Below are 115343 nucleotides of genomic sequence, written 5' to 3' on the forward strand. Positions count from 1 at the left end.
CCGAGCGTGATCTTCGCCGACGAACCGACCGGCGCCCTGGACACCCGCAGCGCGCGGGACATCCTGCGGCTGCTCCAGGAGACGGTCCGGGTCCACGGCCGTACGGTCGTCATGGTGACCCACGATCCGGTGGCGGCCTCGTACGCCGACTCGGTGATGTTCCTCGCGGACGGCCGGCTCGCCGGTGAGATGCACCGGCCGACCGTGGACGCGGTGGCCGAGGCCCTCGCGCACCTCGGCGACGACGTGATGGCGGGGGTGTGACCGTCATGCTCGCTCTGGCCATGCGTTCCATCCGGCAGCGCCCCGGGCGCTTCGCCGCGACGCTGCTGTCCGCCTTCCTGGGCGCGGCGATCATCATGGCGTTCAACTCGATGCACGACACGGCGGGCGCGAAGGGCGTCGACTCCACGAGCGCGGAGACCCTCTCCACCTCGGCGGGCGTCGTCGGCGGCTACGGCACCCTCCTGGTGTTCTTCGCCGTAGCTTCCACCCTGACGGTGAACGTCCGTCAGCGCTCCGCCGAGATCGAGCTGTTGCGCTGCTCCGGCGCGACCCCCGCACAGATCAAGCGGATGGTCGTGGGAGAGTCGGTGGCCGTCGCCCTGGTGGGCGCGCTGCTCGCGATCGGCCCCGCGATGCTCGGCGGACGGCTGCTGCTGGACCTCTTCAAGGACAGCGGGCAGGTCGCCGAGTCCGTCGACTACTCCTTCGGGAACGTCGCGCTGCTCTCGGGCATCGACATCACGGTCCTCGCGGCGGCTGGCGCTGCGTTCCTCGCGGTGCGCCGGGCCACCCGGAAGACCGGGCCCCGCGGCAGGGGACGGAACTTCTTCGTCCGCGCCGCCCTGGTCCTCGGCGCCTTGTCGGTCTGCTCCACCTTCGCGTTCTCCTCGACCGACGCCGCGCTGATGGCACCGGCCGCGTACGGCGCGATCCTGCTCGCGGTCGGCTTCGCGCTGCTCTCGCCGAAGCTGCTGAGGGCCCTGCTCGACCGGCTTCCGGCGACGGGCCCGAGCGGCTATCTCGCCGTACGCACCATGCGCGAGCGGGCCGCGCAGCTGTCCGGGGTCCTCATGCCGTTGATCCTCTTCACCGCCATGGCGACGGCGACCCTCTACATGCAGGCCGTCGAGAACGACGCCATCAACGCCTCCGGAGTGCCGAAGTCCATCGACGCCAAGAACCTCGAAACCCTCAACCTCGTGGTCGTCGGCATCATCGTGGTCTTCTCCTGCATCATGCTGATCAACTCCCTGTACGCGGCGACGACGTACCGGCGCCGGGAGTTCGGCCAGCAGCGGCTGGCGGGGGCGACCCCGGGTCAGGTCCTCGGCATGATCGGCATCGAGTCCCTGGTCCTCACGGTGACGGGTGTCTTCTTCGGTACGGCGGCCGGGCTCGCGGGGATCATCCCCTTCACGATGGTCCGCACGGACGCTGTCCTCCCGGAGGGAGGACTGGGCATCTGGTTCGGGATCGTGGGGGTCGCGGCGGCGGCGGTGCTTGTGACCAGCCTGACGACGGCCCGCAGGGCGCTGCGGACGCCGGCCGTCGGCGCGGTTTCGCTGGTCGCTTGAACCTCGGCGTGTTCGGCGGGTACGGGCACGTGTGCGGGTGCGTGGGGGCTGGTCGCGCAGTTCCCCGCGCCCCTGAAGACAAAGGCCGGGGCTGCGCCCCGGCCTTTGTCTCTTTTTTTGGGGGGGCGGTAGCCCTTGCCTTTAAGGGGCGCGGGGAACTGCGCGACCAGCCCCCACCGGCCCGCACCCGACAAACCACATGCCCACCGCAACGTTCAGGAGCCCGCGCTCCACCTACCCAGCACCGGCTCCGCCACAGTCCGCGCCGCGAAGCACAAAGTCTGACCGTGTTGAACGAAGAGCGCATCGCGCGAGTCGAAGTGCCCGAGGTCCGACTGGACCTGGGCCGACAGATCGCAGCCCCCACCAACGGCGCCGCAGGCCGTCGCGCCGCCCCACTCGACGGTCGTGCGGGCCACGGCGTCGAAGAGGGTCTCGCCGCCCCGGTTGGTGAACGCGCCGTCGCCGTCGGCCTTCCCGAACAGCTCGCCGATCGGCACCCAGGCGCCCTCCAGCCGGAACTCCGGCCAGGCCAGCAGCACCTGCTTGGGCACGAGCGGCTTCAGCCGGGGGAACCGCGGATACCAGAAGGCCCCGTCGACGAGCAGGCCCTGTACCCGCGTGCGGATGCCCACGGCACGGGCGACCGCCTCAAGGACCGCCATCCGCTGACTGCACGAACCGCGTCCCAGCCGCAGAGTCGTCGAGACCCGCCGCCGGTCCTCCACGGAGTACACCGGCCGGATCTCCCGCGCGATGATCCCGTGCGCCACGCGCAGTGTCTCGGATGCGGAGGCCCGCCCCCGGACCCGGTTCACCAGGGCCGTGACACTCGGATCGTTCCAGTCCAGGATCTCGGTGGCCCGCGTAGAACCCCGTACCTCCGGTGGCCGGGCCACCCGCCGTACGTCCGACCGTGCCGCCCGTCCGGCGCTCCGGTACGGCATCAGCAACCGGCTGGTCATGGTCGCCACCCCCGCTTCTCTCCACGACTTCCGCCATCATCACACGCCCTTGCCGGCCGGCCCGGAGCGGTGGCACACGGCCGTGCGACCGCCCTGCGGTCGCCGCGATATCAGGGTCGGCGTGCGAAGTGCGAAAAGCCGTACGTATCTTGGTGGTTGGACCTTGATCGGTGAATCTTGAACCTTATGTTTGTGCGTGTCCGTACACGCCTTGGATGAGAAGACGGTGCCCATGACCGACCACGAGAGCTCGACCGGCCCGGCGGCGAGGCAGAGAATCGACACCTCCGTGCCGCACTCGGCGCGGATCTGGAACTACTGGCTGGGTGGCAAGGACAACTACCCCGTCGACGAGGCGGCCGGCGACGCGTACACCGCCGTCTTCCCCGGCATCGTGACCATCGCCCGCAGCAGCCGCGCCTTCCTCGGCCGCAGCATCCGTCATCTGGTGGAGGAGGCGGGCGTCCGACAGTTCCTGGACGTCGGTACGGGCCTGCCGACCGTGGACAACACCCACGAGGTCGCCCAGCGCATCGCGCCGGAGTCCAGGATCGTCTACGTCGACAACGACCCGCTGGTCCTCGCCCACGCGCGCGTCCTGCTGACCTCCTCGAAGGAGGGGGCCACCGACTACGTGGACTCCAGCCTCTACGAGCCGGACCTCATCCTGGCGGAGGCCGCCCGGACCCTGGACCTCTCGCGCCCGACCGCCCTGATCCTCAGCGGCATCCTCGGCCATGTCGCGGACTACGACCGGGCCCGCACCCTTGTACGCGCCCTCGTGGACGGCCTCCCGTCGGGCAGCTATCTGTGCATCAACGACGGTTCCCGCGGCACCGACCCGGCGTACGAGGCGGCCCAGGACGGCTACAACGAGACCGGCGCCGTCCCGTACTTCCTCCGTCCCGTCTCCCAGATCGAGGCGTTCTTCGAGGGCCTCGAACTCGTCGAGCCCGGCGTCGTCTCGGTCCCGCTGTGGCACCCGGAGAAGACGGACCCGGCCCCGACACCGATCGGCCAGCACGGGGGACTGGGCCGCAAGCCCTGACCCGACGACAGCCCGGACACCCAAGCACTCAGGTGGCCGTCTCCCACGGGAGGCGGCCACCTGAGTGCGTACAGGGCGTGCGTACGGGGCGCGAGGGGCGTTACGACTTCACCCCGGCGACCTCCGTGACCTCGGACCGACCGTCGCCCGTGTCCCCGGTGGGGGAGACGGCCTGCGCGGCGGTCCGCTGGCGCGGCAGGAAGGCGGCGAGGACCAGCGCCAGGAGCGCCGCACCGGCACCGATGGCCATGACCACCTTGAAGCCGTTCTCGGAGGGCAGGGCGAACGAGCCGAAGTCCGTGGTCATCTGCGCCAGTACGACACCGGCGACGGCGCTCGCGAACGACGTACCGATGGACCGCATCAGGGTGTTGAGGCTGTTGGCGGCGGCCGTCTCGGACGCGGGCACGGCGCCCATGATCAGCGCGGGCATCGCGCCGTAGGCGAAGCCGACACCGGCGCCGATGATGCAGGACACCAGGATGAGGTGCCAGACCTCGGACATCAGCAGGATGCTCAGGCCGTAGCCGGCGGCGACGATGACGGCACCCGTCATCAAGGTGATCTTCGGCCCCTTGGTCTTGGTGATCGCGGCGGAGACCGGTGCCATCGCCATCATCACCAGACCCTGCGGGGCCAGCACCAGGCCGACGGTCATCATGGACTTGCCGAGGCCGTAGCCGGTCTGCTCGGGCAGCTGGAGCAGCTGCGGCAGCACCAGCGACATCGCGAACATCGAGAAGCCGAACGCGATCGAGGCGAGGTTGGTGAACAGCACCTGCCGGCGGGCGGTGGTGCGCAGATCCACCAGCGGCTGGGACGTACGCAGTTCGTAGAAGCCCCATGCCACCAGCACCACGGCCGCGACGGCGAACAGGCCGAGCGTCGTGCCGCTGCCCCAGCCCCAGTCGGCGCCCTTGGAGATGGCCAGCAGCAGCGAGACCAGCGCGGCCGACAGACCGAGGGAGCCGACCAGGTCGAAGCGTCCGCCCGTACGCACCTTCGACTCGGGCACGATCGTCAGCACGAGCGCGAAGGCGACGGCACCGAGCACCGCGGAGACCCAGAACAGCACGTGCCAGTCGTAGTTGTCGGCGATGAACGCGGCGGAGGGCAGACCCAGCGCGCCGCCCACACCCAGCGAGGCGCTCATCATCGCGGTGGACCCGGCGAGCCGCTCGGAGGGCAGTACGTCACGCATGATGCTGATGCCGAGCGGGACGACACCGGCCGCCAGACCCTGCAGCGCCCGGCCGACGATCATCGGGACCAGTGAGTCGCTGAACGCGGCCACCACCGAGCCGCTGACCAGCAGGACGATGCTGACCAGCAGCATCCGCCGCTTGCCGAACATGTCGCCCAGGCGCCCGACGACCGGGGTCGCGACGGCTGCGGCCAGCAGGGTGGCGGTCACCGCCCAGGCGGCGTTCGACGCCGAGGCGTCCAGGTACTTCGGCAGCTCCGGGACGATCGGGATCACCAGGGTCTGCATCAGCGAGACGACGATTCCGGCGAAGGCCAGGACCGCCACCACGGCGTTCGACCTCGGCCGGGCGGAATCCCCGGCCTCGGCGGATCGGACAAGGGCGTCGGACATCGTGCTGCCTCCGTCGGAAGGGACAGTGGATTTGCTTGACTTACTCAACGATAGGCAAGATTGATTGACTTACGCAAGTGGATTCGGTCGACGGTGCCGCAAAGGCAGGGCAAAAAAGGGGGGAAGGGGGCTGTGCCAGGTGCTGTCCGGCGCTGTCCAGGGCTGTCCGGTGCCCGGTGTTGTCCAGTGCTGCCCGGCGCCCGCCTCAGAGCAGCGTCGGTGCGTGGAACGTGCCGAGCCCCGAGGTCAGGTCGCGGTCCAGCCAGTAGCGGCGCGGTTCGGCGAGCATGACGTCGACGCTGACGCCGAGGATGCCGGGGATCCGGGCGAGTTCGTTGTCGATGAAGAGCGCCAGGGCGGAGCGGTCGGTGACCAGGCCGGTGGCGAGGACCGACATGTCGCTGGCCACGTGGGCGGCGAGCCGGGTCTGGGGGAGCCGGTCGATGCGGCGCATGACGTCGGGCGTCTCGCCGGGTGCGATGCGCAGGCGGAGCACGAACGGGGTCTGGAAGCCCAGCCATTCCGACACGATCTCCAGGCGCGGCTGGACCCATCGCTCGTCGAGGACCCGGCGCACGACCCGGTGCGCGGTGGAGGTGGCCAGGCCCGCGGCCCGGCCGATGCTCGCGGCGGAGGCCCGGCTGTCCTGGAGCAGCTGGGCGACGACGGTGCGTTCGGCCTCGCTGAGGGGCTTGGCTGGGGGTGTCGCGGTCGCGGTGCCCTCGACGCGGGTGCCGGTGAGTTCGAGCAGGCCGGCCCGCTCGGTGTCGGTGAGGAACTGCGGGTCCCACGTGATGCCCCGGCGCAGCGTGCTGAGCGCGGGCAGGGCCTTGACGCGGCGGACGCCGGGCACGGAGAACATCCGGTCGATCGCCGCGCTGGTGGCCGCATCGGAGGGGGCGTGCACGACGGCGTAGAGCGGGTGGTCGCCGGAGATCTGTGCCAGGAGCTGGAGGTGGGGCAGGTTGCGGAGGCGGTCGAGGACGGCCAGGGGGGTGTCGCCGGTGATGTCCAGGAAGACGTGGACCGGCATGGCCGTGGAGTGCATGCCCCAGTCGGCCTGTCCGATCACGCGGACCATCCGGGCCTCGTGCAGCCGGTCGTAGCGGCGCTTCAGCGTGCCGGCGTCGGCGGACAGGACCGCGCCGATGTCGTCCCAGGTGGCCCGGGGTGCCAGATGCAGTGCCCCGATGAGGCGCCGGTCGAGCTCGTCGAGGAGAGGACGGGTCATAGCGCCCCACCTTAGACTGCCGATTAATCCCACCGTTACATCAAGGGTCTAGAGAATCTCTCATCTGAATGCCATTGTTCGCGGGAACATCCCTCAAATGCGCGAAGAGGTACCGATGAGTGCCACCTCTGCCCAGCCACAGCCACAGCCGACCGAGCCGCGGTCGAGAGCCCTGCGTGCCGCGTTCCGGAGTTTCGCGGCGATCGAGAAGGTCGGGAACAGACTTCCCAACCCGTTCTGGCTGTTCTGGATCCTCGCGGGGGTCGTCGCCGTCCTCAGTGCCGTGCTGGCGGCGATCGGTGTCAGCGCCGTGCACCCCGGCACGCACGAGACCATCGACGTGCAGAACCTGCTCAGCAGGGCCGGCCTCACCATGGCCGTCGAGGGTGCCGTCGAGAACTTCGCGGCCTTCCCACCGCTGGCCACCATCCTCACCGTGATGTTCGGCATCGCCGTCGCCGAGCGGAGCGGACTGTTCTCCGCCCTGCTGCGCCGCATGGTCGCGCGGGTGCCGGGCAGGTACCTGACCTTCGCGCTGTCGATGACGGCCATGGTCAGCCATGTCGCCGGTGACGCCGCCTACGTCACCCTCATCCCGCTCGGCGCCCTGGTCTTCCGTGCCGCGGGCCGCAGCCCCGTGCTCGGCTGCGTCGTCGCGTACGTCTCGATCGCCGCCGGCTACGACGCCTCACCGTCGCTCACCACCACCGATGTACTGCTGTCCGGGATCTCCACGGCCGCCGCCCACACCATCGACGCGGAGTACGTCGTCACCCCGGTGGCCAACTACTTCTTCGGGCTGGGCTCCTCGGTCCTGGTGGCCCTGGTGATCACCCTCGTCGTCGACAAGGTCCTCGCCCGCCGCTCGGACCTGGAGCCCGACGATCCGGTCACCGAACTGAACGCCGACGAACTGGAGGCGATCGAGGTCACCGGACAGCAGCGCCGCGCGCTGCGCGTGACCGGGCTGGTCGCCCTCGGCTTCGTCGCGTTCCTGGCGGTGGCCATGATCCCCGCCTCCTCACCGCTGCGCGGCGAGGGCGGCGGCATCGTCGAATCCCCGCTGATCGGCGGGATGGCGCTCGTCCTCGGTGTGTTCTTCGCCGTGCTCGGCACGGTCTACGGCCGGATGACGGGGAGTTTCTCCGCGGCCGGCGACATCATCACCGCGATGGTCGACGGCACCCGTTCGATGGCGCCGATCCTCGTCCTGTTCTTCGCGATCTCCCAGTTCCTCGCCTACTTCAAGTGGACGAACATCGGCAACATCCTCGCCGTCAAGGGCGCGGAGCTGCTGCGCGAACTGGACATGCACGGCTGGACCGTACTGGTCGGCATCGCCGTGCTGATCACGTTCATGAACCTCGTCATCACCAGCGGCTCCGCGCTGTGGGCGCTGGCCGCCCCCGTCCTCGTACCCATGCTGATGCTCGTCGGCATCGAGCCCGAGACCACCCAGGCCGTCTACCGCGTCGCCGACTCGGTCACCAACTGCGTCACCCCGATGAGCCCGTACTTCGTGATGGCCCTGGGCTTCGTCCAGCAGTACCGCAGGTCCGCGGGCATCGGCACGCTGGCCTCCTTCACGATCCCGATCGCCGCCGTCGTCTGGGTCGTCTGGGTCGCGTTCTTCGTGGCCTGGTACCTGCTGGGCATCCCCTTCGGCGTCGGCTGACCCCACCCTCCACCGAGGAACACCGCCCCCGCCCCCTTACGAGAAAGAAGACCATGACCGCATCACCCGCAGCCGCCGCCCTCACCACCCGAGCCCAGGAGGTGTCGTCGCGGATCGTCGACGACATCCTGACCCTCGTACGCCACGAGACCAGCAGCTACGACCTGCCCGGCCTCGCGGCCGGCCTGGACCTCCTGCGCGAGCTGGCCGTCCAGCGGCTCGGTCGGCCGGATCACGAGCACCGCCACCCGGGCGGCGAGTGCGGGGACACCCTGACCCTGACCTACGCAGGCACAGGCACAGGCACCGGCACCGGCACCGGCACCGGCACCGGTTCCGGGCACGTCGTGCTCGTCGGCCACTACGACACCGTGTGGCCGACCGGGACCCTCGCCGGATGGGAGCAGCCGGGGGCGTCCGAGGGCGGGCGGGAGAAGCTCGGCGGGCCGGGGATCTTCGACATGAAGACCGGTCTGGCCCAGGGCATCTGGGCCCTGAAACTGGCCCGGGAGAGCGGCGCGCCCGTGCCGACCGTCACCTTCCTCTTCAACGGCGACGAGGAGATCGGCTCCCTGTCCTCGCGGCCGGTGATCGAGGAGGTCGCGCAGAAGGCCGACGTCACGCTGGTGCTGGAGCCGACCGCCCACGGCGCGGTCAAGACCGCCCGCAAGGGCACCGGGATCTTCCAGGTCACCGCCACCGGGGTCGAGGCACACGCCGGGCTCGCGCCCCAGGACGGGGCGAGCGCCATCACCGCGCTGTCGGAGTTCGTGGTCGCCGCAGCGGCCGTCGCCGCCCCCGAGATGGGCACCACGATCAACACCGGGCTCTTCAGGGGCGGCTCCGCCATCAACGTCGTCGCCGGGCAGGCCACGGCCGGTGTCGACATCCGGGTCAGCAGCCAGGCCGAACAGGACCGTGTCGACGCCGAACTGGACGCCATCGTGGTCAGCGACCCGCGCGTCCGCATCGAGATCGACCACGCCTGGAACCGGCCCCCGATGACCCTCAACGCCGCCTCCGCCCCGCTCCTCGACCTCGCCCGCGAGGTCGCCCGCGAACAGGGCCGGGGCGAGTTGCCCGACGCCGCCGTCGGCGGCGCCAGCGACGCCAACTTCGTCGCCGCGCTCGGGCTGCCGGTGCTCTGCGGCATGGGCGCGGTCGGCGACGGCGCCCACGCCCAGGGCGAGTTCATCTACCCCGACACGGTGCCCGCCCAGACGGCCCTGGTCGCGGGCATGCTCGGCGGCCTGGCGCAGCCGCTGCGCGGCTGAACGCGGCAACGACACACATCCGTGGACGGGGGCGGCTCAGCGCCCTCGCCCGGCTTCGTGCCTCGCCCGGCTTCGTGCCTCGCCCGGCTTCGTGCCTCGCCCGGCTTCGTGCCTCGCCCGGCTTCGTGCCCCGCCCGGCTTCGTGCGCCCGCCGGCCCCGTGCGCCCGCAATGCTCACGTGCCCTCGGGCTCCCCGGCCGTCAGGCCGCCCGGCGCCCGTCCCCGGGCATGACGAGGGCGGAGCCCGAAAGCTCCGCCCGGTTCGCAGGAGACCCGGATCATCCGGATCGGGTCAGGGCCACACCAGGCAGTACGGCTGGTGTCCCGCCTCGTGCAGTCGGTGGCTGAAGTCCTGCCACTCGTGCAGCAGCTGGTACACGTTGTACGCGTCTCGGGGACCGCCGCGGTCCGGGACCGTCGACCAGATGAAGGCGGCCGCGCCCACGGCCTCCTCGCCGATGCCGCGCAGGGGGTCGACGACGGTCATGGGGAGCTTGACGACGGCGTAGTCGGGGTGGAGGACGACGAGTTCCAGCGGGGGCACCTTGTGCAGAGGTATGCCCTCTATGCCGGTGAGGACCATCGCGGCCATCGTCTCCGGCTTGATCTTGGTGAACATGCCGTTCATGCCGAGCTCGTCGCCGCCGAGTTCTTCGGGCCTCATGGAGATCGGAACGCGCGCGGCGGTCGCGCCGTCCGGGGCTCCGAAGTATTTGTACGTCACCCCCACCCGGCCACCATTCCCGCTTCCTGCCCTGAGCTGGTCTGCCCCGCGGTCTGTGTAGTCCATACCGTCCATACGGCTCGACGGGTCGTTCCGCTCAGAGTCGTTCTGCGATCCCTGTGCCTGACGTGTCTCGGCCGCTTCCGCCTCGCGTCGGTGCTTTCCCCGCCGGGCACGCCGAGGACCCAGGTCATCGGTCCCCTCGCCCAGTCCGCCACCGCGATGCATATCTCCACCCGACTGCTTTTCTAAGGCGCGCGACCCCCGCCACGCAACCCGATCATCGTGAGAGTGACCTCCCCCACGACCGCCCGCCGAAACGTGCGTTGAAACACTTGTCCGTCGCCGTGGACCGACCCCACGCGTGTGAAGTCAACTATCCCCGAGAACGGCACCTTCAGGGAGTCTAGGTAGTTCGCGCTCGCGGTGACCAACGAAGAGTGGAGCGGCGCGCGGTATCGCGTCACAGCAGGGTATACCGTTCCCGAGCCGATTAGCAGATATCGGTGAAATCGGGCATCCGGAGTGGGGGGTTCGGGCGGGAGTGCCGTGCCGCGGGAGACACCGGGGCAGAGCCGGGGCGCCCGGCCCCGGGCCGTACGCTGAAGGACATGGCAGAGGCGAACAACATCTCCGGCGGTGCGTCACCCGAGGTGCCCGAAGTGGGGGAGGCCGTCCCCCACCCCTATGAGGCCCCGGTCTCGCAGACCCTTTTCGACCGTGCGGCGGCCGTCACGCCCGGTGGCGTGAACTCTCCCGTCCGCGCGTTCCGGGCCGTGGGCGGTACGCCCCGGTTCATGGTGTCCGGCAACGGTCCCTACCTGACGGACGCCGACGGGAGGGAGTACGTGGACCTGGTCTGTTCCTGGGGGCCGATGATCCTCGGCCATTCCCGTCCCGAGGTGATCGCGGCGGTCCAGGAGGCCGTGTCCCGAGGCACTTCCTTCGGTACGCCGGGGGAGGGCGAGGTCGCACTCGCCGAGGAGATGGTCGCGCGGATCGAGCCCCTCGAACAGGTGCGGCTCGTCTCCAGCGGAACCGAGGCCACCATGTCCGCGATCCGGCTGGCCCGCGGCTTCACCGGCCGCGCCAAGATCGTGAAGTTCGCCGGCTGCTACCACGGGCACGTGGACGCGCTGCTCGCCGCGGCCGGCTCCGGCGTGGCCACCTTCGGGCTTCCCGACACCCCGGGCGTCACCGGCGCCCAGGCCGGGGACACCATCGTCCTGCCGTACAACGATCTCGACGCCGTGCGCGAGGCCTTCCGGGCCCATCCCGGTGAGATCGCCTGCGTCATCACCGAGGCCTCGCCCGGGAACATGGGCGTCGTGCCGCCCGGCCCCGGGTTCAACCAGGGGCTCAAGGACATCTGCGCCGAGGGCGGCGCGCTGTTCATCTCCGACGAGGTCATGACCGGCTTCCGGACCAGCAGGGCCGGCTGGTACGGCGTGGACGGTGTCACCCCCGACCTCATGACCTTCGGCAAGGTCATGGGCGGCGGCTTCCCGGCCGCCGCGTTCGGCGGACGGAGGGACGTGATGGCGTACCTCGCGCCCGCGGGTCCCGTCTACCAGGCCGGCACCCTGTCCGGGAATCCGGTCGCGACCGCCGCCGGGCTCGCGCAGCTGCGGCTGCTCGACGACGCCGCGTACGTCAAGGTCGACGCGGTGTCCGAGCAGATCCGTACGCTCGTTGCGGACGCCCTCACCAAGGAAGGTGTGGCGCACCGGCTGCAGAACGCGTCCAACATGTTCTCCGTCTTCTTCACCGGGACGGAGGTACGCAATTACGAGGACGCGAAGGCGCAGGAGTCGTACCGCTTCACCGCCTTCTTCCACTCGATGCTGGCGCAGGGTGTCTACCTGCCGCCGTCCTCGTTCGAGTCCTGGTTCGTGTCGACGGCGCACGACGAACGGGCGGTTCAGCGGATCGCCGACGCCCTTCCGGCGGCGGCACGGGCAGCAGCGGAGGCCACGGCAGCATGAGTGACATCACCGTCGTACACGTGATGCGGCACGGCGAGGTCGCCAACCCGGACGGGGTTCTGTACGGGCGACTCCCGGGCTACCGCCTGTCCGAGCTCGGGCAGCAGATGGCCGAGCGGGTCGCCGAGCATCTCGCCTCGCGGGACATCACGCATGTCGTCTCCTCGCCGCTGGAGCGGGCGCAGGAGACGGCCACACCGATCGCCAAGTCGCACGGCCTCGAGCTCGCGACCGACGGCCGGCTGATCGAGGCCGACAACGTCTTCCAGGGCAAGACCTTCGGGGTCGGGGACGGTGCGCTGCGCCGGCCCGAGAACTGGAAGCACCTCGTCAACCCGTTCAAGCCGTCCTGGGGCGAGCCGTACGTGGACCAGGTCGTGCGGATGATGGGGGCGCTCGATGCCGCGAAGGACGCGGCGCGGGGGCACGAGGCCGTGTGCGTCAGCCATCAGTTGCCGATCTGGATCGTGCGGTCCTATGTGGAGCGGCGGCGGTTGTGGCACGACCCGCGGAAGCGGCAGTGCACGTTGGCGTCGTTGACGACCTTCACGTATCAGGACGACAGGATCGTGTCCGTCGGGTACAGCGAGCCTGCGCGGGATCTTGTGCCCGCGCATCTGCTGGCCGGGGCCAAGCCGGTGAAGGGTAAGTCCAAGGCCTTTGGGGCGTAAGCACTCCGTGCCGGTCGGTTCGTTGCGTGCCGGTCGGTGGGGGCTTGTCGCGCAGTTCCCCGCGCCCCTGAATAGCGGGACCCAGTCTTGTCCAGACGGGTAAATCGGTCTGTCGCGTTCCGGTGTGTCCGTTACAGGTTCATGTTCGGATAGTCACCGAAATATGTGTGTGTGACCGGGAACCCACGTGTTCGTCGTGCCCTCTAACCCGGTGTCCATTCGACATGGGCACAGGGCGCGACGAATGGGGACGGAATGCGCGACATCAGCCGAAGGGGAGCGCTGGGGCTCGGAGCCGGGGCCGCGGCCGCGGCCGCGATGGGACTCGCGGGCTGCGGTACCGCACTGGGAGACGGCTCCGGCGGGGTCGGGGGTTCCGGAAACCGTGGCAACGGCGGAAACAGGCGTGGCGAGCATCCCGTACGTCCCATCGGTGACGGTTCCACCTCCTTCACCGGGAAGCAGCCGAAGCAGCCCGGTAGGCCCCGGCCCCTCGAACCCGGCGAGACCCCGCCGCAGTTCGTCGTCTTCTCCTGGGACGGTGCGGGCGATGTCGGCAACGGCCTCTTCGAGCGATTCCTGAAACTCTCCGAAGAGCACGACGCGAGCATGACGTTCTTTCTCTCCGGGCTCTATCTGCTGCCCGAGTCGAAAAAGCGCAAGTACCTTCCGCCGAACAACGCGCCGGGCGCGTCCGACATCGGTTATCTGACGGACGACCACATCAAGTCGACGCTGAAGAACGTCCGGCGGGCCTGGCTCGACGGCCATGAGATCGGCACGCACTTCAACGGTCACTTCTGCGGCGGAAGCGGCACGGTCGGCAACTGGACGCCCGCCCAGTGGAAGAGCGAGATAGCCCAGGCGAAGTCCTTCGTGAAGGAGTGGCGGACGAACACGGGCTGGAGCGAGGCCGAGGTGCCCGCGCTGCCCTTCGACTACGAGAAGGAACTCATCGGCGGCCGCACGCCCTGTCTGCTCGGCCAGAGCAACCTGCTGCCCACCGCCCGAGAACTCGGCTGGCGCTACGACGCCTCCTCGCCCGGCGGCACCCAGGTCTGGCCCAGGAAGAACGGCGGCGTCTGGGACCTGCCGCTCCAGGCGATCCCCTTCCCCGGCCACACCTTCGAGGTCCTCTCGATGGACTACAACATCCTCGCCAACCAGTCGGTCAACTCGACGCAGGCACCGCCCGCCAACTACCCGGCCTGGCGCGAGCAGGCGACCAACTCGTACATAGCTGGCTTCAAGCGGGCATACGAGACCAATCGCGCCCCCTTCTTCATCGGCAACCACTTCGAGGAGTGGAACGGCGGCATCTACATGGATGCCGTCGAGGGCGCGCTGAAGCACATCGCGGGCAAGAAGGACGTACGCCTGGTGTCGTTCCGCCAGTTCGTGGACTGGCTCGACGCGCAGGACCCGGCCGTCCTGGAGAAGCTGCGGACGCTGGGTGTGGGGCAGGAACCGGCCGGTGGCTGGAACGGCTTCCTCGGCGATGTCGGCACGAACTCCGCGAACAGGTCGGAGAAGGGCTCGGGCAAGGCCGCCTGACGCCCGCCGGGATCAGTGCCCGAAATGGCGTCTGACATGCGGGTTTCCGCCTGCGAGGGGGGTGGGCAAGATCCTCGGAACGGACATGCGAAACTTTTCACATGAGTGCCGCCAGCCGCGCCCCCCAGCGCTCGATCCGGACCCCTCAGCGCACGAACCGTACGAACCGGGCCCACGGCCGTAGTCGTGGCCGCGCCGTCCTGCTGACCGGCGGGGCCGTCGTCGCGGCGCTGCTGCTGTCCGCGTGCGGTTCCGGGGGCAAGTCCGGCGGGACCGGCAACACCGGCTTCGTCACCGGCTCCGACGGCATCGCGACGGTCGAGAAGGGCAGCCGGGTCGCGGCCCCCGAACTGTCGGGCAAGACCATAGACGGCAAGCAGCTCGACGTCGCCGACTACCAGGGCAAGATCGTCGTACTGAACGTCTGGGGCTCCTGGTGCGGCCCGTGCCGCCTGGAGGCGAAGAACTTCGTCAAGGTCTCCGAGGACCTCAAGGACCAGGGCGTGCAGTTCGTCGGCATCAACACCCGCGACACCAGCACCAGTCCGGCGATCGCCTTCGAGAAGGCGCACGGGGTCACGTACCCGAGCCTGTACGACCCGACGGGCAAGCTGATGCTCCGGTTCAAGAAGGGCACGCTCAACCCGCAGACGATCCCCTCCACGCTCGTCCTCGACCGGGACGGCAAGGTCGCCTCCCGCTCGCTGTCCGCGCTCAGCGAGGCGAGCCTGCGCAAGATGCTCAAGCCGATCCTCGCGGAGAAGTGACGGCTCGTGTCTCTTCTCGTAGCCGCGGGCACCGACCCCAACCAGACGGTCCTCACCGGGGCCCTGGTGCTCGCCATCCCGATCGCCGTACTCGGCGGACTCGTCTCCTTCTTCTCCCCGTGCGTACTGCCGCTCGTGCCCGGCTATCTGTCGTACGTCACCGGCGTCGGCGGCACCGACCTGGGTGACGCGAAGCGCGGGCGGATGGTGGCGGGCGCCTCGCTCTTCGTGCTGGGTTTCTCCGCGGTGTTCGTCTCCGGCGGTGCCCTCTTCGGGTACTTCGGCTCGACGCTGCAGGAGCACCAGAGCGTCCTCTCCAAGGTGCTCGGCGGACTCATGATCGCCATGGGCGTCTTCTTCATGGGGCTGATGCCCTGGCTCACCCAGCGTGAATTCCGGTTCCACAAGCGGCCGGTGGCCGGTCTCGTCGGGGCCCCGGTGCTCGGCGCGCTCTTCGGGATCGGCTGGACGCCCTGCATCGGACCGACGCTCGCCTCCGTGAACGCGCTCGCGTTCGACCAGGCGAGCGCCGGCCGCGGGGCCATACTGACCATCGCGTACTGCGTCGGTCTGGGCGTGCCCTTCGTCCTCGCGGCCGTCGCGTTCCGCAAGGCGCTCGGCGCCTTCGGCTGGGTCAAGCGCCACTACGTGTGGGTGATGCGCGTCGGCGGCGGAATGATGATCGCGACCGGTCTGCTGCTGCTGACCGGCGCGTGGGACAGCATCGTGCAGGAGATGCAGGGCTGGTCCGACGGCTTCACGGTAGGGGTCTGATCGATGAGCACGACACGGGACACGGACGTGCGGACCGGCGGAGCGGCCGGTGAGGACAACGACACCGCCGCGACGGACACCGCCGCGACGGACACCGCCGCGGCGCGGGACGCGGGCGAACTCGGCGAGGCCGGGGCGCAGCTGTCCACCGCGCCCCGGGACACGGTCGTACCGGGCTCCTTCGGTGGTGTGCGCGCTCCCGGCGCGGCGGGATGGCTGGCGTGGACCGGCCGCGAGACCGTCGGCTGGGCCCGCTGGTTCTGGCGGCAGCTGACCTCGATGCGGGTCGCGCTGATCCTGCTCTTCCTGCTGTCGCTCGGCGCGATCCCCGGGTCCCTGATCCCGCAGACGGGCCAGGACGAGACCAAGGTCGCCGACTTCATGAGCCGGCACGAGACCCTGGGGCCGATCTACGAGAAGCTCGGCCTTTTCAACGTCTACAGCTCGGCGTGGTTCTCGGCGATCTACATCCTGCTGTTCATCTCGCTCATCGGCTGCATCGTGCCCCGCACCTGGCAGTTCGTGGGCCAGTTGCGCGGCAGGCCGCCGGGCGCCCCGCGACGGCTGAACCGGCTGCCCGCGTACACGACGTGGCGCACCGAGGCCGCGCCGGAGGCGGTCCGCGAGGAGGCCCTGAAGCTGCTGAAGCGGCGGCGCTTTCGCGCGCATGCCGCCGGGGACGCCGTCGCCGCCGAGAAGGGCTACCTCCGGGAGGTCGGCAACCTCGCCTTCCACATCGCGCTGATCGTGATGCTGATCGCCTTCGCCTGGGGCCAGCTCTTCAAGTACGAGGGCAACAAGCTGATCGTCGAGGGCGACGGCTTCGCCAACACCCTCACGCAGTACGACGACTTCAAGTCCGGGAGCCTCTTCAGCACGGACGACCTGGAGCCGTTCAGCTTCGTCCTGGACAACTTCAGGGGCACGTACGAGCCGAGCGGGCCCAACAAGGGCACCCCGCGCACGTACGAGTCCCACGTCACCTACAGCGAGGGTTCCGACGGCAAGGAGAAGCAGCGGACGATCAAGGTTAACGAGCCGCTCGACATCGACGGCACGAAGGTCTACCTCGTCAGCCACGGGTACGCGCCCGTCGTCACCGTCCGGGACGGCAAGGGCGAGGTCGTCTACAGCCAGGCCGTGCCGCTGCTGCCGCTCGACTCCAACGTCACCTCCACCGGCGCGATCAAGGTCATGGACGGCTACCGCGATGCCCGGGGGAAGAAGGACCAGCTCGGCTTCCGGGCCTTCTTCCTCCCGGCCTACGGCGGGGCGAACACCGCGGTGGTCTCGCAGTTCCCCGCGCTGCTCAACCCGGTGCTGAACCTGGAGGCCTTCCACGGCGACCTCGGCGTCGACTCGGGTCTCCCGCAGAGCGTCTACCAGCTCGACAAGAAGAACATGAAGGGCTTCAAGGACTCCAAGGGCAAGCAGCTCAGGGAGAACCTGAAGCCCGGCGAGACCATGCAGCTCCCCGACGGCGCCGGCTCGATCACCTTCGAGAAGGAGATCAAGGAGTGGGCCGGCTTCCAGGTCACCGAGCAGCCCGGCTCCGGCTGGGCCCTCGCCGGAGCCCTCACCGCCATCTTCGGCCTCGCCGCCTCCCTCTTCATCCAGCGCCGCCGCGTCTGGGTCCGCGCCACCGCCGGTCCCGACGGCGTCACCGTCGTCGAAATGGCCGGCCTCGGCCGCAGCGAGTCCGCCAAGGTCCCGGAGGAACTCGGCGACCTGGCCGGGATCCTGTACGACCTGGCGCCGGGCGCACCGGACACTCCGGACGACACGTCCGACGACACCCCGGACACCGACGCCGACACCGATGCCAAGTCGGAGCCGGACCCGGCCCCGGACGCAAAGACCTCCACCCCCGAACCCCCCGCCGTACCTGCCGCCGAAGGGGCTGAGACCAAGTGACTCTCGCCGCCGCAACCGAGCTCGCCGCCGCGACCAACGAAAACCTCGCGAACCTCAGCAACACGCTGATCTACTCCGCGATGGCCGTCTACACGCTGGCCTTCTTCGCGTACATCGCCGAATGGCTCTTCGGCAGCCGCAGCAAGGTCGGCCGGACGGCCGCCGCGCTGACCGCGGACAAGGACGCCAAGGGCAAGAAGGCGGCGGCTCCCGCGGTCACCGTGAAGAACGCGGGCGGAACCGCCGTACTGGAACGGCCCAAGGTCGTCACGCGGGCCGCCCCCGGCTCCCGGGACGTGCCGGACGGGCCCGGCGCGCACGGCGGGGACGAGCAGGGGGACCTCTACGGGCGTATCGCCGTGTCCCTGACCGTGCTCGCCTTCCTCATCGCCTTCGGCGGTGTGCTCACCCGTGCTCTGTCGGTGCAGCGGGCGCCGTGGGGCAACATGTACGAGTTCAACATCACCTTCTCCACCGTCGCCGTCGGTGTGTATCTCTCACTGCTCGCGATGAAGAAGAACGTCCGCTGGATGGGCCTCTTCCTGGTGACCACGGTCCTCCTCGATCTCGGTCTCGCCGTCACTGTCCTGTACACCGCCAGTGACCAGTTGGTTCCCGCCCTCCACTCGTACTGGCTCTACATCCACGTCTCCACGGCGATCTTCTGCGGTGCCGTCTTCTACGTGGGCGCGGTCGGCACGATCCTGTACCTCTTCAAGGACTCGTACGAGAACAAGCTGACGACCGGCGGGAAGCCCGGCCGTTTCGCCACGTCCGTCATGGAGCGGCTGCCCGCGTCGGCGTCGCTGGACAAGTTCTCGTACCGCGTGAACGCCGCCGTCTTCCCGCTGTGGACGTTCACGATCATCGCGGGCGCCATCTGGGCGGGCGACGCGTGGGGCCGCTACTGGGGCTGGGACCCCAAGGAGACCTGGTCCTTCATCACCTGGGTCGCCTACGCCTGTTATCTGCACGCCAGGGCCACCGCCGGCTGGAAGGGCCGCAAGGCCGCGTACATCGCGCTCATCGCCTTCGCCTGCTGGCTGTTCAACTACTACGGCGTGAACATCTTCGTCACCGGCAAGCACTCCTACGCGGGCGTCTGACCCCTTCGTCCGGCACTCCCGTACGACACCTCCGTCTGACACCCTCGTACGACCCGGGGCCGGTTCCATGTGACGCACGTCACGGGAACCGGCCTTCGTCGTACGGACAGGTGGGGGACGTGGAGACGAATCAGGGGGACCGTCCGAGCCGGCGGGAGTTGCGCGCCCGGATACGGGCTGGGGACGCGGAGGCGTTCGGTGGGCTCTTCGACGCGTACGCGCGCTCCGTCTACAACCACGCGTTCCGGCTGACGGGGGACTGGTCGGGGGCCGAGGACATCGTGTCGCTGACGTTCCTGGAGGCCTGGCGGCTGCGGGAGCGGCTGGACGCGGAGGGCGGTTCGCCGCGGCCGTGGCTGCTCGGCATCGCCACGAACGTGGCCCGCAACACCCGCCGGGCCGCCCGGCGTCACACGGCGGCGGTGGCACGGCTGCCGCCCGCCGAGGCCGAGCGCGACTTCGCCGACGAGGTCGCCGCCCGGATCGACGACGAGGAGTACCTCAGGTCCGTACGCGTCGCCGTCGACCGGCTGCGCCGGCCCGAGCGCGAGGTGCTCGCGCTGTGCGTCTGGGGCGGCCTCGACTACGCGGCAGCCGCGGAGGCGCTCGGCATCCCGGTCGGCACGGTGCGCTCCCGGCTCTCCCGGGCGCGTACGAAGCTCGCGGCGGAACTCGCCGACGGGCGCGGACAGGTGAGGGATGGCCGCCCGTCCGTGGCCGGGCCCATCCAGGAGGGGAACAAGTGAGCACGATTCCCGAGAAGGACCTCCCGCCGGGCCGTCACCGCGTCCTGAGGGAGCATCTGATGCGCGAGATCAACGGGGAGACCCCGCCCGAGCCCGTACGCAGGATCTGGCGCCGCCCGGCGTTCGTGGCCCCGGTGGTGGCCGCGGCCCTTTCGGTCGCCGTCGTCATCGGGGCCAGCGTGACCCGGGACGCGGCCTCGGACGGGCCGCCCAGGCCGCACTCCGGAGCGTCGGAACGTCCGGAGCGCAGGAGCTCGCAGAGCCCGGCCCATCTGCTGGAGCGGGTCGCCGTGGCTGCCGCGAAGCTGCCGACCGGGGTCGAGGGTGACGAGTTCGTCTACACGAAGACCGACAACTACCACTGGAAGATGGACCCCGAAAAGACGGTGGGGGACTGCGACAGGACCTTGGAGGGCCACGCCTGGGGCGTACGGGAGCGCTGGGAGTCCGTCGACGGTCAGCACGTGGGCCTCTCGCGGGAGCACAAGACCGGCGGCGGGGTCGTGGAGCGGCCCATCGCCAAGCAACTGCCCGGCAAGCACTCGATCAACTTCTACGAGCAGGCGTTGGAACTCCCCACCGACACGGAGGGGATGCACCGCTGGCTCTACGGGCTCGACCCCGGTGAGAAGCCCTCCGGCAAGCGGTCCGCCGACGAGGCCGCCTTCGTGAAGGCGAGCGGTCTGCTCACCGGCAGCCTCCTGCCGCCGAAGACCGCCGCCGCGTTCTACCGGGCCGTCGCGAAGATCCCCGGCCTGATCGTCCTCGAAGGCGCCCGGGACGCGGCGGGCCGCACCGGGGTGGCCGTCGCCATGGACGGAGTCTCCGCCATCGGCTTCGGGCAGGGGGGCGAGCCCCGCTCCGAGCTGATCTTCGACCAGAAGACACTCGCCTACATGGGACAGAGCACGGTGAACCTCTCCGCCCCGGAAAACCGGTGCCAACCCCTCGAGGCGGGCGACCTCGTGGGCTCGGTCGCCATCCTGGAACGGGCTGTCGTCGACAAGAAGGGCGAGCGGCCGTAGGACGGACGGTGCCCGCTCCGCCTCACCGCCCGCCCTCCACAGCCTGTGGAGAAGGTGCGGCGGGTGGCGGCAGCGGTACGAGCAGGGCTCGGGACGAGACCGTGTCGCCGGGCTTCCAGCCGGTGGCGTGGGCCACTTCGGGCAGGGCGCGGCGCGCGGCGTTGTGCAGGGAGGGGTGGCCGTCGCCGCGCAGGCCCGCGAAGAACGCCACCCGGTCGGCGATCCCGTCGGCCCGGTCCCGCAGCACCGGGCCGATCAGCCCGACACCGGCCGTGGCCTGGACGTTGTCGACGAGGACGACCGGACGTCCGGGCCGGTGCGTGCGCTGTACGGCACCGGCGTAGGCGTCGTCGAGATCGGCCAGCAGGGCCCGTACGAGATAACGCTCGGCGTGGGTGCGGGAGTCGCCGCCCGCCCTGAAGTGCCCCGAGAGCAGGATCAGTCCGAGCTTCGGGCTGCCGCCCGCGCTCGGGCAGTCGCGGTACCAGGTGGCCGCCTTCCGCAGCCGCCGGTGGGTGGGCGTGACGCCCTCCGAGAAGACCTCCAGGGTCGCCTCGATGACCGGCTCGACGACCGACCCCGCGCCGGACAGCGCGTCGACGAGTCTGGTCGACACCCGGCCGACCCAGCGGCCGGTGAACCCGGCGACCCAGGAACCGGTGTCGTTCAGGAGCAGGATCCGCTCGGCCTCCTGCCGGATGCGGGGCAGGTCCCGGTCGCCCCAGCCGCCCGCGGCCACCGCCAGCAGCCCTGCCGTGAGCCGCGGGAACGCGATCCGCCCGGCGCCCGCGACCGGCTCGGCGAGCTGCTCGGCGATCGTCAGGACGGCCTGCGAGACGGGCGACCAGGCCTCGGGGGGACGCCTCGCCGGGGGCCGCGCGAACAGCTCGTCCTCGCAGTCGATCAGGGCGAGGGGCGTGTGTCCCTCGTAGGCGGCCCGGAGTTCACCGAGCACCGCGCTCTTGCCGAGCCCGGGCCCGCCGGTGAACACCACGAACGGCGGCTCCTTCGCGTACTCCAGAGGAGTCGGCCCGTGCTGGAACGGGCACAGGCCGACGAGCCGTGCGACGAGGCCGGGCGGATCCGTGTCGAACAGCGCCCCTCGGCCGTGCAGCCCACTGTGCACCGCATCTCCCCCTGGGGCGGTCCGGTTCTCCGTGCTGTTGAGAGGTGTATCAACAGCAGCGCGGGGAGGGGCAGTTGATTCGGACTAGGCCGCATGATGTCCGGCAGCTTGCGAAAGTGTCGCCGCGGTGGGCGGAGAGTGATCGCGGACTCGGTCGTGCGGCGTGCGGCCCCCGGGGTGTGCGGTGTGCGGCTCCCGGGGTGTGCGGTGCGTGGCGTGTGGCTCGCGCGCCCCGGGGTGCCGTCGTCAGTCCACCGTGATCGAGTCCAGTTTCGCCCGCAGGTACGTGTGCGAGTCCACCGGCTCGTGGGCCACCCGCCCCACCGGGGCAGGGACGGACTCGACGATGGTGCCCGGGGTGCACTCGCCGAAGTAGACGAGGGACATCAGCTCCTCGGCGGGGGCGTCGGCGGGCGGCGGCAGCACGCGGTGACGGCCGGAGCGCCACCGGTCTCCCGTCCAACGGGCCATCAGATCACCGATGTTGATGGTGAAGGCCGCCGGGTCGAAGGGGGCGTCCTCCCAGCCGCCCTCGTCCGTGTAGACCTGCAGTCCGCCCTTGCCCGCCTGGCGGTCGAGGATGGTGACCGTGCCGAAGTCGGTGTGCGGGCCGATACGGAACTGGCCCTCCTCGGGCTCGCCGACGACCTCCGTACCCGGGTACCAGTTGATGTTGAAGCCGTAGGTCGGCTGGCTCATGTGGCGGGTGAAGAAGTCGGCTTCGAGGCCGAGGGACGCGCCCAGCAGGTCCAGGAGGTGGTTCTCCAGCTCGGCCATCCTGGCCAGGTACTTCTCGCACAGCGCCCGGAGTCCGGGGGCCTCGGCGGGCCAGACGTTCGGCGCGTACCACTCCGCGTTCGTCGCCGGGTCGTCGAAGGGCTCGTGCGTCGCGAAGGACAGGGACTCCTTGAGGTCGGGCGGGGTCGAGGTGCCCTCCGAGTAGGCGTTGGCCTCGGCGCCCGGGCCGAGCCAGCCGCGGCCGCCGACCTTGACCGCGTACGCCTGCTTCACCTCGGCGGGCAGCCGGAAGAAGGCGCGGGCGGCCCCGCGGATGTCCGTGCGGAGGGCGGGGTCGACGCCGTGGCCGGTGACCAGGAGGAAGCCGGCACTCTGGAGCGCCGCGTCGACCGTACGCGCGATCTCCCCGCGGGCCGCCGGGTCGCCGGAGACCCAGGGCCTCAGATCGACGGTCGGGATACGGGGGGTGGTGGCGTCACTCACCGATGTCCTCATTCCACAGCTCGGGTCGGTCCTTGATGAAGTCGCGCATCAGGGCGGTGCACTCGGGGTCGTCGAGGAGCACGATCTCCACGCCGTGCTCGGCGAGCCAGTCGTGCCCGCCGTGGAAGGTCTCGGCCTCCCCGACGACGACCCGGGAGATCCCGAACTGCCGGACGAGACCGCTGCAGTACCAGCAGGGGGAGAGGGTGGTCACCATCGTCGTGCCCTTGTACGTACGCTGCCGTCCCGCGTTCCGGAAGGCGGCCGTCTCCGCGTGCGTCGACGGGTCGCCGTCCTGGACGCGCCGGTTGTGGCCGCGCCCCAGCAGGGTGCCGTCCGCTCCGTACAACGCGGCCCCGATGGGGATGCCGCCCTCGTCGAGCCCCGTGCGTGCCTCCTCGACAGCGGTGGCCAGCCATGCGCGTGCCTGTGCCTGATCCATGCCTTCCACTTTCCTTCGGCCGGTATACCGGGGCAACGTGCGGAAAGTACCCGGTGGGCGACCAAAGTTGCGGACACGCAGACCATCGGCCGACGACCGGAAGGTCCGCGCTCGCCAGACTGGTGACCGCACCATCGGCGCCGATCAGGGGAGAAGCAGCGTGGACATGGAGAAGAGCGGCCCGGATCCGCGGGACCGTACGGTGGCGGGACCGGGGGAGGCCACCGTGCTCGCGGAGCCGGTCTGGCAGCTCATGCTCGTCTGCGTGGGGTGCGGGGGCGTGGGCGGCTGGCTGCTCACGCTCCTGGCCGATCTTTGGCTGTCGCTGCACTGGGTGCCGATGAAGGGTCCGGCCCGGCTGCTGACCGCCGTCCCCGATCCCTGGCTCACCGTCGGCGCGGTCGTCGTGGGCCTCGCGGTGGGCCTGCTGCTCGGGTTCACCGCCGTGTACGAGTCCCTGACGGTCCGTATCTCCGACAGCGGTGTCGTCCTCACCGTCAAGGACGAGGACCGGGAGTTCACGCACGACGAGATCGCCCTGGCGTGCCGGGACGGCAAGCAGCTCGTGCTGGTCGCCCCGGACGGCGGGGAACTGGCCCGGGAGAACTGCGGCCTCCCCTGGCGCCGCCTCGCCGAGGCCTTCGCCGCGCACGGTTACGACTGGGGGGCGCCGCAGCGGTCCTGAGCGGCGGTGTCCTGGGAGGCGGGCGCGGGCGGTCCTAGGCGGGCCTGGTGATGACCGAGAACTCCACTCCGAAGGGGTCCGTGATGGTGGCGCTCCGGCCGTACGGGGTGTCCTCGGGGGTGCCGGCGGTGCCGCCCGCGGCGACGGCACGCCCGACGACGGCGTCCGTGTCGGCCACCTCGAAGGTGGTCGCCCAGACGGACCCGGGGGCGACCGGGAAGCCGAAGATGCCGCCGATCTCGTGGCCGTCCTGGCGGCGCAGGAAGGTGAAGTCGAGGTCCGGGAGGGTCTCGTTGCGGTCCAGGGTGTAGTCGAACACGGCCGTGTAGAAGGCCCGGGCGGGCTCGGGGTCCGGGGTGACCAGGTCGTTCCGTACGAGCGAGTCGGGCTCGTTCACGATCTCGCAGCCGACGTGGGCCCGCGCCTCCCAGAGGCCGAAGCGGGCGCCGACCGGGTCCTCGGCGACGGCCGCGCGGCCGTGCTCGCCGATGTCCGCAGGAGCCGTGAGCACGGATCCGCCCGCGTCGGCGACCCGCTTGGCGGTGCCGTCGCAGTCCGCCGTCGCGAAGTACATGGTCCAGCCGGGGTTCGTGGTCGCCGGGGCCTGCGCGATGGCCGCGACCGGGCGCCCTCGCAGCAGACAGACCGTGCCGAGGCCGGTCCCCGCGGAGTCCGGCGCGTACTCCCACCCGAAGAGCGCGCCGTAGAACTCCGTCGCGCGTTCGGGGTCGGACACCCGCAGGTCGATCCACGTGGGCGTACCGTCCGGCTGGATGGTGGTGACGAGGCTCATCGGGGGCTCCTTGGTCGGTCGACGGAGGCGGTGAGCCCGACGATAGGAGCCGTATAGGCCAGATCGTGTCCTACACGGCCGACCGGCCGGCCAGGATTCACGCCAGCCGTAGATCGATCCACAGCGCGCTCTCGCCCGGCAGGGTGTACCGGTCGAACTCGACGAATCCGTGCCGTTCCGCGAACCGGAGTCCTTCTGTGTTGGCGGCCAGTACGACTGTCTCGATCCGCCGGGCGCCGAGTTCGCGTGCCTGCGCCAGTGCTCGTACGTAGAGCTGCTCGCCGAGTCCCTGGTGGCGGTGGGCGGGGAGTACGCGGGCGATCACGGTGGCCGTCGCCGTGTCGTCCGTGGGTGGGCGCACTGTCGTACATCCGACGAGGATGTCGTCGCGGTAGGCGACCTCCAGGTGGTTCCGGCCGGCGCGTTCCCGTACCTCGTCGAGGTCCATGGCGGCCGGCGGCACGATCACGTTGTGAACGTGCCGCCAGTCTTCGAGGGGGGACTCGTCGTCGACTCTGACCTGCTCGACACGAAGATCAGTCATGGCAGCAGGGAATCCCCGCGGGCGGGCGATCGTCAACCGTGTTCTCGCCCCCGCCGCCCCTACCCGTCCCGTCCCTGGGGGCTCCGCCCCAGACCCCGTGGGGCGTGCTTTCGGGTGCGGGTGGGTGGGGGCTGATCGCGCAGTTCCCCGCGCCCCTAAAGACCTAGGGGCGCGGGGAACTGCGCAGTCTTTTGGGGGTTCGGGGGCGGAGCCCCTGAGTCAGGGACGGGAATGGGTAGGGGCGGCGGGGGCGAGAAAAGCCCCTCCCTACGCCGGCGTCGGCGCCCCCTCAGGGAGCAAGCCGGCCGCCTTCACCGCCGTCCAGAAGTCCCCCGGAACAGGGTGGTTGAAGAGGGACACGGTTCCTGCCACCTCCGCGGGGGCGCGGGCGCCGATGACCACGTTCGTGATCGCGGGATGGGCGAGCGGGAACCGGACGGCCGCCGCGAGGGGCGGAACGTCGAAGGTCGTGCAGATCCGCCTCAACGCCCCGATACGCGCGGCCAGGGCAGACGGAACAGACGTGTACCCGTGCGGAGCCCCCGGCCGCGGATCGGCCAGCAACCCGGACTGATAGACCCCCGCGGCCATGACGGCCACCCCCCGCTCGACACACAGCGGCAGCAACTCGTCGAGCCCGGACTGGTCGAGCAGGTTGTACCGCCCGGCCAGCAGCACGCAGTCGGGCCCGGGCGCGGCCGCCTCCCTCAGGAAGCGCGCCGCCACGGGCGCGTGGTTGACGCCGAGGGAGACCGCCCCGACGACACCCTCGGCCCGCAGATCGGCCAGCGCGCGATACGCCTCGCCCACCGCGGCCCCGAAGTCCTCGTCGGGATCATGGACATGGAGGACGTCGATCCGGTCGAGCCCCAACCGCCCGAGGCTCTCCTCGACCGACCGCAGCACCCCGGCGTACGAGTAGTCGAGCCGCGGCCCGACCCCGGCCGGCGGGTCCGCCCAGATCGGCTGGGTGTCCGGCCCGCCCGGCTCGATGAGCCGCCCCACCTTGGTGCACAGCACGTACGCGTCCCGGGGGCGTGACGCGAGGGCCGCGCCCGTACGGGTCTCCGAGCGCCCGTACCCGTACACGGGAGCCGTGTCGAAGAGTCGTACGCCCAACTCCCAGGCGGCATCGATGGTGGCGGCGGCCTGTTCCTCGGGCACCGGCTCGAACAGGCCGCCCAGGGAAGCGAGTCCCAGCCCGAGTCGGCTGACCTGAAGTCCTGTGCGTCCCAGTGGTACGAGGTCGTCGGCTCTCATCCCCACCCTCTCCCCACGACACGACCCGTCTAACGCGTCACACCTGCCGACATGCCTACCAGCACACCTACTGGGACAGCGCGGTCACCACCGCCGGCAGGCGGCCCATGGCATGCGCCACACCGAGTCCGTCCATGTAGTCGCGGACATGCGTGATCAGGCCGTCGTGGACCCGGATCACCAGCAGGCCGGGGAAGCTGAAGGACCGGCCGGTCGTGGTCACGGTCCCGGTGACGACCTGCTCGACGGTGATCACCTCGGGGTCGGTGCTGTCGTGCACGACGACGTCACGGATCTCCCGCGGTCGCGCCGGGCTCGCGCCCCAGGCCGCCCGGTAGCCCGCACGTACCTCCTCGCGCCCCTGGTACCGCTCGGGCATGCCGGGGAAGAGGAACGGGAACTCGTGGACGGCGTCCACCGCGTAGAGGTCGGCCAGGTCGTCCGCGGAACCGTCGAGCATCGCCTGCTGATAGCGGGCCAGGACCTCGCGCGGGCTGGGGCGGGGGTCGCCGGGACCGGGGGAGTTCACGGCTGCTGTGTCCGGCATGGCATCGGTCTCCGTTCGTTCGGATCTCCAACCAGTTTCCAACCAGTCTCCAGCCTGTCTCCGACGGTCTCGCCGAGGACGCCGACAGGGCGGCGTACGCCGACGTGGTGTCGGGTGCGCCGCCCTGGGGCGGGACGAGTTGCGGGAGGTGGCCCGCGCTGTCACGGCGGTTACTTCGGGTCGCTGTTGAACTTCGCGGTCGACCAGAAGTAGCCGAGGACCGCGAGACCCAGGCACCAGGCGATCGCGAGCCAGCCGTTGTGGCCGATCTCGGTGCCGAGCAGCAGCCCGCGCAGGGTCTCGATGGCCGGCGTGAAGGGCTGGTACTCGGCGACCGGCTGGAACCAGCCCGGCATGGAGCCGACCGGGACGAAGGCGCTGGAGATCAGGGGCAGGAAGATCAGCGGCATCGCGTTGTTGCTGGCGGCTTCGGCGTTCGGGCTGATCAGGCCCATGCCGACCGCGATCCAGGTGAGCGCCAGGGCGAACAGCACGAGCAGTCCGAACGCCGCCAGCCACTCCATGGCGGTCGCGTCCGTGGACCGGAAGCCGATGGCCACGGCGACGGCCCCGACGAGGACCACGCTGATGACCGACTGCAGCACGCTGCCGACGACGTGTCCGACGAGCACCGAAGGGCGGTGGATCGCCATCGTGCGGAAGCGGGCGATGATGCCCTCGGACATGTCGTTGGAGACGGACACCGCGGTGCCGATGGTCGTGCTGCCGATGGTCATCAGCAGCAGACCCGGGACGAGATACGCGATGTACGCGGACCGGTCCGGACCGCCGCCACCGACTATGCCCGCGCTCATCGTGTCGCCGAAGACGTAGACGAAGAGCAGCAGCAGCATGATCGGGGTGAGCAGCAGGTTCAGGGTGAGGGACGGGTAGCGCCGGGCGTGCAGGAGGTTGCGGCGCAGCATCGTGGACGAGTCGCGTACGGCGAGGGCGAGGGAGCTCATCGGACGTTCTCCTTGGGCTGGTTGGGGATGCCGGCCGGACCGGTCAGGGCGAAGAACACGTCGTCGAGGTCGGGGGTGTGCACGGTGAGTTCGTCGGCCTCGATGCCGGCCGTGTCGAGCCAGTCGAGGATGGAGCGCAACTCGCGCTGGCTTCCGTCGCTGGGGATCTGGAGCGAGAGTGCCTCGTCGTCCCGGCTCGCCTCGTGCAGGGCGAGGGCGGCGGTCTGGTAGGTGTCCGGGTCGTCGAAGCGCAGTCGTACGTGGCCGCCGGGGATGAGGCGTTTGAGTTCCTCGGCGGTGCCCTCGGCGGCGATCTTGCCGTCGTTGAGGACGGCGATGCGGTCGGCGAGCTCGTCCGCTTCCTCCAAGTACTGGGTGGTGAGGAAGACGGTCACTCCGCCGGTGACGAGTTCGCGGATGATCTGCCACATGTTGTGGCGGGAGCGTGGGTCCAGTCCGGTGGTGGGTTCGTCGAGGAAGATGATTCGGGGGTTGCCGACCAGGGTCATGGCGATGTCCAGGCGGCGTTTCATGCCGCCGGAGTAGGTGGAGGCGGGTTTCTTCGCGGCTTCCACCAGGTCGAAGCGTTCCAGGAGTTCGGCGGTGACCTGTCGGCCCTCCTGCTTGGAGAGGTGGTGCAGGTCCGCCATGAGGAGCATGTTCTCCTCGCCGGTGATCAGGCCGTCGACCGCGGAGAACTGGCCGGTGACACCGATCGCGGCCCGCACCGCCTGGGGGTCGGCGGCCAGGTCGTGGCCGCCGATGCGGATGTCGCCGGTGCCGGAGTCGGCGGAGACGAGGGTGGAGAGGATCTTCACGGCGGTGGTCTTGCCGGCGCCGTTCGGGCCGAGCAGGGCGAAGACCGTTCCTTCGGGGACGGCCACGTCGACGCCGTCGAGCACGCTCTTGTCGCCGTAGGACTTGCGCAGCCCGTTCGCCGCGATGGCCAAGCCGGTCATGATGAGTGCTCCTTCAGAAGCTGCGGACGGTGTGGTCGTTCAGAGGCTGCGGGCGGTGATGTCGCCGTAGGAGGTGGTCGCGCGGATGTTCAGGCCGGCGTCGGCGCCGTCGGTGTTCTTGAGCGCGTTGGTGATCCGGCCGTAGGTGGTGCCGGCGTCCAGGGAGCCGGAGACTCCGCGTGCGGCGCCGACCGAGATGTCGCCGGCCTCGGTGCGCAGCTCGACCGCGCCGCGCACGGCCTCGGCGATGTGGATGCCGCCCTTCTGGGTGCTGATCTCCGCGTCGCCGCCCAGGCGGCCGACCGCGATGTCACCGGCGAGGAGGGTGAGGCGGGCACTCGCGGTCTCGTCGAGCTTGACCGAGCCCTGCGCGCCCTCGAAGGCGACGTCACCGAGCCGTCCGACGCCCCGGAACTCGCCGGCGGCCGTCTTCGCCTCGATGCGGGAGCCGACGGGGAGCTGGACGGTCACCTCGACGGATCCGGAGTGGCCGAGGATCCGGTTCTTCGCCGGTGTGGCCTCGATCCGCAGGACACCGTCGTCGCCGTACGCGACCTCGGTCTGCTCCGCCGCCTTCACGTCGCGGCTGTTCGAGGCGTCCGCCGGCAGGACCTCGACCGTGGTGTCGGCCCGGTCGGCGGCGATGAGCCGGATGCGTCCCGCGGGGATGTCGAGAACGGCGGAGATCGCGGCGGGGGTGTCGAACTTCTGCATGGTGTTCTCCTCTTGCGCTGCTTGTTTCTGACACAGGAAACGCTACGTTGCGTTCATGAGTCGCGCAATGAGGTTGTTGCACTTGAACTACATAAGTGCAGCTCAGAGTGTAAATATCGTTGCAACGGTCTGAGATTTAATGCAACGCGAGCGTTATCGCTCGTTGCATTGGGATGCGAGTGAACGCTATGCTGGAGGCGTTCAGGGAAGCATGGAAGGGGACCGCGATGCCGGGAGGCAGACTCACCCAGCAGGAACGTCAGCAGATCGCGCTGGGTCTGGCCGACGGGCTCGCCTACGCGGAGATCGCGAGGCGTCTCGACCGTCCGACCTCGACGATCACGCGTGAGGTGATGCGCAACGGCGGCCCCACCGGCTACCGCGCCGACCTGGCCCACCGGGCCACCGAGCGCCGCGCCCACCGGCGCAGGCAGGCCGAGCCCCGGGGGTCGCAGGCGCCCGAGCAGGCCCATGGGCGCGACGCCGAGGCCGTGCGCGAGTACGAGGAGACGCTCACCACCGTTTTCATGCAGTCGGGCACGCCCAAGATGATGGCCCGGGTGATGGCCGCCCTCTGTATCAGCGACTCGGGCAGTCTCACGGCGTCCGAACTCGTCCAGCGCCTCCAGGTCAGTCCGGCGTCCATCTCCAAAGCGGTCGCGTTCCTGGAGAGCCAGGGCCTCATCCGCCGGGAACGGGACGAACGCCGCCGCGAGCGCTATGTCGTCGACGACGACATCTGGTACCAGTCCATGATGGCCAGCGCCCGCAGTGTCGCCCAGATCGCCGAGACGGCGCGGAACGGCGTCGGCGTCCTCGGCCGCGACACCCCGGCCGCCACTCGCCTGGAGAGCATCGCCCGCTTCCTCGACTTCATCTCCGAGAGCACCGCCCGCGCCGCGGACCAGGCCCGCGAAGTCCTCCACACGAAACCCGAATCGCCCCCGCGCGGCACCGGCGAGTGACGGGAGGGGGCGATAGGAGTGGGTCGCGGGGGGGCGAGGTCCTGTTACGCGACCCGCAGCAACAGCTTCCCCGTGCTCGTCCGTCCGCCCATCAGCCGGTGGGCCTCGGACGCCTGCTCCAGCGGGAACTCCGCGGTCACCGGCAGGGACACGACCCCCTCCGCCACGGCCCGGAACGCCTTCTCCGTCAGCTCCCGCAGGGCGCCCGGCGCCGTCTGGGCCAGGGTCAGGATGGAGAAGCCGGAGACCGACAGGCCGGTCGGGTACAGCTCCGGCTGGCCCACCCGCCACGGCTCGGCCGAGCTCGCGTTGCCGAACGACACCAGGCGGCCGAAGACGGCCAGCGAGGCGAGGGACGACCTGAAGGTCTCGCCGCCGACCGGGTCGAGGGCCAGGTCGACGCCCCGGCCGCCCGTCGCCGCACGCACCTCGTCCGCGAACTCCGCGGAGGAGGCGACGAACACGTCGTCGTAGCCGTGGTCCAGCGCGTGCTTGGCCTTCGCCGCGCCCGACACCACCCCGAACACGCCGGAGGCTCCGGCCGCCTTCGCCAACTGCCCCACCGCAGTGCCGACTCCGCCCGCCGCGCCCTGCACGAGAACCGTCTCGCCGGGCTGCAGCCTGCCCACCGCGTGCACGAGGGCGTACGCGGTCGGCAGGACCGTGGGCAGCGTGGCGGCCGTACGGAGGTCCACGCCGGACGGCAGCGGGAAGACCGTCGTCGCGTCGGCCACCACCACGTCCGCGTACGCGCCGCCGTTCGTGAGGGCCGCCACCTCCTGGCCCACCTCGACCCCTGACACGCCCTCGCCGAGCGCCCGGACCCGGCCCGAGACCTCGAGGCCGGGGACGTACGGCAGTGACGGCACGCGGTAGCCCTCGCCCCGCGCCTTGAGGTCGGCGAAGTTCACCCCCGTGTACGCCACGTCCACGCTCACCTGGCCGGGGCCCGGTTCGGGCACCTCCGTCTCCACCGTCCTGAGGGCCTCGGGACCGCCGTACTCCTGGACCTGAACCGCGCGCATGCCACACTCCCCGGTCGACTGTTCAATGAAAAGCGAACACTTCGGAGTGTATGGTTTTCGTCGAACACTCGGCAAGGCGGAAGCGACCTGGCTCAACGGGGACCTTGCGCAACGGGGAGGCGGACATGGCGGAACGCGTCGGTCATCGGGCTGCCCCCGAGCACACCCACCCCGACGAGGTCCCGGTCCTGACCGCCCTCGCCGCCCTCTCCGATCCCGTACGGATCACGCTCGTACGGGAGCTGGCGGGGTCCCCCGTCTGGACGCGCAGCTGCGGAAGCTTCGACGTGCCGGTCGGCAAGGCGGCTCTCAGTCATCACTTCTCGGTGCTGCGCGGCGCCGGACTCGTCGAGCAGCGCGACGAGGGGGCCAGGCGCGTCAACCGCCTCCGCCGCGAGGAGTTCGACGCCCGCTTCCCGGGTCTCCTCGCCCTCGTCCTGCGCGACGACCGACCCGCACGTCCTCCTGAGTGAGGGCGGCCCACCCGGTGAGCGGTCAGTCGGTCGTCGCCGGCAGTCGAAGCCCGGCCCGGTAGCCGCCGTCCTCCGTCGGGCCCGCCTCGAAGGAGCCGTCGAGGTTCTCGGCCCGTTCCCCCAGGCCGATCAACCCCTGTTGCGATCCCGGCAGTTCGAGGGTGGGACGGGTCGGCGGGGTGTTCGTGACGGTCACGCCCAGCTCGTCGCCCAGGTGCCACAGCTGTACGGTCGCCGTCGCGCCGGGCGCGTGTTTGCGTACGTTGGTGAGGGCCTCCTGCACGGTCCGGTAGACCGCGCGCTGGACCGGGGCCCCGATACCGGGCGGCAGTTCGCCCTCCAGGGTCACCTCGATACCGCTCGTGTCGATCAGCTGCCGCAGGTCCGCGAGGGTCGGCTGCGGGGTCAGTTCGGTCGTACGGCCGCCCGAGGCCCGCAACAGCGTGACCATGTGCCGCAGTTCGTCGAGTGTCGTGACGCTCAGCTCGCGGATCGTCCTGGCGGCCTCGCGCGTGCCGGGGTCCGGCGCGCCGACCTGCAGCGCCCCGGCCCGTACGGCGATGAGGCTCACCTGGTGGGAGACGACGTCGTGCATCTCCCGGGCCAGCTGGGCCCGTTCGCGGGCCAGCACGTTCTGGGCGTGCAGCCGCCGCTCGTGCTCGCGTGCCTCCTCGATCTCGACCAGCCGGGCCGCGGCGTCGCGCCGGGCCTGGACCAGCTGGCCCAGGAAGACCGGAGCGGCCGCGGTGGCCAGCAGATAGACGAAGTTGACGAAGGTCCAGGTGCGGTCGTCCGACGCGTACTCCGACAGCGGCCACGGCATGGCGGATGCCGCCGCCGACGCGATGGCGCAGACGATCAACAGGCGGCGGTCCCGGCTGCGTTCGGCCAGCGTGTAGAGGGCGGCCAGGGGTGCCACCACGACCGACGAGAACAGCGCGGCGGGCAGCGACAGCAGGAAGACGGGCAGCGGAAAGCGCCGCCGCACCGCGAGGGCCGCGCAGGCGGCGACCGAGAGGACCACCTCGACCGGGGTGTCCCGGTCGAGCTGCCACCACACGTCAAGCGCCGCCAGGGCGACGAGCAGCACGTCGACGAGCCGGGCCGCCGCCACCGGACGCGTACGCCCGGCCATGAACCACCGGTTCCCCTTTCGGACAGCCGCGCCTTCCACCGCCTCCCTCACCTTCGACGGCCCGCTTCCCCGCCGCGCCCGCCCAGCAGCCCCGCCCGTTGCGCGAGCAGCGCCGCCTGGACACGGCTGCCCACCCGCAGCTTGGTGAGGATCGCGCTGACGTGGTCCTTGACCGTGCCCGCGCTGAGGTGGATCCGCGCACCGATGTCGGCGTTGGACAGCCCCTCCGCGACCAGCACGAGCACCTCGCGCTCACGGCCGCTGAGCAGGCCGACCCGGCGTACCTCCGGATCGTCCCCGGCCCCCGCCGCGTGCCCGGGGTGGCCGTGCAGCATCGACCGTGACGCCTTCGGCGACAGCACCACGCCACCGGCCGCGAGAGTCCGCACGAGCTGTGCCAACTGCTCGGGCTCGGTGTCCTTGAGGATGAACCCGGCCGCGCCCGACCGCAGGGCCGTCACGATGTACTCGTCCGAGTCGAAGGTGGTCAGCATCGCCACGACCGGTGCCTCGGGCATCGCCCGGATCTCCCGCAGCACGGTCAGCCCGTCGACGTCGGGCATCCGGATGTCCAGCAGCACGACGTCGGGCCGCAGCCGCGTCACCGTGCCGGCCGCCTCCGCGCCGGTGGAGGTCGCGACGACCTCGATGTCCTCGGCCGCGTTGAGGATCAGTTCGAAGCCGGACCGGATCAGCGCCTCGTCGTCCACCACCTGAACCCGGATCACTCGCGTCCCGTCTGCCGGCCTGTCGCCCACCTGTTGATTTCGGGCCAAGCCTAGGCACACCGGCCCGCTCCGGCGCATCGACGGGACGGTGAATCCGCCGCCCGGCGGGGTGGGTCCCGCCACCCGGCGGGGGGTCGCCGGACGCTCGGCGGATGGGCCCCGAGCTGCGATTTTCCCAGCCTGGAAGCATGACGCAGAACGCATCGGAGCCCAAGGCCCCAGAGACCACCGCCGCCGGTCCGGCCGCCGCGCCCGCCCGCGGGAGCCGCCCGTCGCAGGCGGCCTCCGCCGGCCGTCTCGTCGGTGTCGACCTCGCCCGCGGTCTCGCCGTCTTCGGAATGTACGCGGCCCACGTCGGCCCCGACCCGGCGGGCGGCGGTGCCACCGGCTTCGTGATGGAACTGGCCCACGGCCGGGCCTCCGCCCTCTTCGCCTTCCTGGCGGGCTTCTCGATCATCCTGATGACCGGCCGCCGGACGCCCAGGACGGGCCGCGAGGGACGCCAGGCCGTCGCCAAGGTCCTGATCCGGGCGGTCGTCCTGCTCGCCCTCGGCACCTGGCTGACCTCCACCGGCACCCCCGTCGAGGTGATCCTCGCCTTCTACGGCCTCTACTTCGTCATGGTCCTGCCCTTCCACCGCCTGCGCCCCGCCACCCTGGCCGCACTCGCCGCCGGTACGGCCCTGCTGCTGCCCCAACTCCTCTACGCCGTCCAGCGGTCGATCGACAATGGCAGCTGGGCCGAGACCGTCACCCGGCACGACCCGCTCGCCCGCGTCAGCGACACCGGCGGCTTCATGGAGCTGCTGTTCAACGGCAGTTACCCCGCGCTGACCTGGATCCCGTTCGTCCTCGCGGGCATGGCGGTGGCCCGTCTCGACCTCGCGTCCACGGTCGTACGCGCCCGTCTCGCCGTCACCGGCGCCGGCCTCGCCGTGCTCGGGTACGGCGGCTCGTGGCTGGCCCTGCACCTGGTCCCCGGAGTGCGCGGTGCCCTCACCGAGAGCACCGCGGGGGAGGGCGGCTGGGGCGGCGGTTCCGGCTCGGTCATGTCGGCCTGGTGGTCCGACACGGCCGGCTACCCCACCGGCGACACCACCGCCTGGCTGTGGGTGGCCTCCCCGCACAGCGAGACCACCCTCTCCGTGATCGCCAACACCGGAGTCGCCCTCACGGTCCTCGTCGCCTGCGTCGCCGCCGTCGAGACCCTGCCCCGCTTCCGCCGTCTCGCCGGGCCGGTCGTCGCGGTCGGCACGATGTCCCTGACGGCGTACGTCTTCCACATAGTCGGTATCCGGATCCTCGGCATCGAGGAACTGCCCGGCTCCCCGCTGTACGTCCTGCTCGGCTTCATCGCCGCCGTCACCGTCCTGGCCGTCGTCTGGTCCCGCTACTTCCGCCGCGGACCGCTGGAGTACCTGCTGGGCCGGGCCACCGGGCCGGCCCGCTATGTGAGGTAGTGCTCCGCGCGCAGGTGCCGTCTCAGCACCACATCGGCGTCGGTCCCCGCGCTCCGGCAACTGATCCTCCCCGCAAGGAGGTTGGCCGTGGCCCGTGCCCCCGGTGCGTGGTAGGGCTAGCTGCACCTTCGTTCAGGGAGGTCGCTTCATGGTGGTGTCGGGCGGGGGGCGGGATGGTTGTACCAGACGATCCGAGAGGTTCACGGCCTCTCCACCCGGAAGGAAACGTCATGAACCTCTCCGCAGCCCCCAGCATCCCCTCGGCCGAGCCGACCCCCGTCGTCGTGACCTCCGAGAGCGAGCTCGCTCCGCTGCTGGCCGCCTGGGACCAGGCGCACCCGGCCGCCAACGACGATCCCGAGTGGCGACACCTGCTGGACGAGATGGCCCATCCGCGCACGACCCAGGCGTTCTACCGCCTGGCGGCGGGACGTTGACCGGTGGGGCCTTTTTCGCCCCCGCCGCCCCTACCCATTCCCGTCCCTTGGGGGCTCCGCCCCCAGACCCCGCTGAAAATCAGCCCCTCCGGCGTTTGAGGAGCGGGGGTTCGGGGGCCGGCCCCCGGAAAGGGACGGGAATGGGTAGGGGCGGCGGGGGCGAGAAATGTCATCGGGCGGGCCGATGGGCCCATCGGGAGGACGCCCCGGTGGGGCGTGGACCCGTACCGGCGGCCGCTCGTAGCTTCGGGGCATGGCTACAGACAGCTCGTCCGAGCGCAAGGGCACCGTTCAGCTGACCGCGGCGATGGTTCTCTCCGGAACCCTCGGCATCTTCGTCGTCGAGTCGGGCGCCTCGCCCCTCAACGTCGTGTTCTTCCGCGTGCTCTTCGGAGCCCTGGCACTCGGCGCGTACGCCCTCGCCCGCGGCTACTTCCGCGACCACGGGCTCACCCCGCGCAAACTCGGACTCGCCGCACTGGGCGGCCTGTTCATCGTCTTCAACTGGGTCCTCCTCTTCCAGTCGTACGAGAACACGTCGATCTCGGTCGCGACCGTCGTCTACCACACGCAGCCGTTCTACGTGGTGCTGCTCGGCGCCCTCCTCTTCCGCGAACGCCTCACCGCCGCGAAGGCCGGCTGGATCGCGCTCGCCTTCGGGGGCCTGATCCTGGTCTCGGGCGTCACGCCCTCGGACTTCACCGGCGGCGACGGCACGTACGTCCTCGGCGTCGGCCAGGCCCTCCTCGCCGCGCTCCTCTACGGCCTGTCCACCCTGGTGACCAAGCGCATCACGGGCGTACGCCCGCACCTCATCGCCCTCGTCCAGGTCGTCGTCGGGATCCCGCTGCTCCTGCCGTTCGCCGACTTCGGCGCGATGAGCGGCACGGGTGCCGACTGGGGCTGGCTGGTCGGCCTCGGGGTCGTCCACACGGGCCTGATGTACGTCCTGATGTACGCCGCCTACGCGCAGCTGCCGACCGCCAAGATCGCCGTGCTCGCCTTCACCTACCCGGCGGTGGCGATGGTCGCGGACTGGGCGGTCTACGGGCACCACATCGGGCTCGTCCAGGCGCTGGGCGTCCCGCTGATCGTGGCGGCGAGCCTCAAGGTCACCCTTGCTCGGCAACCAGCTTCCGCGCCTGCTCCACGAACAGCCGCGCGTGCGCCGGAAGCCGCTTCCCGGACCGCCACGCCAGCTGAGTGCTGAGGGTGAACGGCTGCTCCCAGGGCAGGGCCACGAGCCGGCCGTCGGCAAGCTCCTCCGCCACCGTCACCGCGGGCAGGAGGGCGATGCCGAGGCCGGCCGCCGCCGCGCGCTTGGTCGCCTCGATCGTGCCGAACTCCATGAACGGGACCGGCTCCGCGGACTCCGTGTTGAGCTCCTCCTCGAACAGGTCCCGGTAGGCGCAGCCCGGTTCGGTGGCCAGCAGCGGCTCGTGCACCAGATCGGCGGTCGACACGGTCGGCACGGCCGCTCCCGCCAGGGGATGGCCGGGCGCCGCCACCAGCGCCAGCGGCTCCTCCGTGAGCAGTGTGACCTCGAGACCGGTGTGCTCCGTCTCCCGCTCCATCAGGAAACCCACGTCGTACGTGCCCTGCCGCAGCGCCTGCCGGGTCTCGTCGCCCAGCGTCGGACGCATGGACAGCCGCACCCCGGGATAGCGGTGGTGGAACAGTTCGAGGAGCGGGGACAGACGGTAGGACGTCAGCGACTCCATCGTGCCGATCGTCAGCGTGCCCGAGGGCTCCTCCGTACCGACGACCGCCGCCCGTGCCTCCTCGCTCAGCTCGATGATCTGCCGGGCGTAGGGGAGGAGCCGTTCGCCCGCCTCGGTCAGGCGGATACGGCTGCCGAGCCGGTCGAAGAGCTGCGCCCCGAGCGAGGACTCAAGGGCGCGGATCTGGCTGGTCACGCTGGACTGGGCGTACTTCAGCTCGGCCGCCGCCTGCGTGAAGCTCAGCACGGTGGCGACCTTCTCGAAGGTGACCAGCAGACGGATCTCCATCTCAGGGCTCCATCTCGGAACTGCGTCTCAGAACTCCACGTCAGGGCTTCGGCGGTGTCGAGTCGTCCGGGCCGTCGCCCGTTCCGCCCTCGCGCCGCTTCAGCTCCTCCTCGCGGCGGCGGAGGTCGTCCTCCCAGTTCTTGAGGTGCGCCTCGTCGTCCGTGACGGCGTCCGTAGCGGCGTCGTCCTTGCCCTCGCCCTTGCTGTCGTCCTTCTTGTCGTCCTTCAAGGACTTCAGGAACTCCGGGTTGTCGTCGGGCGCGACCCAGCCGCCCCGGCCGGAGGAGAGGCCCCGCGGCTTGCGCTGGTGGCCGACGATCAGCCAGGAGATGGAGCCGACGAGCGGGAACAGCAGCACGAGGATCGCCCAGAGGGGCTTCGGGATGTACCGGATGTCCTTCTCGTCGGTGGTGATGCAGTCGATGAACGCATAGATGCTGAGCCCGAGCGGCACCAGAATCATCAGCACCCGAAGCATTCGGCGGTCCCCCTGCGTGTGGAGAGTGGAGATGCGTGCGAGATCGGGGCCGGGTGAGCGGCCCCCGTTACAGGTTCAGCGTAGCGAGTAGCCGATACTGGAACGCATGGCTTACGACGATCTTCGCTCCCTGCTCCGGGCGCTTGAGCGCGAGGGCGACCTCAAGCGCATCAAGGCCGAGGTGGACCCGTATCTGGAGGTCGGGGAGATCGTCGACCGCGTCCAGAAGGCGGGCGGCCCCGCTCTGCTCTTCGAGAACGTGCGCGGGTCGGCGATGCCGCTGGCGATGAACGTCTTCGGGACGGACCGCAGGCTCCTCAAATCGCTCGGCCTGAAGTCGTACGAGGACATCAGCGAGAAGATCGGCGGACTGCTCAGGCCGGAGCTGCCGCAGGGGTTCATCGGGGTGCGCGAGGCCTTCGGGAAGCTCGGCGCCATGACCCACGTACCGCCGAAGAAGATCAAGTCCGACAACGCGCCGGTGCACGAGGTCGTGCTCCAGGGCGACGAGGTCGACCTGGACCAACTGCCGGCCCTCTTCACCTGGCCCAAGGACGGCGGGTCCTTCTTCAACCTGGGCCTGACCCACACCAAGGACCCGGAGAGCGGCATCCGCAATCTCGGGCTCTACCGGCTCCAGCGCCACGACAAGCGCACCATCGGCATGCACTGGCAGATCCACAAGGACAGCCGCAACCACTACCAGGTGGCCGCGCGCAAGGGCGAGCGGCTGCCGGTCGCGATCGCCTTCGGCTGCCCGCCCGCGGTGACGTACGCGTCCACGGCACCCCTGCCCGGTGACATCGACGAGTACCTCTTCGCCGGGTTCGTCCAGGGCAAGCGGATCGAGATGGTCGACTGCAAGACGGTGCCGTTGCAGGTGCCGGCGCAGGCCGAGGTCGTACTCGAAGGGTGGCTGGAGCCCGGCGAGATGCTGCCCGAGGGGCCCTTCGGCGACCACACCGGCTTCTACACCCCGCAGGAGCCCTTCCCGGCCCTGACCATCGACTGCGTGACGATGCGCAGGCGCCCGCTGCTCCAGTCGATCGTGGTCGGCCGGCCGCCGACCGAGGACGGTCCGCTGGGCCGGGCGACGGAGAGGTTCTTCCTCCCCCTCCTCAAGATCATCGTGCCGGACATCGTGGACTACCACCTCCCCGAGGCGGGCGGCTTCCACAACTGCGCGATCGTCGCGATCGACAAGAAGTACCCCAAGCACGCCCAGAAGGTGATGCACGCCGTCTGGGGCGCCCACATGATGTCCCTCACCAAACTGATCGTGGTCGTCGACTCCGACTGCGACGTCCACGACCTGCACGAGGTCGCGTGGCGCGCACTGGGGAACACGGACTACTCCCGCGACCTCACCGTCGTCGAGGGACCGGTCGACCACCTCGACCACTCCTCGTACCAGCAGTTCTGGGGCGGCAAGGCGGGCATCGACGCCACGAGGAAGTGGCCCGAGGAGGGGTACACACGGGACGGCGGCTGGCCCGACATGGTGCTGTCCGACCCGGAGACGGCGGCGAAGGTCGACCGCCGGTGGAAGGAGTACGGACTCTCGTGAGCAGCGCATCAGCCGCGATCCCGCAGCCGGGGCGCACCAAGGCGTTCCTGCGCCTCGTCATGATCGAGCACTCCGTCTTCGCGCTGCCCTTCGCGTACATCGCGGCGCTGACGGCGATGTTCACGCTGGACGGGAACATCCACTGGGGCCGGCTGCTGCTGGTGACCGTCGCGATGGTCGGTCTGCGTACCTTCGCCATGGCCGCGAACCGGATCATCGACCGGGAGATCGACGCCCGCAATCCCCGTACGGCCCATCGCGAGCTGGTCACCGGCGCGATGAGCGTGAAGCACGCGTGGACGGGCGCGCTGGTCGCCCTGGTGTTCTTCCTCGGCGCCGCGGCCCTGCTCAACCCGCTGTGCCTGGCGCTGGCGCCCATCGCGGTCATCCCGATGGTCGTGTACCCGTACGGCAAGCGGTTCACGAACTTCCCGCAGGCCATCCTCGGTCTCGCGCAGGCGATGGGGCCGATCGGCGGCTGGCTCGCGATCACCGGTGAGTGGTCCTGGGACGCGGTGATCCTCGGCCTCGCGGTCGGCATCTGGATCGGCGGCTTCGACCTCATCTACGCCTGCCAGGACGTGAAGACGGACCGCGAGATCGGCGTCATGTCGGTCCCGGCCCGCTTCGGCATCCCGGCGGCCGTCTGGGGCGCGCGCGTCTGCCACACCCTCACGACGGCGCTCTTCGTCTGGTACGCGCTGGCCACCGACGCGGGCACCTTCTTCTGGGTCGGCCTGGTGATCGTCGCGGGCGCGTTCCTGTACGAGCACTCGATCGTCCGCCCGCACGACCTCTCCCGGGTGAACCGCGCCTTCTTCAGCGTCAACGGCTTCATCGGGATCGCCCTCTTCGCGTGCGCGCTGCTCGATCTGTTGGTGCGCGGCCTGACCGTCTGAGCACCGTGTGGGCAGGGTGCGGTCCGCGGACCGCCCGCAGGCGCGGCCGGTCCTGAGCTCCGGGCGGCCCGCCGGTAGGCTCAGGGTGTGAACGCAGGAGAAACTCAGCGTCGGCCTTGGATCGTGGGGGTCTCCGGCGCGTCCGGAACTCCGTACGCGGCGGCCGTGCTGCGTGCCCTCCTCGCGGCCGGCGAGAGCGTCGACCTGGTCGTCTCGCGGGCCTCACGGCTCACGCTGCTCGACGAGACCGGGATCAGCTTCCGGGACGGCCACTGGCAGGAGGACCTGCGGGAGTGGCTCGGCCGGGGGGCCGACGGCAAGCCCGGCACCTTCGCGGTGGACGTCGACGACGTACGGCACTGGAGCGCGGGGGACCTGGCGGCGGGGCCGTCGTCGGGCTCGTACGCCTCGAAGGGCATGCTGATCGTGCCCGCCTCCACCGCCTGTGTCGCCGGGGTCGCGCTCGGCCTCTCCAAGGACCTGTTGCAGCGCGCCGCGAGCGTCACGCTCAAGGAGCGGCGCACGCTGGTCGTCGCCGTCCGCGAGACCCCGTTGAACGGGCAGACCCTGCGGCATCTGGTGACACTGGACGACGCGGGCGCGACCGTACTGCCGGCCTCCCCGGCGTTCTACGCGGGCGCGACCCACATCCAGGACCTGGTGGACTTCGTCGCCGGACGCGTGCTGGACGCGGCGGGCGTCGGGCACACGCTCTACCGCCGCTGGGAGGGCGAACTAGGCGGCGGCTCACGCACGACGACCTGAGCAGCATCCGAGCAGCACCTGAGCACGACGTTCGACCCGTACGACCCGTACGACCCGTACGACCGAGATGTACTTCTGAGCAACGCGCAGTACCCAATACATCACTTCAGGAACTTTCAGCGGAAGGCTATCGATCGCATGGACGCGGTGGACAGGCAGCTCATCCAGGCCCTCAGGGAGAACGGCCGGGCCTCCTACGCGGAGCTGGGACGCCTCGTCGGACTGTCGGGACCCAGCGTCACCGACCGCATCAACCGCCTGGAGGCCGCCGGTGTCATCACCGGCTACCGCGCGACGGTCGACGCGACCTCGCTCGGCCTCGGCGTCACCGCCCTCATCGGCATCTCGCTCTCCGACGCCACCGACCACGAGGACGTGGCGCACCGGCTCAAGGACCTCAACGAGATCGAGGACTGCTGGTTCATCGCCGGCGACGACTCCTACATGCTCAAGGTGCGGGCGCCCGACGTGGACGGCCTGGAGAAGACCATCCGGCGGCTGTCGGGGACGAAGGGCGTCTCCCGGACCCGCACGACGATCGTGCTCTCCACGAAGTGGGAGAACCGGGTGGGTGAGCTGCCCGAAGAGGAGTAGCCGCCTGCTTCGGGATGGCCGGACGGCTGGGCGTACGGTTGACAGGGTTCGTCAAGAGGAGAGGTACACGCATGGATGTCGGGCTCAAGCGCGAGCTGGAGGACAAGGTCCGGGCCGGTGAGCGGCTGACCCGCGAGGACGGCATCGCGCTGTACGAGTCGGACGACCTCGCCTGGCTGGGCGGGCTCGCCCACGAGGTGCGGACGCGGAAGAACGGCGACGTCGTCCACTTCAACGTCAACCGCCACCTCAACATGACGAACGTGTGCACCGCCTCGTGCGCCTACTGCTCGTTCCAGCGCAAGCCGGGCGAGAAGGACGCGTACACGATGCGCATCGAGGAGGCCGTCCGGCTCGCCAAGGCGATGGAGGGCGAGAACCTCACCGAGCTGCACATCGTGAACGGCCTGCACCCGAACCTGCCGTGGCGCTACTACCCGCGCTCGCTCAGCGAACTGAAGAAGGCGCTCCCGGACGTCTCGCTGAAGGCCTTCACGGCGACGGAGATCCACCACTTCGAGACGATCTCGGGGCTCAGCGCCTCCGAGATCCTCGACGAGCTGATCGACGCGGGTCTGGAGTCCCTCACCGGTGGCGGCGCGGAGATCTTCGACTGGGAGATCCGGCAGCACATCGTCGACCACCGCACCCACTGGGAGGACTGGTCGCGCATCCACCGCCTCGCGCACGAGAAGGGTCTGAAGACCCCGTGCACGATGCTGTACGGCCACATCGAGGAGCCGCGTCACCGGGTGGACCACGTCCTGCGGCTGCGTGAGCTGCAGGACGAGACCGGCGGCTTCCAGGTCTTCATCCCGCTGCGCTACCAGCACGACTTCGTCGACGTGAAGGACGGCAAGGTCCGCAACCGCCTCCAGGCGCGTACGCAGATGGCGACCGGTGCGGAGGCGTTGAAGACCTTCGCGGTCTCCCGGCTGCTCTTCGACAACGTGCCGCACGTCAAGGTCTTCTGGGTCATGCACGGTGTCCAGACCGCCCAGCTGGCGCTGCAGCACGGCGCGGACGACATGGACGGCTCGGTCGTCGAGTACAAGATCACGCACGACGCCGACAACTACGGCACGCCGAACAAGCTGACGCGTGAGGATCTGCTCGACCTGATCCGTGACGCCGGGTTCCGGCCGGTCGAGCGGAACACTCGGTACGAGATCATTCGCGAGTACGACGGTCCCGACGCGGGGCGTCGGGAGTCGCCTCAGCCGATGAGGGTTTGAGGCTTCTCGCCCAGTTCCCCGCGCCCCTAGGTACCTAGGGGCGCGGGGAACTGCGCAGTCTTTTGGTCTTTTGGGGGTTCGGGGGCGGAGCCCCTGAGTTAGTGACGGGAATGGGTAGGGGCGGCGGGGGCGAAGAGAGCGCGTGACGTACGTGACGTCGGGACTCGCTTGAGGGTGGCGTGGCGTAATGGTTAGCCTTGCCGCATGGCCCTTACCTTCGTTCTCGATCCGGCCGTGACCCCTGAGGTCCGTGACGGACTTCTCGACCTGTGGACGGACGTCTCCAACGCGGGCGGCGCAGTCGGCTTCGTCGCACCGGTGGACCGAGAGGTCATCCGCCCGGAGCTGCTGAAACACTTCACGGCGATGTCGGAGGGCCGCGCCCGTCTCCTGGCCGGTTTCGACGAGGAGGGACAGGTGGCCGCGGCAGCCTTCCTCACCTTCAACACGCACCGCCTGATGACCCACTGGGTGTGGCTCTACACGGTGATGGTCCACCCGAAGCACCAGGGCAGGGGCTACGGCCGGGACCTCCTGGCCGCCGCCGCGGACGCCGCCCGCACCCTCGACGGCATCGAGGCGATCCGGCTCACCTGCCGAGGCGGCCTCGGCCTGGAGCGGTTCTACGGCTCGTGCGGATACAAGGAGGTCGGCCGCATACCGGACGCGATACGGGTCGCGCCCGGCGACGACCGCGACGACATTTTCATGCTGCTGCCGCTCACCTGACTCTCCGTACCCCCCTGCAAGATCCGGTGCCGGGCGTGCTTCACTGGACGGTGCCCTTTGGGAAAGTCGGGGACTTTCGAACCCCTTCGGACCCCTTCGACACGGAAGAGTGGATTGAGATGCTCCGCTACACACTGATGCGCCTAGGAATCCTCGCGGGCTGCCTCGTGGTCGTCTGGGGCCTCGTCTACTCCGGTGTCGCCCCGCGCGGGCTCGGCGACTCGAACGGCATGTGGATCATCCTGCTCTCGCTGCTGATCTCGGCCCCCATCAGCTTCGTCGTCCTGCGCAAGGAGCGCGACCGCGCCTCGATCCGGATCGTCGAGCGCGTCGACCGCGTCAAGTCCAACCTGGAGGCCAACCGCAACCAGGAGGACGACGTGGTGGACGAGGTGTCGCGGGCCCAGGGCCGGACGTCGTAACGACCGGCGACTCCGCCGGGCTGTCCACGGACAACTCGTACTCTTGCTCGTATGGGTGCAGTGAAGAGCAAGCGGATGCCGCGTGCCGTGCGCGAACAGCAGATGCTGGACGCGGCGGTTCAGACCTTCGGACAGCGGGGATACCGGGCCGCGTCGATGGACGAGATCGCCGATCTGGCGGGTGTGTCCAAGCCGTTGGTCTATCTGTACCTGAACTCCAAGGAAGACCTCTTCACCGCGTGCATCCGGCGTGAGGCCGCCGCCCTGACCGCGGCCGTGCGCGCCGGGGTCAGGCAGGACCTGCCCGCCGACCGCCAACTGTGGGACGGGCTGCGGGCGTTCTTCACGCACACCGCGCAGAACCCGGACGGCTGGGCGGTGCTGCACCTCCAGGCGCGTACGCACGGGGAGCCGTTCGCCGCGGAGTTCGCCGCGATGCGCGAGGAGATCGTCGCGTTCGTCACGCAGCTGATCGTGGTGGCCGCCCGTGAGGCACACCGGGACCCGTCGCTGCCCGAGCGCGAGGTCGCCGGCCTCGCGGAGGCCCTCGTCGGCGCCGCCGAGTCCCTCGCCGCCTGGGCCAACGCCACCCCCGGCGTCTCCGCCCGCCAGGCCGCCACGACGTTGATGAACTTCGCCTGGGCCGGCCTGGGGGATCTGATGGAGGGGAGACCCTGGTCGGAGCACGGGTCGGCCCAGTAGAGCCGGCGCGCGTCAGAGCACCGGAAGGACCTCTCCGGCCAGATGCAGCCGGCCACCCGCCCCGCGTAGCTCGAAGGCGGCACCCTCCGCCCCGTACGACACCGTCCCCGGCAGGAACACCGGCGCCCTGAACTCCGCCCGGACGACGGCCGCTTGAGGCGTCCCGTGCTCGGCGAGGCAGCGCGCCACGGTCCACATGCCGTGTGCGATGGCCCGGGGGAAGCCGAACAGCCGGGCGGTGAGGGGGTGGAGGTGGATCGGGTTGCGGTCGCCGGACGCGGCCCCGTACCGCCGCCCCACATCCCCGGCGAGCGCCCACTCGGCCACGACGGGCAACGGCTTGCGCTCCTCGGGCGAGGCCGGCCCGCCCGCGTTCCCCGCCGGGGTGCGGTGCCTCGCCAGATAGGTACTCCGCGACTCCCACACGAGTTCGTCGCCCGCCCGCATCTCCGTAACGACGACGGCCTCGGTCCCGCGCCGGTGGGGCACCAACTCATCGACGTGCACGGCGATTTCGTACTCCCCGGTCGCCGCCGTCGCCTTCCGCCGGGTGATCCCGATGGACGTGTGCACCAGCCCGAGCAACGGCAACGGAAAGGCCCGCTCACTCATCAGCCGCATGACCAACGGGAATCCGAGAACGTGCGGATAGGTGACGGGCAACTCGTCGGCCCCCACCCCGAACCCACAGGCCCGCTCATAGGCGGCGAGCTTTCCCAGATCGATACGAACATCCGGGAGGACCAATCGGGTACGGGGTGCGGTGACTCCCGTCCGGGGACGCTTGAAAGGCGAGAGGAAAGCACCCCGGGCAAGCAAGGGCCACAGACGCGGCGAACCGTCGAGAACGTGGGTGTGCATGGGCCCCTTCACGTCATCCAACACTGACTTCCCTTCTGGGCTGAGCACGGATTCTTTAGGGGCGCGGGGAAATTCGTGACCAGCCACAACGCACCCGCAGACTCAAATGGCGCCCCAAGCGGAGCGCTCACGCCCCCAACAGGCTCTGCCCGCAGACCCGAACAACCTGCCCGTTCACAGCCCCCGACCCGGGATCCGCAAGCCAAGCCGTCGTCTCAGCCACATCAACAGGCAACCCGCCCTGCGCGAGCGAGTTCATCCGCCGCCCGGCTTCACGAATGAACAAAGGAACGGCCGCGGTCATCTTCGTCTCGATAAACCCTGGCGCGACCGCGTTGACGGTCACGCCGTATTCCGCGAGCGCCCGAGGCGCAAGCGACCGCACAAGCCCCACAACTCCCGCCTTGGACGCCGCATAGTTCGTCTGCCCGGCATTCCCCGCGACCCCGGCGATGGACGCGGTGGCAACAACACGCCCACCGCCTCGGAACACCCCCGCACCGAGCAACACATCAGTCGTACGAAGCACACTCGCAAGGTTGACGTCGAGCACCGAACCCCACCGCTCCGCAGCCATGTTGACCAGCCGCCGGTCCCGAGTGATCCCCGCGTTGTGGACCAGCACGTCGAGCCGCCCGCCGGGCAACGCGTCCGCGATCCGCGCCCCCGCGTCCTCCGCGGTGATGTCGAGCGGCAGCGCGACCCCGCCGAGCCGCTCGGCGACGGCGGCGAGATCGCCCCCTGCGGCAGGCACGTCGAGGCACACCACCAGGGCCCCGTCCCGCGCCAGCGTCGCGGCGACGGCCTCACCGATCCCGCGGGCGGCCCCGGTGACGAGCGCGGTACGCCCGGCAAGAGGCTTCTCAGGATCTCCGTCCCCGTCCCCGCCCTTGCCACCGCCGCCTCCACCACCGTCACCATGACCGCCGACCTCGATCACCTGCCCACTGACATAGGCGGACCTGGGCGACAGCAGAAATCGCAGCGTCGACTCGGCGGCCCCCGCCTCCAGGAGCCGTACGAGATTCACCGTCCGCCCGCGCCCGATCTCCTTGCCGAGGGACCGTACGAACCCTTCGAGGGCCTGCTGGACGGCGGCCTGATGATGGTCGGCGGGGTCAAGGGGCGCGCCGAGCACCACGACCCGCCCGCTCTCGGCGACCGACCGCACGACGGGGTGGAGCGCTGCGTGCACCTCGGCCAGAGCCTCGACGTCACGGACGCCGGTGGCGTCGAGGACGACGGCGACCGGCCCTTCGCCACCGGAGCGCGGTCCCGACCGGGCCAGGACGGGCGCGAGGTCCAGCTCTGACCTGCCCGCGGTGAGATGCAGCAACTCGCCCCGGAAGGAGGGCTGTTCGGCGCTCCGGCGCCGCAACCGCACCGGCTGCGGCAGCCCGAGCCGACGGGTCAGGAACCGGCCGGGCGCGGTGCCGGTGAGGCTCAGGTAGCGGTCGGCCATCGTCCAACTCCCAGCTCGGTCGTATTCTTACTCTGGAGTAAGGTTACCGGAGGTAAGCCTACGTCACGGTGAGGAGCAGGTCGAGATGAGCCCCCTGGAACCCCTGCGGAACCCCCTGCCGAAACCCCTGCGGGACCCCCTCCCGGCGCCGCGGCCGCGTCGCGTCGCGGTCGTCGGCGGCACCCGTGTCCCCTTCGCCCGCTCGGACGGCCCGTACGCGACCGCCTCGACCCAGGAGATGCTGACCGCGGCGGTCGACGGACTCGTCGAGCACGTCGGGCGCGGCAGCCGCTTCGGGCTCGAAGAGCCGGGAGCGGTGGGGGAGTTGGTGGCCGGTGCCGTGCTCAAGCACAGCCGGGACTTCAACCTCGCGCGCGAGACCGTGCTCGGGTCGAGGCTGGACGCCCGCACTCCCGCGTACGACATCCAGCAGGCCTGCGGCACCGGCCTCCAGGCCGTCATCGCGGCGGCCAACAAGATCACCCTCGGCCAGACCGAGTCGGCGATCGCGGGCGGCGCGGACACGGCGAGCGACGCCCCGCTCGGCGTCAACGACCAGCTGCGGCGCATCCTGCTGGAGGTCCGGCGTGCGAAGTCGGCGGGCGCCCGGCTGAAGGCGCTCGCCCGGATCCGCCCCGGCCACCTCGTCCCGGACATCCCGCGCAACGCGGAACCCCGTACGGGCCTCTCGATGGGTGAGCACGCCGCCGTCACGGCCCGCGTGTGGGGCGTAACACGGGAGGCGCAGGACGAGTTGGCGGCCGCGAGCCATCAGCGGCTGGCGGCGGCGTACGAACGCGGCTTCTTCGAGGACCTGGTCGTGCCCTTCCGGGGGCTGGCCCGCGACCAGAACCTCCGGCCCGGCTCGACGGTCGGCAAACTCGCCACCCTGAAGCCGGTGTTCGGGCTGAAGCACTCCGACGCCCCCGGCAACCCCGATGGCCCCGGGCCGACCATGACCGCCGGGAACTCGACGCCCCTGACGGACGGTGCGGCGCTCGTGCTGCTCGCGAGCGAGGAGTGGGCGTCGGTGCGCGGGCTGACGCCGCTCGCGTATCTGACGGCGTACGAGACGGCGGCCGTCGACTTCGTCAGGGGTGATGTGGCCGGTGGCGAGGACGGGCTGCTGATGGCGCCCGCGTACGCCGTGCCGCGCATGCTGGAGCGGGCCGGGCTCGGCCTGGACGACTTCGACTTCGTCGAGGTGCACGAGGCGTTCGCCTCGCAGGTGCTGGCCACGCTGGCGGCCTGGGAGAAGCGGGGGCTCGGCACGGTCGACCGGGCCCGGCTGAACGTGGCGGGCTCCTCGCTCGCGACCGGTCACCCCTTCGCGGCCACCGGGGCGCGGATCGTGGCGACCCTCGCGAAGCTGCTCGCCGAGCGGGACGCCCCCGGGCGCGGCCTGATCTCGGTCTGCGCGGCGGGTGGACAGGGCGTCACGGCGATTCTCGAACGCCCGTGAGGAGCCGACTTGAACGCCCGTGAGGGGCCGAAGGGCACGAACTCCATGGATCCGCGGGCAACGCCCTTGTTGCGTCGGTATGTTGGGCAAAAGATGAACAGGCGTCCGAACGTGCACGAACCTCTCACTCTTCCGCACAGAAGCACCTCACTTTCCCAGGTGAACCCGCCACTTCACAGGTCCGTAATGGGGGGAGTGCAAGAGTTAGGAGCCGTCAGTGTCCCGCGATCCCTCCGACAATCCCGAGCTCGTCATCCCTGAACCCGAGGTCAGGCGGCTCGACGGGGTCGTGCGTGAGGTCTCGGTGCCCCCGATGGTGTACGCCGTGACGCACGGCTCGCTCGCGGACATCCCCTTCGACAACGCGGAACAGGCGCCCGACGACCCGGTGCTCAGCAGGAAGGGGGCGGACGGCAGCTGGACGGACGTCACGGCCGCCGAGTTCGCGGCCGAGGTGCTGGCGGTCGCCAAGGGGCTGATCGCGGAGGGGCTGCTGCCGGGCGACCGGCTCGCGATCATGGCGCGTACGACGTACGAGTGGACGCTGCTGGACTTCGCTGCCTGGGCGGCCGGGCTTGTCACCGTCCCGGTCTACCCCACCTCGTCGATCTTCCAGACCCGTTGGATCCTCCAGGACTCCGGCGCGGTGGCGATCGCCGTCGAGCATGTGGCGCAGGCCGCCGCGCTCGGCCCGGAGCGCGACCGGCTCCCCGACGTCCGCCACATGTGGGTCTTCGAGAAGGGGCACACCGAGCGCCTCGCCGAGCTCGGGCGTGATGTGCCGGACCAGGAGGTCGCGGTACGCCGTGGCGTCCTCGGCCCCGACTCGCTCGCGACGATCATGTACACCTCGGGCACCACGGGCCGGCCCAAGGGCTGCGCGCTGACCCACGCCAACTTCTTCGCCGAGGTCGACAACGCCGTCCAACTGCTCCACCCGGTCTTCAAGTCCACCTTCAAGGACCCGGCGTCCACGCTCCTCTACCTGCCCCTCTCGCACGTCTTCGGCCGGATGGTCGCCGTCGCCTGTATGCGGGCCCGGGTCCGCCTGGGCCATGCGCCGAGCATCCGTACGGAGGAACTGCTGGCCGACCTCGCCGGCTTCAGCCCGACCTTCCTCCTGGCCATCCCGTACGTGCTGGAGAAGGTCTACAACACCGGCCGTGCGACCGCCGAGAAGATGGGCCGCGCCGCCTCCTTCGACCGGGCGGCCCGCGTGGCGCGCGGCTACGGCGAGGCGCTGGAGGCCCAGCAGCACGGCACGGGTCCGGGGCCGGGTGCCAAGCTCAAGGCGGCCCGCGCCCTCTACGACCCGCTCGTCTACCGCCGGATCCGCGCGGCCCTCGGCGGGAAGGTCCGCCAGGTCGTCTGCGGCGGCTCCCCGCTCGGGCGCCGCCTCGCCTCCTTCTACGCCGGCGCGGGCATCCAGGTCTTCGAGGGCTACGGCCTCACCGAGTCGACGGCCGCCGCGACGCTCACCTATCCGCACCGGCCTCGGCTCGGCACGGTCGGCTGGCCGCTGCCCGGTACGCGGGTCCGGATCGCGCAGGACGGCGAGATCCTGCTCAGCGGGGAGCAGGTGTTCCGCGGTTACTGGGATCCGCAGGCGGGTGGGGTGGTGCCGGCCGATCAGGAGGGCTGGTTCGCCACCGGTGACCTGGGCGAGCTGGACGACGACGGGTACCTCACCATCACCGGTCGGAAGAAGGACATCCTCGTCACCACCAGCGGCAAGAACGTGGCTCCCGCGCCGCTGGAGGACTGGCTCCGGGCCCATCCCCTCATCAACCAGTGCGTGGTCGTAGGCGACAACCGGCCCTACATCACTGCCCTGTTGACTCTCGACGCCGAGGGCATGGCCCACTGGTGCCGGATGACCGCCAAGTCGGACGTCCCGGTCGCCACGTTGGTCACCGACCCCGAGCTTCTCACCGTTCTCCAGCGGGCCATCGACGACGCCAACCGCCTTGTCTCCCGGGCCGAATCCATCCGCCGGTTCACCGTGTTGCCGCTGAACTTCACTGAGACGGCGGGGCACTTGACCCCCACGATGAAGCTCCGCCGGGCTGTGGTGACGAGAGAGTTCGCCCGAGAAATAGACGAACTGTACGCGGAGTAGCGTGAGGCGGCGGTGACGTGACCGGCTCGTGACCGCGTTTCGCGGGCGGTGCACCCAACTGTCCTCCCAGGCGCCTCCTCGACCCGCCGCCCATGCCCGTTCGGCCACCTCGGCCACTTGCGTCCCGGCGTATCAGCAGGGCTGTCGGTTGTTCGCAACTATGCGCCTCCAAAGGTGAGTTGGAGGCATTTCAGGCAGTCGAGTTACGCGCTACGTTCGCAGCACGGACGGAGCACCCGGCAGAAAGGGGTGTCGGGATTGTGGAACAGACACTGCTGAATCTGGCGGCAGCGGGCGCATCAGCCGTGGTGGCTGCGGCCGGCACAGAAGCCTGGGCAGGCATACGGCAGGCCGTAGCCCGGTGGTTCGGCCGGGACAGCGGCCTTCGGGCCGACGCGGAGCTACGGCTCCTGGACGGTACGAGGGCCGTGCTGGACGTTGCCACCCTTGCGGATCCGGATGACGTGCTTGGCGCTGAGAGGGACTTCTGGCATAGACGGTTCGTGGAGCTGCTGGAGTCTCTGGAGGGGGAGCAGCGCGATGCGGCCGGACGTGAGTTGGAGGCCCTGCTAAGGGCGCACGGCCGTGGTTCGGAGCGCTCGGGCGGTTTAGGAGGGCCTTCGGTCACGGGTGGGGGGAATGCGGCCATCGGTCGCAATGTGACGCAGGTCGAAACTGTCCACGGATCCATGACCATCAACTACGGCGCTGGTGCCCCCGGAAACCCTTCTCCGCCGGACCCGCCCAGGGAATGAACGGGCCGGCGACTTCTAGCCATTCCCAAGACAGTTGGCCGATCCGCGTCGGCACGCTGCCCACGGTGGTGCACTTCTTCCAGGAGCGAGAGGCGGACCGCCAGCTCGCCAGGGAGATGGATCAGGGCGGCACGACCGTGCTCGGCCAGGTGGTCACTGGTACGGGGGGTGTTGGCAAGACGCAGATTGCGGCCCGCTACACAAGGCAACTCTGGCTCAGTGATCAACTCGACCTGCTGGTGTGGGTCAAGGCGTCCCACCGCAAGGACGTGGTGTCCGCCTACGCCGAGGCCGCGTCTCGGGTGTTCGGCGACCGCACAGGCGATGCTGAGCAGGATGCACTCCGGTTCGTGGACTGGCTTGAGCAGCAGCCGCCAAGTGCCGACCGTACGCCAGCGCGTCGGTGGATGGTTGTGCTGGATGACCTCGTCCGGCCTGACCGCATGACGGGATTGTGGCCCAAGGCCAGTCCCGTCGGACGGACCCTGGTCACCACGCGCAGCCGCGACCCGGTTCTGACGAGCTACGGACGTCGCTGTCTCGAGGTCGGGATGTTCACCGAGGACCAGGCAGTCGCCTATTTGACACGGGTGCTCAGCGACCGGGAACAGCCGCGTGAGGAACTCGTCGGGCTCGCCCGGGATCTCGGATGCCTTCCGCTGGCGCTGGCCCAGGCGGGTGCCTACATTCTGGGCAGCCGCGGACTGAACTGTGCCGACTACCGGGCTCTTTTGGCCGATCGGGCCCGAGAGTTGCCTGGATTGTTCGAGCTGCGGGGCGTGATACTCCCCGACGACCAGAGCGCCAACGTGGCGGCCACCTGGGCTCTGTCGTTCGACGAGGCGGACAGGGTGCACGGGGGCGGCCTGGTGCGGCCCCTGTTCGGTCTCGTCTCCGTGCTGGACCCGGGTGGCATACCGATCTCGGTCCTCACCAGTGAGCCGGCCCTTGCCCATCTTGCGGAACACCGCACCCCCCGTTGCGCGGAGGAACCCGACCCGTCGGAACCGTTCCGAGGCCACGGCGCGGCTTCGCCCGTACAGGACGGGACGTCGACCAACGCGGACGACGCAGTCGATGTGCTGCGCATTCTGCATGACCTCAACCTGGTTGACTTCACGCCTGGGACTCCGCACCGTGCCGTCCGGGTCCACCAGCTCACCCAGAGAGCGTTCCACGATGCCAAGTCCGTCGAGGATCGGCAGCAGATCTTTCGTGCGGCCGCCGACGCCCTGGCTGCGGCCTGGCCCGAGGTCGAACGGGAGATCGCGCTCGGCCAGTCCCTGCGCGCCAACTCGGACGTGCTCATGGAAGTCTCGGGCAACACCCTGTGGGAATCCGGCGTTCACCCGGTACTCCTCCGGGCGGGCGAAAGCCTCGAAGATTGCGAGCAACTTGCGGCCGCCACCGTCCACTTTCAGACTCTTCACGATCTGATCCGGGAACGTCTCAGCTCCGACCACGCCGACACGCTGACCGTGCGCCGTCATCTGGCGGATCTGCGGGTGATGGCTGGAGATTCGGAAGGAGCGGTCGGCGACCTGGAAATGCTGCAAGCCGACTCGGAGAGGGTGCTTGGTCCCGACCACCCCGACACGCTGAGTGTCCGGCATGTACTTGCCTACGCGCGCGGTTTTTCGGGCGATGTTGCCGGAGCCGTCGTTGGGTTTGAGCAACTGCTGGTCGTCCGGGAGTTGGTATTGGGGCCGGACCACCCGGAGACACTGACTACTCGTGGCTTTCTCGCTGTGTGGTGGACCGAGGCAGGGGACGTGGAAGGCGGCTTGATCGCCCTTGAGCAGCTCATGACCGACCGTGAGCTGGTGCGGGGTCCGGACCATCCCGACGTCCTCACCACGCGGGGCAACTTGGCCCGGTTTCGCGGAGATGCAGGGGATCCTGCCGGTGCGGTGGCGAGCTTCGAGCTACTGCTGCCGGATGCGGAGCGGGTGCTGGGCCCCGCTCACGCCGACACCTTGAATTTCAGGCATCAACTGGCTTTGTGGCGCGGCAGGTCCGGCGATGTGGCCGGAGCGCTGGCCGACCTCGAACGGCTACTGACCGTCCGTGAACGGCTACTCGGCCCGGACAACCGGAGCACGTTGTCCACGCGGCACAGCCTGGCCTACTGGCGGGCGGAGATCGGTGACAATGCCAGCGCGATGAACGCGTACCGACGGTTGATCGTCGATGAGGAGCGGGTCCTGGGAGTCGACCACAGTGACACTGACGCCGCTCGTCGGAATCTCATCTTCGAACTGCTCGATTACGGTCGGCGGCTGTTGGCGGCACAGACTGCCGTCCCCCTCGATCGCGCCTACAGCGCCACGACTTTCACGAAAGGGAGTGCCGCCATGGCGGACGAAGCCGTGCCTCAGGACCACGACGGGTTCGAGGGGGCACTTGATGCCTTCAAAGAAGCGCTCTCCCTCACTGATCCTGAAGGATCCCCGGGGGCGTACGGCGTCGTGCTCCACGACATCGCGGATACGTACCGAGCGATGGGTGAACTGCCCTTGGCGATCGACCACTACGAGCAGGCTGTCTCCTACAAGAAGCGTGAGGACGATCTCAGTGACCTGGCCGCCACCATGGTCGACTTGGTGAACTGCTTCATCAGCAGCAACCGGAGGATCGAGGCGGGCTCCCTTCTGGAGGACACGGTCCAGGTCCTCGACGGAGTCCCGGCGAGCGAACGGTCGGCGTTCTCGTACCACAGCGTGGGCATGTCTTACGAGAGGTTGGGGAAAGGTGGCACGGAGGGTGCCTACGAGGCGGCCCTGAAGGCATTCGGGGTGACTCTCTCGCTCCTTGATGCGAAGGCCGACGCCGGCTCGTATGCCACAGTGCTGAACAAGATCGGTGACATTTACAAGGCGCAGGAGCGGCTCGCGGAGAGCCTCGCTGCCTATTCGGATGCCGTTGAACACATGCGGCGCGTTCCGGATGCCAGGGTGTCGCTCGCGGCCATGCTGATCGACCAGGGTCGGATGATGCGCCGCACCGCCGCGCACGGATCCAATGGGAAACAGGACGGTGCGCCGACAGGCCTCCAGAATCCCGCCGCAGTATCGAAGGGGGGTCACTCACAGGACCCTCAGCAGGGCGTTTCTCCCGCAGATTTGCCCCGGTTGGAGAATGATTGATGAGCTGGTTCACCTCGTAGACCGAGGACGCCGCCCTCGGTCGGGGCACGTGTAGTGAGCAGGTGACGGCAATGCAGCAGTTCCTGGGGCCGACAACTCATGGATTAAGTTGGGCGGTTCGACCAGTCCGTGCGGAGGCCAGCCGGAGGCGTAGGTGCCCGCGGTGAACGTCACCGCCAGGGACTTGGCGGCTCCGAGCATCGAGGCTCGTCGTACGACCGCGTCCTTGCGCATTACCAGTCTCGCCAGAACGGCAAGGAAGGCGGCGTCCAGCCCCAATGTGCTGGTATCGCCGTGATCCGCGTGGGCGAGGGACCGATGATCCACTTTGAATGGTCGAGCTCAGTGGAGACCCCGGACGAGCGCACGGTGGGATATTTGCCACGTACGGCTGGAACCTGGCAAGCGCGTGAGTCGAAACTGCACATTACGGGCCTGCTGAGTACCTCGTCGTGGCCATGGGCTGACTGATCGCTGGGCCGCGCACGGAGGCTGTGGAACTGGGCCCCGGCGATGACGTTCGTGCTAGTCGTGCAGCACATCCGAGGGCGCGCGGAATGCTGCGGCTGGGGCCGCCCTTGGGGGTGCGGAGGACTGCGTACCCAGCCCTCACGAACCCGCAGTCGTACAGTCGGGGCAGATTCCTTACCTGCGCTTCGGTTTCAGCAACTGTTCGCGCAGCGCAGTCAGTTGATGGGACGTCTCCACCGCTCGCGTCTCGTCGAGGGCCGTCAGGGCGAGGAGAAGCGCGTCGGCGACGACGAGCGCGGTGAGGGCCTCGGTCGTTATGCCCGTCGGCGTGTGCGGAGCGATGAGAACGGCGTCGACACTGGGCCCGTACAGCTCGGCGAGCTCGTCGGTGACGAGGACGACCCGGGCGCCCACCGATCGAGCCCGCTCGGTGATGACCGTCAGCTCGGCCAGCGCACGACCGGGCTGGAAGATGACCACCGCGTCGCCCTGGCGCAGCCGGAGCAGCGGATCGGCGAGCGCGAACCCGGTCTCGCCGAGATGACGGGCCCGGCACCCGATGCGCCCGAGCGCCAACGCGAGGTGGCGCGCGGCGAGTTCGGAGGCCGCGACGCCGTAGCAGTGGATCTCGCCCGATTCCGCCGCCTCGGCCAGTATGCCGACCGCGTCCCGGAGCGCGTCACCGGGAGTGAGCCGCCGGGCGTGCTCGATCCGCTCCTGGGCCTCGTCGAAGACCTCGCCCCAGATGCCGTCAAGGTCCCGGCCCACATGGGCGATGCGCTGCTGGAGGCGCACCTCGGGCGCCACGGCCGAGGTGAAGTCGGAGGCCAGCTCCCGCTTGAGCGCGGGCAGCCCCGCGTAGTCGAGGCGCTGGAGGGTGCGGACGACGCTGGCGTTGCTGGTGCCGCTCGCGCTGCCCAGCTCCTGGGCGGACGCGAACAGCAGGGACTCCACGGGCGCGCTGACCAGGTGCTGCGCCACGGCCCGCTCGGAGGCGGACAGCGACTCCCACTTCTCGCGCACGGTCGCGCGCAGCCGGGCGAGACCCTCGCCGCCGCCCGGCTCCTCTGAAATATTCATTACGGGTATTGACTCCGGTGTGATTGCCGTTACTCTCCTGGGCAACGCATTCCAAAAGGAGAGTATCTCGTAACCAACGTTACAGGACGGTTGCGGAGAGCTCTCCACCGCGAGGAGAAGAATGGCACCCCGCACCCTCCCCATCATCGAGATCTCAGGCAACCCCCTGGACCGAGGCCGCCAGTACGGCGAAGCCGTCCGCCCCCGGCTGCACACCGCGCTCGCCTACTACGAAGAGGCGTTCGGACACTCGTCGGGCCTCACCTGGAAGCAGGTGACCGACCGCGCCGCCCGCTGGCTGGACCCCGTACGCGACTACGCCCCCGACCTCGTCGAGGAGATGAAGGGGATCGCCGACGGCGCGGGCGTGGACCTGCTCGACGTCCTCGCCCTCAACGCCCGCGGCGAGGTCATCTACGACCGCTCCTTCGCCAGGATGGCCGAAGGACGGCAGGAACTGGAGACCCCGGCCGAGGTGGCCGCCGAGGAACGCTCCGAGGGCTGCACCTCCTTCGCCCTCTACGGGGAGGCCAGCGGCGACGGCCGGGTCTGGGCGGGCCAGAACTGGGACTGGCGTGCCGGTGTCTCCGACACGGTCGTCATGCTCCGTATCGTCCAGCCGCCGAAGCCCACCCTGATCATGCAGGTCGAGGCGGGCCAGATCGGCCGCCAGGGCGCCAACTCGGCGGGGATCGCGCTCAACGCGAACGGCCTGGGCGGGCGGTTCGACGACGCGGTGGGCCTGCCGCAGACCGTCGTACGACGCAGGGTCCTGGACCAGCACACCATCACCGACGCCCTCGAAGTGCTGTGCCGCACCCGCGCCCACATCGCCAGCAACGCCCTGCTGACCTGCCGCGAGGGATACGCCGTCGACCTGGAGACCACCCCCGCCGGGCACGGCTGGATGCATCCGACCGACGGACTCCTCGTGCACGGCAACCACTATCAGGCGGGCGTCCCCGCCGCCCTCGCCGCCGGCTACCGGCCCCTGTCGTCGGACTCCCTGGTCCGGGTGCCGCGCGCCGAACAGGGCCTGCGCACCCTGCGCGGCTCCACCGGCCCCGACGAGAGCCGCAAGCTGATCAAGCAGGCCATGTCGGACCACCTCGGCCTCCCCGAGTCGCTGTGCACCCACCCCGACAGCCGCAGGCCCCGGGTCGAGCACTGGAAGACGCTCGTCTCCTCCTGCGTCGACCTGACCGGCGGCGACTACCACGTGACCGCGGGCACGCCCTGCGACCGCGACTACCAGCACCTGCCCTGGAACCTGTACGACGGCCCTTACGGAGATGCCGGATGACGACCCACAGCGACAGAAGGCGGGGCGCCACCGCGGTCCTCGCCGCAGCCACCCTCCTCACCGTCGGTGCCTGCAGCGGCGCCGACACCACCAGCGGCACCGGCGGCGCCTCCGCCGACGCGGCCAAGCTGGCGCTCAGCCCCACCACCCCGGCCGCCAAGGGCACGCTCGCCAGGGCCGACTGGCTCCTGGAGGACGAGCCCGACTCGCTCGACCTCGACACCCAGGGCACCAGCGCGGGCCGTGTCGTCCTCACCAACGTCTGCGAGCGGCTCTACCAGCTCCAGCCCGACATGACGACCAAGCCCTTCCTCGCCTCGTCGGCGAAGACCTCCGCCGACGGCAGGACCCTCACCCTCACCGTCCGCTCCGGAGTCACCTTCCACGACGGCTCGAAGCTCACCGCCGACGACGTCCTGTGGTCCCTGAAGCGGCACGCCGACCCGGACATGGAACAGTCCGACGAGTTCGGCAACGTCTCCTCGATGAAGAAGACGGGCGCCGACGAGATCACGATCGGCTTCAAGGCCCCCGACGCCCTCTTCACCAAGGCCCTCGCCGGAGACGCCGGAATCGTCTGGAACAAGGAGCAGGTCGAGAAGGCCGGCCAGGACTTCGGCACCCCCGGCCAGGCGGACGCCTGCTCCGGACCGTACGCGCTGAAGAACTGGAAGTCCGGCGACTCCATCACCATCGCCGCGTACGGCGGCTACTGGGGCAAGAAGCCGCTGACCCGCGAGGTCGTCTTCCGCTGGGCCGCCGACAGCGCGCTCGTGAACGCGCTCAAGACCGGCGCGGCGGACGGCGCGTACGCCGAGACGCCCAACACGGCCGCCGCCCTCCTCAAGGACAAGGACATCGCCCAGCACTACGGGCCGTCCACCGCCTCCCTCGTCCTGATCCCGACCGCCCGCGGCGGCCTGGGGGACGAGCGGATCCGCCGCGCGCTCTCCCTCTCCCTCGACCGCAAGGGCATCGCCGACTCCGGGTACGGCGGCCTCGTCGAACCCTGGGCCACCCCGGTCGGCTCCGGCGCCTGGGGCTACGAGAAGGCCGGATTCCAGGCCGCGCAGAAGCAGTTGGCGTCACTGGCCCCCGCGTCACCCACCGCCGACGACCTCGCCGAGGCCAAGAAGCTGGTGAAGGAGGCGGGCACGCCCGGCGCGCCCCTCGTCATCGGCACCGACGCAAGCCAGGGCCGGACCGTCACCGCCAACGCCGTACGCGCCGCACTCCAGCGCATCGGACTCAAGGCGCAGATCAAGACCGTACCGACGTCCCAGTTCGAGGAGTTCTACAGCGACCCGCAGGCCCGTGACGAGATCGACCTGCTGGTGGGCGACTGGTACATCTCCAAGGCCGACCCCATGGGCTTCTACGACAACGGCCTGTCCGACTCCTCCAACAACTGGGTCGGCTTCAAGGACGCCACGTACGACAAGAACGTGAAGAAGGCCCTCGCCACCCTCGACGACGCCGAACGGGCCTCGCTCGCCATCGACGTGCAGAAGCGCTTCGCGGACGCGGCGGTCTGGATCCCGATCGCGCAGGTGCCCACGATCCTGCTCCTCGACGCGAAGCTGACGGGGCCGACTGCCTCTCAGGCCTACCTGTACTACCCGTGGGCCGCCGAACTCGGAACGAAGCGCTCCGCGTAGTTCGGCATCAAGCCGCGGGTTCGTCGTGGCTGGTCGCGCAGTTCCCCGCGCCCCTCACGGGGCGCGGGTCGGCGCCGGCCCTCGACGACTCCGCCCAGTTGGAGAAACTCTCATGCTCGCTCGTATATCCCGGCGGCTGGCCGGGCTGCTGGCCACTCTGTTCGCCGCGTCCTTCGTCATCTTCGCCGCCGTGTACGCGGCTCCCGGCGACCCCGCCGTGTTCCTCGCGGGCGGCCGCGACAAGCTCACCCCCGAACGGCTCGCCTCCGTCCGCGCCCAGTACCACCTCGACGAGCCGCTCGTCGTCCAGTACGGGCGCTGGCTGTGGGACTGCGTCCACCTAGACCTCGGCCGCTCCTTCCAGTACAGCGACCAGGTCGGCGACCTGGTCTCCGCCCGCCTGCCGACCACCCTGCAACTCGTCGCGTACGCCACCGTGCTCTTCGTCGTCCTCGGCGTCGGCGCCGGAATCCTGGCCGCCGTGCGCCGCTCGACCTGGGTGGACTCGGCGATCGTCGGCGGCACGACCCTGGCCGCCTCCGTACCGTCCTTCGTCGCCGCGATCGCACTCGTCTCGCTCTTCGGCGTACAACTGGGCTGGTTCCCGGTGACCGGCAGCGGTACGGGGATCGCGGGCACCCTGCACCATCTGACGCTGCCCGCCCTGTCGTTGGCGCTCGGCGCGCTCGCGATCATCAGCCGCGTCACGCGCCAGGCCATGGCGGACGCCGCCGCCTCCGACCACGTGGAGGCGGCCCGCGCCTCCGGCGTCCCGGAGCGCGACATCATCCGCCGGCACGTCCTGCGCAACGCGCTCGGCCCCATCGTCACCATGTGCGGCCTGGTCATGGCGGGCATGCTCGCCGGCACGGTCGTCGTCGAGACGGCCTTCGGCCTCAGCGGAATCGGCTCGCTCCTGGTCGGCTCGATCAACGCGCACGACTTCCCGGTGGCCCAGGCGGTCCTGCTGCTGATGGTCACCGGCTATGTCGTCGTGACGACCGTCGTCGACCTCGTCCATCCGCTGCTGGACCCGCGCGTCAAGGAGGTGCGCCCCGCATGACCACCCTCGCCCTGCGGCCCGTGGCGACCGGCACCCGCCCCCGCAGACGCCCTCTCGGCGTACTGATCGCCGCCACCGTCCTCGGCCTGGTCGTCCTCGCGGCGGCCCTCGCCCCGCTGATCGCGCCCTACGCCCCCGACGCCATCGACCTCTCCGCGTCCCTCGCCGGCACCAGCGCGGACCACCTCCTCGGCACCGACTCCTCCGGCCAGGACCTGCTCTCCCGCGTGCTCCACGGAGCCCGTACGAGCCTGATCGCACCGCTGCTGCTCCTCGCGGTCGCCGCCGTGCTCGGGGTGACCCTCGGCGTGCTCTCGGCCTGGCACGGCGGCTGGATCGACACCCTCGTCTCCCGGATCACCGACGTGATGTACGCCTTCCCGGGCCTGCTCTTCACCGTCCTGATCATCGCCGTCTTCGGCACCGGAACCACGACCTCGGTGCTCGCCCTCGGGCTGGCCTTCACCCCGACCGTCGCCCGGTACACCCGCTCGCTGGCCCTCTCCGAGGTCCGCAAGCCGTACGTCGACGCCTACCGCGTCCAGGGCATGGGCGGCACCCGCATCTGCGCCCTGCACCTGGTGCCCAACCTGGGCCGCTCGGTCCTCGGCTACCTCGTCGTCCTCTTCGGCGAGGCCGTGATGTCGCTGGCGACCCTCTCCTATCTGGGCTTCGGCGCCCAACCACCCTCCTCCGACTGGGGGCTGATGGTCCAGGAGGGCCAGTCCGCCGTCGTCCAGGGCGCCCTGCTCCCCGCCCTCGTCCCCGGCACGGCCATCGCCCTGGTCGTCGTGTCCGTCAACGTGGCCGGCGTCTGGGCCGCCGACCGCCTAGGAAGTCAGGACTGAGCGCATGCTGCTGTCTCTAGAGGACCTCACGGTCCAAGTCCCGGGCACGGCCCGCCCCTTGCTCGACTCCGTCACGCTGACCGTCGCGGAGGGCGAGGTCGTCGGCCTGGTCGGCGAGTCGGGCTCCGGCAAGTCGACCACGGCGAAGGCGGCCCTCGGCCTGCTGCCCACGGGAGCCGACTTCGCCGGCTCGGTCCGCGTCGACGGCACCGACGTACTCGGCCTGCGCGGCGAAGCCCTGCGCGCCCACCGCGCCGACACCGTCGCGATGATCCACCAGGACCCGCGCGCCACCCTCAACCCGGTCCGCCGCATCGGCGACTTCCTCGTCGAACGCGGCGCCACGAAGGAACGGGCCGTCGAACTCCTCGCCGCCGTCGGCCTGTCCGACCCCGAACAGCGGGTCCGCCAGCGCCCGCACGAACTCTCCGGCGGCATGCTCCAGCGCGTCGTCATCGCCGGCGCCCTGGCCGCCCGTCCCCGCCTCCTGCTCGCCGACGAGGCCACCAGCGCCCTCGACGTCACCACCCAGGCCGAGATCCTCGCCCAGCTCCGCACGGCCCGCGAGGAACAGGGTGCGGGCCTGCTCTTCATCACCCACGACCTGCACCTGGCGGCCGCGTACTGCGACCGCGTGTACGTCATGTATGCCGGCCGAGTGGTCGAAGAACGATCGGCCCGAGCCCTCTTCACAACCCCGGCCCACCCCTACACCCAGGGCCTCCTCTCCTGCTCCCCAACCCTCGGCGACTCCCACCCCCTGCTCCCCATCCCGGGCCGCCCTCCATCCCTCTCCGACACCTTCCCTGGCTGCCCGTTCGCCCCGAGATGCGGGGAAGCGGAGGAGGAGTGCGAGACATGGCTCCCGGAGCCGGTGTTCCTGGAAGAGCGGGGGCTACGGGAAGACGGGGTGCCTTCGGAAGGGGGCGGTATGGCAGCCTGCCGCCGCGTTGTGGGCAGGCGTTCCGCAGGGCGATGGGGGTCCCCCCGCTCGAGCGAAGCCGAGAGCGGGGGAGGGTGGGCACAACGCACGACGGCGGGTCAGCCAAAGGACAAGGTGAGCCACAAATGACAAGCACCCTGCTGCAGGTAAAGGGCCTGGGCAAGACCTACCCCCTCCCCGGCGGAGGGCACCACAAGGCCGCCGAGGACGTCTCCTTCACACTGCAGCCCGGCGCAGCCCTGGGCATCGTCGGCGAATCCGGCTCAGGCAAAACCACAGTCGCCCGCATGCTCGTAGGCCTCACCACCCCCGACACCGGCACGATCACAGTCGAAGGCCGCGCACGCGAACCCCGCACCCCCCGCCGCCGAGCCCAAAGACTCACCCGGGCCCGCGAGATCCAGATGGTCTTCCAGGACCCGTACGTCTCCCTGGACCCCAGACTCACCGCAACCCAGTGCCTCCGCGCGGCCCTGCGCCTGCACGGCCGCGCCGAGTCCCTCGCGGCAACCCTCCTCGACCAGGTGGGCCTCGGGGAACGCGAGGCGGAGGCCCGCCCCCGCCACCTCTCCGGCGGCCAGCGCCAACGACTCGCGATCGCCCGGGCGCTCGCCGTGGACCCACGCATCCTCGTCCTGGACGAGGCGGTCGCCGCACTCGACGTGTCGATCCAGGCCCAGATCCTGCGGCTCCTGGACGACATCCGCCGGGACACCGGGGTCGCCCTGGTCTTCGTCAGCCACGATCTGGCCGTCGTGCAGCACGTCACGGACGAGGTCCTGGTGATGCGCCGCGGCCGGACCGTGGAACAGGGGCCCACCGACCGCGTGCTCACCGAGCCTTCGGACCCGTACACCCGTCTGCTGCTCGCCTCGGTACCGGGCGAGGGCTGGGACCCGGCGGACGCGGTCGAGGCACGGGCCGCTCTCAGTGCCTGAAAGGCAGGAGCCCCGACACCTGACGGTGTAGGGGCTCCTTGGGTACTTCTCTCGGTTCCGGATCAGAGTATTGGGCTCATGGAGCCAAGACTCGGCCGAAGGATCAGACGGGGGTGACGTTCTCCGCCTGCGGGCCCTTCGGACCCTGGGTCACGTCGAAGGTAACCGCCTGGTTCTCTTCGAGAGAGCGGAATCCGCTCGCGTTGATCGCGGAGTAGTGGACGAAGACGTCCGGGCCGCCGCCTTCCTGGGCGATGAATCCAAAGCCCTTTTCAGCGTTGAACCACTTCACGGTTCCGGTAGCCATAAGCCCTCCTTGGGCCCAAAGGGTTGCCCTGCTCCAGAACCTGCAAGGTGTAAACAAAAGCTTGTAAACAACTGCATTCGTCTGAAAACGACGAGAGCCCGCGGTCACATGCTCCGCAGGCTCTGTACTGCAAGGGAAACCAAACTGCAACTTGCGACGAGCCTACCCACGAGGGCAGCCGAAAGCAATAGAGGGCAAGATCACGTCACCCGGAAGTTTGGCGGGGTCGCCCGATGGGTTGACGTCGCGGTATCACTTGGCGTCACAGGGGTTGACAGGAGCGGGCCAGATCGTTTCGGAAACCACTCGGGACCCTGAAGCCTGCACCGTACCCCATGGGCGCTAGCCTCGCGATGTGGACAATTCTCCCGAGTCTCCCGAGGGGCGTCCCGACGCCCGCCCGTCCAGGCCGCGCGTCGGCCACATCCAGTTCCTGAACTGCCTGCCCCTCTACTGGGGGCTCGCGAGAACGGGCACGCTGCTCGACTTCGAGCTCACCAAGGACACCCCGGAGAAGCTCAGCGAGCGGCTGGTGCGGGGCGAGCTCGACATCGGCCCGATCACCCTCGTCGAGTTCCTCAAGCACGCCGACGAACTGGTCGCCTTCCCCGACATCGCGGTCGGCTGCGACGGCCCGGTGATGTCCTGCGTACTGGTCTCCCAGGTCCCGCTGGACCAGCTGGACGGAGCCAGGGTCGCCCTCGGCTCGACCTCCCGTACGTCCGTACGTCTCGCGCAGCTCCTGCTGTCGGAGCGGTACGGCGTCCAGCCGTCCTATTACACGTGCCCGCCCGACCTCAGCCTGATGATGCAGGAGGCCGACGCGGCGGTCCTGATCGGTGACGCCGCCCTGCGCGCCAACCTGCTCGACGGTCCGCGCTACGGCCTCGCGGTGCACGATCTGGGCACGCTGTGGAAGGAGTGGACGGGCCTGCCGTTCGTCTTCGCGGTCTGGGCGGCGCGCCGGGACTACCTGGAGCGCGAGCCCGTCCTCACGCGCCAGGTCCACGAGGCCTTCCTCGCCTCCCGCGACCTCTCCCTTGACGAGGTCGGCAAGGTCGCCGAGCAGGCGGCCCGCTGGGAGGCGTTCGACGAGAGCGTCCTTGAGCGCTACTTCACGACCCTCGACTTCCGCTTCGGGGGCCCGCAGCTGGAGGCCGTCACCGAGTTCGCGCGGAGGGTGGGGCCGACGACCGGGTTCGCGGCGGACGTGAAGGTGGATCTGCTCCAGCCGTAAGGGAGGTCACCGGCGTACGGCACGGCATTACCCTGCTGAACAGTGCGGCACGGTGGCACGGTTCGGCGCGTACGGGGACGGGGACGGACGGGTGGGGACGGGTAGTGGAACACGGGGGAGGTGCGGGCACCATGCAACCGCTCGGAGTCGATGAACCCACCGTCGTGGGGCCCTACCGGCTGTTGGGCCGGCTCGGCTCGGGCGGGATGGGCCGCGTCTATCTGGGCCGCAGCGCGGGCGGCCGTACCGTCGCGGTCAAGATCGTGCATCCGCACTTCGCGCTCGACGAGGAGTTCCGGGCCCGTTTCCGCCGGGAGGTGGAGGCGGCGCGGCGGGTGGGCGGCGCGTACACGGCACCGGTGCTGGACGCCGGTCCGGACGCACCGGTCCCGTGGGTCGCCACGGCCTATGCCGCAGGACCGTCCCTCGCCGCCGCGGTCGCCGACGCGGGCCCGCTCCCGGAGCATTCCGTACGGGTCCTCGGTGCCGGGCTCGCCGAGGCGCTGTCGGCGGTGCACGGACTGGACCTCGTCCATCGTGACGTCAAGCCGTCGAACGTGCTGCTGACCCTCGACGGGCCCCTTCTGATCGACTTCGGCATCGCCCGCGCGACGGACGGCACGGCCTCCCTGACCTCGACCGGCGTCTCCGTCGGCTCGCCCGGCTACATGTCGCCCGAGCAGATCCTCGGCAAGGGGGTCACGGGAGCGGCGGACGTCTTCTCGCTGGGTGCGGTACTTGCGTACGCGGCGACGGGCTCGTCCCCGTTCCCCGGTGACTCCTCGGCCGCGCTCCTCTACAAGGTGGTCCACGAGGAGCCTGAACTGGGCGCGCTGTCGGGCGACTTGAGGGAGGTGGTGGCCGACTGCCTCTCGAAGGACCCTTCCGCCCGCCCCTCCCCGTCCGCCCTCGCCTCCCGCCTCGCCGCGGAGGGCGCGGCCCGGCTGGTGACGGCCGGCTGGCTGCCGGGACCCCTGGTGGAGCAGGTCAGCCGCAGCGCGGTCCAGCTCCTGAACCTGGAGGCGGCGGACGTGACGCCGTCAGGGGTGGTGGGCTTCAGCAGCCCTTCGGTGGGCGACTCCAACGGATCGGCGCCGGCGGAAGGCCCCGGAGCGGCGGTGGCGGAGGGGCCCCGGGCGACGCCGGTCCCGTCCCCGACCCCGGCCGACTCCCCACCTCCCGCCGGAGTGTTCGGCCCCCCGGACCCGTCGTACGCGCCCTACGCGCCGCACGCGTCCCAGTCACCCCAGTCACCCCATGCACCCCTGTCCGGCCCCCCGACCCACGTCCCGGAGCCACGAGACGCGGCAGGCCCGGACACCTCCCCCGGGAAGGTGTCCGTCAGTGTGGCCGCGACCTCCGTGCCGACCGCCAACGGGCGGGGCCGCAAGCTGAGTTGCACGGTGGCGCTCGCGGTGGCGGGAGCGCTGGCGGCGGTGGTGATCGGCGGGGTGTTCGTGGGCGACCTGCTGCCGGGCGGGGACAACGACAGCGACAGCGGCAGCGACGCGGGCGGACCGGCCGACTCCCAGCCCGCGGCCACCCCGAGCGGGGCCACGCCGAGCGCCTCCGGCACGGACGGCAGTGACGTCTCCGCCGTCCCCACTTCCTACCTCGGCACCTGGGAGGGCGACGGGTTCGCCCTCGACGGCAAGCTCCCCATGGGCACGTTCCGCGTCACCGTCCGCCAGGCCGAGCCCGGCGACCAACTCGGCACCTTCCGTCAGACCGACCTCATCGGCGGCACCTGCGACACCGACCTCGTCCTCAAGAAGGTCACCCCCAAACAGCTGATCGCGACCAGCATCTCCAAGCCCTCCACCACCTCCGAGTGCACGACGGGCCGCCACGAGGTCCGCCTGGTCCCGACAGGCGACGACCTCCGCTACGAAACGGACAACCCGGACGCGGGGGATCCGGTGGCCCGGATGTCGAAGGTCGAGTGAGCCGTTGAGAGGCTGAGGGGCTACAGCGGCACGGTCACCGTGACCGGGTCGCCGTTGCCCAGGTGGAGCATTCCCTTGCCCGGGGTGATCGGGCCACCGACCATGCTGCGGGTGGTGCGGATGCCGATGAGTTCGCCGGCGCCGGAGTCCTGGGGGGAGAGGAGGATGCCGCGGCGGCCCTTCTTGGCCTCGACCTGCCAGCCGGAGAAGCCGCTGCAGACCTCTTCCTCGTCGCCGCCGAGGACGAGCGCGAGGCCGCGGTCGGCGCCGCGCTGGACGAGTCGCTTCAGCTCGCGCTCGCAGTCCGCGTCCTCCAGGACCTCGCCGTCGTCGACGATGACCACGATCGGTTCCTCCGGAGACGCCGACTCGATCGCCTCGTTGAAGTCGTCGCTCTCGATGTCGTCGTCCGTGAAGACCTTCAACACACCGTCCTGGCCGTCGAGTTCACGGAGCGGCGAGGGCCGCGGGGCCGCCACGACGATACGTACGCCCTGGAGGAGGTACGACCGGGCGAGGTTCAACAGGGCCGTGCTGCGGCCCGACTTCGCCGGGCCCGCGACCACGAACGTCGGCACGCCCTGCGAGAGGTCCGGGCCGAAGGCCATGATGTCGTCGCCGCCGATACCCGCCAGACCCCACAGCTTGGACTGCGCGACCGCCGGGTCCCGCATCTCCCAGGCGTCCGCGAAACCGATGCGGGAGGGCAGGGAGTCCACCCGGAACGGGCGCCGGGCGCGCGGGACTTCGGCGTCCCGGGCCGCGGCCGCCTCGCCGATCGTGGCGAGCGCCGCCGCCTGCCCCTGACCGGTCAGGTCGTCGGAGAGCAGCGCGAACTGAGTCTCGGTCGCCGTCTCGTTCTTGAAGCCGCGCCCGGGCGGGATCTCCTCGGGCACCTTGCGCGCGTTGATGCCGAGCATCGAGAAGTCGGACTTGTCGGCGAGGCGCAGGCCGTACTTCTCCTCCGTGAGCGAGGCCATCCGGCCGAGCAGCACCTGCCGGTCACCGGTGACGACGAGGTGGATGCCGACGCTCGCGCCCTCGCGCATCATCGTCTGCAACTCGTCGGTCAGTTCACCGTGGTTGTACTCGCCGAGCGTCGGCAGCCAGCCCTCCCACCGGTCGAGCAGTACGACGATGTGCGGCAGCCGCTCCTCCTCGGTGACGGACGCCCGCTGCTCCCCGATGTCCGCGAACCCCTTGTCGGACAACAGGTCCTGACGGCGCGTCAACTCGCCCTTCAGGCGCGTGACCAGTCGTACGGCCCGCTCCGTCTGGTTGCGTGCGACGACGGCACCGCAGTGCGGCAGCCGCGTCAGCGCGTTGAGCGCCCCGTTGCCGCAGTCGATGCCGTACAGGTGCACGTCCTTCGAGGAGTGCGTGCGGGCGATCGACCCGGCGAGGGTCCGCAGGATCTGCGAACGGCCGCTGCGCGGAGCACCGCCCACGATGAGGTGCCCGAAGGAGGAGAAGTCGACGACGACCGGGCGGCGGGCCTGGTCGGCGGGCAGGTCCTCGACACCGAACGGCGCCGGCGGCAGCTTTCCCGCCGACAGCGCGGCGACCGCGGGCATCTCGACCTCGTCCAGCAGCAGCGTCTCGGAGAGCGCGGGCAGCCAAGGGCTGTGCTGGGAGGGGATGCCGAGTGCCCCGTTGGCGTCGCGGATCGCGTCCACGAGCACCTTCAGGTCGGTGATCTCCTCCTCCTCGCGCGCCTCGGCCTTCGGCTTGACCAGCGCGGCCCGGCCCAGGTCCTCCCAGGCCAGCGGCCCGGCCCAGGGCGCGAGCACCGTCGGGTCGGCGGCTCCGGGCCGCCGACCGCCCACGCGCCCGGACTGGAACGGCACGAGCGAGGCGTGCCCGAGCCGGACGTACGCGCGGCCCGGCGTGCTCTTGGAGATGTGCCCGGCCTCGGGCGAGTCGATGACGTCGCTCGACTCGCCGCCGTCCGTCACCCGCAGCGCGATACGGAGGTTGGTGTTGGCCCGGATCTCGGGCGACACGACACCGGAGGGCCGCTGGGTCGCGAGCAGCAGGTGGATACCGAGCGAACGGCCCCGCTGGGCGATGTTGACCAGACCCGTGACGAAGTCGGGCAGGTCACGCACCATCGAGGCGAACTCGTCGATGACGATGAGGAGTCGGGGCAGCGGCCGGTTCGAGGGATCACGCCGTACGAGGTCCTGGTAGTCCTCGATGTCCTTGGCGTCGGCGGCGGCCAGGATGTGCTCGCGCCGGTGCAGCTCGGCGCCCAGCGACTCCAGGGCCCGCTCGACGAGGTGGGCGTCGAGGTCGGTGACCATGCCGACGGTGTGCGGCAGGTGCACACAGTCCTTGAAGGCCGCGCCACCCTTGTAGTCGACCAGCACGAACGTCATGTTCTCGGGTGTGTTCGCCACGGCCAGCGCGGCCACGATGGTCTGCAGCAGCTCAGACTTACCGGAACCGGTCGTACCCGCGATCAGACCGTGCGGCCCGTCCCGCCGGATGTCGATGCCGAACGCCCCGTCGTACGACTCACCGACGACCGCCATCGTGGACTGCCCGCCCATGCGCCAGCGGGCGGAGATCGCGTCGCTCGTCGGCGGCTCCAGCTGGAGCACGTCGAGCAGCCGGCTGGAGCCGGGCAGCGCCGAGTCCTCGGTCTCGCCGCTGATGTCACGGATGGGGGAGAGGGACCGGGAGAGCCGGGCGCACCAGGCCGACGACACGAAGTCCGGCCGTACGTTCTTGACCCGCGCCGTGCCCGTCTGCTCGACGCGCAGCCGCAGTTCGAGCGGCTTCTGCTCGCCGGACCGCTGGTCGTCGGGCTCGGCGGTGTGCCAGGCCTGGAAGGAGGGGAAGCCGCCGCCCTGGGCCGCCGGTTCCCGGGACGCCGTGACGGCGGTGGGGTGCTCTTCCGGCTTCGGCTTCGGCTCGGCGATGACGATGGCCTGGCACTCGCCGGGCAGGAACCGCTCCTCGGCGTCGAGGCAGATCGCGTACATGCTGACGCCGGGACCTTCGCGCAGCAGCCGCACCACACCGGGCATGGACCGAAGCCGCCGCGAACCGTCCCAGACGACCACGATGTCCGGGTCGGTGAAGCTGGTCTGGCGGCCGTTCTCCTTGGCCGCCTTCTGGCGGGCGTCGAGGAGCTGGGTGAGTTCGCCGATGCGGGCACCGACGGTCTCGGCGTCCGTGCCGATCAGGACGTTGGCGTCCTGGGCGCCGGAGGGGCGCGAGTGCGGCAGCCAGCGGACCCAGTCCCAGGTCGGCTGGGCGCTGTTCTCGGTGAGGACGTAGAACTGCACGTCGAGCGGGCTGTGCAGTACGGCGCTCTGGGCGACGATCCATCGCCCGATGGCCTGCGCCGAGTCACCGGGCCCGGCGATCCCGACGACCCCGCGTTCGCGCAGCGGCAGTGTCACCGGGGCGTCCTGGATCTTCCAGGTGACCTCGCGCTTGTGGTCGTCCTGCTCGGGGTCGTCGAGCACGACCTCGGAAGGCAGTTGCCCCGTGCCGACACGGATGACGAGATGGTCGGCGTCGGTGCGCCGCCGCTCCCACAGCCGAGTACGGGGCCCGGTGCTCATGGACAGCACGGAGGCGGGATCGGGCACGGCGAGCCGCCGATCGAGCCGCTCCGCTATGAGGGCGTCCTGAGCGTCCTTCTCGATCCGCTCCTTGTGCTCCTTGTACTCCTTGACCTGCTTCGCATGGGACTTGCGCCCGTGCTTCTTGTCCATGAAGTAGTTGCCGAAGAGGATCAGCGGGCTCAGCAGAGCCATGATCAGGTAGTACCAGCGCCCGAAGATCATCACGGCCACGACCGCGCCGACCAGCGGGGTCAGGGCCATCAGCCAGGGCAGCGGCCTGGCCTCGAAGTCGCGCGGCGGGGTGGGCAGCTTGAACCGGGTCTGGCGCTCGGGGGGCTGGAGCCGGGGCGGCCGGTTGTAGTCGAGCCCGGCCCCGTCGTCGGACCACTTCAAGGCGGCGTTGGGCGCGGAGTAGCGGTCGAGTTCGAGGAGGGTGTTGCCGACGGCGACCTGGGCACCGAGGGGCCAGTCCTTGCCGTCGAGAGGCTCGCCGTCGAGGGTGACGCCGTCCTTGTCCTTGTCGTCCTTGTCGTCCGTGTTGCTCCGGTCGTCCCCGTGTACGACGACCTGACAGGTTCCGTCCGTTGCAACTGACAACGTCAGCGCGCGGGCGGGAAGCTCGGGATCGTCGATCCGTACGTAGGAGGCGGGGCCGCTGCCGATGTCGTACCGCCCGATGCCGAGCCGGTGCACGGCGCCGGCGGCGGGCCCGCTCGCGACGCGCAGCTCGACGAGGCCGGTCGGCTCGCCGGGCAGGCAGCCGGCGGGGTCGTGCAGGCTGACGACGGCGCCTTCGCGCAGGGGTGAGGTGCCGATGGTGGAGGCCGGGTCGACGGGATGGCCGTCGACATAGGCGAGGGGCGCTCCGCCGCTGCCCGCCTGCTGTCCGTGCTGTCCATGGTGTCCGATGGGGATGATCTGCGCGCCGCCGCTGTAGCCGACGTGTGCGGCCAGCTCTTTCGCGATGTCCCCCACAGAGGACTCGGGATCCGCGTCGAGCACCACGTCGGCGTTGGCGCCGCCCAGTGGATCGACGACGGTCAGAGTCAGGCGCACGATCGTCCTCCCCGTTGACTGCTCTCCTGCTGCCCAGTTGCTGCCCAGTGACGATATCCGCTCCACCCTTCCCACAGGCAACGGCGTATGTGCTGGTTCCCTGAAGGCTCTTGAAGGATCCGGGGTGTGCGGCTGCAAGCGTCCTGCGTAAGCTGCAGACTCGGCGGACGATCGCATCATCCGCAACGGGAGCCACGGGGGTTGGCCCTGCGGCAAGTCGAGTTGTTATGGAGGACGCCACATGGCCGGCGGCAAAGACGCAGATATCACTTATGACGAGATGCACAAGGCGGCTACCAAGCTGACCGACGCCAAGGACAAGATCGACGAGAAGCTCGACGCCCTTGAGCGCTACATCCAGGGCCTCGTCAAGGACGGCTACACCACCCGCAAGGGCTCGCAGGCCTTCGAGGACTCCTTCACCGAGTTCAAGAAGGGCGCGAAGGACACGATCGAGGGCCTGACCGGCATGTCCAAGTTCCTGACCAGCGCTGCGAAGGCGTACCAGGACCTGGACGACGAGCTGGCCAAGGGCGTCAAGGGCTGAGGCTGCCTTTGGGCGGTTGAGGGTTGCTGGGCAGCTGAGTCTGCCTGGTGAGGGTCTGGTGTGGTGGGGCGGTTGAGTGCCTCACCACACCAGACCGTCAGGCGGGCTGAGCCCCGTCTGCGGCGTCTGTCAGCCACAGGCTTCGCGCGAAGGTGTCTACTTCGTCGAGATGGGCCGCCAGCCAACCGGGATCGTCGGCAACCGTGCGCACGGACAGGTCGACCCCGAAATCCTCCAAGCGCCACGCCAAGTTGAGCGACATCATCAGCGCCCCTTCGCGGGATCCCCAGTACCGGAGAGAGCGGAGGCCGTCTCCAAGCCGTTCCGTGGTGAACGTGTCCACTTCGGTCGGGCGCACCGCGCTGTCCAGGTCGGCTTGCACCGCCTCTCGGAGTTGCCTTGTGCGGTCCCCCTCCGAGGGGACTGTGAGAGCGAAGAAGGCCAGCGGGATGCGGCGTGGGTCAGGTGCGTAGAGAAAGACCTGATGGGCGGGTACCCGGCCGGGAATCCCTTCAGCGAGCATGTCCAGTCGCTTGGCCAACGCGCGAATCTCCCGCCGCTTGGGGCGCGTCTCTCGCAATCGCCAGAGCATATCTGCGTTCTTCTGCGCCCAGTTCTGACGTTCGTCGACGCTGTCCCACCTCAGCGGCATGAGGAGCCACTCTGTGGGATCCGAGTCGGTCTCAAGGAAGATCACGAATAGCTCCAGCGGAACGTGGTCATCACGGCATCGAAGAGTTCAACCAGGACTTCGGCGAACTCGCTGTGGGGGTGTCCATCGGCAATAGTGCTGAAGCAGACCGTCACCCACTGCGCGACGGTGCTTCCCGGGACCGGAAGCACGTAGTCGATGCGGCGGGAGGCGTACGCGACCTCCCGCTCCAGATCGGCGGCCACGGTCTTGTCCACGCGAACGCCGTCGGCACCGTCGACCGTGACTGGCTCACTGCTTGCTCCGTCCGCCAGCAGCTGAGCCACTACCTCGCCGCTTCCTACTCCCACCCCGGGGCCCGCGAGCGCCTCGGAGACGACGATCGATGCCGCGATGAGCGTGCCGTGGATCCGCTCCACCGGGAGGTAGAGCGTGAGCCCGTCCGCCTTGCGTGCCTGCTGGACCGCCTTGTTAAGCCGCTTCATCAGCTCCAGGCGCGCTTTGATGACGTCGTCCTTGGGGATGCCCTCGGACAGCTGGGTCACTCCCAGGTCGACAATGCGCTTGACCGCCTCGTCCGCGCCGTCACGCAGAGGGATCATGTCCCAGCCCGGTGGCGGTACGAGCCGGTAGCCGAGAGGCATCGTGGACCTTCGTACGTCGTCGGAGACCTCAGGCACGCCGGAACCTCTCCATGGCGGCGGAACCGGCCACCAGCAGCGGGGTGACGAACGCGCCGATCACGCCCGGCCAGAACCCCGTCACCAGGGCTGGGAGCAGGAGCGTGCAGGAGACGAGGAGTGCATGGGTGAGGCCTTCCGGTCGCCGACTGTGCCAGGGATGACGAGTGAAGATCCAAAAGACTCCGAGGATGCCTGCGGACACCACCGCGCGCTCCGTCCAGACCCAGACAGGGACGAACGAGCGCGGGCTCACGGCAGCCAGCAGGAAGTACACGACGATGAACGCAGCAGGAACGATGACGCACAGCCGCGCCGCTGCCACTATTCCGCCGCCGAGCCGGGTCACCACCGCCGAAGCGGCCCGTGATTCGTTGGGAGGCATCAGATCTTGACCTTCGTTCGAGCGTCTTGTCGGCCTACCAGTGCGTGTCGACGGCCGGTAGCCATGTGTTCGCCTTTCCGTCGTTGTATGTCTCACTGAACGGCTTGTCCGGGGTGCCCCATGCCTTGTGTGCAGCAGCGATCGCGTCACTCTGCCCGAGGCTCTTGTCGATGACGTCGGCGCCAGTTCCGATATACGCGCCGGCAAGGGATAGACCGTACCCGGCGTTTGAGCCGACGCGCGTGGCGGTCGAGACCGCCTCGGGGAATGCCTCCGCGTTCCTGGTGATGTTGGCGTACAGCCCGGCGACCTCGCCGTCGCCCATGTGGATGGCTTTTGCCAGCGTGCTGAGCTCCCCGGGATCCATGGACACCCGGCCGGCGTCGTTAAGGATCTTTTTGCGGACGAAGAGTCGCATCTCCTTGGCGAAGACCTTCATGCCGTCGTCCGAGGTCGTAGCCATGATCCGGCCGAGCTCGTCCATGAAGCGCGAGTTGGCGCGGATGCCGTCCTTGAGTTTGGCGACCCGTGACACCGCGGCGGCAGCCTTGGTAGACGCATTGGCCCCCTTCAGCAGAGCCACGCCGAGCCGTCCCATCCCCATGGTGACCAGACCAATGGAGTCCATGGCGACGTCCATCCAACTGGCGTCGCCGGAAGCCACGAGGAGAACTCTCGTGCCCAGGACAAGAAGCCCGGCGACTACTAGGAAGACTGCAATGTTGAGGCCGGGGACGAACATGGCGATAATGCCCACGATTGTCGCGACCCACCCAAGGACGTCAATGACGACCTTGATCCAGTCCGCGTTCTCGTGGACCCAGCCCTTGACGTTGTCCCACCAACTGTCCTCGATGACGTCGTCGAGCTGATCGCGGATCTTCTTGGCATAGTGGCGGGCACGTTCATCGCGGTCGCCCGTGATGCGGTCGAGCTGGTCGCGGAATTCTCCCAGCGGATCCCCGTCGGCACCGCTCTCCGAGGGTATGGGCGTCTTGTCGCTCCCGGATTCCTTCTTGGATTTCTCCGCTTCGACCTCGTCCTGCTTATCCTTGGCCTTGCGTAGAACGGCGTCGGCTTCGCTCTGGTAATGCTCCAGGTCATTGGCCCAGTTGCTGAGATGCCCGTGTACGCGCTCATAGCGACTCGCGACCTCGCGCAGGTGCTTCTCCAGGACGCCGGACTCTTCTTTCAGCTTTCCGGCGTACTTGCCTTTGAGTTCGTCGTCGTCGCCGATTCCGCGCAGCAGCCGGGACTGTTCGCGGAGTGACTCCGCGACGCCCTTCATATGCTTCACTTCGTCGCGGATCTCTTCGGCATCCCCGGGCACCGGGTCGGACTCTGCGAGCGGATGCCAGTCCCGCGGCCTGGCTTTGGAAGATGCGGCCACTAGTCTCTGTCTCTCCCCGTCGCTGAAGTTCGCCGACTCCGGTCTGCGGCTGATGCGCCAGTACCGGGCCTCGGATACAAGGTGAAAAAGTCTACTTCTTCTTGCCTTCTTGCAGACCTTGGGCCAGGTCCCCGTCCAGGCCGCCGAATCCGTCGACGGTCGATTTGGCCAACTTGCCTACGGTGTCAATGCTGTTGAGCATCTTCGCCCGGTAGTCGTCCCAGTTGTCCACAAATTCGTCCATGACGTCCGTGATCTCGCCACTGCCCCAGTGGTCGCGCATGTCGTCGGTTCGGTTTCCAAGATGCTTGAATTCCCTTTTCAGGCTCTTGAGTCGGGACTCGGATTCCACGAGAAGATCGATATTGACCTTTAGGTCCGCATCTTTCCCCATTGTCAACGCATCCTCGTGACTTGAAGTGGTTCGGTCGCAGCGGCTGATGGGCTGGAGGGGCTTGTCCTCACCCGCTGTTGTGCACTGTCGTCGGCCGGACTGTGGCCGTGGCCACTGTGGCGGCAACGGGTCACGACGGTATCTATGAGGTGCGCGGTTTCGCCAGTGCGAAGCTCCGCCGCGAGAGGAGCGCGACGACCTGACCGGATGTCGGCCTTCCCTTGGCTGAAGGGTTCCGTTCTCGAACGAGGCGTGGAGCTGTCCTCCTCTGCCGGACGAGTGGTGTACGTCTACAGCACGGACCGGACGCTCATCAACAGATGTGCGGAGCATCAGGGCGACTTTCTGGCCGGAGACGAACAGCTTGTCCCCGTACCGGGCCATGCCTTGGCGGCAGCGGCCCTGTGTGTTCACGAACGGTGTCGCAGTCGTGAAGGTTGCATCACGACTGTCCTCGCGTCGCACCAGTCCCTTGGTACGCATGGTCCGAGGCGGCCCGGACATGGGATCATCCCTTGGCACGCCGATCGTCTACCTCTGAGGACAAGCGAATGCTGACCACGCGACAGAGGCTGGTTGCGGCCTGTCTCCTTGTTGCCACCGCCCTGTTCATGACTGGTTGCAGCAGTGATGCGAGCAGCGGATCGGACAGCGACAGCATCGAGGGAGCGGATTCTGGTGAGTCGAACTCTGCGTCGCCGTCGGCCTCTGCGGCAGCCGAGAAGAACGCGCCGGCCTTCGACTTTCCGTCGGACATCAAGGTGACCGTCGAGAGGCAGCCGACCGGAGACGCGACGAAGGACGAGATTCTGCGGGATGTGGCGTATGCGTCCCAGGCTCAACTGGAGGCGTTCACCGAGGGTAACGGCCAGACCGCCAACATGAATCGCTACTTCGCGGCCAACGCTCGTACCTACTGGGCCGACCGCGTCGCGACGCTCAAGAAGGACGGGCTCACCGTCACGGGCGACTACCGGTTCTTCAACTTCGAGGTCACGGACGTCACGAACGACAACGCGGCGGTCCGCTATTGCGAGGACCAGAGCAAGGCGTACGGCAAGGAAATCAAGACGGACAAGGTGCTGCGTACCCAGCCGAGTGACAAGGACTTCATCCTGTACACGCTTCAGGCAGCGAAGGACTCTGCCGGTGACTGGCAGGTGACGCAGCAGAGCTGGAAGAAGGGGGACGCGTCTTGCGTGCGGGGCTAGGTACAAGGGCCGCTCGCCCGGTTCTTGGGGCGATCGCGGCCGCGAGCCTCGTCGTGGCGCTGGGGACGGGCTACCCGGCGCACGCGGGTGATCCCCGGGTCGGCGGCGATGAGGGTGGCACGCAGCCTGAGGAGCCCGGCACGGACGAGGGAGCCACCTCCGGCAACGGCACCATCGGTGCCAACATCCGCATCAGCCAGAGCAACCCCGGTTCGGGCGGCCCCACCACGACCGCCACCTCGTCGAATGCCAACTGGAAACCGCCAGTCTGCTGGTACGAGCCCATGTACACCCCGGAGGAGTACGAGGAGTTCATCAAGTCCGCGTACACGACCGCGGCGGAGCCCGCTGCGAGCTACGCCCGGAAGAGAGACAAAGCGAACTACAACAAGGGTGACAAGGGCCTGTGGTGGCAGGTGAAGTTCCGTGATGACACCTACAGCGAGGCCTGTCCCGTCACCACCGACAACTGGGAGACCTGGGTCCCCCCGGCCGACCCGCAGCCGGATCCCAACAAGCTCACCCCGGAGATCCTCTCCGAACTCGCCTTCAACTCCACCGAGTTGCCTGCGCCGCCCGTCGAACTGAGCCCGCGTGCCGATCGGCTCATCGTGAATCTGGGTACACGAGTGAAGTTCAGGGGCGATTTCGACCGTGTGTGGACGACTGCGAGCATCAACTACAAGGGTGTCCAGATGGCGGCGACCACCGTCGCGACCCCGGTCGCGCTCAAGGTCGAGGCCGGCACCGACGACGCCGACCCGCAGACCTGTACGTACGACCTCGTCAAGGGCAAGAACCGATACACGGTCGACAGTGAGGACGCCGGCTGCAACGTCGCCTACCGCCGTTCCTCCGGCGACGGCACCTACCCCTTCAAGGCATCGATCACCTGGAAGGTGACCTGGACCGACTCCGCCGACCCGGACGGCCCGCCGCGGCAGCCTGCCCTGCCGGACGGCCTGTCCACGTACGAGGAGAACGTGACGGTCAAGGAGATCCAGTCCGTGAACCGCTAGCCGATTCCGCCCCGGGCCCCACGAGGAATGGGAGAGTCCATGTCTGTTGGATCAGGGGTCGGGGAGCCCCGGGCGCGGAGTCCTTGGCGGTCGCTGGCAAGGAACATCGCATTCGGCACGGTGCTGCTGCTTGTCCTGGCGACCATGACGCTCGGCGCCTATGGGGGCGTTGCCCTGACCGTCGGCTTGGCTGACGACTCGTTCCTGTCGTCAGCGGTCCCTGACGACGGACGGAATGCCGTGGGTATCGGCGGCATCGGTATGGGTGGCCTGCTGGGTCTGATGCTGCCACTGCTCCTCTTCGCGGCGGTCCGGGGGACCGAGGAGAAGCCCAGGCTTGGACCGGGCAAGGCCCTTCTCAAGGCGCTCGCCCTTGCTGTCTTCAGCGTCTACCTGATTGTCGTCTCGCTGCTTGCCGCCCAGCTCGGCTGGATCCTTCCCGAGGGGCTCACCACGCTGCTGAGCTTCTTTGTCGTCGGCTTCAGCTGGGCGCCTGTGGCGCTCATTCCCTGGGAACGGTTCGGGCTGGGGGCCATGGGAGGGCTGCGTCTGAACTCGCGCGTTCGGGGCGGTTCAGACAAGCCGGACTGAGGTCGCCAACTCGCCAGCAATCTTGGGGAGTTCGTCGCCGAGCCCCAGGGAATTCCAGAGGGGGCGGCATTCCAGGCTGGTGGAATGCGCCCGGGACAGGACGTGGTGCGCCTCACCATGGACAGGGGCGGAATGCGGTACCAGTTCTCGGGCGTGATCAGGTCGAAGACGTTCTCACCATCAACCTCACCCTCGGCGGCCTGGTCGGTCGGCGCGTTCGGAATCAATCCGGTTCGAGCGCACCGGCGTCGACAGTGCCGTCAGCGTCAGCGGCGCCGACGGTGTCATCGGTGGGCGATGCGCGCTTGTGGCGTTCCATGGCCACCGCGATCAGCAGCGCGGCCGTGGCGATCGTGGACATCAGGCCGACCGCCCACAGCCAGGGGTAGTTGCTGAAGACCCAGCTGGGGGGCGTGTCGCGACCTCGACCCCATTTCCCGGTGTCCTGGGCGTTGAAGATCAGCGACACGAGCTGCAGCATTGCCGCGCCGCACACGACGGCCAGCAACGTGAAGCCGAACGATCGGACCTTGTGCGACTTCCAGGATTTCCGATCCGTACGGGATGCGGTCAGAACGAAGAGCGTCGCCACGCACGGCACCAGTGCTCCCAGGAACACCGCGAAGCCGTATGCGCCCCCCGGCCAGTTGCCGGCCGACCATTCCCAAGTGTCGTCTCCCCAGAACCTGTCCGAAAGGAAGAGGAGGGTGAACAAGGCCAGCATGGACAGGAGGACGAGACAGCCGAATGCCTTGTCGCCCTTCTTGGAATCCTTGCTTTTGGCTCCGCTCTCCGACCGTTTGCCGGGCCGGTGCTCATACCGCAACGAAGGTGCGGCTGCTCTCGGCCGTCTTGGCTTGGCTGACCCTGCCATGTCCTTGTCCCCCAGGGTGTTCCGGTCCGCGTGTCCGCGGAGTTCGTCAGGCGATCCAGATGCTTTTTGCGAAGTCGTCGATGGCGTCGAAAGAGGCTTTGAGCAGGTCGGGTTCGTCGTAGTGCCCCTTGAGTACCAGGTCGATGTCGCGGGCCGCGTCGTTCCAGGCGTACGCGATGGACATGATCGGGCCACCGTCGGGGCGGGTCCAACTGCGCACGCAGCGCAGGCCCTCGCCGAGGTGGGGTGAGACGAACGGGACCGTGTCCACGTGCCCGTCCGCCGCGGGGTCGGGTTCGACCAGCATGCTCAGGTGCAGGGAGCTGTGTTCCTCGTCGCAGACGAACTGCTTGGTGAAGAGGACCAGCGGTGACGCCTGTGGGGGCATCGGGCCGAAGAGGAATGCCTGCTCGGCCTCGACGCGGTCGCGCAGCATGGCGGCCGAACTCTCCAGGAACTTCTTCGTCTGCCGCTTCTCACGCCAGGTGAGCTTGCGCCCGTGGACCAGGGCGCTCGCCTTGAGTTGCAGATCCATCCACTGCGCGAATTCCGCTCCGGTGCCACGCAGGGGCATGTGAAACCACACGCCTGGGTCGGAATCGGTCTCGACGATCATCATGCTTGGCTCTCCTCCGCACCCTCCGTCGGATCCGTCGGATCCGTGAAGGACACCGTCTGGAGGACTGCCACCATCAGGTCGCAGAATTCGGTCCAGTAGTCCATGGACGCCGTGTGGAGCGTGAAGACCGCGGTGAACGGGCCCGTGGGGAAAGGGACATGGACCTGGATCTGTCCTGTGAGCAGATCAACCTGCTCGCCGGTCTCCGTCAGTTCCGGTTTGATCCGGTACTCGCGCAGTGTCACGCAGGACACGGCGGGTCCGCAGGGCAGGTCGAGCCAGCGGGCGTCGTTGTACTCGTCGCCGGAGAGGATCGCGAGGATGCCCTGGGCCACGACGTCGGTGTCGGCGTCGGCCTGGTCCGTCGGCACGGCGGCCACGGTGAGGGCACACTGGGCGACGCCGTCGGCTCCTTCGTGCCGGACGACCTCCCCGTCCTCCCCATACTGCGTCCCGTCCTCGTCGGCCGTCGAGAACAGTCCCATTGCCGAGTACGACACTCCGGTGCCCGCCATCATCTCGGCCATCGCCGCGTAGTACGGGGCGGCCGGCTCCCATATGTTCTCGTCGCCGCGTGAGTAGAGCTCTCGTACGAAGGAATGGGAGAGCTCGGCTCGTTCCTCGGGAGTGGCGGCGAGGGGGAGGGCGAAGAAGCCCTCGGGGGCCAGGAACCAGATGGGTGGGGGTTCTTGGGAGGCGCGGGCGGTGGGAATAGGGCTCGTGGTCTCGGTGGGGGGAGTCATGGAAGGCGGGGCCGTTCTGGTCAGGCGTACGGGCAGGGGTCAGAGGTCTTCGGGGCGGATGTCCTTGTGCGGTACCTCGACCCCGTCGGTGTCCATGACCAGACTGCGGCTGCCGGAGCCGAAGAAGGAGCTGAGCTCGCTCGGCACCGGAACCTCGACCCGGAAGTAGCCGGGGGAGCGACGAGTGACCACGGGGGTTCCGAGGTCAGGGGCGTGTGCCGTCGCGACGAAATTGTCGATGGCGCCACGCTGTGCTGGTGTCAGGTCGTCCAAGGGGATCAGGTCGAGGGGATGGACTAGATACCGGGTGACCCTCTGCCGCCTGATGCTGCTCAACCTGCACCACGAGGCGTCGGAGAAGACGATCCTTACGTCGTTTCCGTCCTTGTAGTCCCTGTGCTCGAACCTGCTGATGCTGGACCGGGGCGTTTCCCAGAGGACTTCGTCCTCGATGAGTTTGTCGTCCTTCTTGTGGTACGGGCCGCCTACGATGACCAGTCGGCGGTCGGTAATGATCGCGTGCGTTCGGTAGTGCTTCTCGTCGGAGCGGCCGGGGTCCAGTTGCCAGGGCAGGGTACGGGCGAGCGTGCCCGGCGCGGCCCACATGACCGGAAAGTCCTCGACCTCGTTCTCCCGGTCGTCCGGCGTGTCCTTGCCCGAGTCGGGGCCGGAGGATCCGCTCACATTGCCTCCGGCCGAACTGAGGGCGGCCAGGACGGCGACGCCCAGCGCCATCGCCGCTCCCTTCACGGTGTTCCTCGCGACCGCGTTCCCCGTGGACCTGGTCGTGTACACCGGTCCCTCGGGCCAGCCCGGCAGTTCGCCCTGGATGTCGTTGCGCTCGGTGTCGCGGAACCAGCGCATGCCCTTGACCCGCATGGCGGCGCCCGTCGCGAAAGCAATCGGAGCGCGCCCGAGAAGTGTCTCCCCCGGTTCCGGCTGCCAGATGTTCATATTCGTGTGCATCTTCCTTACGCGGCGACTCAGGAGGGTCGTTCTGGGCTGTCCACTCTGTCAGTCCTGGCCGGAGCCTCAGCCTCCGGTGGCCGACTTCTCGAACTGGTCGCCGGGGAAGAGGGCATCCCCCACGTGCTGGTGGATGCTCGTGATCTTGGGGAAGATCTTGGCGCCCGCGTCGATGGCGATACCGGCTCCCAGGGGGTTGATGTTCACGCCCGGGATCAGGTTGAGGCCCTTGGAGCCGATCCACTGGCCCTCGTGGTAGCCGGCGGCGGCAAGGCCACCCATACGTGACTTCAGGCCGCCGGCCGCGTGTGCGACCTCGTAGACGTCGTCGGCCCTGCCGCCGATTTTCACCAGGCCCGCCTTGCCGAGTCCCCCGGTGATCTCCGAGGAGTTCTTGCCGAAAGCCATCAGGATGCGTGAACTGCCGATCGAGGTCTTCGAGAATCCCTGGCCGAGGTTCTCGGCCATCGCCGCGGCCTTGCCGGCGCCTACCACCTTGATCCCCTTGCTGAACATGCCGATGCCCGGCATCAGTCCCACGGCGTCCAGCCCCATCTGCATCCAGCTCACATCGGCCCCGCCCCACTTGGCCAACCCGTGTGCCGCCAGTGCGAGACCGCTCGCGATGAGTGCCGCGGTACCGAAGATCGCCGCCAGGGGTGGGAAGGGCAGAGTGATGATGGCCAACATGCCCAGCACGGCGCTCAGATCACTCAGCAGATCGCCGATCAGCTTGATCATGTCGGCATGGTCCTTGATCCACTGCCCGGTTGCGTCCCACGCGTCCGAGACGCCCTTGGTGAGCTTGTCCCAGAAACCGGGCTCGTCAGGCGCGATGTCGCCGGCCTTGTCGAGTTCCTTGCTTATGTTGCCGGCGGCCCGCTTGTAGTGGTCCTCCAGGTCGTGGACCTTGCCCGTGATCTCGTCGACCGCGCCGGAGGCCTTGCCGAGTTCCTCGCTGCCCTTGCCGTCGACTTTCTGCTGGGCGGTCTCCCTGGCTTCGAGCTTCTCCCCGGCGGACTTCTCCAGCCGGTTCGCCTCGTCCTGGAAGTCGTGGAGTTCGTTCGCCCACCGGTGCAGGGCGCGCGAGGCCTTGTCGAAGGAGTCGTGGCTCTTGCGGATGAGGGGGGTGACGTCCTTGCCGACGTACTCGGTGAAGGCGACTGCCGTCTTGCCCTTCCAGGCACCGGCCTCGATCCGCTCCAACTCGCGGAGAGTGGTGCCGAGGTCGCTCGCCAGTCCGCCGAGTTTCTTGGCGAGGTCCCGGGTGTCGTCGACGTCTCCCGGCGTCGGATCCCAGCCTATGTTCGGAAAGGCGGGGCGCTTGCCGGCCACGACTACTTGCCCTTCTTCTTCGTCTTGAGGGATTCGGCGAGATCGTGATCGAGCTTGCCGAACTCCTCACCTATCTTGTTGATCATCTTCACTGCGCCCTGAGTGTGCTTGCCGAGTTGCTTGATGCCGTAGCCCCAGTCGTCGGCGAATTCATGGACCTCCTCGACGAGTCTGCTTTGGCCGACCGCGGAGCCGTCGGCGCCACGGAGCGTGCGGCGCGCGCTGTCCATCCGGTCGCTGATCGTCGAGAAGGTCTTCTTCAGGTCTTCGAAGACGGTGTCTTCGAGACGGAGGTCACTCATGTTTGGTCCGGGTTCCCTGAGTGGTCGGTCAGTGGGGGAGGAGGGAGAGGGGGAACAGTGGTCGGCGTGAGCCGCGGCCGGTTCCGTGGGGTTTGATCCGGCCACCCATTCCTTGCTCCGCTCAGCGGTTGACGGCCTGGGCTTCCTGGACGGTGATGTCCTGGACGGCCTCGATCGTGCCGTCGGGCAGGCCCACCGGGCCGGCCTGGCCGGTGCCGGTCCAACTGATCTCCCAGGTGAGGGAGGCCTTCAGAGGGAAGGTTCCGCCGTTGGACGAGCGGCCGTAGACGATGCCGCACGGAGGTGTCTCGTCGGCCTTGCCCTTGGCGTAGGGCTCGCCGATCCTGCCGTCGACGATGGGACATTCGCCGTTGGCCGGGATGGTGGTGGCGTCTTCGGTTCCCGGGTCGAGGGTGAGCGACTTGGGAGTGGCGGTTGTGGTCGCCTCGATGTTGAAACCGGGGACGTTGATGGCTGCCGTCGCCTGGACCTCGTCGAAGGCCGCGTCGTCGAGCCAGGCCCAGGTCGGCAGGTTCACCTTGGTGATGGCCTCGGGAGCCAGCGTGACCTCGGTGTCGGGGAGCTCCATGTGCTGGTACGCGAGGGCGGCGAGCATCTCCGGAGTGATGGCCTCTTCGTACTGGGGCGGCGGGGCCTCGCCGTTCTCGACCCAGAAGGGCAGGTCGGTGCACGATTTCCGCTTGAGGTAGTCCGGCTCGTCGGGGTTCTCGACACCGGCCCAGAACATCCCCTCGCCGTCCTTCTCGACGTTGTAGTCCTTGTAGCCGGGAGTGTCGGTCCAGCCGTAGTCGTCCTCGTAGTGGCGCTCCATCTCGCCGATCGCCGCGCCCGCGTGGCCGGTCATGCCGGGCGCATCCTTGGCGCTCGCGATGTCCTTGGACATCTTCTTCTTGAAGTCCTTGGCGCCGAGATAGGGGGCGTACCAGCAGGGCGGCGGCGTCCAGTTGACGTCGGAGGAGGCCACGTTTCCGCTGCCGCCCTTGGCGACGGCTCCGGAGTACTGGATGCGGGCTGCGGCGTAGATGCCGGTTTCGTCTCCGCCGCCCTGCTGGTCCGTGCTGGCTCCCTTGTCGGAACCCACCGGCTTCGCCGCGTAGGCGGATTCCGGGAGAACGAGGACGCCGAAGGCCAGTGTCAGAGCCGCGGTGCTGAGGACTGCGCGCCGCGGACCGTTCACTGGCACTTCGCCGCCTTCGTCTCGACGAACACCTTGGATGCCTGCCACAGGCCCGTGCCCGTCGGCAACTTGGTCATGATGATCTTGAAGTGGTCGAAGTCCTCAATGCTGGGCTTGGTCGTCAGGATCTTCTTGGTCTTGATTTCCTTGCCGTAGAACTTGCCCGCGTCCGCGCAGAACGCCACCTCCACCGCCTTGCCGTTGGTGGTGGACCGTGTGGTGGCGTCGTAGTGACGCAACGTGCCGGTGGCGGTCCAACCGCCGTCGATCCAGGCGTCGATCTGTGTCTTGGCGTAGGTCAGGCCGTCGCCGGTGGCGTAGGCGGCAACGGCCGCGTCCTTGGTCGTGCGTTTGTCGACGCCTCGGTAGATCGCGCGGAAGAAGTTCGCAGCGTCGTCCATCGCCGCCGCCTCGTTCACGTCCTTCGGCTTGTCCCAGTCGAAGACCAGGTCCATGTCGGCGGGCAGCGACACGTCGACGCCGTCCGGCTTGTCCTCGGCCGGTGCTCCCGAGGGCTCCGCCGACTTCTCGGGCTTCTCCGCTCCCTGGCCGGCGCCCGCGATCTTGTCGTTGTCGCTGGACTTGTCGTCCTCGCTGCCGCAGGCCGTAAGCAGCAGGGCTGCGGTCGCGGCGAGCGCGGCAGCAACGGGCAAAGAGCGGCGCTTCACAGTGATCTCCCCGTGAGACAAAAGTGCAGTCAAGAGCTCTGACGGTATCTGCGGGGCGATCGGTTTCGCTACCGCGAACTTCCTTGCACGGCTGGGCGGACATGGAGGAATCGGGGCAAGCCGACGGCGCTTGTGGCCTGATCGTGTCTGGTCGCACAGCGGCTCGGAACGTAGACCGCCTGCCGTGCCACCCACGAAATCCGCGAACGAGGCCTCGTCGTCACGCTCCTGCGAAGGGCGCCTTCGTCGCGTCCCGCTCCAGGCCGACGCGTCCGCATACGACGGCCAGAACCAGCCGTTCACTTCGGCGAAAGCACGCCGGACGGAGGTCGATGGTGCAGCCTCCGCAGCTCATCCTGCGACTCGGGGGAAAAGTCCTCCCAATGGCGCTTCATGAAGTCGACCTCGGCGCCGTCGGTGTCCATGACGATGGAGTGGTCGGAGATACCGGAGAACCCGTCCGCAGTACTGGGTGCCAGTGCCGCGACCTGATAGCAGCCGCACGGATTGCGGGTGACCAAGGGCGGCCCGGCATCGGGTGCGTGAGCGGCGGCGAAAGCCTCGGCCGTGCTGCGCTGGGCCGGGGTGAGCGAGTCCAGGGGTACGAGGTCGGGATGGTCGGCGGTGTAGCGCGTGAGTCCCTCCCGCCAGAGGCTGGTGAGCCGGCACCAGGAGCCGTCGGTGAAGACGACCTTCATGTCGTCACCGTCCTTGAAGTCCCGGCGCTCGAACGTGCCGATGCTGGACCGTGGGGTCTCCCACAGCACCTCGTCCTTGACGATCTCCCTGTGCTTCTCGGCGAAGGGAAGGCCCACGATCAGCAGACGGCGGTCGGTGAGGATCGCGTGGGTGCGGTAGTGCTTCTGCCTGCAGCGGCCGGGATCCAGTTGCCAGGGCAGGGTACGGGCGACCGTGCCCGGCGCCGCCCACATCACCGGGAAGTCCTCGACCTCGTCGGCCCGGTCGTGGGTGGTGCCCGAGCCGCCGCCCCGGATACCGCCTCCGATGTTGCCTCCCATGGAGCTGAGGACGGCCATGATCGCGACGCCAACGGTGATCGCTCCGCCTCTGAGGACGTTGAGCCCCAGCGCGCCGCCGCTCGAACGGACCTTGTGGACCGGCCCCTCCGGCCAGCTCGACAGCTTGCTCAGTTCGCTTTGGATGTCCTTGCGTTCCGTGTCGCGGAACCAGCGCTTGCCCCGTACGCGCATCGCCGCACCCGAGGCGAACGTGACCGGTGTACGGGCGAGCAGGGTCTCGCCCGGATCGGGCTGCCAGTAGTCCATCGCTGTACGCATCCTCCGGGCGGTGTCGGTCGTCGGATGTCGCTGGTCGACGCCGCTTGTCGCCGGTTCAGGGGGGGGATCTTGTCAGCGGCTCACTCTGTCACTCCGCCTCGGCTGCGGTCCCGCCGGGTCCAGACCGTCAGGCGGAGGTGAACGACCCCGTCCGCAGGATGGTCGTGGTCGTGCCGCAGCAGGCGCTCCAGGACTGAACAACTCCACGGACGCGGTGCCCGGTCGCGAAGGCCACGGCGCCCGACTCGTACGGACCACACGTCCGCCGCCTCGTAGGCTTACGCGCACCAGACTGTGTCGGAACGGGGAGATCAACCACATGGCCCGCTACATGGAGACGCTCACCATCGAGCGCGGTGGCTTTCGGATCAAGGTTCCGGAGTCGTGGTGGGAGTTCGACGTGCGGCCCGAGTCGCGGGACGACTCGATCCGGCGCATGGTGGCCGAACGGGTGCGTCAGCAGCCCGAGTTGGCCAAGTACCAGGACACGTACACCGCCTTCCTCCGGAAGGCCGCGGGGGACGCCTGGAAGTCGGGCGCGCTGTACTGCGGCTGCATGGCCGAGAGCTTCGGCGGCGACACCCCCATCACCGGCTCGATCACCGTCTCGCTCGTCGGGGGGCGTACGCAGGCCGGCGAGCCCCTCTCCACCGACCCGCAGGTCATCGCGAGCCAGCTCGCCGTGCGCGAGGCCAAGAAGGAGGGCGACGCGTGGCGGAAGGTCACGACGGTCGACATCCCGGGCGTCGGCACGGCCGCGCGGACGTACGGCATCGAGGACATCCCCGTACCCGACGACGCCCTCAAGCGCACCATCCGTGCCGTGCTCATGCAAACGTTCATCCCCGTCCCGGGGCAGGAGGGCAAGGTCGCCCTCGTCGCGGGCAGCAGCCAGGTGCTCGACCTCGCCGACTCGTTCTTCGACATCTTCGACGCGATCACGTCTACGTTCCGCTTCGCGGAGTAGGGCCGGGCAGGAGCGGAACCCTGTACTGGGCCTCGCCACCCTCGTGGCCACCCTCGTGACCTTTTCACCGAACGCCCGTACCCAGTAACTTCACTTGTGCGTATGTGTGGTTGACGGGGTTGGCGTGACGGGGGTTGCGGCGTGGCGGGTTATCGGCCGACGGACTGGCATGTACTGGATCTGGAGAAGGATCCGACGCCGGGGGATCCCGTCCGGGTCAAGTCCTTGGCCAAGAGCCTGCACGACTTCGCCGATGACGTGCAGGACGCCCTCCGCCTGGTGAAGGGGATGGCCGACGAGGACGCCGTCCTGACGATGGTGGGCAAGACCGCCGATGTGTTCCGGGACGAGTTCTCCGGCGTCCCGAAGAACTTGAAGAAGCTCAAGAAGTCGTACGACCTGGCCGGGGACGCGCTGGCCGCGTACTGGCCGCAGTTGGAGCGCGCCCAGGCCCTCGCCGACAAGGCCCTCGCCCAGGGGCGGGAGGCACAGGCGGACCTCTCCTCCGCCAAGTCCCGTCTCTCCTCCGCCGATTCATGGGTCACCCGCGCCAACAAGGAAGCCGACAAGTACAAGGACGACCCCGGGTCGGCCGGCAAGGACGTTCCCAAGCCCGACGAGGCCAAGGTCCGTGCCGCCACCCGTGACGCGCAGAGCGCCAAGGACGCCCACACCTCCGCCCAGTCCGACGTCACCACCGCGCAGAACGCCCTCGATGCCGCGAAGAAGATGGCGGCGGACGCGCGGAAGATGCGCGAGGACGCCGCCGGTGACGCCAAGCGGAAGCTCGACGAAGCCTCCGACGCGGGGATTCAGAACCGCAAGTGGTACGAGGAGGTCGGGGACTGGTTCTCCGACAACTGGGACACCATCGTCGCGGTCTGCAAGGTCGTCGTCGCTGTGCTCGGGGTCATCGCGCTGATCATCGGTGGGCCGATCCTGGGCGCGATCGTCCTCATCGCCGCGCTCGTCGTCCTCGCCGACACCCTCAACAAATACATGAAGGGCCAGGCGTCCCTGTTGGATGTGGCTTTTGCCGCGCTGGACTGCATACCCGGCATGAAGGGGCTGACCACTCTCGGGGGACTCGCCAAGGGACTGAAAGGCCTGGGCAAGGTGGGCCTGAAGGGCATGGCCCTGGGGGCCAAGGGGCTCGGCAGGAGCACTCGCGCCATGGGCCGGCAGATGCAGAAGCTCTTCACCTGCGGCGATCCCATCGACATGGCGACCGGCCAGATGGTCATGTCCGCCACCGACGTCCAGCTGGACGGCGTCCTGCCGCTTGTGCTGGAGCGCCACTACCGCACCGGTGTCCGCAGCGGCCGTCTCTTCGGCAGCGGCTGGACCTCCACACTCGACCAGCGGCTGCGACTCGACGCCACGGGGGTGCAGTTCACCACCGCTGACGGCATGGTGCTGGTCTATCCCGTACCGGAGCACGATGTGGCCGTTCTCCCGGTGGAGGGACCGCGGTGGCCGTTGAGCTGGGACGGCACCTCTGGTGGCGCGCTCACCGTGCATCAGCCCCAGACCGGTGTGACGCTTCAGTTCCGGCCGTTGCCCGGCGGCGCCGTGGGTGAACTGCCCCTGGCCGTCGTCAGCGACCGCAACGACAACACGATTTCGGTCACGTACGACTCCGAGGGCCTGCCGGACGAGGTTGCCCACCACGGCGGGTACCGCGTCGGTGTGACCTGCGAGAGCGGCCGCATCGTCGCGCTGACGCTTCGGAACCACCCGGAGCGGCCCACGCTCCTGCGCTACGCGTACGACGAGCGGGGCAACCTGGCCGAGATCGTCAACTCCTCCGGGCTGCCGCAGCGTCTCTTCTACGACGACCAGCGCCGCGTCACCGGCTGGGAGGACCGTACCGGTGCCTGGTACCGGTACGAGTACGACGGCGCCGACCGTTGCGTCGCCGCCCGAGGTGTCGACGGCATCCTCGACTACACCTTCGAGTACGACGAGGAGGCGCAGGCCTCCACGTCCGTCAACTCGCTGGGGTACACCACCCGTTACCAGTTCAACGACGCGTACCAGCTCGTCGCCGAGACCGACCCGCTGGGTCACACGGTGTACCAGGAGTGGGACCGTCACGATCAACTGCTGTCCCGCACCGACGCGTTGGGCCGCACCGTACGACAGGAGTGGGACGAGTCGGGCAACCTCACCGCCGTGCGTCTGCCCGACGGAGCCACGTCCACGGTCACCTACAACAGCCTGCACCAGGCGGTCGAGATGACCGGCTACGACGGCGCGGTCATGCGGCAGGAGTGGGACGAGCGGGGAAACTGCACCTCGCTGACGGCCGCCGACGGGGCCGTCACACGCTTCACCCGAGACCGGACCGGAGCCGTGGCGTCGGTGACGGACGAGCTGGGCGCGGTGACCGGTTTCACCAACAACCAGGCGGGCCAGCCGGTCTCCGTGACGGACCCGCTCGGCGCGACAACCCGTAGCTCGTACGACTCCTTCGGCCGACGACTCACCGTCACCGACCCACTGGGCGCCACCACGCGGCTGGCCTGGACCGTCGAAGGGCTGAGGGCGGCCACGACCGGGCCCGACGGCGCGACCGAGTCCTGGACCTACGACGGTGAGGGCAACCTGCTCACCCACACCGATGCCCTGGGCCGGGTCACCCGCCACACCTATGGCGCGCTCGGCGTGCTGGCCTCCCGCACCACCGCGGACGGTGCCCGTCACACCTTCACGCACGACGCGGAGCTCCGGCTGGTCCAGGCTGCCGGCCCCACGGGACTCACCTGGGACTACACCTACGACGCGGCGGGGCGGCTCACCTCCGAGTCGGACTTCGACGGCCGCACCGTGGCCTACGAGTACGACGCCGCCGGACAGGTTCTCAGCCGAACCAATCCGCTCGGTCAGTCCACCGCGTTCGCGTACGACATCGCGGGCAACCAGTCCGAGAAGACGGTGGACGGCAGGACGACGGTCTTCACACACGACTCCGCGGGCCGTGTTCTCCGAGCCGCCGGTCCCGACGCGACGCTCACGTACTCCTACGACCTGGCCGGCCGTTGCACCACCGAGACCGTGGACGGGCGTGCGCTCACAACGGCGTACGACGCCCTCGGCCGACCTTCCCGGCGCACCACCCCTACTGGTGCCACCAGTACGTTCGCCTATGACGCCGCGGGCAACCGCACCGTCCTCACCGCCTCGGGGCGTGCCCTCACCTCCACGTACGACCCACTCGGCCGCGAGACCGCGCGGGAGCTGGGCGCCGGGGGCTCCGTCCTCAGTCACACCTGGGACGCCGATCACCGGCTGACCGTCCAGACGGTGACCGTTCCCGAAGCCTCACGACCGCCTCTGAGCAGGCGGGCCTACACCTACCGGGCCGACGGCAGTCCGGCCTCGATGGACGACCGGACCACCGGCCACCGCGGGTTCGACCTCGACGCCATGGGTCGTGTCACGGCCGTGCGCGCTACGGACTGGACGGAGTCGTACGCCTACGACGCCGGAGGAAATCAGACCCAGGCAGTCTGGCCGGAGCGATTCACCGGCTCCGAGGCACGAGGGGACCGGGCCCATGACGGCAATCGCGTTGTGCGCGCCGGGTCCGTGCACTACGAGTACGACGCCGCCGGGCGCGTCGTACTGCGCCGCAGAACACGGCTGTCACGCAAGCCGGACATCTGGCGCTACACCTGGGACGGCGAGGACCGGCTCACGGCTGTCACCACGCCGGACGGCACTCGGTGGCGCTATCTGTACGACTCCCTCGGGCGCCGTGTCGCCAAGCAGAGGCTTGCGTCCGACGGGGTTCCCGGTGCGGAGGCGACCGTTGTCGAAGAGACGTGGTTCACCTGGGACGGCCCTCACCTGGTGGAACAGACGACCCAGGTCCTCGGCGGAGAGGAGGCGGTGACGCTCACCTGGGACCGAGACGGCATGATCCCCGTTGCCCAGACACAGCGCACCATGTCGGCCGACGCCTCGCAGGCCGTGATCGACGAGCGTTTCTACGCCATCGTCACCGACCTCGTGGGCACCCCGACCGAACTCGTCGACGAGGCGGGCGACCTGGCATGGAGGTCCGATGCCACGCTCTGGGGCATCACCACATGGAATCCGGATGCGACCGGATATACACCGCTCCGGTTCCCGGGCCAGTATTTCGACCCTGAGAGCGGACTGCACTACAACAACCTCCGGCACTACGATCCGGCCACCGCCGCCTACGTCAGTCCCGACCCGCTGGGCATGGAGGCGGGGCCTAACCCGCGTTCCTATGTGTCCAACCCGCTGCGGTGGATCGACTATCTGGGCCTGATATGCCACTCGGCCATCCTTCGCCGGAACCTGGCGGCGGACGGCCGTCCGGTGGGCGCAGGCCAGGCGGCGGCGCATATCGTCCCCTCCACCTTGAACCGGACGGTCGGACGCACGGCCGACAGTCGCGCCATTCTGAGCCGCTATGGAGTCGACATCGACGAGGCGGCGAATGGAATACCCTTGGGTCACTCGCGACCCCACAACTTCACTCACCGCAACCCGTTCCTGCTGCGACTCAATCAGCACCTGGCCGCCACGGAGAGGGCCGGTGTGGCCCGAGGGCTCAGCAACCAGCAGATCGGCGACACCATTCGCCAGGAACTGCGTGAGATCGGGCGGCAGGTCACACACGAGCTGTCACCCTCGCAGATGGTGAACAACATGCCCGCGCCGACCGCTCGGTGGACAAGGCTGACATTCTGACAGAAGGCACCATGACGGCTGCAGAGAACCAAGGTCCCCTTTCCGTATATCGCCTGCTGCCGAGCATGCGGGAGTTCCAGCTTCTCCACTTCGACAATTCACCGGTGGAACTCATGCGCTGGCAGCTCGGCGGCTCTGTCGGCGAGCCCCCCACCGACTTCAATGCCGAATGGGGAGGCGAACCACGATGGCCCAGGAGCGAGTTTCCCAACGGAGATCCATGCTGCCCTGTCGTGAGCGGCCGAATCGCCGATGTCCTGAGGGACGAACTCGCAACGGCAGGGCGTCTCGTGCCGGTGAACATCGACGGATCCGCAGGGGACGAATACCGTCTCCATGTCGTGGAGCGAGTGGTCGACTGTTTCGATGAAGGGCGCTCGTCGACGCCGGATCAGATCGGCAGGATCAAGACGTCGGTGTTCCGGCCGGAGGCGCTGCCCGTCGAGCTGGCGGCATTCCGTTTTCCGCAGTTCCCCACAGCTGTCTGCTGGAACGGTTGGATGGTGGAACGCCTCGGCCGGCTTCTGGGGGATCAACTGGAGTCCCGGCTGATCTGGTCGGAGGATCCCTCACTCGCCCCGCATCCGGCCCCGTGGGGTTTCTGACGCGGCCGATGGCTCAGGAAGTGCCCCGCGCCGGGAGACGCCCCGGGCGGCGGGACCCCGGGCAGCGGCCTCACATCAGCCCAGCTTCGCGTTCTGCGCCTCGACCACCGCCGCGGAGAGCTTCGTGTCGCTCGGGCGTGATTCCGCGATGGCCCTGCCGTCCACCGAGAAGTAGACGGCGATCACGTCGTCGCGGCGTACGGCTGCCGAGTGGAGCGTGTGCGTGGTGCCCAGGACCGTCATCGTGGACTTGAAGGCGAGGGACTCGTCGGCCGCCTTGGTGGTCGGTTCCGCGGTGACCGAGTCGTACGGGCTGGTGCCGCTCTTCGACTTGGCGGTGAAGCCGTCGCCGCAGGAGGCCACCGCCTTGGAGAGGCCGGCCATGGCCGACTCCGCGCCGCCGTCCTCGTAGGCGGTGAGCGTGACGTAGGTGTAGCCGCCGACGAGGCCGCCCTTCGAGGCGACTCGCGTGAGGTCCGCCCGCGGTTCGCCGAGCGGGAGTTGGTTCATCGCGTACGCCAGCGGGGCGCACACCTTCTTGTCCAGGGTCACCTCGTCCGCGGACTTGGCGAAGACGAATTCATCGGTGGGCTTCTCGACGTTGTAGCCACCCACGTCGGCCTTCGTGATCACGAGCTTCGCCAGGCGCTCCGCCGGGGTCACCTTCTTGGTCATGGAAGCCGTGGCCTTGGCCCCCGGCTTGTCGGCCGCGTCCGTCTTCGAGCCGCCGCTCCCGCAAGCGGTCAGTCCGGCGAGCACGGCGACGGAGAGCGCGGAGGCGGCGAGGGCGGATCGCTTCATGTGGGGGAGGGCTCCTTGGGTTCTCGCGACGTGACGGATGGGGCCGTCGGCCGCGCTGTTGAAGACCGGCTGCCGAAGATCGCTGGAGATCCTTCCACGCCCCCACCCCACCCCTGCCCCGCCCCCGTGAGCGAGTAGTGCAGACCTGATGGACGGAGCGTGACGAACGCCCGTCGGACCAGGGCCGGATGATTCGCTGGTGCACAGCGGCAGCCCCGTACGCAGGCCCTTCCTCAACCGGGAACCGAACGCCCCGCGTTGCGCGTGGATAACGTCGGGGCGTGTGAGATTCGAGGCCACGGGCGCGCCTTGAGGGGCTTATGCGCTGCTGATACGGTGCGATGACTTGACACTCAGTCCGGCCGTGGCTATTCGACCAGGTCGGGCGGTACGCCCGGTGCGGCCGAAGTGTTCCAAGTGTCCTGAATGACGAAACCTTCTTGGGTGTACGGGGAGCGGTTGCGTGAAGATCCAGGAGCGTACGGGGGCGGGCAACAACCGTTCCGCTGCGCCGGTTCAGCCGACGATGGGGGAGCGCCTTCCCTCGCCGCCTCGCGAGCGCAAACCCGCGCTGGCCGCGCTCGCGGTCCTGCTGATCCTCGTGGGTGCGCTCGGGGCGACGATGCTGGTGCTGCGCGCGGGCGACCGTATCGAGGTCGTCAAGGTGACCAGCGACATCCAGGCCGGTCAGTCCGTCGGCGACAACGTGGAGTCGGTGCTGGTCGCGGGCGACTCCGGGGTCAACTACATCAAGTGGACCCAGGTCGACACCCTGAAGAAGCTCAAGGCCAAGTCCACGATCTACGGGGGCACCCTCGTCATCGGCGAGATGTTCGGCACCGAGAGCGCACTCCCGGCGGGCAAGGCCATCGTCGGTCTCTCCCTCAAGGAGGGGCAGTACCCGGAGGGCATCGAGCCGGGTGACCTTGTGGCCGCCTACCAGGTCAACAACACCGGTTCCTCGAACTCGGACGACGAGACGGGCACCGGTGGCGCGAGCAGCGGCAGTACGCCGATCGTCTCCGACGCGCGGGTCAACACCGTGCCCTCGACCAAGAGCGACACCACCATCAGCAGCACCAACAAGCGGTACACGGTGACCGTCGACGAGAGCGATGCCGCCGCGCTGGCCCGCGCCGCCGCGGCGAACCAGGTCGCCCTCGTCAAGGTCCCCGGCAACTAGCGGCGAAGAGAGTCACACACACCATGGCCCTCATCGCCCTCGCCGCAGACAAAGGTTCCCCCGGTGTCACCACGGCGGCCGTCGCCCTCGCCGCCGTCTGGCCCCGCAGGGTGCTGCTCGCCGAGACCGACCCGGCCGGCGGCGACCTCGTCTACCGCAGTGCCGCCGCGCACGGCGGGCCGCTGAACCCGAACACCGGCATGCTGTCCATCGCGGCCACCGCCCGCCGTGGCCTCGTACCGGATCAACTCTGGGACCACGTACAGCCGTTGAGCGGTGGGCTCGAAGTGCTCGTCGGGCTCGGGAACGCCGAGCAGGCGGCCGGGCTCGCCGGACTGTGGCCCACGCTCGGCCGGGCCTTCGCGCAGCTCGCCGACTCCCCGCACGCGCCCGCCGACGTCATCGCGGACTGCGGACGGATCAGTGGTGACACCCCGGCCGTCGAGATGTTCTCGCAGGCGGCCCTCGTACTCCTCATCTCCCGCACCGAGCCGGAGGCCATCGCGCGCGTACGCGACCGGGCCGCCGCCCTCGGCGCCAAGCTGCACGGCGGAGCACGCGGTGCGGCCGCCCTCGGCACGCCCCTCATCGGGGTCGTCCTCATCACCGACCCGAGCGAGTCCGGCAAGCTCGTCCACCAGGTCAACGACATGCTGGTGGCCGCGCAGACCGGCGCCCGCGTCGTCGGCACGATCGCCGAAGACCCGGCAGGCGCCGACCAGTTGGCCGGCCGCAGGCGTGGACGGCTCGACAAGTCGCTGCTCATCCGCTCGGCGCGCAAGGTGACCTCGGACCTCTACCAGCAGTTCGGCGCGGCCTGGGCCGTACCGGCGGCCGGCGGTCCGAACAGTCAGCCCACCGCCGGAGCCGGCCGATGACAGCAGTCGACCACCAGCTGGTCAAGCGGTTCCGGCAGGAGGCCGGCGACCGTATCGCCGAGCAGCGCCGGCTCGACCAGGTCTCCGGCGTCACACCGATGTCCAACGAGGACGAGCGGCACTACGCCCGCGCGGTGATAGCCCAGATACTGGAGGAGTACGCCCGTACGGAGATCAACTCCGGGCGTACGCCGCTGGACGCGGAGACCGAGGAGCAGTACGCGGCCGCCGTGCACGCCGCGCTCTTCGGCGTCGGGCGTCTGCAGCCGCTGCTGGACAACCCCGAGGTCGAGAACATCGACATCAACGGGTACGACCAGGTCTTCGTCGGCTACTCGGACGGGCGGGAGGAGAAGGGCGATCCCGTCGCCGAGACCGACGAGGAGCTCATCGAGCTCATCCAGATCCTCGGCGCGTACTCCGGTCTCTCCTCCCGGCCCTTCGACTCCGCGAACCCGCAGCTCGACCTGCGGCTGCCGGACGGGTCCCGACTGTCCGCCGTCATGGACGTGACGCGGCGCCCGGCGCTCTCCATCCGTCGTGCGCGCATGGGCAAGGTCTTCATGTCCGACCTCGTCGGCAACGGCACGCTCACCCCCGATATCGGGCACTTCCTCGCCTGTGCCGTCCGGGCGCGCAAGAACATCATGATCGCGGGCGCGACCAACGCCGGTAAGACCACCCTCCTGAGGGCCCTGGCGAACGAGATCCCGCCGCACGAGCGCCTCATCACCGTCGAGCGCGCCCTGGAGCTCGGGCTCGACACCTTCGCCGATCTGCACCCGAACGTCGTGGCGTTCGAGGAGCGGCTGCCCAACTCCGAGGGCCAGGGCACCATTTCGATGGCGGAACTGGTCCGGCGGTCGCTGCGTATGAACCCCTCGCGCGTCATCGTCGGTGAGGTCCTCGGCGACGAGATCGTGACCATGCTGAACGCGATGTCCCAGGGCAACGACGGCTCGCTGTCCACGATCCACGCCAACAGCTCCAGCGAGGTCTTCAACCGTATTTCCACCTACGCGCTCCAGGCCACCGAGCGGCTGCCCATCGAGGCCAGCCAGATGCTCGTCGCGGGCGCGGTGAACTTCGTCGTGTTCGTACAGCGGCGCAACAACTACCAGACGGGCGGCCGACTCCAGCGCATGGTCACCTCCATCCGTGAGGTCAACGGCGTCGACGGGCGCGTCCTGTCCAGCGAGGTGTTCGCCGAGGCGGCGGACGGCCGGATCGTGCCGCACGCGCCCCTCGCCTGCCTCGAAGACCTGATCCAGCACGGCTATCGCCTGCCCGGCGGCGGGAACTGGGGGTGAGCCGACCATGAACCTCGACGGACTCGGCTCCATGGGCGGGCTGTTCTCCACCACGGTCCTGTACGCGCTCGGGTGCGGCATCGCCGTCGGCGGCGGCCTCGCGCTGTTCGCCGTCGCGGTCCGCGGACTGCCCGCCAAGCCCGAGCACGAGAAGCAGAAGGCCAGCGAACGGGCCTCCGAGCTCGTACGGTTCGCCGGGCAGCGCGGTTCGATCGCGGCCGGCGCCGGCATCGTCGTCCTGCTGCTCACGCGGTGGGCCGTCGCCGGAATCGCGACCGCCGTCCTCGTCTTCTTCTGGGACAAGCTCTTCGGCGGCGCCTCCGAGGAGAAGTCCGCGATGCGCCGCGTGGAGGCCCTCGCCTCCTGGACCGAGTCGCTGCGCGACACCATCGCGGGCGCGGTCGGCCTGGAGCAGGCCATCCCCGCCTCCGCGCGCGCCGCCGCACCGGTCCTGCGCCCGCACCTGGACGCCCTCGTCGACCGACTCCGCTCCCGTACGCCGCTGCCGGAAGCCCTCCAGCAGCTCGCCGACGAGATCGACGACGCGTCCGCCGACATCATCGTGGCCGCCCTGATCCTCAACGCGCGGCTGCGCGGGCCGGGTCTGCGGCAGGTCCTGGGCGCGCTGGCCAAGTCGGCGCGCGAAGAGGTCGACATGCGGCAGAGGGTCATGGCACAGCGCGCTTCGACCCGTCGCTCCGTACAGATCGTCGTCGCCGTCTCGGTCGCCTTCGTCCTCGGCCTGTCGATCTTCAACCGCGAATTCGTCGAGCCGTACGGCACGGCCGTCGGCCAGCTCGTACTCGCCTGTGTCTGCGGCCTGTTCGCGCTCGGCTTCGTATGGCTGCGCAAGCTCTCGACCATCGAGACGCCGGAACGCTTCCTGGTACGGGACGAGTCGGCGGTGCAGTTCGTGCGTCCCCGGACCCCGTCGCCGGCCCAGACACAGGCCCCGGCGCAGACGCTGCCGGAGGAGGGGGTACGCCGATGAACTCGTCCCTGACCATGCCCGTCGTGGTCGGCGCCGTCCTGGGCCTGGGCATCTACGCCCTCGTACGCGCGCTGATGCCGTCCAAGCGCAGCGCGGTCTCACAGGTCGCGCGCATCGACGCGATGCGGGCGCGGGGAGCCGCGTACGAGTCCTCGCACCGCACCGCCGACGCGGGACGGCTCGGCAGCGTACGGGCCGGAGTCGGCGCGCGCGTCTCCGAGCTCTATATGCAGCAGGGCTGGGAGCTGCGGTCGCTGCGGGCCGACCTGGCCGTGCTGGACCGGAGTTGGGAGAACTTCCTCGCGACGAAGGTGCTGCTGGCGGCGGCCGGGCTGTTCTTCGGCCCGTTCATGTTCGCCGTGGTCTGGACGCTCGGCTTCGGCAGCAGCCCTGTCATCCCGGTCTGGCTCGCGCTGATGTTCGCGACCCTCTTCTTCTTCCTGCCGGACCTGGAAGTACGCAGGGACGCGGCGGAGAAGCGGCGTGACCTGCGCCGCGTGATCGGTGCGTATCTGGACCTCGTGTCGATGAGCCTGGCGGGCGGCCGGGGTCTCCCGGAGGCCCTGATGGCCGCCGCCGAGGTCTCCGACGGCTGGGCCACGCAGCGCATCCGTAATGCGCTCGCGGACGCCCGGATCACCGGCATCAGCCAGTGGCAGGCGCTCGGCTCACTGGGCGAGGACCTGGGGGTCGAGGAACTGAAGGACCTCTCCGCCTCCCTGGCGCTCGTCGCGGACGACGGCGCGAAGGTGCGCGAGTCGCTCGCCTCCCGGGCCGAGACGATGCGGCACCGCGAACTCGCCGAGATCGAGGGCAGCGCGGGTGAGAAGTCGCAGTCGATGCTCGTCGCGCAGCTGCTGCTCTGCGCGGGCTTCCTCGTCTTCCTGATCTTCCCGGCGGCGATGCGTGTGTTCCAGGTCTGAGTCCGGTACCGACAACTGCATCCCCGAACTGCTCCGAAACGACTCGAGAACTGACTCGAGAACAGTCTTGAGAGGACAACTCACCATGAACGGACGGAACTTCAGCACCGGGATCCCGGGGGTGGACTTCCTGATCACCTTCCTCCAGGGCCGGGTGCAGCGCGCCCGCTCCGGCGAGCTCGACCGTGGTGCGTCCGCGGTGGAGTGGGTGATCATCTCGGCGGTCGTCGTGGCGATCGTCGGCGTGGTCGCCGCGATCATCAACGCCGCGCTGAGCGACGGCGCCAACAAGGTCGGCGACTGCATCAAGGGCGCGGACGCGGGCAGCACCTGCTGATTCCGCTTTCCGACTCTCGTCCCTCTCATATCTCTCATACGGGGTAACTGGTGAGCGTACGACGCTGGGTACGCCGCCGGGTGGAGGCCGCCTCCACCCGCGGCGACTCCGGCATGACCGCGATCGAGTTCGTGCTGCTCACGCCCGTGCTCTTCTTCATGATCTTCGCCACCGTGCAGTTCGCGCTGTACTTCTTCGCCGACCACGTGGCCCAGGCGGCGGCCCAGGCCGGCGCCCGCAAGGCTCGCGCCACGGCCGACGAACAGCCGGGCGCGTGGCGGGGCGAGGCACGGGACGTCGTCGACAGCTACATCGCGCAGCTGGGGCCGCAGCTGGTGCTCTCCCCGCAGGTGGAGATGCTCCAGCCGGAGCAGAACACGGTGGGCGTGGAGATCACGGCGAAGGTGCCGTCGGTGTTTCCGGGGCTGGACATGACGGTGCACGCGCAGTCCTCGGGACCGGTGGAGCGGTTCGTGCAGGAGGAGGGCAACTGATGGGTGCGCTTCCTGCCCGGGTGCGCTCGGCGGCCTGGGACTTGGTGCGGCGGCGGGCTCGTGCCGTCACCGTGGCCGCCGCGGGTGCCCGTGACCGGGGGCTGTCCACCATCGAGGTGGTCATCCTGGCCCCGGTGATGATCCTCTTCATCCTGGTCCTCGTGGCCTTCGGGCAGCTGGTGGACGGGCGTGGTGCGATCGACGGCGCCGCGCGGGACGCGGCCCGGGCCGGTTCGATCCAGAAGAACCACGCCATCGCCATGTCCGAGGCCCGCAAGGCGGCCGCCGCGGACCTCGGCGACGTCTGCTCGGGTCCCGTGACCGTCAACCAGACGAGCGCGGGCTTCGAGCCCGACACCATCTTCACGGTCGAGGTGAGCTGTGAGGTGCGGGGCCTGGCGATGCTCGGCCTCGACGTCCCCACGACGCTGACCGCGAGCTTCAGTTCGCCGATCGACCCCCTGCGGAGGGCCGCGTGAACATCCAGCCCGCCGTACGCGACTGGGTCTCCGCCCGCCGCACACGGCTCGACGACCGGGGTTCCGGTGCCGGAGCGGTCATCATCTTCGCCCTGGTCTTCCTGTCCCTGTCGGCCTTCGTCATCGACGGCGGCCTGTCGATCTCCAAGCGGGAACGCGCCGCCGACATCGCCGAACAGGCCGCCCGGTACGCGGCCCAGGACATCGACCGCGAGGCCCTGTACGAGAACGAGGGCGGCCCCGCCCCCATCCTCTTCGAGAACTGCGGCGCCCGGGTCAAGGCCTTCGCCCAGGAGATGGGCATGACCGGCGCGGACATCGCCGCCACCCACTGCGTCGCCGCCAACGCCGACGAGGTCGAGGTGGAGGTCCAGCTCACGTACTCGCCGGTCTTCACGGGGATGTTCTACGGCGGGGATGTGACGGTCCGGGGGCGGGCGGTGGCGGAGAACGAGGTCGGCTGACAACGAGGTCGGCTGACAACGCCCCTGCGGGGCGGCCTACTTGCCGCCCTCGCCGCCCTTGCCGTCGGACTTCACGCCCTCGGAGACCTGCTTGGCCAGGTCGTCGTCCAGCTTCTTGAACTCCCGGACGACGGCCTCGGACATCTGGGCCAGCGCGTCGAGCTGCTGGTTGATGTCCTCGCGGCCGTCCTCCCAGTTGGACTCGAAGTCCTCCAGCTTGTCGTAGACGCCGCCGTCACCGATGTCGTCCTTGTAGGACTCGAAGAGCTTCTTGGTGTGGTTCATCCGCGACTTGATGTCACGCAGCCGGGTGCCGTAGTCCTCCAGCTCACTGAGCGGCAGCGCGAGGTCGGGCTTGCCCATGTGCGTTCCCCCTGTGATGTCCGTGCCTCGTGATGTCTACCGATACGAAGGTACCCGTACCCGCGTCGTAGATGCCGTACGGGATTGGCTTCGGCGGCGGTGCGGGACGGCCGCCGCCGGCCCCTTCGACTACTTCGAGTCCGTCATCCGGTACTCGTACGCGATCACCGAGGGCTTGCCCGACTTCGGCAGGGTGGCGAGTGTCATGCCCTGGAAGGTGTCGGTGACGAGGGCGCGCTTGGCCGGGTTGTAGACCGACTCCTCCTTGTTCGGGGTGATCTCGAAGCTGCCCATGTACTGCTGCTTGAGGAGCGTTTCCTGGGTGTGGGCGGTCGGGACGACCGCGAGCACGCCGCCGTCGGCCAGCCGCAGCGCGTAAGTCGTCCCGTACGCCGGGTCCTTGGCGAAGAACTTCTTGGTCGCCCACTTGGCCAGGTTGCCCTTGTCGCGCTCGTTGTAGAGCTTGAGGGCGCCCTTGGCCGGGTCCGTGGTGTGGGAGATCGCGGTGCCGGCCTTCTTCCCACCGGTCTCGTACAGGTCCTCGAACGCGGCGCTCACGTCGTCCGGGGCCAGGGCTCCGACACGGGTGGAGGGGGCTACGGCGGTGGCGAGACCGTGGTTGTTGGTATCGATCGCCGGGATCGGTGCCTCGCTGTAGACCGCGGACACCAGCTTCCAGGCGCCGCCGTCCTTGTCGAAGACCAGGAGGGCGGGGGTCTTGGATCCGCTGGCGGTGGCCTTGACGGCGAACCAGTCCTCACCCGCGGGGAGGTAGTACGTACGGTCCTGGTAGGAGAAGGGCTTCTCGTAGTCGCTCTGGTCCGCCTTCGTCCAGGTGCCGAAGGTCTTGTAGTCGGCCTTGCTCTGCTCGTGGAGCTGACCGCCTTCGACCGTCGCCAGCAGTTTGGCGTTCCGCGTCTTGTTCGCCTTGCCGTTGACAGCCGCGTAGTTGTCGACGATCTTCGCCGCCTGCTCGCGGGTCACGGCGCCCTTGGGGGCGGCGGAGGCGGACTCTTTCGTGCCGGCCTTCCCGTCGTCCTCGTCCGCGGTGCCGCCGCACCCGGTGAGAGCGACGGTGGAGGTCAGACCGAGCATCAGCAGAGCGATACCGGTCGTGCGTGCGGCGCGTGCGGGGTGGGGGGATGCCATGGTGTGGGCGTCTCTTCTTCTGTTGTGGGGTGTCGGAGAGAGAAATGACTGCCGGGAAGGGCTGCCACGAAGGGGTGGCCGCGCGTCAGCGGTTGATCGACTGGATTTCCTGGACGTTCATGTCCTGCGTGGTCTCGAAGGTGCCGTCGGGCAGGTCACCGCCCGCGCCGCCGGAGCCCTCCCAGGTGATCTGCCAGGTGACGGAGGCACTGAGCTCGTACGGCTTGCCGCTGGAGGCGCGAAGGTACGTGATGCCGCAGGGCGGGGTCTTGTCGGCCTCCCCCTTCACATACGGGGTACCGATCGAACCGTCCTCGTTGATCTCGCAGTCACCGCCCGCGGGGTAGGTCTCCGCGTCCTCCGTGCCCGGTTCCAGATGCAGGGCGACCGGCTTCGCCGTCGTCTCCGCCCAGAGGTTGGTGTTCGGCAACTCTGCGCGGACCTTGACCTCCTGGAACGTGCCCTTGTCCAGCCAGACCCAGGTCGGGAGGTTCACCGTGGACTCGGCCTCCGGCTTCAACTCGATCTCGGTGTCCGGGACCTTGACCTTGTCGTACGCGTAGTCGGCGAGGGTCTTCGCAGTGGGGGCGTCCGGTACGTCGGGGATCTCGCCGGCGTCCTGCCAGAACATGAGGCGGTTGCACTTCGACGTGTCGTCGATGGCGGTGACGTCGGGAGCGACTCCGCGCCAGAAGTAGCCGTCCTGGTCGAGGTTGTAGTTCTTGTAGCCCTTCACACTCGACGGGGTGCCGAAGTAGTTACTGGCGTCCTTCTCGTCCTTGAAGTGCTCGGTCCACAGGCGCGATCCGATCCAGCCCTGGCGGAGGCTGACGTCACCACTGCCGTCGGTCTCCGAGAAGGTCTTCAGCTGGGCTGGAGTGAAGACGGGCTCGTACCAGCAGGGCGGTGGCTTCCAGTTCACGTCCGTCGACGAGAGCGCGCCCCGCTTTCCGCCGGTGGGGCCGCTGATCTGGGTGACCTTGATCCGAGACTGGGAGACGGAGGCGGAGACCACCTTGTCGGTGGCTTCGCCTCTCGTGTCGGAGCCGCCGAACGCGTTGGCGGGAGTGGAGCCCAGGAGCGCCGCGACAAGTGACGTGGCGATCACAAGTAGTCCGTTGCGCCACGGTGTCACTTTGTGCACCCGCCCCTCTTCGACGTGACGGACGCGTTTTGCCACACCCCCTGAGCGCTCTCTCTCAGCGTGACGACGTACACGACCTCCGGGTCTGTGCCTGCGGGATTCCCCACTTCCTTGCCCGTCTTACGGTTCTTTGTGTACGCCTTGCTCTCGTCTGTGCAGTAGCGGAGGGACGCCGTCCTGCCGTCGCCGCTGTCGACCAAGGTGACTTTGGGATCGAAGGCGGGCAGTTCGCCGATGACGGTGACGTTCTTGTCCGTGTAGGACTTGATCCACTTCTTGCTCTGCGGCAGGCCGGTCTCGGTGTCGTAGAAGGCGAGGGCTTCGCTGTCCGGGTCGTTCGCGATGATCGCCGCGTACCCCGCCCGGAGCTCCTCCTTTGCGTCGTCCAGCACCGCCTGCTCCTTGGAGTCGCTGCTGGTCCAACTCTCGAAGGTCAGCTTGAAGCTGCTCGGGATCGTGATCTCGGGGCGCTCGACCTTGGAGGACCCGGAGGAGGACGCCGAAGCCGACGGACTGCCCGACCCCTTGTCCGCCCCCTTGATGTCGTCCGACGACGAATCGTCGCCCCCGCCACAAGCGGTCAGCAGAAGCGCCGCGGTGGCGGCGAGCGCGGCAGCGGTGGTCACGGTGCGGCGGGCCACGGGTGTACTCCCCCTGTATAAGGCATGTGTGCAACAGAGAACGAAGCTACCAGGGGCACGTAGAGGGCCTCGGGGCAGCGCTGGGGGATTGTGTGGGGATCGTGAGATCTGTGACGTGACAGTTGCGAAGGGCTCGAAGCCCAGCCGTGGAACGGCGGACACCCGAATGGAAATCGCGGGCATAGGGGGCGGCCGGTGAGGAATCGGTCAGGCGCAGGAACTCCTCCTCTCCCAGCCCTTCGACACCCTCAATAAGATCTAAGTAGGCTCAGCACACCCCCGCTCTCCCTCCCTCCACACACGACACCAGGACACCCGCCATGGCGCGACGTACCACTTCCAACTCGACGGGAAGCTCGCCGGGTCCGAGGAATCGGACGCCGCAGCCCTTGCCTCGGCGGCGCCGTACGGTCGGGGACTTTCTGAAGGCGTTTCTCGCCTTCGTGGCCCTGCTCGTGCTGCTCATCGGGGTGCCCGGGGCGCTGGCCTCGCAGATCGGATGGCCGCTGCCGAGCGGTTCGCCGAGTCTGGACTGGCTCCAGAAAGAGATCAGCGTCGATACGTTCATCAATACGCTGACCGTCGTCGTCTGGTTCGCCTGGGCCCAGTTCACCGCGTGCGTGCTCGTCGAGGTGAAAGCCGCCCTGTCGGGTGTCGGGCTGCCGAACCGCGTGCCCGGCGCCGGCCCGAGCCAGCTGCTCGCGCGCCAGCTCGTCGCCGCCCTGCTGCTCGTCGGCGCGACCGCGGCGAGCTTCACTCCGGGGCTGTCGCAGCTCGGGCAGCAGCTGGACGGCAACCAGCGGCCGGCCGCCGCGGCCGCGCAGCAGACGCCGGGCGGGCTCCTCGGCCAGCAGCAGGAGCAGGCCGCCTCGACGGCCGCCGCCCTCGCCGAGCAGGCCGCCAGTGCCGCCGCCCACGCCGAGAGCGGGACCGGCGCCCACGCCTCCGACGACGACACGAAGTTCTACCGGATCCAGCCCCCCGAGGGCCGCCACCACGACTCCCTCTGGGAGGTCGCGGAGCGCCACCTCGGCGACGGGCGCCGGTACAAGGAGATCTACCAGCTCAACAAGGACCGTACGCAGCCCGACGGTTCGAAGCTCTCCGAGGCCAGCCTCATCCGGCCCGGCTGGATCATGGAGATGCCCGGCGACGCCCGCGGCGGCGAGCTGGTGGAGATGCCCGACGAGGCCCCGAAGGTTTCGGAGGAAGTGCAGCAGCAGATCTCCGACTACGCCCGGACCGGCGGTGCCGAGGGCGCCGGCGGTCAGCAGGGCGGCGGGTCCGGGTCCCTCGACCGCGACACCGCCCACATCAGCCTTCCCGAGCAGCGGCCCGCCCCCGACCAGGGACACCAGCAGGGTCAGGACGGGCAGCGGGAGCGGCAGGGTCAGGGGCAGGAGCACGCCGCCCCTGCCGCCGGGGAAGACGGCGGGTTCGGGCTGCCGCAGGCACTGCTCGGCGCGCCCCTTCTCGCCGCCGGTCTCCTCGGCGCCCTCGGCCGGCGCCGCCGTCAGGCCCTGTGGCAGTCCGCCCTCGGTGCCGTCGGCGGGCGGCGCGGTATGGAACCGCCCACGCCCACCGGCGCCGCCGCCGACGCGCAGGACGCGCTGCTGGTGGGGGCCGACCCCGAGGGCGTACGCCTTCTCGACCTCTCCCTGCGCGGGCTCGCCGCGTCGCTCGCGGGCGAGTCCCGCCCGCTGCCGACCGTCTACGCGGCCTGGATGAGCGGCAACGGCGACCTGCACCTCCAGCTCGCCCAGCCCGCCGGAAAGCCGCCGGCCCCCTGGCAGCTCGGGCAGGACCAGACGTTCTGGATGCTCGCGAGGGCGGACGCCGAGCGGTACGAGGACGTCGACACGGCAGCTCCCTACCCCGGCCTCGTCAGCCTCGGCACGATGGACGACTCGCGGCTCCTCCTCAACCTGGAGGCCGTGCCCGGCATCGTCTCGCTGAGCGGCCGCGAGCAGGACCGGGCGGGTGTGTTCGCCTCCGTGGCCGCCGAGTTGGCCACCAACGGCTGGTCCGACCGCATGACGATCACCCTCGTCGGCTTCGGTGAGGACCTCACGCCTCTCGCGCCCAACCGGCTCCGCCACCTCGACGACATCGAGGCGCTCGTGGAGACCATGGAGGCCGAGACGCGGCAGCGGCGCGGTGCGCTGGGTGCGGCGGGGCACGACTCGGTACTCACCGGCCGTACGGGGCCTGCCCAGCACACACGTTGGGCCCCGCACCTCGTACTGCTCGCCGCCGAGCCGTCCGCCGAGGACGCCGTCACGCTCGCCGAACTGGCCGCCGACGCGAGCCGGTTGGGCATCGGGTACCTCGTCGGCACGCAGTCGGGCGATCTGCCCGGTGCCGCCTGGGAGATGGAGATCACCAGCGAGGGCAAGCTCCTCGCGCCGCTCCTCGGCCTCGAACTCGACGCGCAGCTCCTGCCGGTCTCCCAGCAGCGGGCCGTCGTCGAGCTGTTCACCGACGCCGACCCCGAGCGCGACGACGACCGCCCGACCACCGCCCCGCCGTTCCTCGTCGACATCAGTGAGCAGGGGCGTCCCGCGGTGTACGCGCGGCTCGTCGGCCCGTACGAGATCATTGGCCTCGAAACGCCGGACGGTGAGCGCAGCCCGCTGCTGCACGAGGCGTTGGCGCTGCTGCTTCTGCACCGGGAGGGTGTGCATCCTCGGGTGCTGTCCTCCGCCTTGTGGCCGCGCGGGGTCACCGACGACGTGCGGGACGCGCTCGTCGAGCGGCTGCGCGCCTGGCTCGGCAACGACCCGGACGGGACGGCGCGGCTCGGCACCGACTCGACCGGGCGGCTCAAGCTCGCCAAGTCCGTCGTGTCCGACCTGGACGTGCTGCGGTCGCTGTACCACGAGGCCACGCAGGGGCGGGGCGCCAACAGCCGTGCCGTGCGCGGGCGTCTGCTGACCGACGCGCTGGTGCTGGTGCGGGGGCCGTTGCTGGCCGAGCGGCCGGCCGGGCGGTACGGGTGGCTGACCCACGAGATCATCGACGCCCAACTGCCCCTGCTCGTCGCGGACATCGGGCTCGCCCTGTCCGCGTTCCACCTGGAGAAGGGCCGGGCGGAGAAGGCGATCGAGGCGTTGAACGCGGCGCTCGGCTCCGCGCCGGGCGATGAGCGGTTGTGGAACGAGTTGCTTCGGGCGACGCATGCGACGGGTGACAGCGACCGCCTGAAGCGGCTCGCTGCCGATCTGGTGGCGCGCAGCGGGGCTCGTGGGCTGCCGCCCAGGACCGAGGCCCTGCTGGACGAACTGCTTCCTGCTTGGCGGAGTGGTGTTGCTGCCGTCGGATGAGTGGGGGTTGGCTGACAGGGCGCCCGGAGCTGATGGCTGTGCCCACCCGTTCCGCCCTGCGGAACGCCTGCCCACAGTGGTGGCGGTGGCGGTAGCAGTGGGGAGCGTTCCGTGGATCTCATGCTGATTCTCGGTGCCGCCCTTTGGGGCGGCGCCATCGGCGTGTTCATCCCACGCCCCGCGCACCGCTTCTCCGTTGCCCCCGATGAGCCGTGGCAGACGCGGTGTCCCGAAGGGCACCTCATCGGTGGCTGGGTCGGTCTGGCCCGTTGTCGGGAGTGTGGGGGGCGGGCGTACGGGCCCAGTACCCCCCTCGTCGCCCTCGCGACCGCCCTCGTCTGCGGGGTGCTGGCCGCGGCGACCGGTACGCGGCCCGAGCTGGGCGTCTGGCTGTTGCTCGCGCCGCTCGGCGCTCTGCTCGCCGTCGTGGACTTCACGGTGCAGCGGCTGCCGGACGTGCTGACGCTGTCGCTCGCGGGAGCCGCGCTGGTCCTGCTCGCGGGGGCGGCCGCCGCGCCCGAGAACGCCGGGGACTGGCTGACCGCGCTGTACGGAGCCCTCGCCCTCGGCGGCGGCTACTTCGTGCTCTTCCTCATCAACCCCAACGGCATGGGCTTCGGCGACGTGAAGCTCGCACTCGGTCTCGGGGCAGCCCTCGGCTGGTACGGCTGGGGCGCCCTGTTGCTCGGCACCTTCGCCGGGTTCCTGTTCGGCGGGCTGTACGGGCTGGGTCTCGTCGTCGTCCGCAGGGCCGGGCGCAAGACCTCCATGCCGTTCGGGCCCTTCCTGATCGCGGGCGCCCTCGTGGGCCTGCTGATCGGGGCGTACGCGGCCTGACGTCGGGTGATCAGGTTGCCTGGCGTCGGGTGATCACATTGCCTGGCGTACGCTGGATCAGTCCGTCCACACCCCTATGAAAGGGACCGCTCCGGTGACCGAGAAGGCCGACCTTCAGTCCGTCCTCGACCGTGCCGCCGAGGGTGGGCGGATCACCCCGGAAGAGGCGCTCGACCTCTACCGCGACGCCCCGCTGCACGCGCTCGGCGCCGCCGCCGACGCCGTACGCCGCCGTCGGTACGCCGGTACGGAGCACATCGCGACGTACATCATCGAGCGCAACATCAACTACACGAACGTCTGCGTCACGGCGTGCAAGTTCTGCGCCTTCTACGCGCCGCCCAAGGACACCGCCAAGGGCTGGACGCGGGATCTGGACGACATCCTGCGCCGCTGCGCGGAGACCGTCGAGCTCGGCGGGACGCAGATCATGTTCCAGGGCGGGCACCACCCGGACTTCGGCGTCGAGTACTACGAGAAGCACTTCGCCGCGATCAAGGCCGCCTACCCGCAGCTCGTCATCCACAGCCTGGGGGCGAGCGAGGTCGAGCACATGGCCCGTATCTCCAAGGTGTCGGTGGAGGAGGCCATCTCGCGGATCCACGCCGCCGGGCTCGACTCCTTCGCCGGTGCCGGTGCCGAGCTGCTGCCCGCCCGGCCCCGCAAGGCCATCGCCCCGCTCAAGGAGAGCGGCGAGCGCTGGCTGGAGATCATGGAGGCCGCGCACAACCTGGGCGTCGAGTCCACGTCCACCATGCTCATGGGCACCGGCGAGACCAACGCCGAGCGCATCGAGCACCTGCGGATGATCCGTGACGTACAGGACCGGACGGGTGGCTTCCGGGCCTTCATCCCGTACACGTACCAGCCCGAGAACAACCACCTCAAGGGCCGTACGCAGGCCACTCTCTTCGAGTACCTGCGGATGATCGCCATCGCGCGGCTCTTCATGGACAACATCGCCCACATCCAGGGTTCCTGGCTGACGACGGGCAAGGAGGTCGGTCAGCTCTCCCTGCACTACGGCGCCGACGACCTCGGCTCGATCATGCTGGAGGAGAACGTGGTGTCGTCCGCCGGCGCCAAGCACCGCTCCAACCGCATGGAGATCATCGACCTGATCCGCAAGGCCGGCCGCGTCCCGGCCCAGCGGGCCACGACGTACGAGCACCTCGTCGTCCACGACGACCCGGCGAACGACCCGGTCGACGAGCGGGTCCAGTCCCACATCTCCTCGACGGCGATCGAGGGCGGCACGGCCCACCCGGAGCTGAAGCTCCTCGCCTCCAACTAGGGCTCCAGGGATCCAACGGGCTCTCAACCGGTCTTGCTGTGCTGACGATTCACGCCGCGGACGAGCTGCGGTACGCCTGGGACGACCCCGATCCGGTCACGGACGGGGCCGTCGCCGTGGACGGTGACCGGGTCGCCGCGACGGGGTCGCTCGCCGACCTTCAGGAACGCTTCCCGGGTGCGCGTGTGCGGCGTTGGCCCGGTGTCCTCGGGCCGGGTCTCGTCCTTGAGGGGCCGCTTCCGGACGCGCCGACGCCCCGCGAGCGGGTGCACTCCGTGTTGAAGCGGGGGGTGGTCGCCGTGCCGACCGAGTACCTCCGCACACCCGAGGTGAGGGCGGCCGCCGAGCGCAATGGTCTGATCGTTCTGTCAGCGGCCCGCCCCGCGGCGATCGTGGCCGGGGGCCGGGCCGATCTCGCGGTCTTCGACGAGGACGGGGCGTGCGTGGCGACTGTTTGTGCGGGGCGCCTTGTGCACAGGCGTCGTTGAGCTTTCTGTTGTCTTGCGGGTGCGGGTCCGTCGTGGCTGGTCGCGCAGTTCCCCGCGCCCCTAAAGACAAAGGCCGGCGCCCCTGCCTTTCGCTTTTTTGGGGGCGGTAGCCCTTGCCTTTAAGGGACGCGGGGAACTGCGCGACCAGCCCCCACACACCCGCACCCGAAATGTGACCGCAATCACCCGGTGAACGCCTCGGCGAAATCACCGGCCCCCTGATCCACCCCACTGCAATTCGTCGCCGCGTCATCCGAAGACGCATCGTCACCTTCACACGGCTGGTCCCGGAACGTGGACCACATCGACACCCACGCCACCCCCTTCTCCTCCGCGAACGAGCGAACCTGCGCCGCGTCGGACAGGGAGAACGTCTCGTTGTCCACGTCGTTGACGCCGATCATCGAAGTGAGGGCGAGCCCCTTCCAGGCCCCGGCGTCCGACAGCCCGAAGACGTCCTGCAGTTGATCGTGGGCGGCCTCGGCCGACGTCTCGGCGTAGTCGCCCATGTCCTCGTCGTACGAACTGCCGTAGTTCATGGTCATGATGTTGACCGTGGAGACCTGGACGCCGTTGTCGTTGGCGGATTCCAGCAGCGCCAGGCTGTCGTTGTCGAGCCCGGACGGCATCACGGGCAGGGTGAAGGTGACCGCGAGGTCGGAGCGCTCCTTCTGGAGCAGGGCGATCGCCTCGGAGCGCAGCGCGACCGAGTCGGAGTCGGTCAACTGCTTGCCCTCGATGTCGAAGTCGGCCTCCGTCGCCCCGGCGGCGTCGAGCGCGGCCCCGTAGGCCTCGGCCAGTTCGGAGGCGCTGTCGCAGGTCGAGGCGAGCTCCTTGCCGGAGGCGCCGCCGAAGGAGACGCGCACGGCTCCACCGGACTCCGTGAGCGCCGATATACGGGACTTGACCGCCGAGTCGCCGATGGCCGTCGTGCCGTTCCACTTCGGCGTGCAGCTGCTGCCGCCCGCGATGACGAAGGCCAGGTTGTACGTGGCCGGGGAGCCGGCCGAGTCATTGTCGGAAGCGGTGGTGGCGCTGACGTACGGGGCGTACGCGGTGGTCGCCGAGGCCGAGGCCGATGGCGACTCCGCCCCCGCCCCCGCCCCCGCCGCCGACGGCTGTGAGGACGACGATGACGACGACTCCGAGTCCGGTTCCGAGGAGCACCCGGCGCAGGTCAGGGCCGCCAGACAGACGAACCCGGCAGTCGGCTTGAGGAAACTCCGCATTGCGTTTGCACCGCTCTCTGGTTCACGTCGTGGACTGAAAACGTCTCACAGGCGACCGCGGTGCACGAAGCCGAGCCGAACTCTCTCAGGGAAACGACAGGATCAGGCATTTCTCATGGCTGTCTCACAAGGAAATCAGAGTTTCGGACACATAAAGGCTGCCTAATATCCGGGGAATGCATTCCGAGCCTGCCATCGAATCCCGCGCCGCTGGGCGCGGCCGCCGCCGCAAACGCGGCAACGGGTCCAACGGGTCCGAAGACGGACCCGTGTTCGTTGACAACTCCGGGCGCAGAGCCAAGCTGCTGCGCCGGATCGGTCTCCTCCTGGGCGTCGTCTGCGTCGGGTACGCGGTCGTGCTCGGCATGGCGTTCATGGGCTGGGGCCCCTCACTCTCCCCGTCCTCGCTGCTGCCCTTCGGGGGCGGCGGCCCGGGCAACCAGAACTCCCGGCCCGGCGGCGGTGTCCAGCCGCAGGGCGGCACCGGCACGCCGCCCGCGCAGCCCACCGGCGTCCCGCCCACGGGCGTCGCCACCGGCGCCCCGCCGGCCGGAGCCGCACCCACCGCCGCCCCGTCGGCGTCCGCGGATCCCGCCTCCGTCTCCGCTCCGTCCGCGTCCGCCTCGGCGGCCGCGGACGCCAACTGACCGGAACGCACTCACACTCATGGCTACCACGACGCCCTCGCGCGGCCGCAGGCGTGCCCCGTCCCGGATGACCCGGGCCGCGGGCAAGGCCGCGGCGCTGCAGAAACCGCGTGTCATCCTCGCCCTGCTGCTCCTTCTCGCACTCACCAGCGTGATGCTGCTCGACGGCTATCTGCGCGCCGAGGTCGGCGGCGACGAGCGCGTACGCAGCAACGCCAGTTCGAGCAAGGTCCCCGACAAGGTCCTCGACGGCGGGCCGATCCTCTCCTTCCGGGGCGGCGAGGCGCAGAGCCAGTCCGTCCCCGAGAAGACCATCGCCCTCACCTTCGACGACGGTCCCAATCCCACCTGGACTCCGCAGATCCTCAAGATCCTGGAGGCGAACGACGTCCCGGGCACGTTCTTCGTCGTCGGCTCGATGGTGTCGCGCTATCCGAGCATCGTGAAGGACCTGGTGGACCAGGGCAACGAGATCGGCATCCACACCTTCACGCACGTCGACCTCTCGTACCAGAGCGACGACCGGATCGCCCGCGAGATGGACCAGACACAGCTCGCGCTCGCGGGCGCGGCGGGCATCACGACCACGCTGTTCCGTGCTCCGTACTCCTCCGAGGCGGACGCCATCGACAACTACAGCTGGCCCGTCTACAAGAAGCTCGGCGAGGAGGGCTACACCAGCGTCTTCGTCGACACCGACAGCGACGACTGGAAGCGCCCTGGCGTCTCGAAGATCATCAAGTGGGCCACGCCGTCGAAGAACAAGGGCGCCTCGGTCCTCTTCCACGACGCGGGCGGCGAGCGTTCACAGACGGTCAAGGCGCTCGGGACGTACATCAAGAAGATGAAGGCGAAGGGCTACACCTTCACCACCATCAGCGGCGCCATCCGGCAGGGGAACGGCCAGAACGCCGAGAACGCTCAGAGTGGCCAGGCCGCCCAGAACGGTCAGCAGCCCGGCAGTGAGCAGGGCGAGCAGGGTGAGCAGGCGGGCGGGGTGGCCCCCGGCGGCCAACAGGGCCAGCTGCCCGGCCAGTCGGGGCAAGCGGGCCAGGCCGGGGGAGTGAACAGCCTCCAGGCCGCCCACCGCACAGCCACCGGCACCACCCTCTACGAAGGCAAGGCCCTGGTCGCGGCCGTCGCCGTCGCGGAGTGGACCGTACCGGGGCTGGCGACCGGGCTCGCCGTCGTCGGCGTGGCCGTCATGGGCCGCTTCGGGATGATGCTGATCCTCGCCCGCAGGCACTACCGGCAGCGCAACAAACGCCGGTTCAGCTGGGGCACGCCCATCACCCGCCCCGTCAGCGTGATCGTGCCCGCGTACAACGAGAAGGAGTGCATCGCCAACACCCTCAAGTCGCTGGCGCGGAGCACGCATCCGATCGAGGTCATCGTGGTCGACGACGGGTCGACGGACAACACGTCCGAGATCGCGCGCAGCGCCGCCGAGTCCTTCGGCATGACGAACGTCCGGGTCATCCGCCAGGAGAACGCGGGCAAGCCGGCCGCCCTCAACAACGGTGTCCGCAGCGCCAGTTACGACATCGTGGTGATGATGGACGGCGACACCGTCTTCGAGGCGGACACCGTACGGCAGTTGGTGCAGCCCTTCGCCGACCCCGAGGTCGGCGCGGTCGCGGGCAACGCCAAGGTCGGCAACCGCGACACGGTCATCGGCGCCTGGCAGCACATCGAGTACGTGATGGGCTTCAACCTCGACCGCCGCATGTACGACCTGCTGCGCTGCATGCCCACCATCCCGGGCGCGATCGGCGCGTTCCGCCGGGAGGCCGTGCTCGCGGTCGGCGGGATGAGCGAGGACACGCTCGCCGAGGACACCGACATCACCATCGCCATGCACCGGCAGGGCTGGCGGGTCGTCTACCAGGAGCACGCCAAGGCCTGGACGGAGGCGCCGGGTTCGCTGAAGCAGCTCTGGTCGCAGCGCTACCGCTGGTCGTACGGGACGATGCAGGCGCTGTGGAAGCACCGCAAGTCCCTTACGGACAAGGGGCCTTCGGGCCGCTTCGGCCGGGTCGGCATGCCGCTCGTCGTCATCTTCCAGATCGTCACGCCGGTCTTCGCCCCGCTCATCGACGTGTTCACCCTCTACTCGATGATCTTCATCGACTTCAAGGCGGCCCTGCTCGCCTGGCTGGCCGTCCTCTGCGTCCAACTCGTCTGCGCGGCCTACGCGTTCCGGCTGGACCACGAGAAGTACCGCTATCTGCTGATGATGCCGCTGCAGCAGCTCGCGTACCGCCAGATGATGTATCTCGTCCTCATCCACTCCTGCATCACCGCCCTCACCGGCGGCCGCCTGCGCTGGCAGAAACTGAAGCGCACGGGCGAGGTCGGCACCCCGGCGGGGGTCGGCTGATGAGCTGGGGGACGGATCAGCCGGGCCATCCGCAGGACCATCCACAGGGCTACGGCTACGGGTACGGCCAGCCGCAACAGCCGTACGGCCAGCCGCAGTACGGCGGCCGGCCGTACCCCCAGCAGTACGCCGGCCACGACCAGCAGTGGTACGCACCGGAGTACGTACCGGAGCAGGCGACGGCGGACTACACGGCGCACCCCGCGCCGGAACCGGAGACGGAGCCGGAGCCGGAGCCCGAACCGGTCCCCGACGCACCGCCGAAGCCCGTCGGCCGTGACCGCTACTTCGACACCCTCCGCGCGGTCGCCCTGGTCCGCGTCGTCACGTACCACACCTTCGGCTGGGCCTGGGCGGGCATGGTCTTCCCCTCCATGGGGATCATGTTCGCGCTGGCCGGCACGCTGATGGCGAAGTCGCTCGAACGGCCCGCCCTCAAGGTGATCAGGAGCCGGATCCGCCGGCTTCTGCCGCCCTTCTGGTTCTGGGGCTTCTTCGTCGTGGTCGCGATGCTGATCCACGGCTGGATGCCCGGCTGGCAGATCGTCTACTGGATCGTGCCGCTCGGCGATCCGCCGGGCAACGCGTGGGGCGAGCAGGCCTGGGAGATCCTCTGGTACCTGCGGACGTACCTGTGGTTCGTCCTGCTCTCGCCCCTGCTCCTGAGGGTGTTCAGGCTGGCCCCGGTCGGGGTCCTCGTCCTCTCTCTCGCCCCGATCCTGGTCGTCCACTTCCTGTGGGAGCCGCCGGACAACCGCTTCGGGAGCGCGCTCACCGACCTGGCCACCTTCCTCTTCTGCTGGATCCTCGGCTTCGCGCACCGCGACGGCGTCCTGCAGCGGCTGAAGCCGTTCGCCGTCGTCGTCCTCTCGCTCGCCGCGATCGGCTACGGCGGCTGGTACGCCTTCACGCACCAGGCCGAGACGGGTTCGTACGACCTCGACGACATCCCGCTCGCGCAGGCCTTCTGGTCGGCGGGGTTCGTGACGCTCCTGATGTACGCGAAGGCGCACTTCCGGATCGACTTCGCCGGGCCGGCCCACTTCAGGCGCCTCGACCGGATCGTGA

General features: G+C 69.4%; 106 protein-coding genes (2 of these 106 only partly in view). 62 read left to right on the forward strand and 44 right to left on the reverse strand.

The features are described from left to right. Together JEQ17_RS26570 and JEQ17_RS26575 are read left to right on the forward strand one after the other, a co-directional pair. Positions 1-264: the 3' end of an ABC transporter ATP-binding protein gene (locus JEQ17_RS26570; protein ID WP_383397249.1), read on the forward strand. The gene continues 534 nt to the left of window position 1, outside the view; the window shows 264 of its 798 coding nt (coding positions 535-798); the start codon falls outside the window, past its left edge; its stop codon occupies positions 262-264. 5 nt (positions 265-269) lie between these two features. Next, positions 270-1580 (forward strand): ABC transporter permease, encoded by a 1311-nt coding sequence (locus JEQ17_RS26575; RefSeq protein ID WP_200397543.1) that lies wholly within the window; start codon positions 270-272, stop codon positions 1578-1580. Positions 1581-1795: 215 nt separating this feature from the next. Here the strand turns inward: JEQ17_RS26575 and JEQ17_RS26580 are convergent, their stop codons facing one another. Then, positions 1796-2545: a transglutaminase domain-containing protein gene (locus tag JEQ17_RS26580; protein ID WP_200397544.1), complete on the reverse strand. Its 750-nt coding sequence runs from the start codon at positions 2543-2545 to the stop codon at positions 1796-1798. A 232-nt stretch (positions 2546-2777) separates the two neighbouring features. Here JEQ17_RS26580 and JEQ17_RS26585 point away from each other — a divergent pair, with 232 nt between their 5' ends. Beyond that, positions 2778-3593, forward strand: a complete 816-nt coding sequence (locus JEQ17_RS26585; protein ID WP_200397545.1) for an SAM-dependent methyltransferase — start codon at positions 2778-2780, stop codon at positions 3591-3593. A gap of 100 nt (positions 3594-3693) precedes the next feature. On the opposite strand, the gene JEQ17_RS26590 is transcribed toward JEQ17_RS26585, so the two are convergent. Continuing rightward, positions 3694-5190 (reverse strand): MFS transporter, encoded by a 1497-nt coding sequence (locus JEQ17_RS26590; RefSeq protein ID WP_200397546.1) that lies wholly within the window; start codon positions 5188-5190, stop codon positions 3694-3696. A gap of 205 nt (positions 5191-5395) precedes the next feature. Next, positions 5396-6421, reverse strand: coding sequence for an Lrp/AsnC family transcriptional regulator (locus tag JEQ17_RS26595; protein WP_200397547.1), 1026 nt, complete (start codon positions 6419-6421; stop codon positions 5396-5398). Positions 6422-6536: 115 nt separating this feature from the next. Between JEQ17_RS26595 and JEQ17_RS26600 the strand changes: the two genes are divergently transcribed. Continuing rightward, on the forward strand, positions 6537-8096 hold the full coding sequence (locus JEQ17_RS26600) for an AbgT family transporter (RefSeq protein WP_200397548.1): 1560 nt from the start codon (positions 6537-6539) through the stop codon (positions 8094-8096). Between the two features lie 53 nt (positions 8097-8149). Further along, positions 8150-9370: a M20 family metallopeptidase gene (locus JEQ17_RS26605; protein ID WP_200397549.1), complete on the forward strand. Its 1221-nt coding sequence runs from the start codon at positions 8150-8152 to the stop codon at positions 9368-9370. A 292-nt stretch (positions 9371-9662) separates the two neighbouring features. On the opposite strand, the gene JEQ17_RS26610 is transcribed toward JEQ17_RS26605, so the two are convergent. Next, positions 9663-10322: a hypothetical protein gene (locus JEQ17_RS26610; RefSeq protein ID WP_200397550.1), complete on the reverse strand. Its 660-nt coding sequence runs from the start codon at positions 10320-10322 to the stop codon at positions 9663-9665. 383 nt (positions 10323-10705) lie between these two features. Between JEQ17_RS26610 and hemL the strand changes: the two genes are divergently transcribed. From hemL to JEQ17_RS26655, 9 genes are all read left to right on the forward strand, one after another. Continuing rightward, positions 10706-12079 carry a glutamate-1-semialdehyde 2,1-aminomutase gene (hemL, locus tag JEQ17_RS26615; RefSeq protein ID WP_234048380.1) on the forward strand — a complete coding sequence of 458 codons (1374 nt, stop codon included), beginning with the start codon at positions 10706-10708 and terminating at the stop codon, positions 12077-12079. Continuing rightward, positions 12076-12750 carry a histidine phosphatase family protein gene (locus JEQ17_RS26620; protein WP_200397551.1) on the forward strand — a complete coding sequence of 225 codons (675 nt, stop codon included), beginning with the start codon at positions 12076-12078 and terminating at the stop codon, positions 12748-12750. Before hemL ends, JEQ17_RS26620 begins: the two co-directional genes overlap by 4 nt. Positions 12751-13005: 255 nt before the next feature. Then, positions 13006-14304: a polysaccharide deacetylase family protein gene (locus JEQ17_RS26625; RefSeq protein WP_200397552.1), complete on the forward strand. Its 1299-nt coding sequence runs from the start codon at positions 13006-13008 to the stop codon at positions 14302-14304. Between the two features lie 101 nt (positions 14305-14405). Next, on the forward strand, positions 14406-15071 hold the full coding sequence (locus JEQ17_RS26630; protein WP_200397553.1) for a TlpA family protein disulfide reductase: 666 nt from the start codon (positions 14406-14408) through the stop codon (positions 15069-15071). Between the two features lie 6 nt (positions 15072-15077). Next, positions 15078-15845, forward strand: coding sequence for a cytochrome c biogenesis CcdA family protein (locus JEQ17_RS26635; RefSeq protein WP_200397554.1), 768 nt, complete (start codon positions 15078-15080; stop codon positions 15843-15845). Between the two features lie 3 nt (positions 15846-15848). After that, the gene (gene resB / locus JEQ17_RS26640) at positions 15849-17759 is read left to right on the forward strand and encodes a cytochrome c biogenesis protein ResB (RefSeq protein WP_200397555.1); all 1911 of its coding nucleotides are present in this window, start codon (positions 15849-15851) and stop codon (positions 17757-17759) included. Further along, a complete protein-coding gene (gene ccsB, locus JEQ17_RS26645) occupies positions 17756-18865 on the forward strand; it encodes a c-type cytochrome biogenesis protein CcsB (protein WP_200397556.1) in 1110 nt (369 codons plus the stop codon). Before resB ends, ccsB begins: the two co-directional genes overlap by 4 nt. 119 nt (positions 18866-18984) lie before the next feature. Then, on the forward strand, positions 18985-19611 hold the full coding sequence (locus JEQ17_RS26650) for an RNA polymerase sigma factor (protein WP_383393566.1): 627 nt from the start codon (positions 18985-18987) through the stop codon (positions 19609-19611). Next, the gene (locus tag JEQ17_RS26655; protein ID WP_200397557.1) at positions 19608-20636 is read left to right on the forward strand and encodes a CU044_5270 family protein; all 1029 of its coding nucleotides are present in this window, start codon (positions 19608-19610) and stop codon (positions 20634-20636) included. The genes JEQ17_RS26650 and JEQ17_RS26655 overlap by 4 nt, the downstream gene beginning before the upstream one ends. A 22-nt stretch (positions 20637-20658) precedes the next feature. Here the strand turns inward: JEQ17_RS26655 and JEQ17_RS26660 are convergent, their stop codons facing one another. The 3 genes from JEQ17_RS26660 to JEQ17_RS26670 form a co-directional block, all read right to left on the reverse strand. After that, positions 20659-21762 (reverse strand): hypothetical protein, encoded by a 1104-nt coding sequence (locus JEQ17_RS26660; RefSeq protein ID WP_200397558.1) that lies wholly within the window; start codon positions 21760-21762, stop codon positions 20659-20661. Positions 21763-22008: 246 nt separating this feature from the next. Next, the gene (locus JEQ17_RS26665; RefSeq protein WP_200397559.1) at positions 22009-22983 is read right to left on the reverse strand and encodes an isopenicillin N synthase family dioxygenase; all 975 of its coding nucleotides are present in this window, start codon (positions 22981-22983) and stop codon (positions 22009-22011) included. Next, on the reverse strand, positions 22976-23425 hold the full coding sequence (locus JEQ17_RS26670) for a nucleoside deaminase (RefSeq protein ID WP_200397560.1): 450 nt from the start codon (positions 23423-23425) through the stop codon (positions 22976-22978). Before JEQ17_RS26670 ends, JEQ17_RS26665 begins: the two co-directional genes overlap by 8 nt. A gap of 166 nt (positions 23426-23591) precedes the next feature. Here JEQ17_RS26670 and JEQ17_RS26675 point away from each other — a divergent pair, with 166 nt between their 5' ends. Then, complete coding sequence (locus JEQ17_RS26675) at positions 23592-24110, forward strand: YqeB family protein (RefSeq protein WP_456115145.1); 519 nt, start codon at positions 23592-23594, stop codon at positions 24108-24110. 34 nt (positions 24111-24144) lie between these two features. On the opposite strand, the gene JEQ17_RS26680 is transcribed toward JEQ17_RS26675, so the two are convergent. From JEQ17_RS26680 to JEQ17_RS26710, 7 genes are all read right to left on the reverse strand, one after another. Then, the gene (locus JEQ17_RS26680) at positions 24145-24903 is read right to left on the reverse strand and encodes a VOC family protein (protein WP_200397562.1); all 759 of its coding nucleotides are present in this window, start codon (positions 24901-24903) and stop codon (positions 24145-24147) included. Positions 24904-25000: 97 nt separating this feature from the next. Next, on the reverse strand, positions 25001-25447 hold the full coding sequence (locus JEQ17_RS26685; protein WP_200397563.1) for a GNAT family N-acetyltransferase: 447 nt from the start codon (positions 25445-25447) through the stop codon (positions 25001-25003). A gap of 267 nt (positions 25448-25714) precedes the next feature. Then, positions 25715-26707, reverse strand: coding sequence for an aldo/keto reductase (locus tag JEQ17_RS26690; protein WP_200397564.1), 993 nt, complete (start codon positions 26705-26707; stop codon positions 25715-25717). 67 nt (positions 26708-26774) lie between these two features. Then, the gene (locus JEQ17_RS26695) at positions 26775-27254 is read right to left on the reverse strand and encodes a nuclear transport factor 2 family protein (RefSeq protein ID WP_200397565.1); all 480 of its coding nucleotides are present in this window, start codon (positions 27252-27254) and stop codon (positions 26775-26777) included. Between the two features lie 170 nt (positions 27255-27424). After that, entirely contained in the window at positions 27425-28219 is a 795-nt protein-coding gene (locus JEQ17_RS26700) for an ABC transporter permease (protein ID WP_200397566.1), read from the reverse strand. After that, the gene (locus tag JEQ17_RS26705; RefSeq protein WP_200397567.1) at positions 28216-29178 is read right to left on the reverse strand and encodes an ATP-binding cassette domain-containing protein; all 963 of its coding nucleotides are present in this window, start codon (positions 29176-29178) and stop codon (positions 28216-28218) included. The genes JEQ17_RS26700 and JEQ17_RS26705 overlap by 4 nt, the downstream gene beginning before the upstream one ends. Positions 29179-29217: 39 nt before the next feature. Further along, a complete protein-coding gene (locus JEQ17_RS26710) occupies positions 29218-29892 on the reverse strand; it encodes a DUF4097 family beta strand repeat-containing protein (RefSeq protein ID WP_200397568.1) in 675 nt (224 codons plus the stop codon). Between the two features lie 227 nt (positions 29893-30119). On the opposite strand from JEQ17_RS26710, the gene JEQ17_RS26715 reads away from it, so the two are divergent. Beyond that, complete coding sequence (locus JEQ17_RS26715) at positions 30120-30857, forward strand: GbsR/MarR family transcriptional regulator (RefSeq protein ID WP_200397569.1); 738 nt, start codon at positions 30120-30122, stop codon at positions 30855-30857. Positions 30858-30901: 44 nt separating this feature from the next. Here JEQ17_RS26715 and JEQ17_RS26720 read toward each other — a convergent pair whose 3' ends face one another. Continuing rightward, positions 30902-31882, reverse strand: a complete 981-nt coding sequence (locus JEQ17_RS26720; protein ID WP_200397570.1) for a quinone oxidoreductase family protein — start codon at positions 31880-31882, stop codon at positions 30902-30904. A 125-nt stretch (positions 31883-32007) separates the two neighbouring features. Between JEQ17_RS26720 and JEQ17_RS26725 the strand changes: the two genes are divergently transcribed. Then, positions 32008-32355: an ArsR/SmtB family transcription factor gene (locus tag JEQ17_RS26725; RefSeq protein WP_200397571.1), complete on the forward strand. Its 348-nt coding sequence runs from the start codon at positions 32008-32010 to the stop codon at positions 32353-32355. A 22-nt stretch (positions 32356-32377) separates the two neighbouring features. On the opposite strand, the gene JEQ17_RS26730 is transcribed toward JEQ17_RS26725, so the two are convergent. After that, on the reverse strand, positions 32378-33490 hold the full coding sequence (locus JEQ17_RS26730) for a sensor histidine kinase (RefSeq protein WP_200397572.1): 1113 nt from the start codon (positions 33488-33490) through the stop codon (positions 32378-32380). Between the two features lie 47 nt (positions 33491-33537). Next, positions 33538-34218: a response regulator gene (locus tag JEQ17_RS26735; RefSeq protein WP_234048381.1), complete on the reverse strand. Its 681-nt coding sequence runs from the start codon at positions 34216-34218 to the stop codon at positions 33538-33540. Between the two features lie 188 nt (positions 34219-34406). Here JEQ17_RS26735 and JEQ17_RS26740 point away from each other — a divergent pair, with 188 nt between their 5' ends. From JEQ17_RS26740 to JEQ17_RS26750, 3 genes are all read left to right on the forward strand, one after another. Continuing rightward, the gene (locus tag JEQ17_RS26740; RefSeq protein ID WP_200397573.1) at positions 34407-35678 is read left to right on the forward strand and encodes a DUF418 domain-containing protein; all 1272 of its coding nucleotides are present in this window, start codon (positions 34407-34409) and stop codon (positions 35676-35678) included. A 230-nt stretch (positions 35679-35908) separates the two neighbouring features. After that, positions 35909-36115, forward strand: a complete 207-nt coding sequence (locus JEQ17_RS26745; RefSeq protein WP_200397574.1) for a hypothetical protein — start codon at positions 35909-35911, stop codon at positions 36113-36115. Between the two features lie 253 nt (positions 36116-36368). Then, entirely contained in the window at positions 36369-37325 is a 957-nt protein-coding gene (locus JEQ17_RS26750; RefSeq protein ID WP_234048382.1) for a DMT family transporter, read from the forward strand. On the opposite strand, the gene JEQ17_RS26755 is transcribed toward JEQ17_RS26750, so the two are convergent. Further along, positions 37228-38124: a LysR family transcriptional regulator gene (locus JEQ17_RS26755; RefSeq protein WP_200397575.1), complete on the reverse strand. Its 897-nt coding sequence runs from the start codon at positions 38122-38124 to the stop codon at positions 37228-37230. The two genes, JEQ17_RS26750 and JEQ17_RS26755, sit on opposite strands and share 98 nt — an antisense overlap. A 40-nt stretch (positions 38125-38164) precedes the next feature. Continuing rightward, positions 38165-38602 (reverse strand): PLD nuclease N-terminal domain-containing protein, encoded by a 438-nt coding sequence (locus JEQ17_RS26760; protein ID WP_200397576.1) that lies wholly within the window; start codon positions 38600-38602, stop codon positions 38165-38167. A gap of 106 nt (positions 38603-38708) precedes the next feature. On the opposite strand from JEQ17_RS26760, the gene JEQ17_RS26765 reads away from it, so the two are divergent. The 8 genes from JEQ17_RS26765 (at position 38709) to JEQ17_RS26800 (ending at position 45515) form a co-directional block, all read left to right on the forward strand. Next, positions 38709-40169, forward strand: a complete 1461-nt coding sequence (locus JEQ17_RS26765; protein ID WP_200397577.1) for a menaquinone biosynthesis decarboxylase — start codon at positions 38709-38711, stop codon at positions 40167-40169. After that, on the forward strand, positions 40166-41068 hold the full coding sequence (mqnP, locus tag JEQ17_RS26770; RefSeq protein ID WP_200397578.1) for a menaquinone biosynthesis prenyltransferase MqnP: 903 nt from the start codon (positions 40166-40168) through the stop codon (positions 41066-41068). The genes JEQ17_RS26765 and mqnP overlap by 4 nt, the downstream gene beginning before the upstream one ends. 87 nt (positions 41069-41155) lie before the next feature. Further along, a complete protein-coding gene (locus tag JEQ17_RS26775; RefSeq protein ID WP_200397579.1) occupies positions 41156-41833 on the forward strand; it encodes a UbiX family flavin prenyltransferase in 678 nt (225 codons plus the stop codon). Positions 41834-41971: 138 nt separating this feature from the next. Beyond that, a complete protein-coding gene (locus JEQ17_RS26780) occupies positions 41972-42427 on the forward strand; it encodes an Lrp/AsnC family transcriptional regulator (RefSeq protein ID WP_055616806.1) in 456 nt (151 codons plus the stop codon). A gap of 71 nt (positions 42428-42498) precedes the next feature. Next, complete coding sequence (gene mqnE, locus JEQ17_RS26785; protein WP_200397580.1) at positions 42499-43662, forward strand: aminofutalosine synthase MqnE; 1164 nt, start codon at positions 42499-42501, stop codon at positions 43660-43662. Positions 43663-43866: 204 nt separating this feature from the next. Then, a complete protein-coding gene (locus JEQ17_RS26790; RefSeq protein ID WP_200397581.1) occupies positions 43867-44391 on the forward strand; it encodes a GNAT family N-acetyltransferase in 525 nt (174 codons plus the stop codon). 119 nt (positions 44392-44510) lie between these two features. Then, a complete protein-coding gene (locus JEQ17_RS26795; RefSeq protein WP_200397582.1) occupies positions 44511-44813 on the forward strand; it encodes a DUF4229 domain-containing protein in 303 nt (100 codons plus the stop codon). A 51-nt stretch (positions 44814-44864) separates the two neighbouring features. Beyond that, complete coding sequence (locus tag JEQ17_RS26800; RefSeq protein WP_200397583.1) at positions 44865-45515, forward strand: TetR/AcrR family transcriptional regulator; 651 nt, start codon at positions 44865-44867, stop codon at positions 45513-45515. Between the two features lie 12 nt (positions 45516-45527). Here the strand turns inward: JEQ17_RS26800 and JEQ17_RS26805 are convergent, their stop codons facing one another. Together JEQ17_RS26805 and JEQ17_RS26810 are read right to left on the reverse strand one after the other, a co-directional pair. Then, positions 45528-46376 (reverse strand): MaoC family dehydratase, encoded by an 849-nt coding sequence (locus tag JEQ17_RS26805; RefSeq protein WP_200397584.1) that lies wholly within the window; start codon positions 46374-46376, stop codon positions 45528-45530. A 127-nt stretch (positions 46377-46503) separates the two neighbouring features. After that, positions 46504-47838 carry a 3-oxoacyl-ACP reductase gene (locus JEQ17_RS26810; protein WP_200397585.1) on the reverse strand — a complete coding sequence of 445 codons (1335 nt, stop codon included), beginning with the start codon at positions 47836-47838 and terminating at the stop codon, positions 46504-46506. 85 nt (positions 47839-47923) lie between these two features. Here JEQ17_RS26810 and JEQ17_RS26815 point away from each other — a divergent pair, with 85 nt between their 5' ends. From JEQ17_RS26815 to JEQ17_RS26825, 3 genes are all read left to right on the forward strand, one after another. Then, positions 47924-49300 carry an acetyl-CoA C-acetyltransferase gene (locus tag JEQ17_RS26815; protein WP_234048383.1) on the forward strand — a complete coding sequence of 459 codons (1377 nt, stop codon included), beginning with the start codon at positions 47924-47926 and terminating at the stop codon, positions 49298-49300. 217 nt (positions 49301-49517) lie between these two features. Further along, positions 49518-51419 carry an AMP-dependent synthetase/ligase gene (locus JEQ17_RS26820; RefSeq protein ID WP_383397530.1) on the forward strand — a complete coding sequence of 634 codons (1902 nt, stop codon included), beginning with the start codon at positions 49518-49520 and terminating at the stop codon, positions 51417-51419. 820 nt (positions 51420-52239) lie between these two features. Further along, a complete protein-coding gene (locus tag JEQ17_RS26825) occupies positions 52240-55320 on the forward strand; it encodes a tetratricopeptide repeat protein (protein ID WP_200397586.1) in 3081 nt (1026 codons plus the stop codon). A gap of 645 nt (positions 55321-55965) precedes the next feature. Here the strand turns inward: JEQ17_RS26825 and JEQ17_RS26830 are convergent. Then, complete coding sequence (locus JEQ17_RS26830) at positions 55966-56871, reverse strand: MurR/RpiR family transcriptional regulator (protein WP_200397587.1); 906 nt, start codon at positions 56869-56871, stop codon at positions 55966-55968. Positions 56872-56992: 121 nt separating this feature from the next. Here JEQ17_RS26830 and JEQ17_RS26835 point away from each other — a divergent pair, with 121 nt between their 5' ends. The 6 genes from JEQ17_RS26835 (at position 56993) to JEQ17_RS26860 (ending at position 63624) form a co-directional block, all read left to right on the forward strand. Next, positions 56993-58174 (forward strand): C45 family autoproteolytic acyltransferase/hydolase, encoded by a 1182-nt coding sequence (locus JEQ17_RS26835; protein WP_200397588.1) that lies wholly within the window; start codon positions 56993-56995, stop codon positions 58172-58174. Beyond that, entirely contained in the window at positions 58171-59832 is a 1662-nt protein-coding gene (locus JEQ17_RS26840) for an ABC transporter substrate-binding protein (RefSeq protein WP_200397589.1), read from the forward strand. The genes JEQ17_RS26835 and JEQ17_RS26840 overlap by 4 nt, the downstream gene beginning before the upstream one ends. A 112-nt stretch (positions 59833-59944) precedes the next feature. Continuing rightward, entirely contained in the window at positions 59945-60895 is a 951-nt protein-coding gene (locus JEQ17_RS26845; RefSeq protein WP_200397590.1) for an ABC transporter permease, read from the forward strand. Beyond that, entirely contained in the window at positions 60892-61743 is an 852-nt protein-coding gene (locus JEQ17_RS26850) for an ABC transporter permease (protein ID WP_200397591.1), read from the forward strand. The genes JEQ17_RS26845 and JEQ17_RS26850 overlap by 4 nt, the downstream gene beginning before the upstream one ends. A 4-nt stretch (positions 61744-61747) precedes the next feature. Then, positions 61748-62815 (forward strand): ABC transporter ATP-binding protein, encoded by a 1068-nt coding sequence (locus JEQ17_RS26855; RefSeq protein ID WP_200397592.1) that lies wholly within the window; start codon positions 61748-61750, stop codon positions 62813-62815. Beyond that, on the forward strand, positions 62812-63624 hold the full coding sequence (locus tag JEQ17_RS26860) for an ABC transporter ATP-binding protein (protein WP_200397593.1): 813 nt from the start codon (positions 62812-62814) through the stop codon (positions 63622-63624). Before JEQ17_RS26855 ends, JEQ17_RS26860 begins: the two co-directional genes overlap by 4 nt. Before the next feature lie 103 nt (positions 63625-63727). On the opposite strand, the gene JEQ17_RS26865 is transcribed toward JEQ17_RS26860, so the two are convergent. After that, positions 63728-63931, reverse strand: a complete 204-nt coding sequence (locus JEQ17_RS26865; protein WP_033319512.1) for a cold-shock protein — start codon at positions 63929-63931, stop codon at positions 63728-63730. Between the two features lie 355 nt (positions 63932-64286). On the opposite strand from JEQ17_RS26865, the gene JEQ17_RS26870 reads away from it, so the two are divergent. Then, entirely contained in the window at positions 64287-65168 is an 882-nt protein-coding gene (locus JEQ17_RS26870; protein WP_200397594.1) for a menaquinone biosynthetic enzyme MqnA/MqnD family protein, read from the forward strand. Between the two features lie 131 nt (positions 65169-65299). Continuing rightward, complete coding sequence (locus tag JEQ17_RS26875) at positions 65300-67114, forward strand: serine/threonine-protein kinase (protein ID WP_200397595.1); 1815 nt, start codon at positions 65300-65302, stop codon at positions 67112-67114. Positions 67115-67134: 20 nt separating this feature from the next. Here JEQ17_RS26875 and JEQ17_RS26880 read toward each other — a convergent pair whose 3' ends face one another. Further along, positions 67135-71748: an FtsK/SpoIIIE domain-containing protein gene (locus JEQ17_RS26880; protein ID WP_200397596.1), complete on the reverse strand. Its 4614-nt coding sequence runs from the start codon at positions 71746-71748 to the stop codon at positions 67135-67137. 241 nt (positions 71749-71989) lie between these two features. On the opposite strand from JEQ17_RS26880, the gene JEQ17_RS26885 reads away from it, so the two are divergent. Next, complete coding sequence (locus tag JEQ17_RS26885; RefSeq protein WP_079053446.1) at positions 71990-72295, forward strand: WXG100 family type VII secretion target; 306 nt, start codon at positions 71990-71992, stop codon at positions 72293-72295. Between the two features lie 97 nt (positions 72296-72392). Here the strand turns inward: JEQ17_RS26885 and JEQ17_RS26890 are convergent, their stop codons facing one another. The 5 genes from JEQ17_RS26890 to JEQ17_RS26910 form a co-directional block, all read right to left on the reverse strand. Continuing rightward, on the reverse strand, positions 72393-72992 hold the full coding sequence (locus JEQ17_RS26890) for a hypothetical protein (RefSeq protein ID WP_200397597.1): 600 nt from the start codon (positions 72990-72992) through the stop codon (positions 72393-72395). Next, positions 72989-73627 (reverse strand): hypothetical protein, encoded by a 639-nt coding sequence (locus JEQ17_RS26895; protein WP_200397598.1) that lies wholly within the window; start codon positions 73625-73627, stop codon positions 72989-72991. Before JEQ17_RS26895 ends, JEQ17_RS26890 begins: the two co-directional genes overlap by 4 nt. Further along, positions 73620-74012: a hypothetical protein gene (locus tag JEQ17_RS26900; RefSeq protein ID WP_200397599.1), complete on the reverse strand. Its 393-nt coding sequence runs from the start codon at positions 74010-74012 to the stop codon at positions 73620-73622. The genes JEQ17_RS26895 and JEQ17_RS26900 overlap by 8 nt, the downstream gene beginning before the upstream one ends. Positions 74013-74046: 34 nt before the next feature. Continuing rightward, on the reverse strand, positions 74047-75402 hold the full coding sequence (locus tag JEQ17_RS26905) for a putative T7SS-secreted protein (protein WP_200397600.1): 1356 nt from the start codon (positions 75400-75402) through the stop codon (positions 74047-74049). Positions 75403-75493: 91 nt separating this feature from the next. After that, positions 75494-75754 carry a hypothetical protein gene (locus JEQ17_RS26910; protein WP_200397601.1) on the reverse strand — a complete coding sequence of 87 codons (261 nt, stop codon included), beginning with the start codon at positions 75752-75754 and terminating at the stop codon, positions 75494-75496. Between the two features lie 593 nt (positions 75755-76347). On the opposite strand from JEQ17_RS26910, the gene JEQ17_RS26915 reads away from it, so the two are divergent. From JEQ17_RS26915 to JEQ17_RS26925, 3 genes are all read left to right on the forward strand, one after another. Continuing rightward, complete coding sequence (locus JEQ17_RS26915; RefSeq protein WP_200397602.1) at positions 76348-77007, forward strand: hypothetical protein; 660 nt, start codon at positions 76348-76350, stop codon at positions 77005-77007. A 53-nt stretch (positions 77008-77060) separates the two neighbouring features. After that, positions 77061-78026, forward strand: a complete 966-nt coding sequence (locus JEQ17_RS26920; RefSeq protein WP_200397603.1) for a hypothetical protein — start codon at positions 77061-77063, stop codon at positions 78024-78026. Positions 78027-78146: 120 nt separating this feature from the next. Beyond that, positions 78147-78617, forward strand: a complete 471-nt coding sequence (locus JEQ17_RS26925; RefSeq protein ID WP_234048384.1) for a hypothetical protein — start codon at positions 78147-78149, stop codon at positions 78615-78617. Between the two features lie 223 nt (positions 78618-78840). Here the strand turns inward: JEQ17_RS26925 and JEQ17_RS26930 are convergent, their stop codons facing one another. From JEQ17_RS26930 to JEQ17_RS26970, 9 genes are all read right to left on the reverse strand, one after another. Further along, entirely contained in the window at positions 78841-79341 is a 501-nt protein-coding gene (locus tag JEQ17_RS26930) for a hypothetical protein (protein WP_200397605.1), read from the reverse strand. Between the two features lie 196 nt (positions 79342-79537). Further along, positions 79538-80110, reverse strand: coding sequence for a hypothetical protein (locus JEQ17_RS26935; RefSeq protein ID WP_200397606.1), 573 nt, complete (start codon positions 80108-80110; stop codon positions 79538-79540). After that, a complete protein-coding gene (locus tag JEQ17_RS26940) occupies positions 80107-80853 on the reverse strand; it encodes a hypothetical protein (RefSeq protein WP_200397607.1) in 747 nt (248 codons plus the stop codon). Before JEQ17_RS26940 ends, JEQ17_RS26935 begins: the two co-directional genes overlap by 4 nt. Before the next feature lie 39 nt (positions 80854-80892). After that, on the reverse strand, positions 80893-81807 hold the full coding sequence (locus JEQ17_RS26945; RefSeq protein ID WP_200397608.1) for a hypothetical protein: 915 nt from the start codon (positions 81805-81807) through the stop codon (positions 80893-80895). A 78-nt stretch (positions 81808-81885) separates the two neighbouring features. After that, positions 81886-83154: a BAR domain-containing protein gene (locus JEQ17_RS26950; protein ID WP_200397609.1), complete on the reverse strand. Its 1269-nt coding sequence runs from the start codon at positions 83152-83154 to the stop codon at positions 81886-81888. Positions 83155-83156: 2 nt separating this feature from the next. Next, positions 83157-83456, reverse strand: a complete 300-nt coding sequence (locus tag JEQ17_RS26955) for a hypothetical protein (protein WP_200397610.1) — start codon at positions 83454-83456, stop codon at positions 83157-83159. A 121-nt stretch (positions 83457-83577) separates the two neighbouring features. Then, positions 83578-84660 carry a hypothetical protein gene (locus JEQ17_RS26960; protein ID WP_200397611.1) on the reverse strand — a complete coding sequence of 361 codons (1083 nt, stop codon included), beginning with the start codon at positions 84658-84660 and terminating at the stop codon, positions 83578-83580. Continuing rightward, positions 84651-85322 (reverse strand): hypothetical protein, encoded by a 672-nt coding sequence (locus JEQ17_RS26965; protein ID WP_200397612.1) that lies wholly within the window; start codon positions 85320-85322, stop codon positions 84651-84653. Before JEQ17_RS26965 ends, JEQ17_RS26960 begins: the two co-directional genes overlap by 10 nt. A gap of 299 nt (positions 85323-85621) precedes the next feature. Continuing rightward, the gene (locus tag JEQ17_RS26970) at positions 85622-86620 is read right to left on the reverse strand and encodes a hypothetical protein (RefSeq protein ID WP_200397613.1); all 999 of its coding nucleotides are present in this window, start codon (positions 86618-86620) and stop codon (positions 85622-85624) included. Positions 86621-86939: 319 nt separating this feature from the next. Here JEQ17_RS26970 and JEQ17_RS26975 point away from each other — a divergent pair, with 319 nt between their 5' ends. The 3 genes from JEQ17_RS26975 (at position 86940) to JEQ17_RS26985 (ending at position 92920) form a co-directional block, all read left to right on the forward strand. Then, positions 86940-87587 (forward strand): hypothetical protein, encoded by a 648-nt coding sequence (locus JEQ17_RS26975; RefSeq protein WP_200397614.1) that lies wholly within the window; start codon positions 86940-86942, stop codon positions 87585-87587. 141 nt (positions 87588-87728) lie between these two features. Further along, on the forward strand, positions 87729-92315 hold the full coding sequence (locus JEQ17_RS26980) for a DUF6531 domain-containing protein (protein ID WP_200397615.1): 4587 nt from the start codon (positions 87729-87731) through the stop codon (positions 92313-92315). Next, entirely contained in the window at positions 92294-92920 is a 627-nt protein-coding gene (locus JEQ17_RS26985) for a hypothetical protein (RefSeq protein WP_234048385.1), read from the forward strand. The genes JEQ17_RS26980 and JEQ17_RS26985 overlap by 22 nt, the downstream gene beginning before the upstream one ends. A gap of 75 nt (positions 92921-92995) precedes the next feature. On the opposite strand, the gene JEQ17_RS26990 is transcribed toward JEQ17_RS26985, so the two are convergent. Further along, positions 92996-93721, reverse strand: a complete 726-nt coding sequence (locus tag JEQ17_RS26990; protein ID WP_200397616.1) for a hypothetical protein — start codon at positions 93719-93721, stop codon at positions 92996-92998. A 463-nt stretch (positions 93722-94184) separates the two neighbouring features. On the opposite strand from JEQ17_RS26990, the gene JEQ17_RS26995 reads away from it, so the two are divergent. The 9 genes from JEQ17_RS26995 to JEQ17_RS27035 all read left to right on the forward strand — a co-directional run bounded on the left by JEQ17_RS26995 (position 94185) and on the right by JEQ17_RS27035 (position 100780). After that, positions 94185-94904 (forward strand): hypothetical protein, encoded by a 720-nt coding sequence (locus tag JEQ17_RS26995; RefSeq protein WP_200397617.1) that lies wholly within the window; start codon positions 94185-94187, stop codon positions 94902-94904. Between the two features lie 23 nt (positions 94905-94927). Then, positions 94928-95782 (forward strand): hypothetical protein, encoded by an 855-nt coding sequence (locus tag JEQ17_RS27000; RefSeq protein WP_200397618.1) that lies wholly within the window; start codon positions 94928-94930, stop codon positions 95780-95782. After that, complete coding sequence (locus JEQ17_RS27005; protein WP_200397619.1) at positions 95779-97092, forward strand: CpaF family protein; 1314 nt, start codon at positions 95779-95781, stop codon at positions 97090-97092. Before JEQ17_RS27000 ends, JEQ17_RS27005 begins: the two co-directional genes overlap by 4 nt. Before the next feature lie 31 nt (positions 97093-97123). Continuing rightward, positions 97124-98083, forward strand: a complete 960-nt coding sequence (locus JEQ17_RS27010; protein WP_200401742.1) for a type II secretion system F family protein — start codon at positions 97124-97126, stop codon at positions 98081-98083. Next, entirely contained in the window at positions 98080-99006 is a 927-nt protein-coding gene (locus tag JEQ17_RS27015) for a type II secretion system F family protein (protein WP_200397620.1), read from the forward strand. Before JEQ17_RS27010 ends, JEQ17_RS27015 begins: the two co-directional genes overlap by 4 nt. Positions 99007-99091: 85 nt before the next feature. Then, on the forward strand, positions 99092-99343 hold the full coding sequence (locus tag JEQ17_RS27020) for a hypothetical protein (RefSeq protein WP_055610899.1): 252 nt from the start codon (positions 99092-99094) through the stop codon (positions 99341-99343). 113 nt (positions 99344-99456) lie between these two features. Beyond that, positions 99457-99837 (forward strand): TadE family protein, encoded by a 381-nt coding sequence (locus JEQ17_RS27025; protein ID WP_234048783.1) that lies wholly within the window; start codon positions 99457-99459, stop codon positions 99835-99837. Further along, positions 99837-100316, forward strand: coding sequence for a TadE/TadG family type IV pilus assembly protein (locus JEQ17_RS27030; protein WP_200397621.1), 480 nt, complete (start codon positions 99837-99839; stop codon positions 100314-100316). Before JEQ17_RS27025 ends, JEQ17_RS27030 begins: the two co-directional genes overlap by 1 nt. Next, the gene (locus JEQ17_RS27035; protein WP_383381160.1) at positions 100313-100780 is read left to right on the forward strand and encodes a TadE/TadG family type IV pilus assembly protein; all 468 of its coding nucleotides are present in this window, start codon (positions 100313-100315) and stop codon (positions 100778-100780) included. The genes JEQ17_RS27030 and JEQ17_RS27035 overlap by 4 nt, the downstream gene beginning before the upstream one ends. Positions 100781-100816: 36 nt before the next feature. On the opposite strand, the gene JEQ17_RS27040 is transcribed toward JEQ17_RS27035, so the two are convergent. The 4 genes from JEQ17_RS27040 to JEQ17_RS27055 form a co-directional block, all read right to left on the reverse strand. Beyond that, the gene (locus tag JEQ17_RS27040; protein WP_200397622.1) at positions 100817-101143 is read right to left on the reverse strand and encodes a hypothetical protein; all 327 of its coding nucleotides are present in this window, start codon (positions 101141-101143) and stop codon (positions 100817-100819) included. A 129-nt stretch (positions 101144-101272) separates the two neighbouring features. After that, the gene (locus tag JEQ17_RS27045) at positions 101273-102292 is read right to left on the reverse strand and encodes a hypothetical protein (protein ID WP_200397623.1); all 1020 of its coding nucleotides are present in this window, start codon (positions 102290-102292) and stop codon (positions 101273-101275) included. A gap of 85 nt (positions 102293-102377) precedes the next feature. After that, positions 102378-103400, reverse strand: a complete 1023-nt coding sequence (locus tag JEQ17_RS27050; protein WP_200397624.1) for a hypothetical protein — start codon at positions 103398-103400, stop codon at positions 102378-102380. Between the two features lie 23 nt (positions 103401-103423). Then, positions 103424-104077, reverse strand: coding sequence for a hypothetical protein (locus JEQ17_RS27055; RefSeq protein WP_200397625.1), 654 nt, complete (start codon positions 104075-104077; stop codon positions 103424-103426). 320 nt (positions 104078-104397) lie between these two features. On the opposite strand from JEQ17_RS27055, the gene JEQ17_RS27060 reads away from it, so the two are divergent. From JEQ17_RS27060 to JEQ17_RS27075, 4 genes are all read left to right on the forward strand, one after another. Then, positions 104398-107400 (forward strand): bacterial transcriptional activator domain-containing protein, encoded by a 3003-nt coding sequence (locus JEQ17_RS27060; protein WP_200397626.1) that lies wholly within the window; start codon positions 104398-104400, stop codon positions 107398-107400. Between the two features lie 120 nt (positions 107401-107520). Further along, the gene (locus tag JEQ17_RS27065; protein ID WP_200401745.1) at positions 107521-108237 is read left to right on the forward strand and encodes a prepilin peptidase; all 717 of its coding nucleotides are present in this window, start codon (positions 107521-107523) and stop codon (positions 108235-108237) included. Between the two features lie 94 nt (positions 108238-108331). Further along, positions 108332-109531, forward strand: a complete 1200-nt coding sequence (gene mqnC, locus JEQ17_RS27070) for a cyclic dehypoxanthinyl futalosine synthase (protein ID WP_200397627.1) — start codon at positions 108332-108334, stop codon at positions 109529-109531. A gap of 38 nt (positions 109532-109569) precedes the next feature. After that, positions 109570-110019, forward strand: a complete 450-nt coding sequence (locus tag JEQ17_RS27075; protein ID WP_200397628.1) for an imidazolonepropionase-like domain-containing protein — start codon at positions 109570-109572, stop codon at positions 110017-110019. Between the two features lie 182 nt (positions 110020-110201). On the opposite strand, the gene JEQ17_RS27080 is transcribed toward JEQ17_RS27075, so the two are convergent. Next, positions 110202-111248 (reverse strand): chitinase, encoded by a 1047-nt coding sequence (locus JEQ17_RS27080; RefSeq protein ID WP_200397629.1) that lies wholly within the window; start codon positions 111246-111248, stop codon positions 110202-110204. 176 nt (positions 111249-111424) lie between these two features. On the opposite strand from JEQ17_RS27080, the gene JEQ17_RS27085 reads away from it, so the two are divergent. The 3 genes in view from JEQ17_RS27085 to JEQ17_RS27095 are tightly spaced (at most 19 nt apart) and all read left to right on the forward strand, a layout consistent with a single transcriptional unit that may run on beyond the window. Further along, positions 111425-111895 carry a hypothetical protein gene (locus JEQ17_RS27085; RefSeq protein WP_200397630.1) on the forward strand — a complete coding sequence of 157 codons (471 nt, stop codon included), beginning with the start codon at positions 111425-111427 and terminating at the stop codon, positions 111893-111895. 19 nt (positions 111896-111914) lie between these two features. Next, complete coding sequence (locus JEQ17_RS27090) at positions 111915-114275, forward strand: bifunctional polysaccharide deacetylase/glycosyltransferase family 2 protein (RefSeq protein WP_200397631.1); 2361 nt, start codon at positions 111915-111917, stop codon at positions 114273-114275. Next, positions 114275-115343, forward strand: the 5' portion of a protein-coding gene (locus JEQ17_RS27095) for an acyltransferase family protein (protein WP_200397632.1). The gene runs 233 nt beyond the window's last position; 1069 of the gene's 1302 nt are visible here — the first part of the coding sequence; the start codon lies at positions 114275-114277; its stop codon lies beyond the right edge, outside the window. The genes JEQ17_RS27090 and JEQ17_RS27095 overlap by 1 nt, the downstream gene beginning before the upstream one ends.

Origin of the sequence: Streptomyces liliifuscus (genome assembly GCF_016598615.1) — a bacterium.
GTDB lineage: Bacteria > Actinomycetota > Actinomycetes > Streptomycetales > Streptomycetaceae > Streptomyces > Streptomyces liliifuscus.

Coding starts and splice junctions, on each gene's coding strand:
- JEQ17_RS26630 (WP_200397553.1), top strand. CDS start 14,406: ATGAGTGCCGCCAGCCGCGCCCCCCAGCGCTCGATCCGGACCCCTCAG.
- JEQ17_RS27025 (WP_234048783.1), top strand. CDS start 99,457: ATGACCGCGATCGAGTTCGTGCTGCTCACGCCCGTGCTCTTCTTCATG.
- JEQ17_RS26590 (WP_200397546.1), bottom strand. CDS start 5,190: ATGTCCGACGCCCTTGTCCGATCCGCCGAGGCCGGGGATTCCGCCCGG.
- JEQ17_RS26945 (WP_200397608.1), bottom strand. CDS start 81,807: ATGAACATCTGGCAGCCGGAACCGGGGGAGACACTTCTCGGGCGCGCT.
- JEQ17_RS26675 (WP_456115145.1), top strand. CDS start 23,592: ATGGAGAAGAGCGGCCCGGATCCGCGGGACCGTACGGTGGCGGGACCG.
- JEQ17_RS26745 (WP_200397574.1), top strand. CDS start 35,909: ATGAACCTCTCCGCAGCCCCCAGCATCCCCTCGGCCGAGCCGACCCCC.
- JEQ17_RS26690 (WP_200397564.1), bottom strand. CDS start 26,707: ATGAGAGCCGACGACCTCGTACCACTGGGACGCACAGGACTTCAGGTC.
- JEQ17_RS26620 (WP_200397551.1), top strand. CDS start 12,076: ATGAGTGACATCACCGTCGTACACGTGATGCGGCACGGCGAGGTCGCC.
- JEQ17_RS26815 (WP_234048383.1), top strand. CDS start 47,924: ATGAGCCCCCTGGAACCCCTGCGGAACCCCCTGCCGAAACCCCTGCGG.
- JEQ17_RS26940 (WP_200397607.1), bottom strand. CDS start 80,853: ATGACTCCCCCCACCGAGACCACGAGCCCTATTCCCACCGCCCGCGCC.
- JEQ17_RS26805 (WP_200397584.1), bottom strand. CDS start 46,376: ATGCACACCCACGTTCTCGACGGTTCGCCGCGTCTGTGGCCCTTGCTT.
- JEQ17_RS26990 (WP_200397616.1), bottom strand. CDS start 93,721: ATGAAGCGATCCGCCCTCGCCGCCTCCGCGCTCTCCGTCGCCGTGCTC.
- JEQ17_RS26625 (WP_200397552.1), top strand. CDS start 13,006: ATGCGCGACATCAGCCGAAGGGGAGCGCTGGGGCTCGGAGCCGGGGCC.
- JEQ17_RS27005 (WP_200397619.1), top strand. CDS start 95,779: ATGACAGCAGTCGACCACCAGCTGGTCAAGCGGTTCCGGCAGGAGGCC.
- JEQ17_RS26740 (WP_200397573.1), top strand. CDS start 34,407: ATGACGCAGAACGCATCGGAGCCCAAGGCCCCAGAGACCACCGCCGCC.
- JEQ17_RS26955 (WP_200397610.1), bottom strand. CDS start 83,456: ATGAGTGACCTCCGTCTCGAAGACACCGTCTTCGAAGACCTGAAGAAG.
- JEQ17_RS26900 (WP_200397599.1), bottom strand. CDS start 74,012: ATGCCTCCCAACGAATCACGGGCCGCTTCGGCGGTGGTGACCCGGCTC.
- JEQ17_RS26845 (WP_200397590.1), top strand. CDS start 59,945: ATGCTCGCTCGTATATCCCGGCGGCTGGCCGGGCTGCTGGCCACTCTG.
- JEQ17_RS27090 (WP_200397631.1), top strand. CDS start 111,915: ATGGCTACCACGACGCCCTCGCGCGGCCGCAGGCGTGCCCCGTCCCGG.
- JEQ17_RS26850 (WP_200397591.1), top strand. CDS start 60,892: ATGACCACCCTCGCCCTGCGGCCCGTGGCGACCGGCACCCGCCCCCGC.
- JEQ17_RS27040 (WP_200397622.1), bottom strand. CDS start 101,143: ATGGGCAAGCCCGACCTCGCGCTGCCGCTCAGTGAGCTGGAGGACTAC.
- JEQ17_RS26765 (WP_200397577.1), top strand. CDS start 38,709: ATGGCTTACGACGATCTTCGCTCCCTGCTCCGGGCGCTTGAGCGCGAG.
- JEQ17_RS26750 (WP_234048382.1), top strand. CDS start 36,369: ATGGCTACAGACAGCTCGTCCGAGCGCAAGGGCACCGTTCAGCTGACC.
- JEQ17_RS27030 (WP_200397621.1), top strand. CDS start 99,837: ATGGGTGCGCTTCCTGCCCGGGTGCGCTCGGCGGCCTGGGACTTGGTG.
- JEQ17_RS26975 (WP_200397614.1), top strand. CDS start 86,940: ATGGCCCGCTACATGGAGACGCTCACCATCGAGCGCGGTGGCTTTCGG.
- JEQ17_RS26720 (WP_200397570.1), bottom strand. CDS start 31,882: ATGCGCGCGGTTCAGGTCCAGGAGTACGGCGGTCCCGAGGCCCTCAGG.
- JEQ17_RS26885 (WP_079053446.1), top strand. CDS start 71,990: ATGGCCGGCGGCAAAGACGCAGATATCACTTATGACGAGATGCACAAG.
- resB (WP_200397555.1), top strand. CDS start 15,849: ATGAGCACGACACGGGACACGGACGTGCGGACCGGCGGAGCGGCCGGT.
- JEQ17_RS26935 (WP_200397606.1), bottom strand. CDS start 80,110: ATGATGATCGTCGAGACCGATTCCGACCCAGGCGTGTGGTTTCACATG.
- JEQ17_RS26710 (WP_200397568.1), bottom strand. CDS start 29,892: ATGCAGAAGTTCGACACCCCCGCCGCGATCTCCGCCGTTCTCGACATC.
- JEQ17_RS27065 (WP_200401745.1), top strand. CDS start 107,521: ATGCTGATTCTCGGTGCCGCCCTTTGGGGCGGCGCCATCGGCGTGTTC.
- JEQ17_RS26860 (WP_200397593.1), top strand. CDS start 62,812: ATGACAAGCACCCTGCTGCAGGTAAAGGGCCTGGGCAAGACCTACCCC.
- JEQ17_RS26610 (WP_200397550.1), bottom strand. CDS start 10,322: ATGCATCGCGGTGGCGGACTGGGCGAGGGGACCGATGACCTGGGTCCT.
- JEQ17_RS27015 (WP_200397620.1), top strand. CDS start 98,080: ATGAACTCGTCCCTGACCATGCCCGTCGTGGTCGGCGCCGTCCTGGGC.
- JEQ17_RS26835 (WP_200397588.1), top strand. CDS start 56,993: ATGGCACCCCGCACCCTCCCCATCATCGAGATCTCAGGCAACCCCCTG.
- JEQ17_RS26760 (WP_200397576.1), bottom strand. CDS start 38,602: ATGCTTCGGGTGCTGATGATTCTGGTGCCGCTCGGGCTCAGCATCTAT.
- JEQ17_RS27085 (WP_200397630.1), top strand. CDS start 111,425: ATGCATTCCGAGCCTGCCATCGAATCCCGCGCCGCTGGGCGCGGCCGC.
- JEQ17_RS26585 (WP_200397545.1), top strand. CDS start 2,778: ATGACCGACCACGAGAGCTCGACCGGCCCGGCGGCGAGGCAGAGAATC.
- JEQ17_RS26670 (WP_200397560.1), bottom strand. CDS start 23,425: ATGGATCAGGCACAGGCACGCGCATGGCTGGCCACCGCTGTCGAGGAG.
- JEQ17_RS26830 (WP_200397587.1), bottom strand. CDS start 56,871: ATGAATATTTCAGAGGAGCCGGGCGGCGGCGAGGGTCTCGCCCGGCTG.
- JEQ17_RS27060 (WP_200397626.1), top strand. CDS start 104,398: ATGGCGCGACGTACCACTTCCAACTCGACGGGAAGCTCGCCGGGTCCG.
- JEQ17_RS26595 (WP_200397547.1), bottom strand. CDS start 6,421: ATGACCCGTCCTCTCCTCGACGAGCTCGACCGGCGCCTCATCGGGGCA.
- hemL (WP_234048380.1), top strand. CDS start 10,706: ATGGCAGAGGCGAACAACATCTCCGGCGGTGCGTCACCCGAGGTGCCC.
- JEQ17_RS26680 (WP_200397562.1), bottom strand. CDS start 24,903: ATGAGCCTCGTCACCACCATCCAGCCGGACGGTACGCCCACGTGGATC.
- JEQ17_RS27020 (WP_055610899.1), top strand. CDS start 99,092: ATGAACGGACGGAACTTCAGCACCGGGATCCCGGGGGTGGACTTCCTG.
- JEQ17_RS26705 (WP_200397567.1), bottom strand. CDS start 29,178: ATGACCGGCTTGGCCATCGCGGCGAACGGGCTGCGCAAGTCCTACGGC.
- JEQ17_RS26795 (WP_200397582.1), top strand. CDS start 44,511: ATGCTCCGCTACACACTGATGCGCCTAGGAATCCTCGCGGGCTGCCTC.
- JEQ17_RS26695 (WP_200397565.1), bottom strand. CDS start 27,254: ATGCCGGACACAGCAGCCGTGAACTCCCCCGGTCCCGGCGACCCCCGC.
- JEQ17_RS26865 (WP_033319512.1), bottom strand. CDS start 63,931: ATGGCTACCGGAACCGTGAAGTGGTTCAACGCTGAAAAGGGCTTTGGA.
- JEQ17_RS26790 (WP_200397581.1), top strand. CDS start 43,867: ATGGCCCTTACCTTCGTTCTCGATCCGGCCGTGACCCCTGAGGTCCGT.
- JEQ17_RS26780 (WP_055616806.1), top strand. CDS start 41,972: ATGGACGCGGTGGACAGGCAGCTCATCCAGGCCCTCAGGGAGAACGGC.
- JEQ17_RS26840 (WP_200397589.1), top strand. CDS start 58,171: ATGACGACCCACAGCGACAGAAGGCGGGGCGCCACCGCGGTCCTCGCC.
- JEQ17_RS27080 (WP_200397629.1), bottom strand. CDS start 111,248: ATGCGGAGTTTCCTCAAGCCGACTGCCGGGTTCGTCTGTCTGGCGGCC.
- mqnE (WP_200397580.1), top strand. CDS start 42,499: ATGGATGTCGGGCTCAAGCGCGAGCTGGAGGACAAGGTCCGGGCCGGT.
- JEQ17_RS26575 (WP_200397543.1), top strand. CDS start 270: ATGCTCGCTCTGGCCATGCGTTCCATCCGGCAGCGCCCCGGGCGCTTC.
- JEQ17_RS26875 (WP_200397595.1), top strand. CDS start 65,300: ATGCAACCGCTCGGAGTCGATGAACCCACCGTCGTGGGGCCCTACCGG.
- JEQ17_RS26715 (WP_200397569.1), top strand. CDS start 30,120: ATGCCGGGAGGCAGACTCACCCAGCAGGAACGTCAGCAGATCGCGCTG.
- JEQ17_RS27045 (WP_200397623.1), bottom strand. CDS start 102,292: ATGGCATCCCCCCACCCCGCACGCGCCGCACGCACGACCGGTATCGCT.
- JEQ17_RS26725 (WP_200397571.1), top strand. CDS start 32,008: ATGGCGGAACGCGTCGGTCATCGGGCTGCCCCCGAGCACACCCACCCC.
- JEQ17_RS27000 (WP_200397618.1), top strand. CDS start 94,928: ATGGCCCTCATCGCCCTCGCCGCAGACAAAGGTTCCCCCGGTGTCACC.
- JEQ17_RS26755 (WP_200397575.1), bottom strand. CDS start 38,124: ATGGAGATCCGTCTGCTGGTCACCTTCGAGAAGGTCGCCACCGTGCTG.
- JEQ17_RS26855 (WP_200397592.1), top strand. CDS start 61,748: ATGCTGCTGTCTCTAGAGGACCTCACGGTCCAAGTCCCGGGCACGGCC.
- JEQ17_RS26700 (WP_200397566.1), bottom strand. CDS start 28,219: ATGAGCTCCCTCGCCCTCGCCGTACGCGACTCGTCCACGATGCTGCGC.
- JEQ17_RS26970 (WP_200397613.1), bottom strand. CDS start 86,620: ATGCGTACAGCGATGGACTACTGGCAGCCCGATCCGGGCGAGACCCTG.
- JEQ17_RS26930 (WP_200397605.1), bottom strand. CDS start 79,341: ATGCTGGCCTTGTTCACCCTCCTCTTCCTTTCGGACAGGTTCTGGGGA.
- JEQ17_RS26580 (WP_200397544.1), bottom strand. CDS start 2,545: ATGACCAGCCGGTTGCTGATGCCGTACCGGAGCGCCGGACGGGCGGCA.
- JEQ17_RS26810 (WP_200397585.1), bottom strand. CDS start 47,838: ATGGCCGACCGCTACCTGAGCCTCACCGGCACCGCGCCCGGCCGGTTC.
- JEQ17_RS26800 (WP_200397583.1), top strand. CDS start 44,865: ATGGGTGCAGTGAAGAGCAAGCGGATGCCGCGTGCCGTGCGCGAACAG.
- JEQ17_RS26600 (WP_200397548.1), top strand. CDS start 6,537: ATGAGTGCCACCTCTGCCCAGCCACAGCCACAGCCGACCGAGCCGCGG.
- JEQ17_RS27010 (WP_200401742.1), top strand. CDS start 97,124: ATGGGCGGGCTGTTCTCCACCACGGTCCTGTACGCGCTCGGGTGCGGC.
- JEQ17_RS26685 (WP_200397563.1), bottom strand. CDS start 25,447: ATGACTGATCTTCGTGTCGAGCAGGTCAGAGTCGACGACGAGTCCCCC.
- JEQ17_RS26915 (WP_200397602.1), top strand. CDS start 76,348: ATGCTGACCACGCGACAGAGGCTGGTTGCGGCCTGTCTCCTTGTTGCC.
- JEQ17_RS26605 (WP_200397549.1), top strand. CDS start 8,150: ATGACCGCATCACCCGCAGCCGCCGCCCTCACCACCCGAGCCCAGGAG.
- JEQ17_RS26730 (WP_200397572.1), bottom strand. CDS start 33,490: ATGGCCGGGCGTACGCGTCCGGTGGCGGCGGCCCGGCTCGTCGACGTG.